The 115,343-nt window shown below is 54.5% G+C and carries 100 protein-coding genes (1 of these 100 running past the window's edge); 46 read left to right on the top strand and 54 right to left on the bottom strand.

What is annotated here, in order from left to right; translation table 11 throughout:
- Positions 1 to 156: the 3' portion of a DUF4256 domain-containing protein gene (locus tag ABNT34_RS09060; protein ID WP_348730823.1), read on the top strand. Its footprint begins 390 nt before the window's first position; the window shows 156 of its 546 coding nt (coding positions 391–546); its start codon lies beyond the left edge, outside the window; the stop codon is at positions 154 to 156.
- Here ABNT34_RS09060 and ABNT34_RS09055 read toward each other — a convergent pair.
- From ABNT34_RS09055 to ABNT34_RS09040, 4 genes are read right to left on the bottom strand one after another with little or no spacing between them, the layout of a single operon-like run.
- Entirely contained in the window at positions 153 to 371 is a 219-nt protein-coding gene (locus ABNT34_RS09055; RefSeq protein WP_348730821.1) for a hypothetical protein, read from the bottom strand. The two genes, ABNT34_RS09060 and ABNT34_RS09055, sit on opposite strands and share 4 nt — an antisense overlap.
- Complete coding sequence (locus ABNT34_RS09050; protein ID WP_348730819.1) at positions 371 to 931, bottom strand: RNA polymerase sigma factor; 561 nt, start codon at positions 929 to 931, stop codon at positions 371 to 373. The genes ABNT34_RS09055 and ABNT34_RS09050 overlap by 1 nt, the downstream gene beginning before the upstream one ends.
- 9 nt (positions 932 to 940) lie before the next feature.
- On the bottom strand, positions 941 to 1,333 hold the full coding sequence (locus tag ABNT34_RS09045) for a DUF6249 domain-containing protein (protein ID WP_348730817.1): 393 nt from the start codon (positions 1,331 to 1,333) through the stop codon (positions 941 to 943).
- A 9-nt stretch (positions 1,334 to 1,342) separates the two neighbouring features.
- On the bottom strand, positions 1,343 to 2,854 hold the full coding sequence (locus ABNT34_RS09040) for a serine hydrolase (RefSeq protein WP_348730815.1): 1,512 nt from the start codon (positions 2,852 to 2,854) through the stop codon (positions 1,343 to 1,345).
- Positions 2,855 to 3,042: 188 nt separating this feature from the next.
- Here ABNT34_RS09040 and ABNT34_RS09035 point away from each other — a divergent pair, with 188 nt between their 5' ends.
- Positions 3,043 to 3,870, top strand: a complete 828-nt coding sequence (locus ABNT34_RS09035) for a MipA/OmpV family protein (RefSeq protein ID WP_348730813.1) — start codon at positions 3,043 to 3,045, stop codon at positions 3,868 to 3,870.
- Positions 3,871 to 3,893: 23 nt separating this feature from the next.
- On the opposite strand, the gene ABNT34_RS09030 is transcribed toward ABNT34_RS09035, so the two are convergent.
- Positions 3,894 to 4,919, bottom strand: a complete 1,026-nt coding sequence (locus ABNT34_RS09030) for a LacI family DNA-binding transcriptional regulator (RefSeq protein WP_348730811.1) — start codon at positions 4,917 to 4,919, stop codon at positions 3,894 to 3,896.
- A 210-nt stretch (positions 4,920 to 5,129) separates the two neighbouring features.
- Here ABNT34_RS09030 and ABNT34_RS09025 point away from each other — a divergent pair, with 210 nt between their 5' ends.
- The 11 genes from ABNT34_RS09025 to ABNT34_RS08975 all read left to right on the top strand — a co-directional run bounded on the left by ABNT34_RS09025 (position 5,130) and on the right by ABNT34_RS08975 (position 26,788).
- Positions 5,130 to 5,753: a gluconokinase, GntK/IdnK-type gene (locus ABNT34_RS09025; RefSeq protein ID WP_348730809.1), complete on the top strand. Its 624-nt coding sequence runs from the start codon at positions 5,130 to 5,132 to the stop codon at positions 5,751 to 5,753.
- 28 nt (positions 5,754 to 5,781) lie between these two features.
- The gene (locus ABNT34_RS09020) at positions 5,782 to 7,227 is read left to right on the top strand and encodes an MFS transporter (RefSeq protein ID WP_348730807.1); all 1,446 of its coding nucleotides are present in this window, start codon (positions 5,782 to 5,784) and stop codon (positions 7,225 to 7,227) included.
- Positions 7,227 to 9,623 carry an NdvB protein gene (locus ABNT34_RS09015; RefSeq protein ID WP_348730805.1) on the top strand — a complete coding sequence of 799 codons (2,397 nt, stop codon included), beginning with the start codon at positions 7,227 to 7,229 and terminating at the stop codon, positions 9,621 to 9,623. Before ABNT34_RS09020 ends, ABNT34_RS09015 begins: the two co-directional genes overlap by 1 nt.
- A 27-nt stretch (positions 9,624 to 9,650) precedes the next feature.
- Positions 9,651 to 10,721, top strand: a complete 1,071-nt coding sequence (locus tag ABNT34_RS09010) for a Gfo/Idh/MocA family oxidoreductase (RefSeq protein WP_348730803.1) — start codon at positions 9,651 to 9,653, stop codon at positions 10,719 to 10,721.
- A gap of 305 nt (positions 10,722 to 11,026) precedes the next feature.
- Positions 11,027 to 12,583 carry a cytochrome ubiquinol oxidase subunit I gene (locus ABNT34_RS09005; RefSeq protein ID WP_348730801.1) on the top strand — a complete coding sequence of 519 codons (1,557 nt, stop codon included), beginning with the start codon at positions 11,027 to 11,029 and terminating at the stop codon, positions 12,581 to 12,583.
- A gap of 1 nt (position 12,584) precedes the next feature.
- On the top strand, positions 12,585 to 13,721 hold the full coding sequence (gene cydB, locus ABNT34_RS09000; RefSeq protein WP_348730799.1) for a cytochrome d ubiquinol oxidase subunit II: 1,137 nt from the start codon (positions 12,585 to 12,587) through the stop codon (positions 13,719 to 13,721).
- Between the two features lie 12 nt (positions 13,722 to 13,733).
- On the top strand, positions 13,734 to 13,847 hold the full coding sequence (gene cydX, locus ABNT34_RS08995; protein WP_348730797.1) for a cytochrome bd-I oxidase subunit CydX: 114 nt from the start codon (positions 13,734 to 13,736) through the stop codon (positions 13,845 to 13,847).
- On the top strand, positions 13,813 to 15,594 hold the full coding sequence (gene cydD / locus ABNT34_RS08990; RefSeq protein ID WP_348730795.1) for a thiol reductant ABC exporter subunit CydD: 1,782 nt from the start codon (positions 13,813 to 13,815) through the stop codon (positions 15,592 to 15,594). The genes cydX and cydD overlap by 35 nt, the downstream gene beginning before the upstream one ends.
- Positions 15,591 to 17,255, top strand: a complete 1,665-nt coding sequence (locus tag ABNT34_RS08985) for an ATP-binding cassette domain-containing protein (RefSeq protein ID WP_348730793.1) — start codon at positions 15,591 to 15,593, stop codon at positions 17,253 to 17,255. Before cydD ends, ABNT34_RS08985 begins: the two co-directional genes overlap by 4 nt.
- A gap of 107 nt (positions 17,256 to 17,362) precedes the next feature.
- Positions 17,363 to 24,709 (top strand): Ig-like domain-containing protein, encoded by a 7,347-nt coding sequence (locus ABNT34_RS08980; RefSeq protein ID WP_348730791.1) that lies wholly within the window; start codon positions 17,363 to 17,365, stop codon positions 24,707 to 24,709.
- Between the two features lie 270 nt (positions 24,710 to 24,979).
- Positions 24,980 to 26,788 carry a PDZ domain-containing protein gene (locus tag ABNT34_RS08975; RefSeq protein ID WP_348730789.1) on the top strand — a complete coding sequence of 603 codons (1,809 nt, stop codon included), beginning with the start codon at positions 24,980 to 24,982 and terminating at the stop codon, positions 26,786 to 26,788.
- Positions 26,789 to 26,860: 72 nt separating this feature from the next.
- Here ABNT34_RS08975 and ABNT34_RS08970 read toward each other — a convergent pair whose 3' ends face one another.
- From ABNT34_RS08970 to ABNT34_RS08955, 4 genes are all read right to left on the bottom strand, one after another.
- On the bottom strand, positions 26,861 to 27,820 hold the full coding sequence (locus tag ABNT34_RS08970; protein WP_348730787.1) for an aspartyl/asparaginyl beta-hydroxylase domain-containing protein: 960 nt from the start codon (positions 27,818 to 27,820) through the stop codon (positions 26,861 to 26,863).
- A gap of 120 nt (positions 27,821 to 27,940) precedes the next feature.
- Positions 27,941 to 29,401, bottom strand: a complete 1,461-nt coding sequence (locus tag ABNT34_RS08965; RefSeq protein WP_348730785.1) for a heavy metal sensor histidine kinase — start codon at positions 29,399 to 29,401, stop codon at positions 27,941 to 27,943.
- Positions 29,385 to 30,074 (bottom strand): heavy metal response regulator transcription factor, encoded by a 690-nt coding sequence (locus tag ABNT34_RS08960; protein WP_348730784.1) that lies wholly within the window; start codon positions 30,072 to 30,074, stop codon positions 29,385 to 29,387. Before ABNT34_RS08960 ends, ABNT34_RS08965 begins: the two co-directional genes overlap by 17 nt.
- A 225-nt stretch (positions 30,075 to 30,299) precedes the next feature.
- Positions 30,300 to 30,527 carry a hypothetical protein gene (locus ABNT34_RS08955; protein WP_348730782.1) on the bottom strand — a complete coding sequence of 76 codons (228 nt, stop codon included), beginning with the start codon at positions 30,525 to 30,527 and terminating at the stop codon, positions 30,300 to 30,302.
- Between the two features lie 289 nt (positions 30,528 to 30,816).
- Between ABNT34_RS08955 and ABNT34_RS08950 the strand changes: the two genes are divergently transcribed.
- The 3 genes from ABNT34_RS08950 to rarD all read left to right on the top strand — a co-directional run bounded on the left by ABNT34_RS08950 (position 30,817) and on the right by rarD (position 33,655).
- Positions 30,817 to 31,269: a thioesterase family protein gene (locus ABNT34_RS08950; RefSeq protein WP_348730780.1), complete on the top strand. Its 453-nt coding sequence runs from the start codon at positions 30,817 to 30,819 to the stop codon at positions 31,267 to 31,269.
- Between the two features lie 684 nt (positions 31,270 to 31,953).
- Complete coding sequence (locus tag ABNT34_RS08945; RefSeq protein WP_348730778.1) at positions 31,954 to 32,589, top strand: hypothetical protein; 636 nt, start codon at positions 31,954 to 31,956, stop codon at positions 32,587 to 32,589.
- 175 nt (positions 32,590 to 32,764) lie between these two features.
- Entirely contained in the window at positions 32,765 to 33,655 is an 891-nt protein-coding gene (rarD, locus tag ABNT34_RS08940) for an EamA family transporter RarD (protein ID WP_348730776.1), read from the top strand.
- Between the two features lie 15 nt (positions 33,656 to 33,670).
- On the opposite strand, the gene ABNT34_RS08935 is transcribed toward rarD, so the two are convergent.
- On the bottom strand, positions 33,671 to 34,948 hold the full coding sequence (locus tag ABNT34_RS08935) for an FAD-dependent oxidoreductase (protein WP_348730774.1): 1,278 nt from the start codon (positions 34,946 to 34,948) through the stop codon (positions 33,671 to 33,673).
- An 86-nt stretch (positions 34,949 to 35,034) separates the two neighbouring features.
- Here ABNT34_RS08935 and dapA point away from each other — a divergent pair, with 86 nt between their 5' ends.
- The 3 genes from dapA to ABNT34_RS08920 are packed head-to-tail and all read left to right on the top strand — an operon-like array spanning position 35,035 to position 38,568.
- A complete protein-coding gene (gene dapA / locus ABNT34_RS08930) occupies positions 35,035 to 35,991 on the top strand; it encodes a 4-hydroxy-tetrahydrodipicolinate synthase (protein WP_348730772.1) in 957 nt (318 codons plus the stop codon).
- 34 nt (positions 35,992 to 36,025) lie between these two features.
- On the top strand, positions 36,026 to 37,027 hold the full coding sequence (locus tag ABNT34_RS08925) for a 4-hydroxyproline epimerase (protein WP_348730770.1): 1,002 nt from the start codon (positions 36,026 to 36,028) through the stop codon (positions 37,025 to 37,027).
- On the top strand, positions 37,027 to 38,568 hold the full coding sequence (locus ABNT34_RS08920) for an aldehyde dehydrogenase (NADP(+)) (protein ID WP_348730768.1): 1,542 nt from the start codon (positions 37,027 to 37,029) through the stop codon (positions 38,566 to 38,568). The genes ABNT34_RS08925 and ABNT34_RS08920 overlap by 1 nt, the downstream gene beginning before the upstream one ends.
- Before the next feature lie 67 nt (positions 38,569 to 38,635).
- Here the strand turns inward: ABNT34_RS08920 and fusA are convergent, their stop codons facing one another.
- The 10 genes from fusA to ABNT34_RS08870 all read right to left on the bottom strand — a co-directional run bounded on the left by fusA (position 38,636) and on the right by ABNT34_RS08870 (position 50,430).
- Positions 38,636 to 40,735 carry an elongation factor G gene (gene fusA, locus ABNT34_RS08915; RefSeq protein ID WP_348730766.1) on the bottom strand — a complete coding sequence of 700 codons (2,100 nt, stop codon included), beginning with the start codon at positions 40,733 to 40,735 and terminating at the stop codon, positions 38,636 to 38,638.
- A gap of 232 nt (positions 40,736 to 40,967) precedes the next feature.
- Complete coding sequence (locus ABNT34_RS08910) at positions 40,968 to 41,627, bottom strand: GntR family transcriptional regulator (RefSeq protein ID WP_348730764.1); 660 nt, start codon at positions 41,625 to 41,627, stop codon at positions 40,968 to 40,970.
- A gap of 114 nt (positions 41,628 to 41,741) precedes the next feature.
- Entirely contained in the window at positions 41,742 to 43,847 is a 2,106-nt protein-coding gene (recG, locus tag ABNT34_RS08905) for an ATP-dependent DNA helicase RecG (RefSeq protein WP_348730762.1), read from the bottom strand.
- 66 nt (positions 43,848 to 43,913) lie between these two features.
- Entirely contained in the window at positions 43,914 to 44,672 is a 759-nt protein-coding gene (locus ABNT34_RS08900) for a transporter substrate-binding domain-containing protein (RefSeq protein WP_348730760.1), read from the bottom strand.
- 31 nt (positions 44,673 to 44,703) lie between these two features.
- Positions 44,704 to 45,468 carry a transporter substrate-binding domain-containing protein gene (locus tag ABNT34_RS08895; RefSeq protein ID WP_348730758.1) on the bottom strand — a complete coding sequence of 255 codons (765 nt, stop codon included), beginning with the start codon at positions 45,466 to 45,468 and terminating at the stop codon, positions 44,704 to 44,706.
- Between the two features lie 44 nt (positions 45,469 to 45,512).
- Positions 45,513 to 45,905: a RidA family protein gene (locus ABNT34_RS08890; RefSeq protein WP_348730756.1), complete on the bottom strand. Its 393-nt coding sequence runs from the start codon at positions 45,903 to 45,905 to the stop codon at positions 45,513 to 45,515.
- Between the two features lie 5 nt (positions 45,906 to 45,910).
- Complete coding sequence (spoT, locus tag ABNT34_RS08885; protein ID WP_348730754.1) at positions 45,911 to 48,043, bottom strand: bifunctional GTP diphosphokinase/guanosine-3',5'-bis pyrophosphate 3'-pyrophosphohydrolase; 2,133 nt, start codon at positions 48,041 to 48,043, stop codon at positions 45,911 to 45,913.
- Positions 48,044 to 48,152: 109 nt separating this feature from the next.
- Positions 48,153 to 48,428 (bottom strand): DNA-directed RNA polymerase subunit omega, encoded by a 276-nt coding sequence (gene rpoZ, locus ABNT34_RS08880; RefSeq protein WP_031569906.1) that lies wholly within the window; start codon positions 48,426 to 48,428, stop codon positions 48,153 to 48,155.
- Between the two features lie 48 nt (positions 48,429 to 48,476).
- On the bottom strand, positions 48,477 to 49,109 hold the full coding sequence (gene gmk / locus ABNT34_RS08875; RefSeq protein WP_348730751.1) for a guanylate kinase: 633 nt from the start codon (positions 49,107 to 49,109) through the stop codon (positions 48,477 to 48,479).
- A 106-nt stretch (positions 49,110 to 49,215) separates the two neighbouring features.
- Positions 49,216 to 50,430 (bottom strand): MFS transporter, encoded by a 1,215-nt coding sequence (locus ABNT34_RS08870; protein WP_348730749.1) that lies wholly within the window; start codon positions 50,428 to 50,430, stop codon positions 49,216 to 49,218.
- Between the two features lie 21 nt (positions 50,431 to 50,451).
- On the opposite strand from ABNT34_RS08870, the gene ABNT34_RS08865 reads away from it, so the two are divergent.
- On the top strand, positions 50,452 to 51,480 hold the full coding sequence (locus tag ABNT34_RS08865) for a LysR family transcriptional regulator (RefSeq protein ID WP_348730747.1): 1,029 nt from the start codon (positions 50,452 to 50,454) through the stop codon (positions 51,478 to 51,480).
- Positions 51,481 to 51,520: 40 nt separating this feature from the next.
- On the opposite strand, the gene ABNT34_RS08860 is transcribed toward ABNT34_RS08865, so the two are convergent.
- The 4 genes from ABNT34_RS08860 to ABNT34_RS08845 form a co-directional block, all read right to left on the bottom strand.
- Positions 51,521 to 52,003 carry a DUF4442 domain-containing protein gene (locus tag ABNT34_RS08860; protein ID WP_348730745.1) on the bottom strand — a complete coding sequence of 161 codons (483 nt, stop codon included), beginning with the start codon at positions 52,001 to 52,003 and terminating at the stop codon, positions 51,521 to 51,523.
- A gap of 48 nt (positions 52,004 to 52,051) precedes the next feature.
- A complete protein-coding gene (locus ABNT34_RS08855) occupies positions 52,052 to 52,675 on the bottom strand; it encodes a hypothetical protein (RefSeq protein WP_348730744.1) in 624 nt (207 codons plus the stop codon).
- A gap of 90 nt (positions 52,676 to 52,765) precedes the next feature.
- Positions 52,766 to 54,772 (bottom strand): alpha/beta fold hydrolase, encoded by a 2,007-nt coding sequence (locus ABNT34_RS08850; protein WP_348730742.1) that lies wholly within the window; start codon positions 54,770 to 54,772, stop codon positions 52,766 to 52,768.
- Positions 54,762 to 55,646, bottom strand: a complete 885-nt coding sequence (locus tag ABNT34_RS08845; protein WP_348730740.1) for a MaoC/PaaZ C-terminal domain-containing protein — start codon at positions 55,644 to 55,646, stop codon at positions 54,762 to 54,764. Before ABNT34_RS08845 ends, ABNT34_RS08850 begins: the two co-directional genes overlap by 11 nt.
- A 171-nt stretch (positions 55,647 to 55,817) precedes the next feature.
- Here ABNT34_RS08845 and ABNT34_RS08840 point away from each other — a divergent pair, with 171 nt between their 5' ends.
- A complete protein-coding gene (locus ABNT34_RS08840; RefSeq protein ID WP_348730736.1) occupies positions 55,818 to 56,651 on the top strand; it encodes a type II CAAX endopeptidase family protein in 834 nt (277 codons plus the stop codon).
- A 27-nt stretch (positions 56,652 to 56,678) separates the two neighbouring features.
- On the opposite strand, the gene ABNT34_RS08835 is transcribed toward ABNT34_RS08840, so the two are convergent.
- Positions 56,679 to 57,209 carry a nuclear transport factor 2 family protein gene (locus ABNT34_RS08835; protein WP_348730734.1) on the bottom strand — a complete coding sequence of 177 codons (531 nt, stop codon included), beginning with the start codon at positions 57,207 to 57,209 and terminating at the stop codon, positions 56,679 to 56,681.
- A gap of 101 nt (positions 57,210 to 57,310) precedes the next feature.
- Positions 57,311 to 57,916: a LysE family transporter gene (locus ABNT34_RS08830; RefSeq protein WP_348730732.1), complete on the bottom strand. Its 606-nt coding sequence runs from the start codon at positions 57,914 to 57,916 to the stop codon at positions 57,311 to 57,313.
- A gap of 135 nt (positions 57,917 to 58,051) precedes the next feature.
- On the opposite strand from ABNT34_RS08830, the gene ABNT34_RS08825 reads away from it, so the two are divergent.
- The gene (locus tag ABNT34_RS08825) at positions 58,052 to 58,954 is read left to right on the top strand and encodes a LysR family transcriptional regulator ArgP (RefSeq protein ID WP_348730731.1); all 903 of its coding nucleotides are present in this window, start codon (positions 58,052 to 58,054) and stop codon (positions 58,952 to 58,954) included.
- 107 nt (positions 58,955 to 59,061) lie between these two features.
- Complete coding sequence (locus ABNT34_RS08820; protein ID WP_348730729.1) at positions 59,062 to 61,707, top strand: CHASE domain-containing protein; 2,646 nt, start codon at positions 59,062 to 59,064, stop codon at positions 61,705 to 61,707.
- 1,112 nt (positions 61,708 to 62,819) lie between these two features.
- Here the strand turns inward: ABNT34_RS08820 and ABNT34_RS08815 are convergent.
- The 4 genes from ABNT34_RS08815 to ABNT34_RS08800 form a co-directional block, all read right to left on the bottom strand.
- Entirely contained in the window at positions 62,820 to 63,734 is a 915-nt protein-coding gene (locus tag ABNT34_RS08815) for an OmpA family protein (protein WP_348730727.1), read from the bottom strand.
- The gene (locus ABNT34_RS08810) at positions 63,734 to 64,135 is read right to left on the bottom strand and encodes a DUF4398 domain-containing protein (RefSeq protein WP_348730725.1); all 402 of its coding nucleotides are present in this window, start codon (positions 64,133 to 64,135) and stop codon (positions 63,734 to 63,736) included. The genes ABNT34_RS08815 and ABNT34_RS08810 overlap by 1 nt, the downstream gene beginning before the upstream one ends.
- 113 nt (positions 64,136 to 64,248) lie before the next feature.
- Complete coding sequence (locus tag ABNT34_RS08805) at positions 64,249 to 65,076, bottom strand: BON domain-containing protein (RefSeq protein ID WP_348730723.1); 828 nt, start codon at positions 65,074 to 65,076, stop codon at positions 64,249 to 64,251.
- A 101-nt stretch (positions 65,077 to 65,177) separates the two neighbouring features.
- Positions 65,178 to 65,549 carry a hypothetical protein gene (locus ABNT34_RS08800; RefSeq protein WP_348730721.1) on the bottom strand — a complete coding sequence of 124 codons (372 nt, stop codon included), beginning with the start codon at positions 65,547 to 65,549 and terminating at the stop codon, positions 65,178 to 65,180.
- A 228-nt stretch (positions 65,550 to 65,777) separates the two neighbouring features.
- On the opposite strand from ABNT34_RS08800, the gene ABNT34_RS08795 reads away from it, so the two are divergent.
- The 3 genes from ABNT34_RS08795 (at position 65,778) to ABNT34_RS08785 (ending at position 67,641) form a co-directional block, all read left to right on the top strand.
- Complete coding sequence (locus ABNT34_RS08795) at positions 65,778 to 66,167, top strand: PRC-barrel domain-containing protein (protein WP_348730719.1); 390 nt, start codon at positions 65,778 to 65,780, stop codon at positions 66,165 to 66,167.
- 42 nt (positions 66,168 to 66,209) lie between these two features.
- On the top strand, positions 66,210 to 66,353 hold the full coding sequence (locus ABNT34_RS08790) for a lmo0937 family membrane protein (protein ID WP_348730717.1): 144 nt from the start codon (positions 66,210 to 66,212) through the stop codon (positions 66,351 to 66,353).
- Between the two features lie 64 nt (positions 66,354 to 66,417).
- The gene (locus tag ABNT34_RS08785; RefSeq protein WP_348730716.1) at positions 66,418 to 67,641 is read left to right on the top strand and encodes an OmpA family protein; all 1,224 of its coding nucleotides are present in this window, start codon (positions 66,418 to 66,420) and stop codon (positions 67,639 to 67,641) included.
- A 54-nt stretch (positions 67,642 to 67,695) separates the two neighbouring features.
- Here the strand turns inward: ABNT34_RS08785 and ABNT34_RS08780 are convergent, their stop codons facing one another.
- The 4 genes from ABNT34_RS08780 to ABNT34_RS08765 form a co-directional block, all read right to left on the bottom strand.
- Complete coding sequence (locus ABNT34_RS08780) at positions 67,696 to 68,469, bottom strand: Crp/Fnr family transcriptional regulator (RefSeq protein WP_348730714.1); 774 nt, start codon at positions 68,467 to 68,469, stop codon at positions 67,696 to 67,698.
- 124 nt (positions 68,470 to 68,593) lie between these two features.
- Positions 68,594 to 69,286, bottom strand: coding sequence for a Crp/Fnr family transcriptional regulator (locus ABNT34_RS08775; RefSeq protein WP_348730712.1), 693 nt, complete (start codon positions 69,284 to 69,286; stop codon positions 68,594 to 68,596).
- 92 nt (positions 69,287 to 69,378) lie between these two features.
- The gene (locus tag ABNT34_RS08770; protein WP_348730711.1) at positions 69,379 to 69,690 is read right to left on the bottom strand and encodes a BON domain-containing protein; all 312 of its coding nucleotides are present in this window, start codon (positions 69,688 to 69,690) and stop codon (positions 69,379 to 69,381) included.
- 54 nt (positions 69,691 to 69,744) lie between these two features.
- A complete protein-coding gene (locus ABNT34_RS08765) occupies positions 69,745 to 69,900 on the bottom strand; it encodes a DUF3309 family protein (RefSeq protein WP_348731702.1) in 156 nt (51 codons plus the stop codon).
- Between the two features lie 279 nt (positions 69,901 to 70,179).
- Here ABNT34_RS08765 and ABNT34_RS08760 point away from each other — a divergent pair, with 279 nt between their 5' ends.
- Entirely contained in the window at positions 70,180 to 70,599 is a 420-nt protein-coding gene (locus tag ABNT34_RS08760) for a PRC-barrel domain-containing protein (protein ID WP_348730709.1), read from the top strand.
- Between the two features lie 345 nt (positions 70,600 to 70,944).
- Here ABNT34_RS08760 and ABNT34_RS08755 read toward each other — a convergent pair whose 3' ends face one another.
- The 6 genes from ABNT34_RS08755 to ABNT34_RS08730 form a co-directional block, all read right to left on the bottom strand.
- Positions 70,945 to 71,337 carry a hypothetical protein gene (locus ABNT34_RS08755; RefSeq protein ID WP_348730707.1) on the bottom strand — a complete coding sequence of 131 codons (393 nt, stop codon included), beginning with the start codon at positions 71,335 to 71,337 and terminating at the stop codon, positions 70,945 to 70,947.
- Positions 71,327 to 71,659 carry a hypothetical protein gene (locus ABNT34_RS08750; protein ID WP_348730705.1) on the bottom strand — a complete coding sequence of 111 codons (333 nt, stop codon included), beginning with the start codon at positions 71,657 to 71,659 and terminating at the stop codon, positions 71,327 to 71,329. The genes ABNT34_RS08755 and ABNT34_RS08750 overlap by 11 nt, the downstream gene beginning before the upstream one ends.
- A 229-nt stretch (positions 71,660 to 71,888) precedes the next feature.
- Complete coding sequence (locus ABNT34_RS08745) at positions 71,889 to 72,584, bottom strand: GGDEF domain-containing protein (protein WP_348730703.1); 696 nt, start codon at positions 72,582 to 72,584, stop codon at positions 71,889 to 71,891.
- A 369-nt stretch (positions 72,585 to 72,953) separates the two neighbouring features.
- Positions 72,954 to 73,610, bottom strand: coding sequence for a BON domain-containing protein (locus tag ABNT34_RS08740; protein WP_348730701.1), 657 nt, complete (start codon positions 73,608 to 73,610; stop codon positions 72,954 to 72,956).
- Between the two features lie 514 nt (positions 73,611 to 74,124).
- Positions 74,125 to 75,528 carry an MBL fold metallo-hydrolase gene (locus ABNT34_RS08735; protein ID WP_348730699.1) on the bottom strand — a complete coding sequence of 468 codons (1,404 nt, stop codon included), beginning with the start codon at positions 75,526 to 75,528 and terminating at the stop codon, positions 74,125 to 74,127.
- A gap of 2 nt (positions 75,529 to 75,530) precedes the next feature.
- Complete coding sequence (locus ABNT34_RS08730) at positions 75,531 to 76,136, bottom strand: NAD(P)H-dependent oxidoreductase (RefSeq protein ID WP_348730697.1); 606 nt, start codon at positions 76,134 to 76,136, stop codon at positions 75,531 to 75,533.
- A 457-nt stretch (positions 76,137 to 76,593) separates the two neighbouring features.
- On the opposite strand from ABNT34_RS08730, the gene ABNT34_RS08725 reads away from it, so the two are divergent.
- A complete protein-coding gene (locus tag ABNT34_RS08725; protein WP_348730695.1) occupies positions 76,594 to 77,118 on the top strand; it encodes a hypothetical protein in 525 nt (174 codons plus the stop codon).
- Positions 77,119 to 77,417: 299 nt separating this feature from the next.
- Here ABNT34_RS08725 and ABNT34_RS08720 read toward each other — a convergent pair whose 3' ends face one another.
- Positions 77,418 to 78,329, bottom strand: coding sequence for an AraC family transcriptional regulator (locus tag ABNT34_RS08720; protein WP_348730693.1), 912 nt, complete (start codon positions 78,327 to 78,329; stop codon positions 77,418 to 77,420).
- A gap of 215 nt (positions 78,330 to 78,544) precedes the next feature.
- Here ABNT34_RS08720 and ABNT34_RS08715 point away from each other — a divergent pair, with 215 nt between their 5' ends.
- The 5 genes from ABNT34_RS08715 to ABNT34_RS08695 are packed head-to-tail and all read left to right on the top strand — an operon-like array spanning position 78,545 to position 83,624.
- Complete coding sequence (locus ABNT34_RS08715) at positions 78,545 to 79,651, top strand: alpha/beta hydrolase (protein WP_348730691.1); 1,107 nt, start codon at positions 78,545 to 78,547, stop codon at positions 79,649 to 79,651.
- A 2-nt stretch (positions 79,652 to 79,653) separates the two neighbouring features.
- The gene (locus ABNT34_RS08710) at positions 79,654 to 80,757 is read left to right on the top strand and encodes an alpha/beta fold hydrolase (protein WP_348730689.1); all 1,104 of its coding nucleotides are present in this window, start codon (positions 79,654 to 79,656) and stop codon (positions 80,755 to 80,757) included.
- 32 nt (positions 80,758 to 80,789) lie between these two features.
- Complete coding sequence (locus tag ABNT34_RS08705) at positions 80,790 to 81,953, top strand: carboxymuconolactone decarboxylase family protein (RefSeq protein WP_348730687.1); 1,164 nt, start codon at positions 80,790 to 80,792, stop codon at positions 81,951 to 81,953.
- A 28-nt stretch (positions 81,954 to 81,981) separates the two neighbouring features.
- Positions 81,982 to 83,124 carry an aldo/keto reductase gene (locus tag ABNT34_RS08700; RefSeq protein ID WP_348730685.1) on the top strand — a complete coding sequence of 381 codons (1,143 nt, stop codon included), beginning with the start codon at positions 81,982 to 81,984 and terminating at the stop codon, positions 83,122 to 83,124.
- An 11-nt stretch (positions 83,125 to 83,135) separates the two neighbouring features.
- A complete protein-coding gene (locus ABNT34_RS08695) occupies positions 83,136 to 83,624 on the top strand; it encodes a nuclear transport factor 2 family protein (protein ID WP_348730683.1) in 489 nt (162 codons plus the stop codon).
- Positions 83,625 to 83,860: 236 nt separating this feature from the next.
- Here the strand turns inward: ABNT34_RS08695 and ABNT34_RS08690 are convergent, their stop codons facing one another.
- From ABNT34_RS08690 to ABNT34_RS08675, 4 genes are all read right to left on the bottom strand, one after another.
- Complete coding sequence (locus tag ABNT34_RS08690; protein WP_348730681.1) at positions 83,861 to 84,280, bottom strand: hypothetical protein; 420 nt, start codon at positions 84,278 to 84,280, stop codon at positions 83,861 to 83,863.
- A 74-nt stretch (positions 84,281 to 84,354) separates the two neighbouring features.
- Positions 84,355 to 84,897: a DUF2569 domain-containing protein gene (locus tag ABNT34_RS08685; RefSeq protein WP_348730679.1), complete on the bottom strand. Its 543-nt coding sequence runs from the start codon at positions 84,895 to 84,897 to the stop codon at positions 84,355 to 84,357.
- A 112-nt stretch (positions 84,898 to 85,009) separates the two neighbouring features.
- Entirely contained in the window at positions 85,010 to 85,852 is an 843-nt protein-coding gene (locus ABNT34_RS08680; RefSeq protein WP_348730677.1) for a hypothetical protein, read from the bottom strand.
- A 336-nt stretch (positions 85,853 to 86,188) separates the two neighbouring features.
- Positions 86,189 to 89,137 (bottom strand): TonB-dependent receptor, encoded by a 2,949-nt coding sequence (locus tag ABNT34_RS08675; protein ID WP_348730675.1) that lies wholly within the window; start codon positions 89,135 to 89,137, stop codon positions 86,189 to 86,191.
- A gap of 267 nt (positions 89,138 to 89,404) precedes the next feature.
- Here ABNT34_RS08675 and ABNT34_RS08670 point away from each other — a divergent pair, with 267 nt between their 5' ends.
- From ABNT34_RS08670 to ABNT34_RS08630, 9 genes are all read left to right on the top strand, one after another.
- The gene (locus tag ABNT34_RS08670) at positions 89,405 to 90,667 is read left to right on the top strand and encodes an alanine racemase (protein WP_348730673.1); all 1,263 of its coding nucleotides are present in this window, start codon (positions 89,405 to 89,407) and stop codon (positions 90,665 to 90,667) included.
- 40 nt (positions 90,668 to 90,707) lie between these two features.
- Positions 90,708 to 91,559 (top strand): MurR/RpiR family transcriptional regulator, encoded by an 852-nt coding sequence (locus ABNT34_RS08665; RefSeq protein ID WP_348730671.1) that lies wholly within the window; start codon positions 90,708 to 90,710, stop codon positions 91,557 to 91,559.
- Entirely contained in the window at positions 91,559 to 93,103 is a 1,545-nt protein-coding gene (locus ABNT34_RS08660) for a D-aminoacylase (protein ID WP_348730669.1), read from the top strand. Before ABNT34_RS08665 ends, ABNT34_RS08660 begins: the two co-directional genes overlap by 1 nt.
- The gene (locus ABNT34_RS08655) at positions 93,100 to 93,483 is read left to right on the top strand and encodes a RidA family protein (RefSeq protein ID WP_031569890.1); all 384 of its coding nucleotides are present in this window, start codon (positions 93,100 to 93,102) and stop codon (positions 93,481 to 93,483) included. The genes ABNT34_RS08660 and ABNT34_RS08655 overlap by 4 nt, the downstream gene beginning before the upstream one ends.
- 102 nt (positions 93,484 to 93,585) lie before the next feature.
- Entirely contained in the window at positions 93,586 to 95,124 is a 1,539-nt protein-coding gene (locus ABNT34_RS08650) for a sodium:solute symporter family protein (RefSeq protein WP_348730667.1), read from the top strand.
- The gene (locus ABNT34_RS08645) at positions 95,124 to 96,104 is read left to right on the top strand and encodes a PfkB family carbohydrate kinase (protein ID WP_348730665.1); all 981 of its coding nucleotides are present in this window, start codon (positions 95,124 to 95,126) and stop codon (positions 96,102 to 96,104) included. The genes ABNT34_RS08650 and ABNT34_RS08645 overlap by 1 nt, the downstream gene beginning before the upstream one ends.
- A 2-nt stretch (positions 96,105 to 96,106) precedes the next feature.
- Positions 96,107 to 98,500 (top strand): family 20 glycosylhydrolase, encoded by a 2,394-nt coding sequence (locus ABNT34_RS08640; protein WP_348730663.1) that lies wholly within the window; start codon positions 96,107 to 96,109, stop codon positions 98,498 to 98,500.
- Between the two features lie 165 nt (positions 98,501 to 98,665).
- Entirely contained in the window at positions 98,666 to 99,613 is a 948-nt protein-coding gene (locus ABNT34_RS08635; protein WP_348730662.1) for a tetratricopeptide repeat protein, read from the top strand.
- A gap of 33 nt (positions 99,614 to 99,646) precedes the next feature.
- Complete coding sequence (locus tag ABNT34_RS08630; RefSeq protein WP_348730660.1) at positions 99,647 to 100,570, top strand: tetratricopeptide repeat protein; 924 nt, start codon at positions 99,647 to 99,649, stop codon at positions 100,568 to 100,570.
- 64 nt (positions 100,571 to 100,634) lie between these two features.
- On the opposite strand, the gene ABNT34_RS08625 is transcribed toward ABNT34_RS08630, so the two are convergent.
- The 4 genes from ABNT34_RS08625 to ABNT34_RS08610 form a co-directional block, all read right to left on the bottom strand.
- Positions 100,635 to 102,941 carry a TonB-dependent hemoglobin/transferrin/lactoferrin family receptor gene (locus ABNT34_RS08625; protein WP_348730658.1) on the bottom strand — a complete coding sequence of 769 codons (2,307 nt, stop codon included), beginning with the start codon at positions 102,939 to 102,941 and terminating at the stop codon, positions 100,635 to 100,637.
- A gap of 123 nt (positions 102,942 to 103,064) precedes the next feature.
- Positions 103,065 to 104,492 carry a DUF2271 domain-containing protein gene (locus ABNT34_RS08620; RefSeq protein ID WP_348730656.1) on the bottom strand — a complete coding sequence of 476 codons (1,428 nt, stop codon included), beginning with the start codon at positions 104,490 to 104,492 and terminating at the stop codon, positions 103,065 to 103,067.
- A gap of 1 nt (position 104,493) precedes the next feature.
- Positions 104,494 to 105,483, bottom strand: coding sequence for a hypothetical protein (locus ABNT34_RS08615; protein ID WP_348730654.1), 990 nt, complete (start codon positions 105,481 to 105,483; stop codon positions 104,494 to 104,496).
- 26 nt (positions 105,484 to 105,509) lie between these two features.
- Complete coding sequence (locus ABNT34_RS08610; protein ID WP_348730652.1) at positions 105,510 to 106,307, bottom strand: DUF4198 domain-containing protein; 798 nt, start codon at positions 106,305 to 106,307, stop codon at positions 105,510 to 105,512.
- 192 nt (positions 106,308 to 106,499) lie between these two features.
- On the opposite strand from ABNT34_RS08610, the gene ABNT34_RS08605 reads away from it, so the two are divergent.
- The 4 genes from ABNT34_RS08605 (at position 106,500) to ABNT34_RS08590 (ending at position 110,367) form a co-directional block, all read left to right on the top strand.
- Complete coding sequence (locus ABNT34_RS08605) at positions 106,500 to 106,973, top strand: BlaI/MecI/CopY family transcriptional regulator (protein WP_348730650.1); 474 nt, start codon at positions 106,500 to 106,502, stop codon at positions 106,971 to 106,973.
- Positions 106,974 to 107,083: 110 nt separating this feature from the next.
- Entirely contained in the window at positions 107,084 to 108,595 is a 1,512-nt protein-coding gene (locus ABNT34_RS08600; protein ID WP_348730648.1) for a M56 family metallopeptidase, read from the top strand.
- A 301-nt stretch (positions 108,596 to 108,896) separates the two neighbouring features.
- On the top strand, positions 108,897 to 109,268 hold the full coding sequence (locus tag ABNT34_RS08595) for a hypothetical protein (RefSeq protein ID WP_348730646.1): 372 nt from the start codon (positions 108,897 to 108,899) through the stop codon (positions 109,266 to 109,268).
- Between the two features lie 52 nt (positions 109,269 to 109,320).
- A complete protein-coding gene (locus ABNT34_RS08590; protein ID WP_348730644.1) occupies positions 109,321 to 110,367 on the top strand; it encodes a S41 family peptidase in 1,047 nt (348 codons plus the stop codon).
- A gap of 131 nt (positions 110,368 to 110,498) precedes the next feature.
- Here the strand turns inward: ABNT34_RS08590 and ABNT34_RS08585 are convergent, their stop codons facing one another.
- The 5 genes from ABNT34_RS08585 to ABNT34_RS08565 all read right to left on the bottom strand — a co-directional run bounded on the left by ABNT34_RS08585 (position 110,499) and on the right by ABNT34_RS08565 (position 114,656).
- Complete coding sequence (locus ABNT34_RS08585; protein WP_348730642.1) at positions 110,499 to 111,167, bottom strand: DUF799 domain-containing protein; 669 nt, start codon at positions 111,165 to 111,167, stop codon at positions 110,499 to 110,501.
- Positions 111,164 to 111,520 carry a DUF4810 domain-containing protein gene (locus tag ABNT34_RS08580; RefSeq protein ID WP_348730641.1) on the bottom strand — a complete coding sequence of 119 codons (357 nt, stop codon included), beginning with the start codon at positions 111,518 to 111,520 and terminating at the stop codon, positions 111,164 to 111,166. The genes ABNT34_RS08585 and ABNT34_RS08580 overlap by 4 nt, the downstream gene beginning before the upstream one ends.
- Before the next feature lie 11 nt (positions 111,521 to 111,531).
- The gene (locus tag ABNT34_RS08575) at positions 111,532 to 112,203 is read right to left on the bottom strand and encodes a CsgG/HfaB family protein (RefSeq protein ID WP_348730639.1); all 672 of its coding nucleotides are present in this window, start codon (positions 112,201 to 112,203) and stop codon (positions 111,532 to 111,534) included.
- A gap of 181 nt (positions 112,204 to 112,384) precedes the next feature.
- A complete protein-coding gene (locus ABNT34_RS08570; protein WP_348730637.1) occupies positions 112,385 to 113,347 on the bottom strand; it encodes a porin in 963 nt (320 codons plus the stop codon).
- Positions 113,340 to 114,656, bottom strand: a complete 1,317-nt coding sequence (locus ABNT34_RS08565) for a dicarboxylate/amino acid:cation symporter (RefSeq protein WP_348730635.1) — start codon at positions 114,654 to 114,656, stop codon at positions 113,340 to 113,342. Before ABNT34_RS08565 ends, ABNT34_RS08570 begins: the two co-directional genes overlap by 8 nt.
- Positions 114,657 to 115,343: the final 687 nt, after the last annotated feature.

Below are 115,343 nucleotides of genomic sequence, written 5' to 3'. Positions count from 1 at the left end.
CAAAAAACCTCGAGCTGGATTGCTACACCAGCTGCTATTCGCAAGCTAGGCGGGGCGCTGTTTGGTGACAGGCGTTATGACCAGGTGTTTGTCTACCACAACGGCGCCGATTCTTATTACGCCGCGCGTGGGTTTCGTGGTTTAGTGCGGGTTTAATCCGCCAGGATCAGCACCAGCGCCACGGCGAAGCCGCCGATAGCCAGTTGCCCGGCGCTCAGCAGTGGCAGCGCGATGGCCGGCAGTGCCAGCCACAGAATGTTGCCGGCCAACAGCAACGTCATCGCCAACAGCGCTGCACTGCTCAGGACCAGCAGGCGGCGGTGTTGCCAGAGCCAGAGCCGTAGTCGGTGTTGCCATTTTAGTTTCAGCATCAGCGGTTTATCCTGTCGAGCGCTTCACGCGCCTGTTTCATATAGGTTTTGACACTGCCAAGCGGCAGCTGTAATTTTTCAGCAATTTCGCTTTGTGAATAACCATAAAATTCAGCACAAACAAACACTTGCTGCTGTACATCACTGAGATGTGCCAATAACGCTGCCGCATCACGCTGCGCAGCGCTTTGGTCGTTATGGCTCTGTGCTTCCGGTTCGCTGTGAAACCAGCGTTGTTTCAACCGGGCGAAAATGCCTTGGGCGCGTTTGGCCTGTAATAACTCATTGATGGCAATGCGTAACAGCCAGGTGGAAAACTCGGCCTGCTGCTGATACTGACCGATATGCAGGAAAGCTTTGACGTAAGTTTCCTGCATTAAATCATCGACTTCAAATTTGCTGTCGCTGGATTTATACAACAAAAACGCCCGCAGTTTGCGCTCATACCGGCCAAACAATTCGCTAAAAGCCGCGCTGTCGCCGGCCACCTGCACAATTGCGACCAGCTGGTCGACTGATGCCTGTTGCAGCGCTTGCCTGTTTGCTGGTATTTGCGACACAGTGCCCGCTTAACCGGGCCGCCGGCGGTCAAGCCAGGCCAGCAATAAAAACGCCAGGCCGAGCAGGCCTGGTAACATGGCAATGCCATTTAGCGCGTCATTTAAATCCAGATTGCCACGTTTCGGGAAATCGGCCAGATAGGAAAAAGCCAGAATAGCCAGCGCCAGCACCAGCAAAAAAATACCTTTGCGTAAGTCGCGGTTGGCAGAAAAAAACTGGCGGGCGACTTCGCGGATAGTCTCCGGTGACAGCGGCGCCTGCTGGTGCAGCGACCGTTCAACCATCTGCAAAAACAGCTGCTTTTTCTTGTACTTGTACAGCAATAACAACCCCAACAGCGCGATCAGCGCGCTGAAGGAGATGAAAGGTACGAGGATCTCTGCCCACTCTTGTCCGGTCATGAGTTGTGCTTATTTTCGTTGCCACAGTTCAGCGCCAAGGTACAACTGTGGCAGCAGTTGTTCAAGCACCGGCATGCTGTTGTCATCATTCATAAAAATCACATAACCATTGCCGCTTTGCGGAAACAGCATGGCGGCGGTGGACACGCCCGGATCTTTACCGGTATGCAATAACATTGACTCGCCGCCGGAGAAGCCTGTGAAGATTTCCCAGCCAAGGCCAACGCCATTATTGGCTTTCAGCGGCACCTGAATACTCTGCATTTGCTGGTAAAGAGCTGGCATCTCTTGTTGCTGCGCCAGCACAAACAGCAGGAACTTGCTGTAGTCTTCGACTGTGGTCAGCAGGTTGGCCGCGGCATTGGCGGTGGCATATTTTTCCAGTGGCAGCAGCTGGCCTTTGGCGTCGTGGTTACGGGCATAACGCTGCTCGTCGACTGCCGGCGTCCAGTAAAAATGCGTATCCGTCATACCGGCCGGTGTGAACACATACTGCTTAGCCAGCTGTTCCAGTGGCTGGCCAAATTTCGCTTCCAGTGCTTTGCGCAGATATTCAAAGCCTTCGCCGGAATACTGGTGCCTGGTGCCGGGTTGAAACTGAAACTGCAGTTTTTTAGTTGGCTTCAGGTAACGCCAGTTGGCAAAACCGGTCTGATGCGTCAGCACTAATCGCGGCGTTAATAACAGATGACGCGGGTCGGCTTTAATATCCGGGTCGACCCAATAACGCGCCAGCGGTTCATCGAGGTTCAGTTTACCGGCGGCGACCAGTCGCAACGTCAGCAGGCTGACAATCGGCTTGGTCAGTGACGCCACTTTAAACAGCGTATTGGCCGGGGCTGGAACGCCTGGTTGCAATTCACCATAGACCCGCACCGACTGCAATTTGCCCTGGTTGATTAAACCCAGACCCAATGCCGGTACCTGATGTTGTTTCAGTAAGCCTTCGATAAAGGATGCAGCTGGCTCTGCGATTTTGTTGTTAGTACTGGTCGCCACAGTTTCAGGCGCGCTGACAACCGGGTCCTGATGGTCGTAACTAAGCACATCGCTGAGCTGCCAGTCGTCGCCTTGTTTCAGCCAGACTGAAGTAAAGCGGGCCGTGCCGGTCAACCGGTCAGCTTTGCCGGGCTCGCGCAGATAAAACTCATGTTCGCCATGCTGGATAGCACCGTACAACACATTGTCGTTATAGAGCGGAAAAGTGCGCAAACTGCCGGCGGTCAGTTTACGGATAGGTTTATGCGCCGGGTCGCTGCAGAGGTTTTGCCGGACGCTTTGCATAAAGAGTTGTTTGTCCTGAAAACCGCCACGGTCATGGTAAAACTTCAGCTTTGCGCTGACATTGGCATCGAGATATGCCAAATCACATTGGTTAAAACCGCGCTCGAAAAACTCAGTATCTTTTTGGCTGAGTGCCTGATGCAGCGCCGCCGGCGTCAGGTTTGCCGCCGTCGCGGCGGGCAACAGCGCCGCAAACAGCAGTGTGGTGGCGAGAGTTTTGACAGAAAATTTCAGCATTTGTGGTTCCTCTGAAGTTAGGTGAAGTTAGGTGCTGAAACTTAGATGTACGCCGGATTGGCTTTGGATTTAACTCAGGTAGATATTTTTGTTGGCGAGTTACCGGAACTATGATCTGCCGACAGAGTGTTCAAGTACAACCCAGCAGTCTGCTGACAAAAACTCCACTATCCAAAGGAAAAATTGATATGAAAAACTTCACCGCTTTCCTCTGGGCTTTACTGGTGCTGCCCGTTTTTAGTCAAACTGCATTCGCCGGCGACAGCAAAACCGCTTTGGTGCCTTTACCTTCAGTTGACGATTTCTCCAGAGGCCAAAATGGCTGGAGTTTAGGCCTCGGTCTAGGGGTTGAATATGAAACTGCCTATGAAGGTTCCGACGAATTTGGTCTCGAGGTCGAACCGGCCGGAGGTCTGCAATGGCGAAATGGTAATGATGTGTATTTTTTTGCCGGTGAAGCGCTCGGCTGGCGTGGCGTCCGGGCAGACAGCTGGTTGTTCGAGGCTCTGGTTGGCTTTGATGAAGGCCGAAAAGAAAGCGATTCAGATGAAGGTCATTTGGCCGGACTTGGTGAGCAGGACGAAGGCGTTGAACTGGTGCTGCAGGCGCGTCGCGCCTTAGATGTCGATTGGCGCTATTGGCTGGTGGGACGAATCGTCAGTGGTAGTGACGGCAATCTCGGCTTGTTTGGGGTAGGCCGTCGCTTCGGTGACCAACAGGACGGTACTGGTGCTGAGCTGAATCTGGTGGTGGTTGTGCACGATAGTGAATATGCCAACAAAGGTTTTGGCATCAACCCAGCTCAGGCTATTGCTTCAGGCCTCAATGAAACCCAACTAAGCAGTGGTTTACGCTCCGTCGGCGTTAATTACAATTTCCGTTATGAACTGCAGTACAACTGGCAGCTTTATGGCGAAGCACTGTTTGAGTACTTTAGCAGTGAGGTGCGGGACAGCCCCATCGCCCGCAGTAACTATGAGGCCGAGGTCGGCGTCGGTGTAATTTATATATTCTAAAACCTGCTGCGCACAATCTGCGCTCAGGTCGAGCCGCGCACCATAATGCTGTACCCCACATCAATAGGCGGAAATGCCGTCTGGTTGCCGCTGGCTTTTTGCATCAGCAGTTCCACGGCCTGTTTACCCATCGCAAAACGCGGCGCGGCGACGCTGGTGATGCCGGGTTCGACCAGTGCTGAGGCTTCGAGGTCGTTAAAGCCGGCGATGGCAAGGTCGGCTGGCACCCGCAGATTCATCTTGCGTGCTTCAAATAAAGCGCCGAGCGCCAGGTCGTCGTTACAGCAGAATACGGCGTCACACTGGCCCTGCGATTCGGCCATTACCGCCTGCAGCAGCTGGCCACCGAGTTTAATCGACGACGACTGGCCGGTGGTGACCACAAACTGTTGGCACAAGGCCTGAGACTCGCGGGCTTGTGCCAGGTTCCAGTCTTCAATCGCACGCTTAAAGCCGGCCAGACGTTGTTGGGTGCGCGGGTCCATCCGGGCGCCGAGAAAGCCAATCCGGCGATATCCGCGCGCCAGCAAATGTTGGGTCATCGCCATGCCGGCATCCAGATGGGAAAAACCGATATTGATATCAATGGGTTGGTCTGTCAGTTCCATCAGCTGCACCACCGGAATACCGGCGTTTTGCAGCAGTTTGCGGGCGTAATCGGTTTGATCGGTGCCGGTCAGGATCACCCCTTCTGGTGCCTGGCTTAATAAAGTGGCGATCAGCTTTTCTTCTTCCAGCGGCGAATAATGGCAATCACCCAAAATGACCTGCAACTGGTGCGGTTTCACCGCGCTGTAAATGCCCTGCAGCACTTCGTTAAACACAATGTTCGACAAGGACGGAATGATCACCGCCAACACTCCGGAGCGGTTGGATGCCAGCGCACTGGCGGCGTGGTTGCGGATATAGCCCAGTTCGTGAATGGCCTGTTCAATTTTTTGTCGCAGCTTGTCTGACACTTTCTCTGGTGTGGTCAGCACCCGCGACACAGTGATAGCGCTGACACCGGCTAGTTCAGCCACATCTTTTAAATTGGGTTTACGATTCATCGGCACAAGTCCTGCGAGTTTTGCTGCGAATAGTGCTGCGGGCAGCTGCGACACCATTCAATAATCGGCTTACCATAGCGGAAAAGCAGTCTTGCGGTCAAAATGGTTGCGCTAACATTTTGTCTGAATTAAGCTGTGTCTGCATTGTTGTAAGCGATTTCATCATTCCCGGCGCTTAGCACCGGAGATCAGCAAAAGAAGGACAGGCAGATGCCGCGTGATACCGCAGCTGACGACCCATCAGCATCAAGCACCCCTGCACAGATCACCAGTTCAGCGGCCCCGGACGGTGCGGGACAACAGCCGCAGACGTTAGTTCTGATGGGGGTGGCCGGCAGCGGCAAATCCACACTGGCCCGGCATTGTGCGGACGCGCTGGGCTGGACTTATCTGGAAGGCGACGATTTTCATTCCGCCACCGCCAAACAAATGATGGCATCTGGCCAGCCGCTGACTGCGGAACTGCGCCAGCACTGGGTCGGTTTGTTATGTCAGGCGCTGCAGCAACAACAGGCCAACGGGCTGTCGACTGTGTTGAGTTACTCCGGTCTTATTCAGCAGCAACGGGCGCAGATCCGTGCCGCGGCCGCTGCACCATTATTTGTTTATTTGCATGGGCCGGCCGACGTGCTGGCGGCGCGGTTACGCGCCCGCACCGCGCATTTTATGCCGGAATCTATGCTGCATAGTCAGCTCGCGACGATGCAGGTGCCGGTATTAGAGCCGGATGTGTTGTGGCTGGACCTGCGGCTGCCGTTGCCGGAACAACTTAAGCGCATATTTCAGGCGTTGCAGCTCACCGCTGATAGCGCTAACACAAAATCGGCGATTTGACCGTGCCGGATGATACAGGCTTAGCACAATGACAAACACAACCATCAGCAGCACCAGCGCAGGTGAAGGACAACAGACCACAGGTGCGCTGCAGCAGCGGCTGGGTCTTGGCGAAAAAGTCGGGTATGGCGTCGGCGACATCGGCTTTAACTTCTATTGGGCCAATATCTCGGCCTTTTTACTGATTTTTTATACCGATGTGTTTGGCATCTCTGCCGCCGCGGCTGGCACTATGATGCTGATCACCAAAATTATTGATGCCTTTACCGACCCGATGATGGGCGCTATTGCCGACCGCACCCGCACGCGTTTTGGTAAATTCCGGCCTTATCTGCTGTGGCTGGCGTTACCGCTGGCGGGCGCCGGTGTGCTGACTTACACCACACCTGACCTCGACGCCGACGGCAAATTATATTGGGCTTATGGCACCTATAGCCTGCTGATGCTGATTTATACCGGCATTAATATTCCGTATTCGGCGTTGTCTGGCGTCATCACTGCCAACAGTCAGGACCGCACTACATTGGTCAGCTTCCGTTTTATCGGCGGTTTTACCGGCGGCATTTTAGTCACTTATCTGACACCTAAACTGGTGCCACTGCTGGGGCAGGGCGACGAAGTGCTGGGCTGGCAGCTGACGATGGGGCTGTTTGGTCTGGCGGCGGCGCTACTGTTTCTCTGCACTTTTGCCAGCACGCGCGAACGTATTCAGCCGGTTTGCACTGTGCCGGCACCGGTGTGGCAGGACATCCGCGATTTGGCCGGCAACAAACCCTGGCTGGTGCTGTTTTGCCTGGCGCTGGTCATCATGATCACCATCACGATGCGCGCCAGCAGCGCTGTGTATTACTTCAAATATTATCTGCAGCAGCCACAGCTGGTCGGCGAGTTTTTGTCGAGTTATATGCTGGCACTGGCGCTTGGCGCCGCATCGACCCCGCTGATGACGCGTTTTCTGCCGAAGAAAACTCTGATGATGTTGTTGATGAGCCTGGCTGGCCTGATGTCGCTGACGCTGTATTTTGTGCCGCCGGATAACATCACACTGGTGTTTGCGCTCAATCTGGCGATAGGTTTTGTGCTGGGGCCCAAATCACCATTGGCATTTTCGATGTATGCCGACAGCGCCGATTACAACGAATGGCGCACCGGCCGGCGCGCCACCGCCATGACATTTTCGGCGGCGACTTTTTCGCAAAAACTCGGTGGTGCGCTGGCCTCTGCCACCATCGGCTGGGTGCTGGCACTGCTGGGTTATGTCGCCAACGCGGAACAAAACGCCGGTTCGCAACAAGGTATTTTGTGGCTGATGTCGGTGATCCCCGGTGTCGTCGCGCTGCTGGCAGCAGCGGTGATGTGGTGTTATCCGTTGTCTGAAGCCCAGGTCCATGCCTTGCAACAAGAGCTGGCCGCGCGGCGTGTTGCTGCTGATCAAGAAGTTTCCAGTACCGATATTTCCGGGAGTAAAACCTGATGCCTTTGATGAATCCGGACGCTACAGGGCAGCGTTATCAATTATTCAGTGCCACCGACATGCCGCAGGCCGCCGCATTTTTATGGAATCAGGCCATGATGATCCAGCTGAACTGCCGCGGTTATGCCACTGCGCAGTTTATGCAGCCGGAACCGGCCAAATACGCCCATGCGCCAAATCTGGAAGCCAAAACTTTTATGCAGCCGGAGCAGCCGTATTACGCCCATCATCCGGGCCGCTTTGTTTATATCAAAGATCAGGACAGCGGCGAATTGTGGTCGGTGCCGTATGAACCGGTGCGTCGTGCCCCGGCAAAGTTTGTATTTTCCGCTGGCAGTGCCGACATCTGCTGGCAGCTCGAGCTCACTGATGATTTACGGCTGGAATGGCGGCTGAGTCTGGCGCCGGATGCGCCGCTGGAGCTGTGGCAGCTGCGGGTGCGAAATTTAGGCACTGCCACGCGCCGGCTCAGTCTGTACCCGTATTTTCCGGTTGGCTATATGTCCTGGATGAATCAGGGCGGCCGTTATGAAGCGGATTTACAAGCTGTGGTGTGCAGCAGCGTGACGCCGTACCAGAAATATCCGGATTATTTCAAACAAAAAAACTTTAAAGATCAGACCTTTTTGCTGGCAGAACGCGCGCCGCTGGCGTGGGAAGCCAATCAACAGCAGTTTGAAGGTGAAGGCGGCCTCGCTGCACCTGCTGGTATCAGCGCCGAAAGGCTGGCAAACGGCAACGCCGATTATGAAACACCGGCTTGTGCACTGCAGTACGATGTGGTGCTGGCTGCCGGCGCCAACGAGTTATTCCGCTTTGTCTTTGGCCCGGCCAAAGATCTGGCTGAAATTGCCGCCATTCGTGAACGCTTTTTTGGTCCGTCACAGAGCGATGGTTTTGCGGCGGCTCTTGCAGCAAGTCAGGCGCATATGGACGCTATCACACCCGCCATTCAAATCCACACGCCGGACGCGGGCCTGGATAATTTTGTTAATCAGTGGCTGCCGCGTCAGGTGTATTACCATGGCGAGGTGAACCGGCTCACGACAGATCCGCAGACGCGCAACTATCTGCAGGACAATATGGGCATGGCTTATCTGGCACCGCAGACGGCGCGGCAGGCACTGCTCACGGCGCTGTCGCAGCAGCATCAAAGCGGCGAAATGCCGGATGGGATTTTGTTGCATCCGGACGCGCAGCTGAAATATATCAATCAGGTGCCGCATACCGACCAATGTGTCTGGCTGCCGTTATTCGTGCGCGCTTATCTGGATGAAACCAACGATTGGTCTGTGTTGGACGAACAAGTCGGCTACAAAGAAGCCAGCGCCGGCACTACCACAGTGCGCGAGCATCTGCACCGTGCTATGGCCTGGCTCTGGCAGAAAAAAGACGACCGTGGTTTGAGTTATATCGAGCAGGGCGACTGGTGCGACCCGATGAATATGGTCGGCTACAAAGGCCGTGGGGTGTCGGGCTGGCTCAGTCTCGCCGCCGCTTATGCGCTGAATACCTGGGCGGAACTTATGGAATCCCATGGCGAAAAAGTGCTGGCAGACGACTACCGGGCCAAAGCTGCTGCTTTTAATCAGGCGGTGAATCAGTATCTGTGGGATGGCCAGTGGTATGGCCGCGGTATCACCGACGATGGTGTGGTGTTTGGTATCAGCAAAGACCATGAAGGCCGGATTTATCTTAATCCACAAAGCTGGGCGCTGTTAAGCGGCGCGGCCAGCGCAGCGCAGCAGCAAGCGTTGTTGCAGGCGGTGGATGCTCAGCTGCAAACGCCGTATGGCGTGCAAATGCTGGCACCGGCTTATACCGCGATGCGCGACGATGTTGGCCGGGTTACGCAAAAATTCCCCGGTTCGGCTGAAAATGGCTCTGTGTATAACCATGCGGCAGCCTTTTATCTGTATGCCTTGTATCAGATTGCTGATTCGGATCAGAGCATCGCCGACCGCGCTTTTCACACGCTGCGCCAGATGCTGCCGTCAGATGATGAGGCCGATCAGCGCCAGCGTGGTCAGTTGCCGGTGTTTCTGCCGAATTATTATCGCGGCGCTTATCACCAGTATCCACGCACCGCCGGCCGCTCCAGCCAGCTGTTTAATACCGGCACTGTGCATTGGGTGTACCGTTGCCTGATTGAACATTTGTTTGGCCTGAAAGGCGAAGGCGCGGGGCTTCGCATCGCACCGCAACTGCCATCGCACTGGCCGGAGGCGTCGGTACGCCGGCAGTTCCGTGGCGCGACTGTTGAACTTAATTTGACGCGGCAGGCCGGTATGCAAAGTGCTGCGCTTTATCTGGGTGATCAGTTGCTGGCAGATCATCTGCTGCCGGACATTGTGCCGGGCCACACCTACCGGCTGCGTATGTTGTTGCCATTGTGAGCGTTTAACAACCCAAAGGAGTCCGCAATGCTGGTAACGTCATCTGTTCCCGCCCGTGCGCCAGCGAAAGTACGGATTGGCCTGTTAGGTGCGGCGCGGATCAGCACGCGCGCCATACTGGAGCCGGCATTATTGCTGGCCGGGCGCGTTGAAGTGGTGGCGGTGGCGGCATCCTCGCAGGCTAAAGCCGACGCCTTTGCTTGCGCACATGGCATTGCCAGAAGTTATGGCAGTTATCAGGCGTTGCTCGACGACCCGGACATTGATCTGGTGTACAACGCCTTACCTGCGTCTTTGCACGCGACCTGGAGCATCGCCGCCGCGCGTGCCGGCAAACATGTGCTGTGCGAAAAACCTTTTGCGATGAACGCATGGCAGGCGAAAGCCATGCTGGAGGCCGCCCGCGCGCAGCAAGTGTTGTTGCTGGAAGGCTATCACTACCGTTTTCATCCGTTGTTTTTGCAAGTCGAGGCACTGGTGCACAGTGGAGTTCTCGGCGACATTCACACGGCGCGTAGCCATTTTTCAGTGCGGATCCCGGCATTTGCTGGTTCGCTACGTCATGAACTGGCGCTTGGCGGCGGCGCTTTGATGGATTTAGGCTGTTATCCGCTGCACTGGTTACGCACTTTGTTTGGCGATAACTTTCAAATTCAGCAAGCCGGCGCGATTTGTTCCAGACCACAGGTGGACAGCAGTTTCAGTGCAGAACTGTTATTTATGCCGGCAACAGCGCCGGTGCTGACCGCTTATCTGGGCTGTTCGATGGCGGAACATCTGGGCACGCAGCATCTGGCTTATCTGCAACTGGAAGGCTCGCTGGGGAGCCTGACCATTGATAATCTGGTCGCACCGCAGCAGGGCTATCAGTTCCAGCTGACAGCGGCCACGGCTGACAGCCCACTGCAGGCTGAGTCGCGGCAAATGCCGCCACAGACCGACGGGCACACGACGTACTTCTACCAGCTGCAACATCTGCTGGATTGCCTGCAGCATGGCACCACGCCGCTAACCGGTGGTGCGGACGCGCTGACGCAAATGCAGGGCATTGATGCTTTGTATCAGGCCGCCGGGCTGACGCCAAGGCCGGGCAACTAAGCAGTTTTTGGCACAGGGTGACAGCCGCCCATTTGCAAAAAAATCATTCCACTTCAATACTTCAGCAGAATTTATGACCTCAGGCACAGCGCTTTTTGCGACGGAGTTGCGAGGTCTTCTTCGCCAGTTTGATGCTAATCAAAGTTTAGTTCCAACGACGAGCAGACAATAAGCTGCCGCTTGAGGTATCTCTTTGGCGGTAGTTTTATTTGATGTCGATCAAACACCTGGTTGTCAGTTACGGCGCTTTCAGTGACGGCACTGTATATTAGTAATTAATTAAGTAAACACACAGGAGACGGTGGATGGATATCGTCGAACTCTCGCGCTTGCAGTTTGCCTTTACGGCAATGTACCACTTCCTATTTGTGCCACTGACGCTCGGTATGACATTTTTACTGGCGATCATGGAATCGGTTTATGTGATGACCGGCAAAGAAATTTACCGCGATATGACCAAATTCTGGGGCAAGTTGTTTGCGATCAACTTTGCGCTCGGGGTCACCACTGGTATCGCGATGGAATTCCAGTTCGGTACCAACTGGTCCTATTATTCGCATTATGTCGGCGACATTTTTGGCGCGCCGCTGGCGATTGAAGGCCTGATGGCGTTTTTCCTTGAATCGACGCTGGTCGGTTTGTTTTTCTTCGGCTGGGACCGCTTAACTAAAGTGCAGCATTTAGCCGTGACCTGGCTGGTGGCCTTGGGTTCCAACCTGTCGGCGCTGTGGATTTTGATTGCCAACGGCTGGATGCAAAACCCGGTCGGTGCTGAATTTAACTATGTGACGATGCGGATGGAAATGACCAGCTTCAGCGAAGTGATCTTTAACCCGGTGGCGCAGGTCAAGTTTGTCCATACGGTCTCAGCCGGTTATGTCACAGGCGCGATGTTTGTCTTAGCGATTTCCGCCTGGTATATGCTCAAAGGCCGCGATTTAGCCTTTGCCCGCCGCAGTTTTGCCATTGCTTCGGCCTTTGGTTTAGCGGCGTCGGTGTCGGTAATTGTGCTCGGTGATGAATCCGGTTATGAGCTCGGTGACGTGCAAAAAGTCAAACTGGCAGCGGTGGAAGCAGAATGGGACACCCATCCGGCGCCGGCGTCTTTTACTGTGATTGGCGTGCCAAACAGTGAAACACAAACTACCGATTACGCGGTGAAAATTCCTTATGCGCTCGGCCTCATCGCGACCCGTTCGCTGGATGAACCGGTCAGTGGCCTGAAGGACTTAAAGGAGCAACACCGCGCCCGTATCATCAACGGCATAGAAGCCTACCGTTTATTGCATCTGCTGCGCGCCGGCGACACTTCGGCTGAAACCAAAGCTGCGTTTGACAGCGTGAAAAAAGACCTGGGTTATGGCCTGTTAGTCACGGCTTATGCAGAAGACCCCAGCAAAGCCACGCCAGAACAAATCCAGGCGGCCGTGGATGGCAGTATCCCGAAAGTCGCGCCGATGTTCTGGAGTTTCCGCATCATGGTGGCGGCTGGTTTTGCCCTGTTGGTGATTTTTGCGCTGAGTTTTTACTACAGCGCGAAACGGCTGGAAAAGAAACCAACCTGGTTGTTACGCGCCGCGGTACTTGGTCTGCCATTACCTTGGATCGCTTGTGAAGCCGGCTGGTTTGTTGCTGAATATGGCCGTCAGCCCTGGGCGGTCGGTGAAGTGTTACCGACTCATATGGCGGCTTCGGGTTTAACCCCGGCGGAGATCTGGACCAGTCTGATCCTGATTTCAGTGCTCTATACCATTTTCCTGATTATCGAAGTCTGGCTGATGCAGCATTTTGCCCGCAAAGGCCCGTCCAGCCTGCATACCGGCAAATACGATTTCGAAACCGGCAAAGCGACTGAGGTGTAACATGGATTACGAATTTTTAAGATTTATCTGGTGGTTATTGGTCGGTGTGCTGTTGATTGGCTTTGCCATCACCGACGGTTTTGATATGGGCGTCGGCGCTTTATTAAAAGTGGTCGGCAAAGACGATATGGACCGGCGTGTGATGATTAACGCCGTCGCGCCGCACTGGGATGGTAATCAGGTCTGGCTCATTACTGCAGGTGGCGCTTTGTTTGCCGCCTGGCCGCCGGTGTATGCCACTGCTTTCAGCGGCTTTTATCTGGCGATGATGCTGACGCTGGCGGCTTTGTTTATGCGTCCGATTGGCTTTGATTACCGCTCCAAACTGGAAAATCCGGCCTGGCGCAGCAACTGGGACTGGGCGCTGACCTTTGGCTCGGCCGTACCACCAATCATTTTTGGTGTGGCCTTTGGTAATTTGCTGCAAGGCGTGCCGTTTCATTTTGACGAACTGCTGCGCATCAAATACACCGGTAGCTTCTTTGCGCTGTTAAACCCCTTTGCGCTGTTGGTCGGCGTGCTGAGCTTGCTGATGTTTGTTTGTCAGGGCGCAGCTTACCTGCAGATGAAAACCGAAGGTGACATCCAAAAACGCAGTCAAACGGTGGGTTTTATGGCCGGTTTAGGTGCTGCGGTTTTATTTGTGCTGGCTGGTGTCTGGCTCAATGCCGGCATTGATGGGTATGTCGTCACCAGCGTGTTGGATGGCAATGCCATTAACAATGCGGTCAGTAAAACGGTAGAAGTGCGCAGTGGCGCCTGGTTGCAGAATTATGCCAGTTATCCGCTGCTGTGGTTGGCGCCGGTATTGGGTGTGGCGGCATTTGCACTCAGTGGCCTGCTGAGTAAAGCCGGCAAAGGCGCGCTGGCATTCCTGCTGACTTCACTGGGCCAGGCCGGCGTGATCCTGACCTGTGGCATCGCGATGTTTCCTTTTGTGATGCCGTCCAGTTCGATGCCAAACCACAGTCTGACCATGTGGGACGCGACTTCCAGTGAGCTGACGTTAAAAATCATGTTCTTTGTTGCCTGTGTCTTTGTGCCTGTTGTGCTTGGTTACACCATCTGGAGTTATATCAAGATGTTTGGCCGGATTAATGCGCAGCACATCAGCAACAACACCCATTCACTGTATTAAAAGGACAAGATTATGTGGTATTTCGCCTGGATTTTAGGAGTCTTGCTGGCCTGTTCTTTTGGCATTATCAATGCGATGTGGCTGGAGCTGAATGGCTACGCCGAAGAGGAATCTGGTTCTGACTAAGTCGAGACCGGATAATGCCAGAACCATATTGCAGCAGTGGCTAAAGCCGCACCGGCCGAGGCTACTGCTGGCTGTATGTGCAGCGGCTTTGTCAGTGCCGCTGTTGCTTTGGCAAATGTGGTGTCTGGCACTCGTTGCTGATACCTTGCTGGACGCTTCTGTTAGGGACGCAGCGCTGTCAGACAGCATGCCTGCTGCGGTATTTCCATTTTCGTTATTGTGGCAATTTGCGCTGGCTTTTGTGCTGCGTCAGCTGTGTTTGCTGCTGCGTGATGGGCTGACCCAACATAGCAGTCGTTTGTTACGGACAAACCTGCGCCAGCAACTGTTAAACAAGCTGGCAGCACAAGGGCCGGCACGCCAGCGTTTTGGCAGTGACGGTGTGTTGTCGACTTTACTGACTGAGCAGGTTGATGCGCTGGACGGTTATATCAGCCGTTATTGGCCGCAGTTATTTTTGGTGGTCTGGACGCCGCTGCTGATTGCAGTGACGGTTTGCTGGCACAGCCTGCTGGCGGGTTTGCTACTACTGCTGACTGCGCCGCTGGTGCCCGTGTTTATGGTGTTAGTGGGCCGTGAGGCCAGTAAAGCCAGCAGTGAAAAACTGGCTGAACTGGGCCGGATGGGCGGGCGGCTGTGGCAGTTTTTGCAGGGGCTGACATTGCTGCGCCGGCTCAATGCTATTCCGCAGGCGATAGCGCAGCTGGAACATGCCGCAGAGCGTTATCGCAGCAGTTCGCTGCAGGTGCTCAGGCTGGCGTTTTTATCGACCGCGGTGCTGGAATTATTTGCATCGCTGGCCATCGCGCTGGTGGCGTTGTATTTAGGCCTCGGGCTTTTGGGTGAATTGCCCTGGGCCAAAGGTGAAGTGCCGGTGGCTTTTGCGCCGGCGCTGTTTATTTTGTTACTGGCGCCGGAGTTTTATCAGCCGCTGCGCCAGCTTGGCACTGATTATCACGCCAAAGCGCAAGCCGAAGCGGCGGCGCTGGCACTTAAACCTTTGTGGTTATTGCCTGAACCATCCGCCGGCACAGTGTCCGGCAGCCTTTCCAGCTCCTGCCCGCACACGCAGTCGCAGCCGCTGCTGCAACTGACACACATCCGGCTTGGCGCTGAGGATCGGCCGCGTCTTGTTGTGCCGGAATTACAAATCAACGCCGGCGAGCGGTTGTTGCTCTGCGGTGACAGCGGCAGCGGCAAGTCGTCATTTTTACAGCTGTTGGCCGGTTTTGCTGACTTTGACGGTGACTATCAATTCGCCGGTCAGACAGTTGAAACAGCAAACAGACCACAGCTGTGGCAACAACTGAGTTATCTGACACAAACGCCGGAATTATTCGCCGGCACAGTGGCGGAGAATTTACGCATGGCCAAGCCCGTGGCCAGTGACGCCACGCTGCGGGCTTGCTTGCAACAAGTCGGTTTACTGGCTGAGCTGGGTGAAGCTGATGCGCTTGACTATCGACTGGGTGAGGCCGGGCAGGGTTTATCCGGCGGGCAACAACAGCGGCTGTGTCTGGCGCGCTTGCTGTTGGCGGACCGGCCATTGTGGCTGCTGGATGAGCCCTTTGCCGAGTTAGATCAGGATACCGCCGCTGATTTGGCGTTGTTGCTGGCAAAGCTCAGCAGTGGCCGTACCTTGCTCATCGCCAGCCATCAGTGGCAGCAACTTGGCTTCCTCGCTGGCGCTTTGTTATTTAGTCAGGGTCAGCTATTGGGCCGCCGTGACATCGGGGATTTGGCATGAAGGCCCGTGCGCAACCTGGCATCCGTTTGCGCGATTTGTGGCTCAGCCACAAGACTGGCTGGAGCCTGAGTTTTAGCTTGGGCCTGCTGACGCTCTTGGCGACAGTCGCGTTACTGGCCTGGTCCGGCTGGTTTATCAGCGCGGCGGCCGCGGCCGGTGTCGGCGCCAGTTTTAACTATTTGCGGCCGGGTGCTTTGATCCGGCTGTTTGCCATTGTGCGCACTGCCGGTCGTTATGGTGAACGGCTGGTGTCGCATGCATTGGTGCTGCGGTTGCTGGCGGTGTTGCGGCTACGGGTATTTGTCGCGCTCTCGCAGCAAGCTGGCACAACAGTATTCGCCGGCGGTGACCGCTTACAGCGGCTGATTGCCGATATTGACCTGTTAGACCAGCTGCCGCTGCGGCTACTGAATCCATTGGGTTATGCCAGCTTGCTGAGCGCCGCCTTTTTGCTGTTGGTGTTTCTGCTGCTGCCCGCTGCTTTCTGGCCTGTGGCTGCGTTGTTGCTGTTACCGGTCCTGGCGATCATGGGGTTATGCCGGCCCGGTGCAGCTGGACCGGTGCAACAGGCTGCCACCGAAGTACAGCGCCAGGGGCAACGTCGCGGCCTGTTACTGGAAAACCTGCAATTGCTGACCACCTTATTAACCACAGGCCATTGGCAGCAAAGGCAACAGCAATTTCTCCGGTTGGACGAGCAGGTGCTGCAATTACAGCAAAGGCAACAATTTGGCCAGCTGGCCGCGCAGTTTGCGCTACAGCTGCTGATGCTGGCAGGCTTGGCCGCGCTGGCCTGGCCAATGCTGGATGCGTGGCAGACTGGACTCTCGTTTCCGCTCGCGGTGCCGTTGTGGCTGGGTTTAGTGCTGGCCTGGCTGGGGCTGACGGAACTGCTGTTGCCGCTGATCTTCATACCACAAAGTTATGGGCAGCTCAGAGCGGCGCAGCAGCGTTGTAATGCCATGGCTGGGACAGATAACAAGGTTGTTTCGCCGGACGAAACTGTGGCTGCAGCGCCGGATGTCGGGCACGGCGTCCGCCTGGAACTGCAACAACTGAAGTTTGGCTTTTTGCAGCCGTTGGGTGAGGTCACTGCAAGTTTTCAAAGCGGCGACATGGTGCTGCTGAAAGGCCCGTCTGGCAGCGGTAAAAGCTGTTTGCTGCAAACACTGGCGGCGGAAATTCCGGCGTTAGGCGGTGCTGTGTTGTTGCAAAATCACGAGTTGTCGCACTGGCCAGCAAAAGCGCTGTATCGCCATATCGGTTATTTGCCGCAGCGGCCTTATCTGTTTGGTTTGTCGGTGGCGGCGGACTTGCGTCTGGCTAAACCGAACGCGACGGATGAAGAGCTTGTGCAGGTATTGACGCTGGTCGGGTTGGATGACTGGCTTTCCCGGCAACCCCAAAGCTTGCTGACGGTACTGGGGAACTATGGCGTCGGTTTGTCCGGCGGTGAACTAAAACGTTTTGCCTTAGCGCGTTTACTGCTACAAAAACCTGCCGTGTTATTACTCGACGAACCCTTCGCCGGCCTGCCCCCCCAGCTTGCACAACAGCTGTTACAGCGACTGGCTGCTTTTCAGCAGCAGGGGATCCTCATCATTGCCAGCCATCAGCAACAGCAGGATCAGTTGTTTAACCGGGAATGGTCCTGCCGTTAAGCTTGTTGGTTGCAGAATGTTGTACCGATATTTAGTCGTTTGGGCGGGCGAATTTTAAAACAATAACTACACTGTATGTTCTTTGGATAGCGACAGGACCACACGTCATGGACTTCTGCAGAACGGTATTGTTTAGCTTAGGTTTATTTTGTACTGCAGCCTGGGCTGCCGCGCCACCAGATCAAAACTTTGATGCGATATCTCCTCAGGAATCCACTCGGCAGAATAATCCGACTATTACTTTTGATAGTGTCGAGTACTCGACTGATTCTTTGAACGATGCGATACGTGTGGATACTATTGACCAGGTTACCGGGTTTTTGCCTACTTTGGGCAGTGGCAATGGCATCTCCTCAGTTTGGTATGGCACTAATACCGGTACATTTTTCCAGTTTGCCTCCGTCAATAACACCGACAATTTTAAATTAGTCTCCTTGCGCGCTGAGGTATGGGGGGGATCGTCGGGCACTGCTGAAATCTATACCGTCACAGGCTATGACGACGGCAATCCTGTGGTTACAGCCACTGTTACTTTTACTGCAGATGGTACTTATGGTACCGGCAATGCAGCTATTGTCTATGACCGGCAGACCACTCCGGCAGAAGATTCCAGTTCAGGAAATACCGCAAATGCCGGCTTACTGACTTTTGGCAGTAGCTGGACCAATATCGACCAGGTCCGTTTTACAGTGGCCGATGCAAATATCCTCGGTATCTCGTTGGATCAAATCAATTTTGCCGAGGTTGACGTCACAGCGCCTGCTATCACCTCTGTTTCTTCATCCACCGCCAATGGCACTTATAAAGTTGGCGACGTTGTCAGTATCCAGGTGAATTTTGATGAAAATGTCACAGTCACAGGTACACCGCAGCTGACACTGGAAACCGGCGCTACAGACCAGACTGTTAATTACAGCAGCGGCAGCGGGACCTCTGCACTGACCTTTAGTTATACGGTTCAGGCGGGTGACCTGGCGACTGATCTCGACTATACCGCCACTAACGCACTGACATTAAATGGTGGCGACATCGAAGATGGATCGGCAAATAATGCAACGCTGACGCTGCCAAGCCCAGGTGCCGCTGGTTCGCTCGGTGCCAATAAAAATATTGTGATCGACGGCGTGGCTCCGACCGTCAGCTCAGTAAATTCCGGCGCATCCGATGGCACCTACAAAATCGGCGACAGCATCAGCATTCAGGTCAATTTTGCTGAAGCGGTCACTGTCACCGGCACCCCTCAACTGACACTGGAAACCGGTAGTACGGACCGGACTATTAATTACGCCAGTGGCAGCGGCAGTTCGACCTTAACTTTCAGTTATACGGTGCAAAATGGTGACAACAGCAATGATTTGGATTATGTCGCCACGAATTCACTGACCCTGAATGGCGGTACTGTTACGGACGGTGCCGGAAATAGCGCTACCCTGACACTGGCGTCTCCCGGTGCCGCCAATTCTCTGGGCAACAACAAAGCCCTGGTGATTGATGGGGTGCCACCCGCGGTGACCAGTACGGCGCCTGTCGGCGGCGCTGTCTCGACCGACACCAGTGTCGATTTCACCGTGAATTTCAATGAATCGGTAACGGGCATTTCTACCGATGACTTTGCATTAGGCACCACTGGCAGTGCTGCCGGCACTATCTCAGCGGTTTCGGCGTCGTCAGGCAGCAGCGTAACTGTCACGGTCAGCAGCATCAGCGGGAACGGTACCATCAAACTCAATCTGAATGGTTCGACCAATATCAGTGATGCGGCTAGCAATAGCGGGCCATCAGCCTATAGCAGCGGCAGCACACATACAGTGGCGATCCCGACCGCACCGGACGCACCGACCATCGGCGTGGCGACGCCTGGTAATGGCCAGGCCAGTGTCGCCTTTACCGCTCCAGGCAATGATGGCGGTTCGGCTATTACCAGTTATACCGTGACCAGCAGTCCCGGAGGGTTCACTGGTACCGGCGCCAGCTCCCCTATTGTAGTCAATGGGCTAACCAACGGCACCTCTTACACATTTACTGTAACCGCAACCAATGCGATTGGCACCAGCACTGCATCTGGCGCCAGCGCTGCGGTGACACCAAAGGCTGATCAGACGATCACTTTTGCTAATCCAGGCGCAAAGAACTTTGGCACCACGCCAACGCTGACCGCGACCTCGGATTCTGGCCTGACGGTGACTTTCACCTCCAGTACTACCGGTGTTTGTACTATTACATCTGGCGGCGCTTTGACTTTTGTTACCGCGGGTAGCTGTACAATTGATGCTGACCAGGCCGGCAATGCCAGCTTTAATGCAGCGCCAACTGTGCCTCAGACTTTTACTGTCAATGCGGTAGTGCCAGGTGCGCCAACGATCGGCACTGCGACAGCTGGCAATACACAAGCTTCGGTAACATTCACCGCGCCAGCCAGCAATGGAGGCGCCAATATCAGCGGTTACACGGTGACGTCGAGCCCGGGGGGGTTGACTGGTACTGGTGCCAACTCACCTATTACTGTGACGGGCCTGACCAACGGCGTCGCTTATACCTTCAGCGTTACTGCGACCAACTCGGCCGGCACCGGCTCCGCTTCAGCGGCCTCGAACAGTGTGACACCAGCGGCACCGCAAACTATTACTTTTGCCAATCCGGGGGCGCAAAACTTTGGCACCACGCCAACGCTGACTGCCACTTCGGATTCTGGCCTGACCGTGACTTTCACCTCCAGTACCACCGGCGTTTGTACTATCACCAGTGGCGGCGCTCTGACTTTTGTCACTACTGGGACTTGTACTATTAATGCCGATCAGGCCGGTGACGGCAGTTATCTGCCCGCCACGCAAGTCAGCCGCAGTTTCACTGTGAATGCGGTCATTCCTGGCGCGCCCACTGCTGTGACTGCGACCGCAGGCGATACTCAGGCCAGCGTCGCCTTTACGGCACCAGTCAATACCGGTGGCACTACTATTACAGGTTATACAGTGACAGTCAGTCCGGCTGATGTGGCACCGGTGAATGGTGCGGGTTCGCCAATAGTGGTGACTGGGCTCACCAACGGTCAGGCTTACACCTTCACTGTAACGGCGGATAATTCAGCCGGTACCGGTCCTGCTTCGGCGGCATCAAACAGCATCACGCCAAAAGCAGCGCAAACCATCACTTTTGCCAATCCGGGCGCGCAGAACTTTGGCACCACGCCAACGCTGACTGCCACGTCAGATTCGGGCCTGACGGTAGCTTTCACCTCCAGTACTACCGGGGTTTGTACTATCACCAGTGGCGGCGCTTTGACCTTTGTCACAGCCGGCACTTGTACTATTAATGCCGATCAGGCTGGCAACGGCAGTTATCTGGCGGCGACCCAGGTTAGCCGTAGTTTTGCAGTGAATGCTGTAGCCCCCGGTGCGCCGGTGATTGGTACTGCGACTGTGGCAGGTGCAACCAGCGTGAGTCTGACCTTTACTGCGCCGGCGTCAAATGGTGGTGCAGCTATTACTGGCTATACCATCAACAGCTCACCAGCCAGCACGCCTGTTAATGTCGCTGGCTCACCGGCAACTATAACCGGCCTGACTACAGGTCAAAGCTATACCTTTACCGTCACAGCCATGAACTCCGCGGGCACTGGCGGCGCTTCTGCGGCGTCTAATGCAGTGGTTCCGGCCAGTCTGAATGTAGCACCGGTGATCTCCGGCAGTCCGGCCACAACGGCCACTGCGGGGGTCGCTTATGCGTTTACACCAACAGCCAGTGATGCGGATACCGGCACTACCCTGACGTTTAGCGCCAGCAATGTGCCGGCCTGGGCTAATTTCAGCAGCAGTACCGGCACTTTAAGCGGAACGCCGGCCGAAACGGATGTTGGCACCAGCGGCAATATTGTCATTAGCGTCAGTGATGGGGAAGCCAGTGCCAGCTTGCCGGCTTTTAGCATCACAGTGCAAACAGGGAACAAAGCGCCGGTGATTGGCGGAACCCCTGCAACCAGCGTCAAAGCGGGTGCGCCATATAACTTCACGCCATCGGCCAGCGATGCAGATGCCAATGACAGCCTGACGTTTAGTATCAGCAATAAACCAGGCTGGGCCAGCTTCAATACTGCAAACGGCAGTCTGTCTGGTACACCGGCGCAAAGTGATGCCGGTATCAGCAGTGGCATTGTGATTAGTGTCAGCGACGGCAAAGTCAGCACCAGCCTGCCGGCCTTTAGTATTGAAGTGCTGGCGAATACCGTGCCGGTAGCGACTCCTGGCAGCAGCACACTGAACGAGGATGAACCGACCAGTATTGAGCTCGGCGGGACAGATGCCGATGGAGATGTGCTGACGGTGCAAATCCAGACGCAACCACAACACGGGACTGTCACGCAAAACGGTAACGCCTGGTTATATACGCCGCAGAAAGACTATCATGGTGCTGACAGCCTGAGCTTTATTGTTAAAGATGCCAGCCTGAGCTCGACGCCGGCAACTTACAATCTGACCATCACACCGGTCAATGACGCCCCGGTTGCCGTAGACGATGTGCTGAGTCTGGCGCGCAGCGGTAATGATCAATATACGCTGAGCGTGCTTGGTAATGACAAAGATGTCGACGGCGACACCTTGCAGCTGGGCGGCGCTTCGGCGGCTGTCGGTACTGTGACTGTCAGCGGTACCAGCCTGAGTTATACCGCACCAGTGCAATACACGGGTCCGGTGGAACTTAAATATAGTGTCAGTGATGGTAAAAAAGGCCTGGCAACCGCGACTGTCAGTCTGACTATCACTGGTGCAGCCAATGATCTGCTGCCGGTGATCACAGTGCCGGCAGATATTGAGGTCAATGCCACCGCGCTCTTTACCCGGGTTCCGCTCGGGACTGCGACCGCCGTTGACCGAAATGGCCGGCGTTTACGGGTGTCGCTGATTAATGGCTCGCTGTTCTTCGCGCCGGGTGTGCATCAGGTGTATTGGCAGGCGACCGATGCCGATGGCAATACTGCGACCAAAAAGCAGGAAGTCCGGGTCAATCCTCTGGTATCACTGAGTAAAAATCAGGTGGTCAGCGAGGGCAGTACTGTGCGTGTTGAAGTGCTGCTGAATGGGCCTGCCGTGCGCTATCCGGTGCAAGTGCCTTACACAGTGTCTGGCAGTGCCGGCAGCAACGACCATACGCTGAGCAGTGGTACTGTTGAAATCAGCAGTGGCCTCAGTACCAGCGTGGAATTCGACGTGCTGGACGATGCGGTCAGTGACAACGGAGAAACTGTGGTCATTACGCTTGGCAGTGTCAATGCTGGTTCACAGCGCAGCACCACAGTGCAGATCACAGAAAATAATGTGGCGCCGGTGCTGAGCCTGAACTCAAGCCAACAAGGTGAAAACCGACTGACGGTCAGCCGCAACGGTGGCCCTGTCACACTGGATGCAACAGCGACAGATGCCAACGCGGCCGATGTGTTGACGCTGACCTGGCAATCTTTGGTGTCATTGAGTGGCAGTGATGCCAACCGCCGCATTTTAGATCCGTCCTCGCTGACACCGGGTGTGTATCCGATCAGTGTTACAGCAACGGACAATGGCAGTCCGGCGAAGAGTGCCACAGCACAGCTTTACCTGCTGGTGCAGCCATCATTGCCGGAATTGAGCAGTATTGATACCGACGGCGATATTATTCCGGATATATTGGAAGGTTTCGCTGATGCAGATCGGGACGGCATCCCGGATTACAAGGATGCCATCAATGAATGTAACGTAGTGCCGGAAGCGGATACGGAGCAGCAGGCGTTCCTGGCGGAAGGTGAGCCGGGCGCCTGTCTGCGGCGTGGTCAGCAATCGATATTGGGCAGCAGTGGTGGTCTGCAACTGGCGCTCAATGAAATTGAACTCGACACTTCTGCCCGCAATAGCGGTGGGGTCTTCGATTTTATCGCTTATAACCTGCCTCAGGCCGGACAAGGTTATCAGGTGAGCTTCCCGCAAGCCCAGCCGATCCCGATCGGTGCAGTGTATCGCAAATACTCCAGCAGCAAAGGGTGGGTGGACTTTATCATCGATAGTAAAAATACAGTCCGCAGTGCGCCTGGCGAACGTGGCTTCTGTCCGCCGCCCGGTGATGCGTCTTATACGCCGGGTTTGACCGCTGGTCACTGGTGTGTGCAGGTGACTGTCGAAGACGGCGGGCCGAATGATGCCGATGGTTTAGTCAATGCGGCTATTGTCGACCCGGGTGGCGTCGCAGTGCCGGTCAGTTCGAATAAACTGCCGCAGGCCAAACCGGACACCGCCACCACGCGGATGAATCAGGCGGTGATGGTGAAAGTGCTGGCGAATGACACGGATGCGGACAATGACACGCTGACGGTCAGTCAGGCGGTGGCAAATTTCGGTGTGGTGAAAATAGAGGCTGATAGCAGTCTGACTTACACCCCGGCGCAAGACTATGTGGGCTCAGATGTTGTGATATACAGCATCAACGACGGGAAAGGCGGTACAGCGAGCAGCGAACTGACAGTGACGGTGCGGCTCAATAACGTGCCTGTGACCGGTGTTGATACTGCAGCGACCGACGACCGTACGGCCATTAGCATCAATGTGCTTGGCAACGATACCGACGCGGACAGCGACCCACTGAAAGTGGTCAGTGCCAGCGCGCTGACGGGGACAGTGACTATCGAAGCGGACAACCGGCTGCGCTATACGCCCAAAGCGGGTTTTAGCGGCACCGATACGGTCAGTTATCGCGTCAGTGACGGTGTTGGTGGTGAGGCTAATGGTCAGGTCAATGTGACTGTGACGGCTTATCAGACAGTCACCGTCAGCAATAAGTCCTCTGGTGGCGCAGCCTCAGCGCTATGGCTGACGCTGCTGATGCTGCTGGGGTTGGGGCGTCGGTACGGCGTGCTGTTGTTAGTGCCGCTGGCTGGTGCTGTGCAGGCCGGGGACTGGCAAATTCAACTGGGCGCAGGTCAGAGCAAAGTGTCGCAGTCGGATTCTGCGCTGCAACAGGCGCTGCCTGGGGGCACTGTGCGTAGTCTTGATGATTCAGATCAGGCGTTCAGTCTGAGTCTGCAGTATCAATGGTTTGAACGGCTGGACGCCGAAGTCGGATATCTGAACCTTGGTGAGGGCAAGGCTGACATCGCAGCGGATACTTTGACGCCGGCCCAGTATCATCAGGCCGTCCGACAGCTGACGCCAGTGCTGGGTGACGGGGTTTTTGCCGGCCTGCGGATTGGTTTATGGCAGCAATATGGCTGGCGTTTGCAGTTACCGCTTGGCATGTTCAGCTGGAAAAGTGACCTCAGCAGCACGATGAACGGCAGTACATTGGCCAGTGAAACGGACGGGACGGACCTGTATTACGGCCTGGCGCTGCAGTATCTGCATGACGCGCATTGGGCAGCGGGCATCAGCTGGCAGCAAATCGCATTGGAACCTGAAGACGTTCAGACGCTGCAATTCACGCTGAGTTACCGTTTCTGAAGCACAGGCATGTGAGTGCCGGATCAGATAAAAAGGCCGCTGTCGTCAGCGGCTTTTTACTGTATACACCAGAGACGTCTTTCAGGCCCCTTATCAACATAAGCCAAAACGTCCGGCACGGATGGCACAGAGCTGTTCTCTCGTTGCGACCAATAGCCGGCAGCATCGGCTAAATACTTTGCGGCAAAGCCCCGCGCTGTGATTAACTGGTTTTATCGTCATGAAAGAGCCTGCAACCACCGCCTGGTTGCTCAGCAGAAGGACATCATCTTGGTATTGAATCGTTGTACGCTGGTTTTGTTACTGGCAGGTTTAACAGGGACGGCAAGTGCCGACAGTTTTTATCAGCTGGATTTGGCCGGGCACGAGCGGCATCAGATAGCCGTCAGTGCGCGTTTTGTGGTGGCAGACCCGGCGCCTTTGCTGCTGCAGATGTCGTCGGCATCGCCGGGCCGCTACGCCCGCCACGACTTCGCCAAAAATATTTATGCACTCAAAGCACTGGATGGTCAGGGTAACCCGCTGGCTTTAGAACGTCTGTCGCCGACCAGCTGGCAGGTCAGCGGTCATCAGGGCGAAGTGCAGGTCAGTTATCTGCTGTTTGGCAATCATGCTGATGGCACTTATAACCAGATTGACAGCCGCCACGTGCATTTAAATATGCCGGCATCGTTGTTATTTGCGCCTGCGCTGCGGGCGGCACCGGCCTCGGTCAGCCTCAAAGCTGTGCCGGCCGGCTGGCGCGCGGCGACTCAGCTGTATCCACAGCCGGATAGTTCGCTCAAAGCACCTCAGCTGGATTACCTGATGGATAGCCCGCTGGAGCTGAGTGAGCATCAGTTTTACAGTTTTAGTCAGCCTTCTGCCGGTAAAACCTATCAGATTGAACTGGCATTGCATCACACTGGCAGTGCGGATGAAGCCAAAGTGCTGCTGGAAAAAACTCAGGCAGTGGTCAGGCAGCAACAGGCGATTTTTGGTGAACTGCCGGATTTTGCCAACCAGCGTTATACCTTTATCGCCGACTATTTACCTGGCGTGGATGGCGACGGCATGGAGCATCGCAATTCGACCGTCGTGACCAGCGACAGCTCGCTGGCACAACATGAATTCAGCCAGATTGAAACGATTTCCCATGAGTTTTTTCACGCCTGGAACGTCGAGCGCATCCGGCCAAAAAACCTCGAACCTTTTGATTACAGTCAGACCAATATGAGTGACGCGCTGTGGTTTGCCGAAGGGTTTACCAACTATTACGGCAAGTTAGCCCTCAAGCGCAGCAGTCACTTTGATTTGGATACTTATCTGGAAAAAGTGCAGAAGCCACTGAATCAGACCTTACAAACGCCGGCGCGGCGTTGGTCTGGCCCGGCCGCGGTCAGTCAGCAGGCGGTGTTTGTTGATGCCGGGGTGGCGGTGGATAAAACCAACTATGGCAATCACTTCCTATCGTATTACACCTACGGCGAAGTTGTGGCACTGGCGCTGGATTTAACACTGCGCACGCAGTACAACAGCGATTTGGATGCGCTGATGCAGCTGATGTGGCAACGTTTTGGTAAACCGGAACAACCTTACCAGCTTTCGGATATTCAGCAGGCGCTGGCAGAAATCAGCGGTGATGCCGACTTTGCAGCAGCGTTTTTCCGTGACAGCATTTATGGCCCGGCGTTACCGGATTTTGCCGCGTTGTTCGGGCAAATGGGCTTAACGCTGGAGCCGGCAGACGCGGAAAAAGCCTGGCTCGGGCCTTTAACGCTGGAAACTTTTGGTGATGCGGTGCGGGTGCAGTCCGTGTCGCGTGACGGCAGCCCTTGGGCCAGCGCCGGTATCACCGACGGTGATTTGTTGCTGAAGCTTGGCGCGGTGCGGCTGCGCTCCGCTGACGACATCGACACTGCGTTAAAAACGGCGCGGCCCGGCGATGTGCTGGCGCTGCAGTACCGCCGTTTTGACCGCGAACATACAGTGCAAATCACCGTCGCGGCAGACCCAACGCTGAAACTGAGCCTGGATAAAAAGGCCAGCCGCGCCAGCATTAAACGGCGTGATGCCTGGTTAGGGGCGAAAAAGCTTTAGGATTGGTTATTGAGATCGCAAAGGCCGGTAACATACCGGCCTTTTTATGGAGATTTATCTGCTAACTGGCGTTCACACTACGCTGGCCACCACCTGATAAATGCCGTGTAACATCAGATAAAACAGTGCCAGCAGGGTGGTATTCAGGCTGTATTTCACCACTTTGTATAAGCGTGGTTTGGTTTTTTTCATCGTTTTGCCCTGACCGAGCAGCGGTGAGACCTTGGCAAACAAAGCACTGGCTTTGCCGACTTTATCTTCAGCGGTATTGGGTACAACTGTGGTCCGTACCAGAAAACCGTAAAAGAAATTGAATAAGTGGCCCGGCCAGTACATTGGTCTTTCAATGTCGCACATCAGGATCAGCCGATGCTGGTCCGTGTCATTGCGGACAAAATGCGGAAAAGTCTCATCAAAAATAAAGGCTTCGCCGTCGCGCCAGTGCGCGGCTTTACCATCCACATTAATAAAACAGTCCGGTGAATTCGGCACCATCAGGCCAAAATGGTAACGCAGCGAACAGGCCAGCGGGTCTGAGTGTATGGTCAGCTGTGAATGCGGCGGCAAAATGGAAAACATCGCGCCTTTTATTTCGGGAATTTGCTGCAAAATCGCCAGCGTTTGCGGGCAGGTTTTTTTCGCACTTTCGTGCTGATAGCCATACCAGCACAGATAAAACTTGCTCCAGCCGTACTTAAAAAAGGTGCGGAAACCGACGTCATAATAACCTGGGCTGCCGGGTTCATTGGTCTGGCAAAACGCTTTGTTGTCAAACAGGGCTTTGGCTTCAGCCAAAATGGTCGGGTAATGCTGTTGAATTAAATGCAGATTTTTATACTGTGCCGGGTCAATATAAGCGCCTTGTGCTTTGCGCTTGGTGAACAGATACAACACGCAGTTAAAAGGCGCGAAAATCGGCCAGCTTTTGCGTAAATACTGGCTGAAACTCTGATAACGGGCGTCGCCGCGTAAGCGATAGACATAAAAAATCGTGGCAGAAAACCAGCAGAGAATAAATAACGTGAACAGCATAAAGACCCTTGTTGTTATTGTTATGCCTGTATCCGGCCGGAGGCGGAAGTCCGCCGCCAAATAGCTCAGCACAGGTGGATGACGTTCAAATGACAGCGCCGGACAAAGCTCCGGCGCTGGTTAACTTAGCTGGTTCTGCAGGCGCTTGTCCAGAGGCCAGTGCAGGATAAAGTCAGTGTAACCATGACCGGGACTTTGTGCTGCATCCGGCGCAGATACGGCGCTGATTTCACCGCCATGCAGCGTCACTATCGATTGCACCATAGCCAGGCCCAGACCAGCACCTTCACTGTGGCGTTGCCGCGACGGATCGGCACGGTAAAAGCGTTCAAACAGCCGCGGCAAATGCTCAGGTGCTATCACAGGCCCACAGTTACGGATACAGATCTCCAGGTGGCCGGGCAGCGTGTTGACCCGCACCCAGACCGTGCTGTCCGCATCGGCATGGCGAATGGCATTGGACAGCAGATTCGACAGCGCCCGTTGCAGCATCACTTTATCAGCCTGCAGCAAAACAGCCGGCCCCTGATATTGCAGGCGGATATTGCGCTCGTCGGCAATGAATTCAAAAAACTCGAACAGCTGCAGGCAAAGCGGTTCTAAGGCGACTGCTTCCGGCTGCAGCTTAATCAGGCCATGGTCAGTTTTGGCCAGCCACAGCATGTCGCCGACCATTTTCGCCAGCCGCTCCTGTTCTTCCAGGTTGGAATACAACAGCTCACGGTATTCCTCCAGACTACGGTCTTTACTGAGGCTGACTTGCGTCTGGGTGATGAGGTTACTGAGCGGTGTACGTAGTTCATGGGCGATGTCTGCCGAAAACTCCGACAGCCGGCTGAAACCCTGCTGCAGGTTTTCAATCATCTGGTTAAAACTTTGGACCAGCTCAGATAGTTCCGCCGGCACCTGACCGGGCTCCAGCCGCAGGTGTAATTTTTCCGTGCTGATCTGGCGGATATCATTGCTGAGCTGGCGCAGCGGTAACAAACCCTGGCGCACGCCGAGCCAGGCCGCCAGTAAAATCAGCGCTACGGCGCCGGCGATGGTCAGCCACAATGTCCAGCGCAGCAGATGCAGATAATGTAGGTGAAATTCCATCTCCATCGCCACGGCGATTTGCTGGCCTTTGGGACCCTGCAAAATTGCGCCGCGATAAGTGTGGTTGCCCTGGTCCCAGCTGATAAGGTCGGCTGGTGTGATCTGACTGACAGGGCGGGTCAGGCGAAATAACGGCGTTAAATCCGCACCATCGGCGCTGAGGGCTGGTTTTTCTGCAGCATCCAGCACCAGATAATAAGTCTGATGATGGCCGGTTAACACCTGATGCAGGCTGGCATGATGTTGCTGCGGTTGCAGCGCCGGGTCTTGCAACGTGTGCAACACTGAATGCGCCACCGCCTGCAGTTCACCGGCGTCCTGTTCGGCAAAATGCGCCTCGATGGAATTTTGCAGCATAGTCGCGAGCAAGCCGGCGCAGAGTAAAACGGCGCCAGCAACAAATAACATCACCCGGGTGGCCAGCGATAATGGCCGCTGTTGTTGCCGCGATGATGGCAGTGACAGCTCAGCTGGCGTCGGCATCCGGCACCTCCAGCTTGTAGCCCATGCCGCGCACCGTATGAATGAGTTTCACTGTGTAGTCGTCATCGACTTTACTGCGCAGGCGGCGCACCGCGACGTCAATCACATTAGTATCGGAATCAAAATTCATATCCCAGACCTGGCTGGCGATTAACGATCGCGGCAACACTTCACCTTCACGGCGGAGCAGCAGTTCCAGCAAGGCGAATTCTTTGGGGGTCAGATTGAGTTTTTTGCCATTTCGGCTGGCTTTACGTTTGCTGATCTCCAGCACCAAATCGGCCGCCTGTAACCGGTCAGCCTGTGGCGCCAGCTGGCCACGCCTGAGTAAAGTACGGGCCCGCGCCAGTAACTCGTTAAAAGCAAAAGGTTTCACCAGATAATCGTCGGCGCCTTGTTCCAGCCCGCGCACCCGGTCATCGACGGTATCCAGCGCGCTTAGCAGCAATACCGGCGTATGGCGGTTAGCCTCCCGCAGCGCTTTGACAATGCGCAGGCCATCGACGTCTGGCAACATCACGTCGAGAATGATCAGCTCAAAATCTTCAGTCATGGCCAAATGATGGCCGTCGAGGCCATTGCGGCATAAGGTCGGATTAAAACCGGCCTCGGTAAAACCCTGTTTCAGGTAATCCCCGGTTTTCACTTCATCTTCGACAATCAATAAACGCATCAGGTGTCTCAGTGTTAAATGTCTGCAGCCGGAGCTCAACCATCTGGTCGTTTAGATTGTGGCATTGCTGCAAACAAAGCGATGACATGCAGATGACAACATTGTCATGTTTGTGTTCATCGCAGATTACCACTGACCACTGACAGGAGCAAAATCAACAAGGGAAGGTGTGGCAAGCGCCAGGGAAAGGCAGCAGATGCCGGCAGGCATCTGCTGATACATGAGTTATTCTTCGTCGCGTTTTTGCTGGTCTGGTTCTTCGCCTGGCTGCGCGAGGCCATACATTCTGGAGCAGACACCATTGGCTAAACGACAGGCGTTATTATCGCCTTGTTCACACAAGATGCGCAGATCAACACAATCGTCATAGGTCGGAGCCGCCTGAGTAGATTGCAGGCTGGCGGCAGTTAAAGCGCTGATTGCGATCATACGTAACTGAGTCTGGAACTTCATAACTGATTCCTTATAGAGTGACGGGGAAAGGCAGACAGGCCTGTCTGCTAATACAGGATGCCGTGACCAGTGCAGGTTGTGGCTCGCTGTGTGTTCAGGTTATGCGGTTTTGATCAGATAACTTCGCGCTATGATGATAAAAAAGTGATTTATTTGTTATTTTTTTAACATTCCGGTGTGCCCGCACTGAACCGATGCCACACGGCAATGCTCTCAAAAAACTTATATTGACTGCTCGTACCAGTTTAGGGATGCTGGACACTGATAAAAATCTGAGGCGGACATTTCGATGCAAACAACCGACTTATTGCCTTTTATTGCTTCGGTCTTCCAGCAAATGCCGTTTAATCAGCTGTTAGGACTGCGGGTTACGGAGTTTTCTGCCGAACGTGCCGAAGTACGCTTTGACTGGAAAACTGAACTGGTCGGCAATCCGGTGCAACAAATCCTGCATGGCGGTGTGATCGCGTCAGTGCTGGATGTAGTTGGCGGTATTATGGCGGTATCCAGTGCGCTGGTACGGCTCGATACCACAGATCACAGCCAACTTGCTGCCAAACTCGGCAAAATGAGCACTATTGATATTCGCACCGACTATCTGCGGCCAGGCCGTGGCGCTGAATTCATCGCCACGGCACAAGTGATCCGCTCCGGCAATAAAGTCTGCGTTTGCCGGATGGAACTGCACAACAACGAAGGCCTGCACATAGCTCTCGGCACCGGCACTTATCTGGTGGGGTGAAAATGGGGTTTCAAGATGCCAAAAGTTTGGCATCTTGCCATTTTTACGCCCTGAGCTCTGTGAAGGGCCGGGGCGGGGTTTCAGCAGGCAACTAATGTTGCCTGTTGCCGGATAGGCGTCTTGAGCTGTGCGAAAGACTGTTCTTCGGCTCTGGCGAAGGCCGGGGGAGGGATTTCAGCAAGCCAACAATTTGGCTTGCTGCCGACATCACGCCAGCCGTTCCACCGGGCAGGAGAACCCCACGAAAACTGCCCAACGCCACAAAGGCACACCTTGCTTCAGCTTATTCCTCCGCTACAGAGCTCTGAGCAAACAGCAGAGCAATACCGCCGATTGCGAGCTTGATAAAAAATTGTTTATTTTGATAATTTTTTGATGTTAATGTTGCTGCGGTAGCCTTAGTGTTTTTGTTGATATTAAACTTTGCGGTTTGATGGCTGACAAGTAGCTGCACTGTTGTGCGGGTTTGAAGGCCGGTTGAGGTTTGACTCCTGACTTTGATACCGCACACCTCAGACGTGTAAAGGTTTTGTCTGGCCACTCAGAGTGGGATTCGTTGTTGTTTCGCCATCATGCAAACTGCTGAGTTATATCGAGGGGCTGATGAGGTCTGTGCATTTTGGTAAATTCTGGTTGCTGATACTGTTGCTGCTATCGAACGCTGGCTGCACTGTGCTCGGCAAGATGAAACAGGCAACGGTGGAGGCGGGGGCGGCCAGCTGGAAAGCACAGCCGCTGGCATTACGACAGCAATATCCGCAATGGATACAAAGCGTCTATTTTACCGCCGAATTGCAAACCTCTGATATCCGGCAGTGGCGTTTACATCTGCTCAGCCGGCGGGAGCTGGGGCCTGCTGCTGCAGCTGCAAGCGCGGAGCTGGTCTATATGGCTGGTGCGCAACTACAGACGAAAGCTTTTGCACTGACGCTGCAACAGATTGATGCCCCGGATGCCGGTCGCGACTATCATCGCTACACTTATCAGTTTGGTGCCGACGCCGCCACTTTTTACCAGAGTTATTTGCAGCAACGCTTTGCCGGCGAGGCGAAGCCGCTGCAATTGTATTATTTGCAGCCATTGTTCAACGACACTGCGGTGGATGTGGCCGCCGTGATCCGGGTCGAATATACGCTGTTACCTGAATACGGCGGAAAAACAGTCGGTGAACTGATGCGGCTGATGTTTAATTTACGGGAGCGCGACTGCGTTGAGTTTTGCCAGAGTCCCCGTTATCTGTACGACAAAAGTTCAGCTTGTGGTGATGTGCGGATTTCGGAAGCCGTGCTCTCCACGGACGAAGTTGCACCGCCACACTAGCACTGCTGGCCATTGCAGTGGCAAACACCGGCCAATTGTTTTCCTCAAAAAACAATCCGTTGCCGATTGTCCGATATCCGCATCAGCGGGCTTCAGCTAAAATGCCGGTTTTACCGGCACTGCGGTTTTATATCGGATAAAACGCCCGTGTTGCCGGTACCAGGCGAATCTACTCATGTCATTGACGCACGAACAGAAAATCGGCGGCGCATTTGCCGCCACTGCGTATACCTTGTGGGGCGTTGCCCCTTTATATTTCAAACAGATAGATGAAGTGCCAGCGGTAGAAATTCTGCTGCACCGCATTGTCTGGTCTTTTGCCCTGCTCGCATTGGTGCTGACGTTGTTGCAGCAATGGCCCAAAGTTGTTGCCGTGCTGCAGAAACCGAAGATGGTGCTGGCCATGCTGGGCACAGCGTTATTGCTGGCGGGGAACTGGGGACTGTTTATCTGGGCGGTGAATAATCACCACATGCTCGACGCCAGTCTCGGTTATTACATCAATCCGCTGCTGAATATTCTGCTCGGCATGTTGTTTCTCGGTGAGCGTCTGCGTCCGGCGCAATGGGCCGCAGTAGGATTGGCTTTTGCCGGTGTTTTACTGCAACTGATTCATTTTGGTTCTTTGCCCTGGATAGCGCTGGTGCTGGCCGGCAGTTTTGCGCTGTACGGTTTGTTTCGTAAAAAACTGGCGACCGATGCGATTGGCGGCCTGTTTATTGAGTCTTTATTGCTGATGCCGCTGGCGCTGCTGTACTGGAGTCAGTTTGCCGACAGTCCTTATGCCGATTTAACGCAAAACCCGCTGAGCCTGAACCTGTGGCTGGTCGCCGCTGGTGTCGTGACTACAGTGCCGCTGCTGTGTTTTATCGCGGCGGCCAAGCGCCTGCAGTTATCAACCATGGGCTTTTTTCAGTACATAGGCCCCAGTTTTATGTTTATTTTTGGCGTGTTTTTATACAACGAACCATTGGACCCGAGCAAATTACTGACCTTTGGTTTTATCTGGACAGCCTTGTGTTTGTATTCATTTGACGCCTGGCGCCATTTGCGCCGCCCGCGTTAACCGCTTGGTATCTGGTTAAAACCGGTCGATGCGATAAGGGCTGAGATCAAGCCCCGGCGTTTGCCCCAGCAGCAGCGCACTGGTGAGTTCGGCGGTCAGCGCCGCCCAGGTCAGCCCCAGGTGCTGATGACCAAAGTTCAGATAGATCCCGGGATGGCGCGGCGCCTGCCCTAACACCGGCAGCGAATCCGGTAATGACGGCCGGTTGCCGGCCCAGGGTTCCAGTGCCGGATTGGCCGAGGTCGGTTCTGCCAGCAACTGATTGGCGTGCTGCAATAACACGCTGGCCCGCCGATAGTCCGGTGCACTGTTGATGCCGGCAAATTCCACTGTCCCAGCCAACCGCAAGCCGTGTTGCATCGGTGTCATAATAAACTTGCGCTCCAGCGAACTGACCGGGCATTGCAACGGCCGGCTTTGGGTCATCAGATGGTAACCGCGTTCTGCCTCTAACGGCACCCGATAACCCAATTCCGCACACAACTGATGCGATGCGGCACCGGCACAAATCACCAGCTTACTGGTCTGCAGTGTGAGTTCGCCTGGGCCTGACTGCGGGATTTTCGGGTCCGTCGTCAGGTCAAGCTGATAGCCGCTGTTGCATGGCCGGATGCGCTGCACCTGTTGCTGCCGGAACAGGCCACCCAAAGCAATAAATTGCTGATGCAGTCGCAAACACAGCACATAAGGATCCACTGTGTGCGCCACATCCGGAAACTCAATAGCGCCTTGCACCGCAGTGCTAAGCGCCGGTTCGCGTGAGCGCAAGGCTGCTTGCTCCAGCCAGTTCACCATGATGCCGGCGTCTTGATATTGGCGAAATGTCTGTGCCAGATTGATTAGACCGGGTTGTTCTGACACCAGCAAAGCGCCGCGAAACGTTACTAAATCCGTCGCTTCTGCCTGCGGCAACAGCCGTTGCCAGGCTGGTAACGCCTGCGCGTTTAATGCACTCAGCGCCTGCTGCAGGGCTTGTTGCCGGGCAGGTCGCACGTTGGCGACAAAACGCAGCAACCAGGGTAAAGCTTTAAAAAAATAACCGGCACGCAGGCGCAGCGGGCCCGTTGGGTCCAACAGCATGGCCGGCAACTGGCGTAATACCGCGATGGATGCAAGTGGAAACACCTGTTCGGTCGCGAAGTGACCGGCATTGCCGCGGGAACAGCCACTGCCTGGGCCCTGCGCATCCAGCAGCACCACCGAAAGGCCAGCGCGCTGCAATTGCAATGCGGTCGTCAGGCCGACAATACCGGCGCCAATCACTGCAACTTTGGCCTGTGACGCTATATTCATTTGTCGAATTCTCTTGCTTTTGTAAGATTGTATACAATATCCTAAATATCGAATGGTTCGTCAAACTGTATTTCAGGAGTACTGTGATGTCTGCTGCTTGTTCTACCCCGGTAATGGCCAATCGCCCACAATGGGCGGGTGTGTTCCCGGCGATTTCTACTCAGTTCCATGCTGATGGAACTATTAACTTTGCCGCCAATCAGCGCATGCTGGAACAGCTGATTGCAGATGGCATCGACGGCATTATTGCGCTTGGCACTATCGGCGAAAATGCGTCGTTAAGCGCGGCGGAGAAGCTGGAATTTTTACGTCACACAGTGCAAACCGTCGCTGGCCGTATTCCGGTGATCGCTGGTTGTACTGAGCATAGCGCAACAGATGCAATCACCTATGTGCAGGCCGCCGAACAGATTGGCGTGTCTGGCATTATGCTGCTGCCAGCCGTGGTGTACCGTGGCACTGATCGCGAAGTGCTGGTGCATTATCAGACGGTCGCCCGTGCCACGAAATTGCCGATCATGATTTATAACAATCCGGTCAGTTATGGCGTAGATATTAATCTGCAGATGACGGCGATTCTGGCGGAAGAGCCGAATATCGTCGCAATTAAAGAATCCACTACTGACACTCGTCGCATCACCGAGCTGCAAAGCCGCTTCGGCGAGCGTTTTATTATTTTCTGCGGTGTTGACGATATTGCGCTCGAATCTGTACTGCTTGGCGCTACCGGCTGGATCTCGGGTCTTACTAACGTGTTCCCACGTGAATCCGGGACGTTATTTGCGCTGGCCCGCGCCGGTTACTTAAAAGAAGCCCGCGAGATTTATCGCTGGTTTATGCCGTTGCTGCGGCTCGATACGATCCCGACGCTGGTGCAATGCATCAAGTTTGCCGAGCAGTTGGTCGGGCGCGGTAGCGAGCAGGTGCGTCTGCCACGGCTGACGCTGATTGGTGACGAGCGCGCTTATGTGGAAAAAGTTGTGGCTGATGCACTCGCGAGCCGGCCGGATCTGAGCCACTATCAGCGTTTGCTGAATCAATAACAGCGCGGCCCACGCGGTTTTCAGGAGCAGCAGTATGCTAAAAGGTACCTTTTTTTGTATCGACGCCCACACCTGCGGTAATCCGGTACGGCTGGTGACCAGCGGTCATCCGCAGTTAAACGGTCAGACCATGAGCGAAAAACGGCTGGATTTTCTCGCCCGGTTTGACTGGATCCGGCAGGCGCTGATGTTTGAACCGCGTGGCCACGCCATGATGTCCGGCGCTTTTTTATACCCACCGTGCAGCAGCGATGCCGATGCCTCGGTGCTGTTTATCGAAACCAGCGGCTGTTTGCCGATGTGTGGACACGGCACTATAGGCACTGTCACGGCGGCACTGGAAGCGGGCCTCATCACCCCAAAAATACCAGGTCAGCTGCTATTGGATGTGCCGGCCGGTCAGGTCCGTATCAGCTATCAGCGCGATGGTGACAAAGTCACTTCAGTGAAAATCCGCAATGTGGCGTCTTTTTTGGCGATTAAAGGCGGTGAAATTGAAGTGCCAGGCCTAGGCCTGATCAAATTTGATGTGGCTTACGGTGGTAATTTTTATCTGATTGTTGAGCCGCAGGCCAATTTCCCCGGTCTTGAGCACTGGACGGCCGCCGATGTGCTGCGCTGGAGCCCCGTGGTGCGCAGCATCGCCAATCAGCATTATTCTTGTGTGCATCCGCTTGATGCCAGTATTGCCGGTATCAGTCATGTGCAGTGGACCGGCAAGCCAAAAACGCCGGGCTCTGATGCTGCCAACGCGGTGTTTTACGGCGATGGTGCTATCGACCGTTCACCCTGTGGCACCGGCACCAGTGCACGGATGGCGCAGCTGTATGCCCGCGGTGATTTAAAGGTCGGCGACCGTTTTGTCCATGAAAGTATCATCGGCAGCCAGTTCACCGGTGTGGTGGAAGCGGCGACCGAAGTGGCTGGCATTGCCGCAATGTTCCCATCCATCGCCGGCTGGGCCCATGTCTATGGCGCCAACCAAATCCGCGTCGATGATGCCGACCCTTATGCTTTTGGTTTTGAGGTGCGTTAATGTCAGACCATGCTTTATTTCAGCTGCAGGACAGCAATACGCCATTCGCCGGTCGCCACCTGATACACGGCGTCTGGCAAGGCGAAGCGACCGCTGCATTTCACAGTTATATGCCGGCAGAAAACCGCGCCTTGCCCTGGACTTTCCCCGAAGCGGGCCCGGCAGAATTGCAGGCGCTGATGCAGAGCGCACAAGCAGCTTTTGCTGAGTATCGTCAGTGCAGCCGTGCAGTGCGTGCGGCATTTTTACGTCAAATCGCTGTTGAGATAGAAGCGCTTGGCAGCGTCTTGGTTGAGACCGTGATGGCGGAAACTGCGTTGCCGCAGGCGCGGGTTGAAGGCGAACGTGGCCGCACCTGCAACCAGCTGCGGCTGTTTGCCGGCTTGTTAGACGAGCCGGCAGCCAGCACTTATCTGCCGGCGCAACCACAACGTGTCCCCTTACCGGCACCTGAGCTCCGGCTCGAGTCTGTGCCGCTTGGGCCTGTGCTGGTATTTGCCGCCAGTAATTTTCCGCTGGCGTTTTCGGTGGCCGGTGGCGATACCGCCAGTGCGCTGGCGGCCGGTTGTCCGGTGATTGTTAAAGCGCACAATGCCCATCCGGCGACTTCGGCATTGGTGGCGCAGGCGATAGACAAAGCCCGGTTGACCTGTGGTTTACCGGCCGGTGTGTTTCAACTGGTGTATGCCCAGCGCCATGATTTCTCGGCGCAGCTGTTACAGCATCCGGTGGTCAAAGCCGTGGCTTTTACCGGCTCGGAACAGCTTGGGCTGCATTTTCAAAAGTTGATTCAGCAGCGGTCGGTGCCAGTACCGTTTTATGGTGAACTGGGTTCGCAAAACCCGCTGCTGCTATTGCCAGAACAGCTGGCGCTGCATGGTACCGCTTTTGCTACAGCGCTGGCGCAGTCGGTGCTGCAGGGCAATGGTCAGTTCTGTACCCGGCCTGGTCTGGTGTTTATCCCGGATCAGCCAGAAACCGGCGCTATGCTGGATACGCTCGCCGGCAGTTTCACCGCAACGTCGCTGGTGACTTTACTGACGGCAAAAATCGCTGAAGGTTACCGGCACAGCTGTGCTGTGCTCAATGGCCTGCCGGGCGTGACACAGCTTGCCGAGGGGCGGTCAGCGCTGGTGGAAAAGGGCTGTCAGGTGTTGCCACGACTTTTTATCACCGACGCGGCGCGTTGGCATGAAGTGCCGCAGTTACAGCATGAAGTGTTTGGACCCGCGACAGTGCTTATCCGTTACCGGATGCTGGCAGAATTAGAGGCAATTTTGCCGACGCTCAAAGGCCAGCTGACCTGCACTGTTTATGGCACTGACAAGGACTTACAGGCGCTGCAGCCATTGTTACCGCTGCTTGCTGATTGTTGTGGCCGGCTGATCCGTAATCAGATGCCGACCGGGGTCGAAGTCTGCAGCGCGATGCAGCATGGCGGGCCTTTTCCGGCCAGCACTGACTTACGCTTTACAGCGGTCGGCACTGCGGCGTATCAGCGCTTTGTCCGGCCTTTATGCTGGCAGAATTTTGGTCAATAAAGCTATTTGAGCGTTCATAAAACAAAAAGCCCCGCAATTGCGGGGCTTCTTTTTAACTGCGTGCTAATTAGTTTTTAGCAGCGGCAGCTTTCTTTTCTTTCTCTTTGGCGATAACAGCGTCAGCCACGTTAGACGGGCATGGAGCGTAGTGATCGAATTCCATAGAGAACTGGCCACGGCCAGAAGTCATAGTACGCAGCGTAGAGATATAACCGAACATCTCTGACAGCGGCACTGTTGCCTTGATACGCACGCCAGTTGCGCCTGACTCTTGACCAGAGATCATGCCACGACGACGGTTTAAGTCACCGATCACGTCACCAACGTGGTCTTCTGGTGTGAAGACGTCGACTTTCATGATTGGTTCCAGCAGCTGTGGACCAGCTTTTGGAATTGACTGACGGAATGCGCCTTTGGCAGCGATTTCGAATGCGATAGCTGAGGAGTCAACTGCGTGGAAACCACCGTCGAACAGTTCAACTTCTACGTCCAGAACCGGGAAGCCAGCCATGGTGCCTGTAGACATCATAGAAGCGAAGCCTTTCTCGATCGCTGGGTAGAATTCTTTTGGAACGCTGCCACCAACTACTGTTGATTTGAAGGTGTAGCCAGAATTTGGCGCGCCCGGACGAATGCGGTAGTCGATCTTACCGTATTGACCTGAACCACCAGATTGTTTCTTGTGCGTGTAGCTGTCTTCAACTTCACGGGTGATAGTTTCACGGTAAGCAACCTGTGGCTGACCAACAATCAGTTCAACGCCGTAAGTCCGTTTCAGGATGTCGACTTTGATATCTAAGTGCAGTTCGCCCATGCCTTTCAGAATTGTTTCGCCAGAATCCTGGTCAGTCTCAACGCGGAACGTTGGATCTTCTGCAACCATCTTACCGATAGCAACAGACATCTTCTCCATGCCGCCTTTGTCTTTTGGCGTGACAGAGATAGAGATTACCGGCTCTGGGAATACCATTGGTTCTAAGGTACATGGTGATTTTGGATCACACAGGGTGTGACCAGTTTGTGTGTTGTTTTTCAGACCAACCAGCGCGATGATGTCACCGGCCTGAGCTGTTGTCAGATCAGTACGGTCGTTCGCGTTCATTTCTACCATCCGGCCGATACGTTCAGTCTTACCAGTGTAAGAGTTCAGAACTGTGTCGCCTTTGTTCAGCACGCCAGAGTAGATACGGATAAAGGTCAGGGCGCCGAAACGGTCGTCCATGATTTTGAATGCCAGCGCGCGGAATGGCTCGTCAGCAGAAACCAGCGCGTGTTCGCCAGTCTCAGCACCGTCTTCGTCAGTCAGTGGCTGTGGATTTACTTCTGTTGGGTTTGGCAGGTAATCAACAACGGCGTCCAGAACTAACTGCATACCTTTGTTTTTGAAAGCTGAACCACAGTAAGTTGGGAAGAACGCCAGTTCGCGGGTACCTTTACGGATACAGGCTTTGACTTGTTCCACAGTTGGCATTTCGCCTTCCATGTACGCCATCAGCAGGTCATCGTCTTGCTCAACGGCAGTTTCGATCAGCTGTTCGCGGTACATAGCAACATCTTCCAGCATGTCAGCCGGGATGTCAGTCACTGTGTAGTTTTCTGGCAGGCCAGATTCATCCCATACGTAAGCTTTTTCGCTCAGCAGGTCTACCACGCCTTTGAAGGTATCTTCACGGCCGATTGGTAAAGTCATGATCAGTGGCTGAGCGCCCAGAACTTTTTTAACTTGCTCTGTTACGCGGATGAAGTCTGCACCGATACGGTCCAGTTTGTTTACGAAGATCAGACGCGATACTTTCGCATCGTTGGCATAACGCCAGTTGGTTTCAGATTGAGGTTCTACACCACCTGAACCACAGAATACACCGATACCACCGTCCAGAACTTTCAGAGAACGGTAAACTTCAACTGTGAAGTCAACGTGGCCTGGGGTGTCGATCACGTTGAAACGGTGACCTTTCCAGAAACAGGTAACAGCGGCTGACTGGATAGTGATACCGCGCTCGGCTTCCTGCACCATGAAGTCTGTGGTTGATTCACCTTCGTGAACTTCGCCCAGCTTGTGGATTTTACCGGTCAGTTTCAGGATACGTTCGGTCGTGGTGGTTTTACCGGCATCAACGTGAGCGAAGATACCAATGTTTCTGTATAAGGATAAATCTGCTGACATAGTCATCTCGATTAAGCTAGGGGTTAGAAAATAGGGCGACAATATACAGGATTTTATTTCGATTTGCCCGAAAAAAAAGCAATGATCCGGGCAGTTTCATCTAACTGTCTTATTTTGCCGCCGCAAATGCCGGGTTACAGCAGTAAAGACTGCTGTAACAGCTTGATCCGCCGGTCGTCGACCGGCTGAGTTCATGCTGAAAAGACGTTGGATCGACCGGCAAATTGGCGGATCAGTTGCTCAGGCTGGCGACTATTTGTTTCACTTCACCGGCGGCGCCGAGGATATGTTGGGTAAGCAGGGCACAGGCGGCTTCAGTCTGACCGTCACGGCACAATTTCAGCAGTTCACTGTGCTCAGGATCGGCTTTTTGTACACCACCGGCCAGCATCAGATGCATGCGGATATAGCGATCGGAGGTGGTCAGCAGTTGCTGCACCAGTTCAAAACTTAAGGGCCGGTTAGCAGCGCGGTACAAGGTTAAATGGAACTGAGTATTCAGCACACTCCAGCTACCGGCGCTGTCTTGCTGTTGATAAGCATCGGCCATTTGGCTGCGCAGCACTTCAGCTGCAGCAAGATCAGCTTCGGTCAGCAACGGCACAGCGCGGCGCAGCAAATCGGTTTCCAGCATGGCTCTGAGTTCAAACAACTCAGTGACCTGATCGGCAGATAAGCGGGTGGCGGTAGCGCCTTTATGCGCTTCAAACTCGACCAGACCTTCGGCTTCCAGTTGCAGCAACGCTTCGCGGACCGGAATGCGACTGACATTTAACTCTTCGGCCAGGGCGGCCTGACGCAGCGGTTCACCACCTTTAATCGCGCCGGACAGAATTTTCTGCCGGATCACTTCAACCACTACCTGGGTGCGGGTTTTGTACTCAATACTCATCAGTTGTTCAAAGCCGTGCCTGTTTGATGAAAAGCACAGTATATCAATGCCAACCGGTTGTACATCGGTGTCTCAGCGCATTTTTCATGGTTATTCACGGATTTAGGGACTGATTCAGGCCTGCGCATAGATTTCCCGATAACCAAGCCAGCGGCGGATCAGCGCTTCGCTGCCACGGCGATCCTGCTGCCACAGCAACTGGGCTGTTTGTTGCGCGGCCGGGATCAAATCCTGATCGCGGCTTAAATCGGCGATGCGGTAACTGGCGAGGCCGGTCTGGCGGGTGCCGAGCAGTTCACCCGGACCACGAATTTCTAAATCGCGCTGGGCGATAACAAAACCGTCGTTGCTGTCGCGCAACACACTTAAGCGGGCCTGTGCTGTGGGAGACAGCGGCGCGTGATACAGCAGCACACAGTGCGAGGCGGCGCTGCCACGGCCGACCCGGCCGCGTAGCTGGTGCAGTTGTGCCAGACCAAGCCGCTCCGGGTTTTCGATAATCATCAGACTGGCGTTCGGCACATCGACGCCCACTTCAATCACAGTGGTCGCGACTAATAACTGCAGTTCGTTCGCGGCAAACGCCTGCATCACCACTTGTTTGTCGCTACTTTTCAGCCGGCCGTGTACCAGGCCAATTTTCAGTTCCGGCAAGGCTGCCGCAAGTTCGGCGGCGGTGATTTCGGCGGCCTGACATTGCAGCGCATCGGATTCGTCAATCAAAGTGCAGACCCAATAGGCCTGGCGGCCTTGTTCCTGCACCACTTGCCGCACCCGGCTGACCACTTCTGCACGGCGGGTGTCCGGAATGGCGACAGTCGTCACCGGTGTACGACCTGGCGGCAGCTCGTCGATGATGGAGGTGTCCAAATCGGCGTATGCGGTCATCGCCAGCGTGCGCGGGATCGGCGTCGCCGTCATCACCAGCTGATGCGGTGCAAAACCCTGTTGCTCACCTTTGGCTCTGAGTTCCAGCCGCTGATGCACACCAAAGCGGTGTTGTTCGTCGATGATAGCGAGCGCCAGTGCGGCAAACTGTACTTGCTGCTGAAACAGCGCATGAGTGCCAATCACCAGCCGCGCGCTGCCATCAGCAATGGCGGCGAGCTCGGCGTCACGCGCTTTGCCTTTGGTTTTGCCGCCGAGCCAGGCTATCTGCACGCCTAAAGGTTCCAGCCAGCGCCGGAAGGTGGTGGCATGTTGTTCGGCCAAAAGTTCAGTCGGCGCCATCAGTGCGACTTGCCAGCCGGCCTGGATCACCGGCAGCGCAGCCAGCGACGCGACCAGAGTTTTACCTGAGCCAACGTCGCCTTGCACCAGCCGCAGCATAGGTTCAGTGCGGGCCAGATCCTGCTGAATTTGCTGCAATACACGTTGCTGCGCCCCGGTCGGGCTAAACGGCAGGCTGGCCAGCAGTTGCGGCGTCAGCTGCTGATCGGGCGGAATGGGCCGGGCGGCCTGAGTACGCGACAGGCTGCGCACCTGCAGCATACTGAGCTGCTGCGCCACCAATTCTTCAAAAATCAGTCGCTGCTGCGCCGGATGCTGGCCCAGTTCCAGTAATTGTAAAGAAGCATCCGGCGGCGGGCGGTGCAGATAAAATAACGCATCGCTGAGGCTCCAGGCCTGCCAATGGCCGGCATGTTGCGCCTGCAGGGCGAATAATGGCGCCAGATATTCTTCTGGCGCAGCGCGGCGCAGCTCCGTCAGGGCTTGTTCGGTCAGCGTGCGCCAGCTGCCTTGTTTCAAGCCTTCGGTGGTGGGGTAGATGGGCGTCAGCGATTCGGCCAGTTCAGGGCCGGCGTCGTCTTTGATGATTTTGTATTCCGGGTGCAGCATCTCAACGCCGCGCATGCCGCGTTTGACTTCGCCAAAACAACGCAGAGTGACGCCGGGTTCCACAGCGTTCTTTTGCGCCGCGCTGAAATGGAAAAAACGTAAAGTGATACTGCCGCTACCGTCGCGCAGCACTACCACCCAGCTGCGTCTTTTGCCAAAAGTGATCTCACTGCTTTGTACCACGCCCTGCACACTGACCTGCTGCGCCGGCCAGGTGTCGGCGATAGGGCAGACGCGGGTGCGGTCTTCATAGCGTAGTGGCAGGTGGAATAAAATATCCTGCACCGAATGCAGGCCGAGTTTTTCCAGCAACGCAGCAGTTTTGGCGCCAACCCCTTTGAGGTGCACGATGGCGAGATTGGCAAGTGAGGTCCGGCTCAAATTCAGTCAGGTCCACAGACAGTCATGGCGGCATCATAACGGAAAACTGTGGCCGATTGCGCAGGCTCAGTAAAAATGCGTTTTATTGGCGGCGACCATTTGCTGCAGTGCCTGGTCGATTTTTGGCCACAGCGCCTGATGCGGGCTTAACCGTGACATCGCCAGGTGAGTGCGCTGCGAGCGGTCTGCCGGCAGTTGCCAGCTGTTCAGTTTCAGCGTGCTAAAGCGTGGATTTTTCTGCAATTCCAGCGCGGTGTAATGTTGCGGCCCCATGTAGATGTCGGCTTGTTGGTACAACAATAACGCCAGCGCACTTTCCAAATCTTTGCCCCAAATCACCGTCATCTGTAATTGTGGCAGCCGTTGTAATACGGCTGGTGGGTAAGTGCGGTCTTTGGTCAGCACCACGACACGGCCACTTAAATCCTGCTCACGTTGGATCAACGGGCTGTGTGGCGCCACAAAAATACTGCTCATCCGCACTTCATCAAAGGGCGCCATCAGATACACCGCCTGACGCGCTTCAGTCTCAACCAGGCCGGTCATCAGGTCGGTTTTGCCTTGCTCCAGTAATTTCAGACAGCGGTTTAATGGTGTCGGCGGGCTGAACGTCAGGGTAAAACCGCTGGCATCGGCCAGTTCACGCATCATGTCGACCATAGGCCCGGTGGGTGTCTGCCCGGCTAAATAGCTGTGACGTGGCGGCAGATGATCCAGGCACCATTGCAGCACAGGTTTGGCGGGAGTCTGAGATGCTTCAGCAGGGTTGACCAGCGCCAAACCGCAAAACACCAACAGCGCGCTGAAGCTGAACCATGCGGACATCTGCAACTCCTTCTGGCAGCACGCCAGTCGACTAGTTTCCGACCAGCACCGATAAGTCGGCCTGGCTTGCGTCCGGTGCGTATAAGCGGCTGACAGTTCCGTCTGCCATCATCTCGGCGATGGTTTTTTCAATGTCGGCGGCCAGTTGCGGGTGGCGGCTGTGCCTGGAAAAACCAATATAAATAAACTGTGGTTTGGCCGTTTTCAGCATCAGCGGCGCGCGTTTGAATTTCTGATGTAGACGCGGTGTGTTATGCAAATAATCCAGTGAGCTGTAACGCGGCACTATTAAACCATCGACCCGGCCTTTGGCCAGCACATCAAAACCGGCGGCGATACTGGCGACTTCCAGCTGCCGGCTGGCGCCGAGATTACGGATTAAGGTCATCAGATCCGGATGATAGGCGTAGTTGCGCACTGTCGCTAAGGTTAAATGTTCCAGCTGACTGAGCTGATTAATAGTGCGCGGGTCATCGCCACGCTGGTACAAAGATTCCGGAATACGTTCGCTGTATGGAAACATCTGCATTATCGCTTCGCGTTCCGGCGTTTTATTCAGATTCGACATCAAATCGGCTTCACCGCTGGCGATTTGGCGGAAACAGCGGGCGACTGGTGTGCGGGGACTAAATTCAATGCGAAAACCGGCGCGACGCGCCAGTTCCTGCATCAGGTCAACGGAAGCGCCAACCGGGCGGTCCGGCCGCTGAAACTCATGAAAACGCGGGAAATGGTCGAGGCACCAGTGCAGCACTGGCTGGTCGTCTGCGGCCTGCACCGCCGACGACAATAACAATGAAGTGAGCAGCAGTGACTGCGTCAGCCACCGCCGGCAACGGCTTAGTTGGTTGATGGCAACTCCATCACACCGTCGATTTCAATCTGCGCGGCGCGCGGTAAGGCGCTGACCTGTACAGCAGCCCGCGCCGGATAAGGCTGGCTGAAATACTGCGCCATGATTTCGTTGACGATGGCAAATTTGCTTAAATCAATCAGGAAAATGTTCACTTTGACCATATCCTGGATAGTACCGCCGGCCGCTTCACAAACAGCAGACAAGTTTTTAAACACCTGATGCGCCTGCTCGGCAAAATCTTCTGACACCATTTGCATACTGGCCGGCACCAATGGGATTTGGCCACTTAAATACACAGTAGTGCCAATTTTGACTGCCTGCGAATAAGTGCCGATCGCGGCCGGGGCATTGGCAGTACTGATAATCACTTTTGACATGGGGGTTACTTCCTTCTGTAAACTTTAATCACATCCGGCGTGACCCGGAGTTTGCGCATCACGTTGGCCAGATGAATGCGGTCGCGCACCGACAGCGTGATTTTAATCACGTAGTCGCCGGAATCCCGGTCGTCGGTCGACAGGTCCTGAATATTCGAGTCCTGCGATGCAATCACCGTCGTGAGTTTGGCCAGCATGCCTTGTTTGTTGACGATAAAAATACGGATATCAACCAGGAATTGTTTGTCGCTGGTTTGATCCCATTTCACCGGAAAGTATTTGCCCGGCTCTTTTTCCCAGCCGCGGATATTACGGCATTCAGCGCGGTGTACATTCAGACCTTTACCCGGTGACGCGCTGGCGGCGATAGGGTCGCCCGGAATAGGCCGGCAGCATTTGGCAAAAGTGGTGAGTAAACCTTCTGAGCCGACAATCACCGCTTTGACTTTAGATGGCAGCGGATTATCGCTGACGACTTGCGGTGCGACTGGGCTTGCTTCATCAAATTCACCGAGCAGCCTGCGCGCCACGGCGATAGGCAGCTGATTGCCCAGGCCAATGTCCGAATAGAGCTCGTCCAGGGTTTTTTTCGTGGTATGCGCCAGCACCCGTTCAATCCGTTCCGGCGCAATGGTCTCAATTTTAACTTCACCAAGCGCCGAGCCGAGCAGGCGTTTACCGAGTGCCACCGCTTCGCTTTGCTGTTGTTTTTTCAGGAAATTGCGGATGCTCATAATAGCGCGGCTGGTCACCACATAGTTCAGCCAGCTGGCATTGGGTTTGCCGCCCGGGCTGGTGATGATTTCGACCGTCTGGCCGGTTTCTAAGGCTTTGGTCAGCGGATAAGGTTTGCGGTCGACCCGCACACCAACGCACTTATTCCCGATGTCGGTATGTACGGCATAAGCAAAATCGACAGCGTTGGCGCCAATCGGCAGCTCAACGATTTTACCTTTCGGCGTAAACACATAGAGCTCGTCCGGGTACAGCTCGGTTTTGACATTTTCGACGAATTCATAGGTGTTGCCGGCGCTTTGCTGAATTTCCAGCAGGCTTTGCATCCAGCGCCGGGCGCGGATTTGCGCGGCGCTGTCGCCTTGTTCGCCGGATTTTTTATATTTCCAGTGTGCAGCGATGCCGTTGTCGGCCATTTCGTCCATATCGCGGGTGCGCATCTGAATTTCCACCGGAATACCGTGTGGGCCAATCAACGAGGTATGCAGCGACTGATAACCGTTTTGTTTTGGAATGGCGATGTAATCTTTAAAACGGATCTCGATAGGCTTGTACAGGTTGTGCACGACGCCGAGTACGCGGTAACAGGAATCGACACTGTCGACCACGACGCGAAAGCCATAAATGTCCATCACGTCGTTGAACATCAGCTCTTTGCTTTTCATCTTACGGTAGATGCTGTACAGGTGTTTTTCCCGGCCTTTGACTTCGGCGTTAATGCCGGCATCACGAATGCGCGCGGAAATTTCGTTCTGAATTTTGTCGATAATTTCGCTGCGGTTGCCACGCGCTTGTTTCACTGCGGTTTCGAGCGCGCGATAGCGCATCGGATATAAAGCGCGGAAACCCCAGTCTTCCAGCTCATTTTTGATATTGTGAATACCGAGCCGGTTGGCGATCGGGGCATACAGCTCTAAAGTTTCGCGGGCGATGCGGCGGCGTTTTTCCGGTTTTAACGCGCCGATGGTGCGCATATTGTGGGTGCGGTCAGCCAGTTTAATCAGAATGACCCGGATGTCCTGCGTCATCGCCAGAAACATTTTTTGCAGGTTGGTGACTTCGAACTCTTTGATATCTTTAAATTTTACTTTATCGAGTTTCGATACACCCTGCACCAGTTCGGCGACAGTGCTGCCGAAACGTTGTTTCAGGTCGTCAAAGCTGTATTCGGTGTCTTCAATCACGTCGTGGCACAACGCGGCCATCAGCGTTTCGTGATCCATCCGCATGTCGGCCAGAATACTGGTGACGGCGACCGGGTGGGTGATATAGGGCTCGCCGCTGCTGCGAAATTGCGGCGCATGCGCGTCGCGCGCAAGGATATAGGCCTGTTGCACCAGGGCAACCTGCTCGGGCGGCAAGTACGCGCTGATCTGTTGTTTCAGACCTTCAAATAAATACACAGTGTGAGACTCCGGGCCCGGATATCAGGGTTATATCCGCTTACAGAATCAAATATACGTGGAATTTCAAGGCTTGCCAACGGGAGACCCCGTTGGCAATGGAGCAGGATTAGTGATCTGAACCGATGATGGCGGCAACTGCGGCCATTTCAGATGCTTCCTGTTGCAGTTGGTCACGACGTTCCTGTTGGTCCAGGATGTCGGCAGTGATCAGGCCTTTTTCGATTTCGCGCAGGGCGACCACTGTGGATTTGTCGTTTTCGATGTCAACCATCGCTTCTTTGCCTTCCACTGAGAGCTGGCGGGCGCGGCGTGCGGCGACCAGGATCAGGTCAAAACGGTTACCAATTTGATTTACTGCATCTTCGACTGTTACGCGAGCCATTTTGCACTCCGGGATAAGACTGATTCGTTCAAAGCCGGCTAGTGTACGCTATTTTGCCGGTGTCGCCAACAGGCTGGCGAACAAGGCCGCTTGCTTTTGCTGCTGCTTGGCCAGCGTCAGGCGTTGGCCCAGCACCACAGCGGCAAACTGCTGCAAACACTGCTGGAAGTCGTCGTTGATTAAAACATAATCATATTCAGTGACATGGCTGATTTCGCTGTGCGCCTGCTGCATACGTTTGGCAATAGTCTCGGCACTGTCGGTGCCACGGCCATTTAAGCGTTTTTCCAGCTCGGCCACGCTGGGTGGCAGGATAAAAATCGATAACACACCCGGCACTTGTGGCCGGATTTGTTGAGCGCCCTGCCAGTCGATGTCGAGAAACACATCGCGGCCTTTGGCCAGTTCAGTTTCAATAGCACGGCGCGAGGTGCCGTAATAATTGCCGAAAACTTCGGCCCATTCCAGAAACACACCTTCGGCAATCAGCTGTTTAAACTGTTCCACACTGACAAAATGATACTGCACGCCGTCGGTTTCACCAGGGCGCGGTGCCCGCGTGGTATGCGACACACTGAGTTGCATGTCAGCATGTTGTGCCAGTAAAGCATTGATTAAACTCGATTTGCCGGCACCGCTTGGCGCAGACAGAATAAACAGGTTGCCGGGTAAATGTTGCATGCGGAAATTCTCTGAAAACGGGCTCTGCCAACAAAAACCGCAGTGTACGCAGAACTGCTGCGGGCTGCAATTGATGCAAGTGCCCGCCCGCGGCAGCGAAGGCCCGTCAGCGCTGCTGGCGGACCACAAACCGCAGCCAGACGCCGGCCAGGGTGGCGATGAGCGCCAGACTAATCACTGCCGGAAAACCGGCCAGACTGTATAACAAACCGGCGCCGGCAGATCCGCTAGCCATGCCGACAAACATCCAGCTGACCAGCAACGCATTCAGCCGGCTGCGGGCAGCCGGGTCCAGACTGTAGACAATAGACTGATGAGCGATCAGCGCCGTCTGCACGCCGAGGTCAAAACCAATCACGGTCAGCACCAATAATGGCAGCGCCAGACTGGCCGGCAGCCAGCTGACCGCATACATCAGCAAAAAGCTGATGGCGCTGAGCAAACCGGCCCATAAAGTCACTTTGCCTGCGCCTTGGCGGTCGGCGGCGGCACCCGCCAGCGGTGCCGCGAGCGCACCGGCAGCGCCGGCCAGGCCAAAAGCACCGGCAACGGCGCTACCGAGCTGAAACTGGTCGGCCAGCAGCAATGCCAGTGTCGACCAGAAGGCGGCAAAGCCAACAGAAAACAGCGCTTGGGCCCGTGCAGCCCGACGCAGCGCCGGATATTGCCGCCACAGGCTCCACATCGAGCTCATTAACCGGCCATAACTGAGGCTGCGATCACCGGGCAACGCCGGCAGCATGGCCCAGGCCAGCGCACCACTGGCCAAAATACTCAGTGCAGCCAGCTGATACAGCAGACGCCATCCGTCCCAGGCACTGATCAGGCCGCTGACGGTTCTGGACAATAAAATGCCGAGCAACAGCCCGGTCATCACAGTGCCGACCGTGCGGCCGCGCCGCGCCGGATCAGACAAGGCCGCCACCGCCGGCACTATGTCCTGCGCCACTGTGGCCAGCAGGCCAATCAACAAACTGAGTATCAACAAGCCCTGCAGTCCGCTGCTGAAGCTAAAAGCCAATAGTGCCAGCGCCAGCAGCAAACTTTTGCCCAAGATCAGGTTACGCCGGTTAAACCGGTCGCCGAGCGGCACCAGCAATAAAATGCCAAGGGCGTAGCCAAATTGGGTCAGGGTGGGCACCAGACTGATTTGCCGGACTGAACTGCCAAGCTCAGCGCTGATGAGCGGTAAAATCGGCTGGCTGTAATAAATCGCCGCCACGCTGCTGCCGGTGGCGCCGGCCAGCGCCAGCAGTTTGCCAAAGGATAAAGCTGGCAAGGCCGCCGTTGGCACGGGGTCGGTCGTAGCAATGCTCTGCATCAGAGCCTCCAAAAACAGGGTATGCCTGCGAATGGGCTGCATGCTAAAGGGTTGGGCATCACGGGGGTAGTTGCCTGGCTGGCACAACTGCTATACGTTATCAGTATGAGCAAAGCCGAAATTTTTAGCGTAGACAGAATAGAGCTGCTGCAAACCCTGGTGCGGATTGTCGAAACCGGTAGTTTTTCGGCGGCGGCGCGGCAGTTGGGCACCAGTCAGCCGACGGTCAGCCGGCGGCTGCGCAGTCTGGAGCAGTTGCTGGATTGCCGGCTGTTATTACGCACGACCCACCAGTTGAAGCTGACTGACGAAGGCGAGCGTTGTTATCAGCGGGCACGGCAGCTGCTGCAAGACTGGCAGGCGCTGACCGATGATCTCAACGTGCGCTCGGCGACGCCGTCCGGTTCATTGCGGGTGCGGGCGCCGCATGCGTTTGGCCGCGAACAGTTGCTGGCGCCTTTGCTGGCGTATCTGGCGCAGTGGCCGGAGTTACACATCGACTGGAGCCTCAATGATCAGGCGCCGGATTTTCTGGCCGAGCAGGTCGATTGTGCTATTCATGTCGGCCCGGTAACGGACCCATCGCTGGTGGCGGTGTTGCTGGCCGAAGTGCCAAGACTGGTGGTGGCGGCACCGGCGTTGCTGGCGGCGAGTCCGCCACTGCAGCAGGTCGGTGATTTGGCGCAACTGCCCTGGCTGGCGTTCAGTACCTATTATCGTCGGGAAGTGTGTTTAAATCGGTTGGATCAGGCTGAGACGGTGCGGTTTGCAATTAAACCCAGGCTCAGCTCTGACAATTTATATGTGATCCGCGACGCGGCCAAAGCTGGTCTTGGTGCAGCTTTGGTGTCGCGTTGGGTGGTCAGTCAGGAACTGGAAAACGGCGCGTTGCAGGCGGTGTTTCCGCAGTGGCAGGCGTCACCACTGCCGGTGTATCTGGTGTACCCTTATGCCCGTTATTATCCGGCGCGGCTTCGGCATTTTATGCAGTTTATCCGCGAGGTGATGCCGCAAATCGCCGGTTTGCAGCCACGCCACACGGCCGGCTGAGCCGGCATTTGGTTATTTTTTTCGCGTTACTTTTTCCGCTTTACTTTTTCCGCGTTGCTTTGACCGACAGGGTCAGTTCAAATTTGGCCATCGGTTCGTCGCCATGCAAGGATGGGCAGGTCACTGTGATACTTACGGTTTTATTGATCCGTTGCCCGGTCGCGATAGATTCGTCCATCATCGCATCGATGAGGGCACCATCGTTACTACGAAACCAGACTTCTGCTTCCGGCCGTTTTAAAAATTCGCCTTTGACATCTTTAAAGGCAAAATTGGCATTGATACCGCGTTCCCGCGCTTTGCTGAACACCAGAAAGGCACCGGCCAAGTCGGCGCCAATCGCCAGCGCGCCAAAATAAATACTACCGAGATGGTTTTTCGTACGCCAGGTATGCGGCATGCTGACCGCGAGATGCGTGTCCGACATTTCGCGGATCTTCGGGCTGCAAAAACCAATCAGCGGGATATACCGCAGACCGAACCAAAACAACATGCGCTGGGCTTGTTTGAGTGTGACGCGCATTGTGACTCCGCAAAAAACAGAAAAACCAAGCCACAGCATATCCGACTGTTACTGGTCAGACAAGTTATTGGGTTGGCTGGGGTGTCGCTCGCTATACTGCTTGTCAAAACGTTGCTGCGCTTGCTGACGCTGTTCCACACACTGGCGAATGCGTTCGGTGTGGCGTACGCCAAAACAATAAAACGGCGGCTGATAATAATTCAGCCACGCGAGTTGTTTGGCGCCCTGAAAAGGCGCTTTGACGCTGATCACCGAGATGGTCATTCCGGCGTCTGACGGGTTTTTGCCTCGGGTGCTTGCCTGAATCTTGGTCTGACTTTTCGCCTGATTGCTGGCCTGAACGGCTGGTCGCGGCGTTTTTCTATCAGCTTTAGCGCGCCGGCGCTGCGGTGTTGTAACGTCCAGCGGCTGCTGACAGTGATACTGCATCTGCAGTTCAAGTTGCGCTTGCTGCGCTTTGATTTTCAGTTCCTGTTTGAGTTTATAACCGCGGCGTTGTTGTTCGCGGTTCAATTCCAGTGCGGCTTCCAGCTGTGCACACTGGGCGACGCTGAACTGTTCAATCTGGGCCGGCGCGGGGAGGCTAAAACTGAGCAGCAGACCAAACAGCAGTGGGTGGCTAAAGGCAGTAAAAAGCGCAGAGATGAGTAAAGTAACAGGCGGATATCGCATGGGCAGGTCCCTCTGAAGCCAAGTGTTCCGTTAGTCGTCCTGACCGCCGGTGGTTTTTGTGTCTGGCTTTTGAGTTTAGTTAAATAAAAGTTAATTTCCAGCCGTTACTGGCCGGACTTCCAACGCCTGCAAAGCGTTGTCGAGACTATCCAGATCCTGGTTTAATGTCTCAGCCGCTGGCGGCGGGGCAACGTTGTTGGGTGGTGCAGGCAAGTGACTGACCACCAGACTGGCCATCAGATAAAACTGCAGGCGGCGGCTTTGCAGCGTGCCGGCCTGATGACCGCTGTCCGGGTCCAGCCACAGCCGCACGGTTTTGCTCTGCACAAGCGCCTGTTGCTGGAACTGCTGTAAGGCTGTTGCTGAAACACGGTCGTCGCGGCCCGCGGCCCACAGATACAGCGGGCGCTGCAGAAAATTAATGCGAGTCAGCGGTGATTCTGTACTGAGCTGTTGTTGCCAGTGCCGGTCTTGCCAGGGCACACCGGCGGCGTGAAATAATGCACTGAGACTTGGCTGACCAAAAGGTGTGGTGGCGAATGGCAGATAAGCTTGCAAGGTGGCGGCCAAATCCACCGGCGCCGCCAGCGCCAGGCCAAACCGAAAGCGCTGCGGCTGGGCCTGCAGCACCTGGATCGCGAGATAACCACCAAAAGAATGGCCAATCACCAGCTGCTGCGCCGGGTCGCCAATGCCGTTTGCCAATAATTGATCGAGACCACTGAAGATATCGCTGAGTAGCAGGTTGTCTGGGCCAAAATCACCTTGCGCGGCCTGCAAAAAGGCCTGGCCGTAACCGGCCGAGCTGCGGTAGTCCGGCTGCAGCACAATAGCGCCGTGCTTGACCAGCCATTGCACCCACACGTCATACGCCGGGTCGGTACGGCTAAAAGGCCCGCCATGAATCAGTGTCACCAGCGGGCTTTTCGCCAGGTCACGGCCCGGTGGCAGATACAGATAGCCGGGGATGGTTTTGCCATCCGGCGCCTGCCAGGCCACTTGCTGTGGTGACATGCCATCTGGCAGCGGTGCTGTGGCACTCAGTTGCAGCTGCAGACGCTGCTGGATTTGCCTGTTCTGGTCCAGCGTCAGCAGCCAATGCTGCGCATTGATCTGATCGCTGCAGGCATAACTGACTAATAATTTTTTCAGCGCCGCTGCGGTTTGTAGCTGCATCGAACAGGAGGGCTGTATCACCTGCAACTGGTCCAGCAGCGCCTGCCAGGCAGGGTCTGTACTTTGCCAAAAGAGCCGCTGATATAACCGCGCGCTCGCCAGCACTTTACCGTCGGCACTTTGCAGCTGCCGGCTGATGTCTGGCTGCAGGCCTTTGGCCGGTGTCTTTGCGATATCGTCAGGTATTTGCTTTGGGATTTGCCGGGAGCTTTGCTGCAGCAACAGCATTTTACCGGCAGCGTCTTGCCAGGCCGGGCGCGGCTCTGCGGACGACTGACTGCTGCTTGTTGCCGGCCAGATTTGTTGTGCTGCATGGTTGGGTTTTAGCCACCAATAGCTGGGACTGGTTTGCTGCCACTGCAATACGGCACCGGCGGCATTGAGTTCAATCACTTGCATCTGATGCCGCGGTGGGATTTGTTTCTGGCCAGGCAGGGCAAAACCGGGTTGCCACAGCGTGCGCAAGGTTTTGCGCCGGATGTCGAGCAACTGCAGCAGGTCAGGCGCGGCCAGCCACAGCTGTTGCTGATCTTCGCTTAACATCAGCTGTGTCGGCGGTACATCGCGCTGTTTATGCAGCACCTGCTCCTCACCATCACCCTGACTGCGACTCAGCCAGTATTGCTGGCCTTGCCGGCGCCAGTAATAGACCCAGCGTCCATCCGGGCTTAGCAGTGGCTGCAGCGGTAACGCCGGAAAAAAATGCTCGGCGCCGACATAACTGGCTAACGGGATAGTGGGTAGTGGCGGCGATTGTTCACTTTGCTGTTTTAGCTGCTGCCAGTTTGTGGCGCTGAAAGCAGTGATCACAGGGGCTGCGGGCAGCGGCGCTGCATTCGAAGGCACTGGGCTTAACACGATACAAAGCCAGCAGACGGTCAGTCTGAACTGGCGGCAATGGCGAATAGCATTAGTCCGCATCCGGCGTTGCCGTCCCGTTGGGCCAGGATTGTAGACTGGCGAGCAAACAAAGCCGACCTTGTTGCCACAAGGCATATTCAGCGCTGTTCCGCTCAGTGCTTTGTTGCGTCAGTTGTAGCGGTATACCGGGTAAAACCGGCGTTTTAAATTGCAGCTGCAGTTGCTGCACCGGCTGCGGCAAGGCCTGACACAACAGCGCAGCGCTTGCCATGCCATGTAAAATCGGTTGCGGCTGACCAAACAACAGTGCCGACCAGCGCCATAAATGAATAGGATTAAAATCGCCGGATAACCGCGCATAAGCTCTGGGGGCATCCGGTGCGGTGTTGATGTCGCACAGGGGTTGCCCGGGCTGGATTTGCGCTGTGGCTGCGCCCGCTTTTGCCGTTTGCCGCGGCGCTTTGTGCAGCAGATAGTCGCTGCTGCCGCTCAGCACCAGCTGTTGCTGTTGCCAGAGCTGTTGCTCCGCCCGCAGTAACACGCCTTTGGCATGTGCGACAGTGCTGAGTCGGGTCTGGATCTGCAGCGGGCCACCGGCGCAAAACTGTGCCGGCGTCAGGTTCTGCGCTGCTTGCAGGTTATTGTGCAGATGAATTAAACCCGCCACTTTCAGACCCGCACATTGCAACATACTGGCGAGCTGGGCCTTTTGCAGCAACGGATAATAAAAACAGACTGGCACTATGTCAGGTGTGAAGCCAAAAAACTGCTGATACGCGCCAAGTTCGGCCAGCGTTGGTGCCGGTAGCTGATGAGAAAACTCACGCGGCTCAGTGCCAAAAGGCCGCAGCGATTTGAGCAGCGTCAGGCCAGCTTTGAGTAATAACGGCCAAAGCGGGCCGGATAACGGCTGGCTGGCGTGGATATTGTGCATCCGAACTCCGGGATTCAGATTCATCTGGCGCTGAGCTTATCAGAGCCGGATGACAGCGCCCAGTCGCCGCGTTATGGTAAGGCCGCAAAACCATTTAATCCGCAACTCGCAGCGGTCATCAGCTGTTGATGCAGTTATATCCGGCGATCACAGCAGTAACATGGAGCAAGCATGTTCAGAACCTTATTTAAAAACCCGCAGGGCGAACTGCGTAATGGCTGGTGGATCGCCAGCTTTTTTCTGCTGCTGGCGGTGGGCTTGTTTCCGCTATTGCTGCTCAGTCAAAGCCAGAGGTTTAGCCTGGAACCCTGGATGCAGGCGCTGCTGGTGCTGGTGGTGTCGTTGCTGTGCCAACGTTGGTATGGCAAACCGCAGGAACAGCTGTTTGGTGCGCTGAACCGGCAGTGGTTGCAGCAACTGTGGCTGGGCCTGCTGCTCGGTGCCGGCCTGATGGCCGTTCCGGCTTTGTTACTCACCTTGCTTGGGCAAATCAGCTGGCAGTGGCAGGGGCTGACGCCGGCGCTGTTAGGAAGTGCGCTGTTGTTGTTTGTCGGGGTAGCGGTGACTGAAGAACTGACCTTCCGCGGTTTTATGTTTCAGCGTCTGATCGATGGCGTCGGCAGTGCTGCGGCGCAGTTGCTGATGGCGGCTTATTTTGTGCTGAACCATGCAGCCGCGCTGAAACAGGGCGACAGCTGGAACTATCTGGCATTGGTGAATATTTTTATCGCGTCGCTGCTGTTTGGTCTGGCGTATTTACGCACCAAAAGTCTGGCCATGCCGATTGGCCTGCATCTGATGGCCAATTTTACCCAAGGCACTGTGCTGGGGTTTGGCGTGTCAGGTTCGGCTGAGCAGGGGATGTTGAATCCGGTAATGGATAGCAGCAGCCCGGACTGGCTGACCGGCGGCAGTTTTGGCCTGGAAGCCAGTGCTCCTGGCTTAGTGGCTGTGATTGCGTTGTGTTGGTGGTTATGGCGTTGGCGCGGAACTGTTGCAAACTGAGTCCGCGCTTGGTGCCGTGATGAACCTTTATTTTTTCGGCGCCGGGATGCCGGTGAACTGGCTGGAGACCAGTTGCCAGCGGCCCTGTTGCAGGGCGCTGACAAACTGCACGCGCATACTGCGGCTGTGTGGCGTGCCATCAAAAGTGTAAGTGAGCTTTGCGGTCGTGATGACCAGCTGATCGGCATAAAGCTGACTGTTGAGTTCGCTCAGCGTCGCTGTCACCGGTGGCGCTTTGGCCTTCGCTGCTGCCGGATAAAAGCTAATGACTTTTTCTCTCGAGTCTACTTCGCCAACCGGCGAAATTTCCTGAAAATCGGCAGCCAGAATTTGCTGCAGCAAAGCCTGATCAAAACCTGAAGTGGCATCAACATATTGCTGCGCCAGCCGTGCCGCGGCTGCTGTCGCCTGTTCTGTGGGTACCTGAGTAGTGGGTGTGCTGGCAGCCAAAGCGCTGCCGCTGACGATACTCGCAAAGAAGATACCGGCGCATACCGTGCGCGCGGCAGCAAAAACGCCGCCGGTGCGACGCGAAAAAGTACGAATAAACAAAGACATCTGAAGCTCCTGCTAAAAGTTGGCGCTCAGATGTTGCGTGAAGCTGTGCTGCGTGACCAGCGAGTAAGGGTTACAGAATATGCCGGCTGTTACAGTTTCAATTACAGTTGTGACAGCGCCAGCTTGCCGGCAATGAGCGTTAACAACAGCGCCACAGTGCTGTCAAACAGCCGCCAGCGTTGCGGCGAACTCAGCAGTAGTTTCAGTTTAGGCGCCAGGCCCGTCAGCGCGCCGAACCAGCACAAAGACGCCAGGCAAGCGCCGATGGTAAACCACAGCGGCGATGGCTGGGCGTTGCCGATACTGCCAAGCAGCACCACAGTGTCCAGATACACATGTGGGTTTAATAAGGTGATAGCGAACGCGGTCAGCGCGGTTTTACCGGTTGATTGCAGCTGCACTTCACTATTGGTCAGCAGGCCAGAACTGCCTTGCCAGGCACGCTGCGCGGCACCATAAGCCAGATACAGCAGCATCAGCACGCCGGCTGCAGTGAGCAGAGGCACCAGTGGCGGGATCCACTGCTGCAAAGTCGCGATACTGCTGACGCCAGCGATGATGAGCAGCGCGTCGCAGCCAATACACACCGCCGCAATCACCAGCCGGTTGGCACCGGCCATGCTTTGGCTCAGCACCCAGATATTCTGCGCGCCGATGGCGACAATCAGGCTTAAACCGATACTAAATCCAGTCAAAAACGACAACATCAATAAGCTCCACGCTGGGGAAGACCACAACCCAAGCTTAAGTGCTGGCTTAAAATGAATCTAACGAATAATAATTGTGATGCATGATTAAAAATCATAACGTATCGGAATTGGCGAAAAACCGGGAGCAATCGCATGCTGGATTACCGTTTATTACAGGCGCTGGCGGCTGTCACAGCGCAAGGCGGTTTTGACAAAGCGGCCACTGCGCTGCATCTGACGCAGTCGGCGGTCAGCCGGCGCATCAAGCAGCTTGAAGCCATCTTGGGCCAACCGGTGTTGCAGCGCAGTACACCGCCCAAACCAACCGCCGCCGGTCAGCGTTTGCTCAATCACTTGCAGCAGGTACGGCAAATGGAAAGTGCGCTCGGCCTCACCGAACCCGACAGCCCGCTGCAGGTGCGGCTGGCCACCAACGCCGACTCGCTTGCCACCTGGTTACCGCAGGCTTTAGTGCTGCCGGCGCCGTCGCAGTTACAATTTGATTTGGTGGTGGAGGACCAATCTGTCAGTCTGAAACGGATGAAACAAGGCGACGTGATGGCCTGCATCTGTGACAGCCCGCAACCAGTCAATGGCGGCGCTGTGATGCCGCTTGGTGCGCTGCGTTACCGTGCTGTGGCGAGCCCGGCGTTTATCCGCCGTTATGGCTTACAATCTTTGACGGCCGAAGCATTAGCGCAAGCACCTTGCCTGGTGTTCAGCAGCGACGATGCGCTGCAGCACCGCTTTTTGCACCATATCGCCGGCATCAGTCCGACTCAGGTGCATCAGTGCCCATCGTCGGAAGGTTTTTTAAAAGCCGTACTGGCCGGCCTCGGTTTTGGCCTGCTGCCAGAGCTGCAAATGCAAACGCAATTTGCCAACGGCGAGCTGATTGACCTGGCACCGGGTTATTTTCTCGACACGCCGTTGTACTGGCATCACTGGCAAACCGAAAGCCCACAGCTGAAGCAACTGCGGTTGCAGGTGCTGGCTTGTGCGCGGCAATGTTTGGTCGGGATTGAGACGCTGAGCGGGTCGCCGCCGGTTTTTTGATTTATGGCAGCTTCTGCTGTCTCAGCCGCTAATCAGCGCTTGCACAAAAAGCCAATTTAGCTTTTAGTTGATTCTGGGAACAGTTGTGTGGCTGGAGCCAGATGCAGGTGAATTCTATTCGATCTTTCAGCGGCGCTGCCGGGAAAATCCTGTTGCTGGCGCTGGCGTATTTTGTCACCGGCCAACTGGCGATGCTGCTGGCGATCCCGCCCGGTTTTGTCAGCGCGATTTTTCCGCCAGTGGGGGTGGCGCTGGCGGCAGTGCTGCTGTGGGGCTACCCGCTGCTGCTTGGGGTTTTTCTCGGTTCGATGCTGCTGAATCTGACGATTGCCGTGCCCGGTCTGGCGCAGCTGAGCTGGCAGCATCTGCCGGTCGCAGCCGGCATCGCCCTGGGGACCAGTCTCCAGTGTCTGTGCGCCTGTGTGTTGATCCGGCGTTTGGTTGGTTTCCCGAATCCGCTGACGGAAGATCGCAGCATTATGCGTTTGTTGCTGATCGGCGGTCCGCTGACTTGTTTGCTCAGTGCCAGCGTCGGGACTGCAGTGTTGCTCGCCCATCACATTATTACGCCGGGCCAGGCGCTGTTTAGTTGGTGGAGCTGGTGGATTGGCGACAGTATTGGTGTGTTAATCGCGGCCCCGCTGATGTTTATTGCCTTCGCGACGCCACGCGAGATTTGGCGCCACCGCGTCGGCACTGTTGGCCTGCCGCTGGTACTGAGCTGTGTGGTGATGGTGGTGGTGTTTTTTCGCACCAGTGACGACGAACAAAGCCGCCTGCAGCAGCGTTTTCACGAGGAAGCCAAACTGTTGGTGCAAAGCATCAAAGCCGCTATGACGTTGCACACCACTGTGGTGGGGCCGACCGAGCGGTTGTTTGCTACATCGGAAGCTGTCGGAGCTGAGGATTTTGCGGTGTTTGTTGGGCCGCTGGTCCGGGAGTACCCGGGGATCCGTGCCATCAGCTGGAATGTCAGGATCAGTGCTGCTGAACGGCCGCAATTTGAAGCGACGATGCAGGCCAGCGGTCTGACCGGCTTTCTGATCAGCGAGCGTCAGGCCAACCAGCAGCTGATCCCGGCAGCGCCAAGGCCTGAATATTATCCGGTGATGTTTATCGAGCCGATGGCGGAAAACCGCAGAGTGCTGGGCTTTGACGCTGGCTCTGAATCCTCACGTCAGGCCGCGATGCAGCGTGCCCGCGACCAGGGCGCTGCCACTTTGACTGCGCCGCTGCAGCTGATCCAGGACGATGCGCAAAAAACCGCAATGTTATTGTTTTATCCGGTGTACAGCACGAAACAGCCGCCTGTAACTCTTGATACGCGGCGCCAGTTGCTGCGGGGTTATGTGGTGGCGGTGTTGCAGATAGCCGATGTCATTAAGGCGGCGCTTAATGCCTATCCGCCGGATAGTTTTCAGCTGCAGGTGCTGGATATCAGCACCGCGCCGGGGCAGCCACTGTTTAGTACTGCCGGGTCAATGAAAGCGGCGGTTATCCCGGCATCCGCCTTGTCGCTGGCGTGGCAGGACGACATTGATGTCGGCGGCCGGCAGTTCCGCATTGAGGTGCAGCCGAGCGAGCAGTTCCTGCGCCGTCAAAATACACTACAGCCCTGGGCCATTCTGGCCGGCGGCCTGGTGCTGTGCAGTTTGCTCGGCGGCTTCCTGTTGTCCGTCACCGGGCGGGCGGAACAGGTACGCCAGCAGGTGCGGCAGCGCACGCTGGAGCTCAGTGGCATTCTGGATAACGCCGCCGAGGCCATTCTGATTTTCGACTCGTCCGGCACCATCGACCGGGCCAATGCGGCGGCGCAGCAGTTATTTGGCTACAGTGCCGGGCAATTTTCGGCGTTGCAGGTTGGGGCTATTTTGCCCGGCTTACAACATCATCACAGCGCATTACAAGCCTGGCAGGGCCGGCCGCAGGAAACTACTGGTCTCAGTGCAACCCAAAGCCCGCTCGAACTGGAGGTGAGCTTAAGTAACTATGTGCTGCCCGATCGCACCTGGTACATTTGCCTGCTGCACGACATCAGTGAGCGCAAAAAAGTCGAACGGCTGAAGCAGGAATTTGTTGCCACTGTCAGTCACGAACTACGCACGCCATTGACCTCAATCAAAGGTGCGTTGCAACTGCTCAGCGCCGGCGTATTGGGGCCAGTGCCGACTGCTGCGGCTGAAATGCTGGACCTGGCGCGGCAAAATGCCGACCGGCTGGCGGCGCTGGTTAATGACATTCTGGATATCGAAAAACTGGCGCTGGCCGGCACCATATTGCCCTTGCAGGCGCTGGATTTACACCAGCAGCTGACACTGGCGCTGCAACAAAATCAGGGGTACGCCGACAATTTCTCGGTTCATCTGACTCTTGATGACAGCCAGTTACCGGAGTCTGTCGCGGTGTTGGCGCATCAGCAGCGTTTGCAACAGGTGCTGAGTAACCTCATCAGCAACGCGGTGAAGTTTTCCGCCGCCGGCAGCATGGTGCAAATCTCTGCGCAATGTGGCAACCAACAGGCGCTGATAAAAGTCAGTGATCAGGGCCCCGGCATTGCAGAGGATTTTCGCCCGCGTATCTTCGAAAAATTTGCCCAGGCCGACGGCTCGGATTCACGCCAGCGCGGCGGCACCGGCCTTGGCCTTAGCATCTGCAAAGAACTGATGAGCCGGATGCACGGCACTATCGGCTTTGACAGCGTTGAAGGCAAAGGCAGTACTTTTTACATCACGTTGCCATTGGCGGGCGTTTAAGCAGGGCTGGTGTTTGGGGATAAATTGCCAGGCGTTGTTGGGGGGGATATATCGGCTTTGAGCGTGAGGCAGACTAAAAAAACGATTAATTTGTTCAAAAATCAATGTCTGTACCACACTATTTGCTGACAGTCGTTTCTTCGCGCCTTGACGCCTTATCACAGCAGCCGCGACCCTTCCCCGTTACTTATAACAATCTCGTGACGATATTTTCCAGCCTATGCAGTCTGTATGACACACCCGTAGTGGCGCAGGGTGGCTATTTAAAACGAGGCGGTTTTGGCTGCAGTTTTTGTATGATGGCGTACCAGTGGCGCATCAGGCTGTGGTGGTTTGTTTTCAGATTTGTCTGACGTTGCAGTTGTCGGGCCAGCATCAGGTCATGGTCAAACTGCAGCCATTTGTCTGGATCTGGTACCAGACTGTTGTAACCTGCCCGCAGGGGCGCTTGATTGTTTGCATTTGAATCAGTTGGCATGGATGACCTGTCTTAAAGGTTAAAGCGGTACAGACTGGGAAAATTGCTGTGTTTGCTTGGTTGCCCGCTGCATTATCAGAGGTTAACTGTGGCGGTTCGGTGCGCTAGGGCACAAGACATCAAAATACGTCAGATGTGGGACAGCGAACTGAGTCAGACAGTGCAGATTGCTAAGCTCAATAAAACAGCTGTCGTTGACCTGAATCATTATTTGTGTAACCTCCGTTTTGTGAGTAAGTCCCATGCCAGAAAAACAGAAACTGCCATCGCCACGGTTATGTTATGGCAGTGCTTGAACGCCATAGCGACTAGGGTTTTAAAACCGTTGGTTACGCAATCAATTCCGCCTTGCACGAGATGAAATAAGTGTGGGTGTCGCCGTCTTTCCGCGGCATGGTATCGAACTGGGTGTGTAGATTGAAAAAGCTGATCAGGCCACGTACGCAGCGATAGCCGGTGGTGGTCAACTTTATCAGATCAGTCAGTCCGGACTGTCCTGAGCATCCAGCCGGACTTGATCGTCTAAACGGGTACTTAGTCCGACTCACAGCGTCCGAACTGAGTTACCCTGGCCATACTGCAAAAGGTATTCTGCTTGGCCTGCCGTCTGACTGCTGTTACAGAGTGAACCCCGTCAGCGCGAGGCCAGCGCTGCTTCGGTAATAATGACCTCCACCCGGCGGTTCTGTTGGCGGCCACTGGCAGATTCATTGCCTGCAACCGGCATGTCTTCCCCTTTACCCAAACTGCTGAGCCGGCCGGACTGAATACCGCGGCCAATCAGGAAATTACGTACACTGTCTGCCCGCTGCTGCGACAATCCCATGTTGTAACCAGAGCTGCCAACATTGTCAGTGTGACCTTCGATGATGGCACCACGTAGTGGGTATTTGCCAAGGAACAACGCTAAATCGGTCAGATGCTGGCTGGTAGCCGATTTCAGATTGGCTTTGCCGGTGTCAAACAGCACATCGCCGAGTGTCACCACCCAGCCGCGCTCGGATTGGCGGGCATTTAGCAGCTTAATCTGCGCTTGTAATTCCGCGGCCAATTGCTGTGCGTTATCGGATTCGGTCTGGGCTGTGCTGGTTGCCCGGCGGGCAGCATCCGTTTCCTGTCGGGCGGTAACAGCATCACTGCGGGCGGCGCGGGCATCTTGTTGGGCCAGATTAGCTTCCCGGGTACGCGAATCCAGTCTGGCTTCGTCCCGTGCTTTGGCCAACACTTTCAGTTGGTCCTGCGCAAACCGGCTTTGCGCCTGAGCCCAGGCAATGTTCACTTTACGGTCTGCGACAAATACCAGATGACTCGATAAATCCGCATTTTTCGCTGGTTGCTCTGCAGCACGAACTGCGGCTTCTGCTTCAGTGATGGCGACAGGAGCCAACACTGCCAGCTCATTATTGGCTTGCAGGGCACTGAGTTCGGCCCGGATATCACTGATACCAGTAGCGATTTTAGGAGCGGTGCTACAGGCCGTCAGCGTACTGATTACCAGCGCACAACTGAGCAATTTGCCCTGTGTGGCTTGAAAAGTCAGTGGTTTCATTATTGATTTCCCTGCGTAGTTCGCAGCATTTCCTGCTGCAGGATCCCGAGACTATTTTTCATCTCTTCGTTGACGCCATTTGCCTGTGCCAGCTCGGCCCGGGCCAGTGCCAGCTCGGCATCTAAGGTCGCTTGTTCGGCGTAACGTTCCGCATTGACCTGGTCACGCAGCAGCAAGGCGCTGCGCGATGCTTGTAGTTTCTGCCTGGCTTCACCCAGTTCAGTGGCCGCATATTGGCCAACACGGGCCTGTTCGGCTCTGGCAATAGTGCGTTCGGCCCTGAGCATGGTGTCGGTCGTGGCCAGCGGCGCTGAAGCGCAGGCGGCCAGAAACAACGAAAAACAGCCGGGCCATAACCAGCGCCTGAAGAGCGGCCTGTAGGGTAACCATGGATAAAACATCTGGAACTCCTTGCCCGCTGCCACAGCACCGGGATTTGTTTGTGGGAAGCCGGGCCGGCTGTGTCCGCTGCATTAAGCAGGCTGGATAACAGGCCTGACCGGTAAGAAAAGTTTCAGAACAGCAGTGCTTTGGAAGTGACACTTTTAACGCCACGAATATTTTGTGCCGTCTCAATGGCCAGCGACCGCTCGATACCGCTGGCGACTTTGCCGGTCAGGGTCACGACGCCGTTGTTCGTACTGACATCAATGTCACCGCCGTTGATGTTGCTGGAGTACATAAAACTGGATTTCACTTTGGCGGTGATCCAGCTGTCGGAAATGTTATGGCTTTCGTCTTCCGCCTTGGCCCGGGCTTTGTCATCGTCAGTCATTTGATTCGACTGAATTTTCAGATTGTTAGTCACAGATGTCACCCCACGTGTGTTCATTGCCAGGCGGTTGGCAATATCTTTGGCAGCCTGACTGTCGGCATTCCCGGTCAGCGTGACCCGGCCATTTTTGGTACTGACGTCGGTGCCCACTGAATCTACATCTTTATTCCATTGCAATTTGGAGCGTATAGCGGCCGAGATACTGGCATCATCAATTTTGTCGCCAAAGCCACCATGGCCAAAATGTGGCAGGTAATTGGCTTCAACCACAATCTGATTGTCGACGTCGGTAATGCCGGACACCCCACGGGCGATTTCGCTCGCCAGTTCTTTACTGATTTTCTCGTCGACTTTACCGGTCAACACGGCTTTGCCTTTTTGCACAGTGACTTTGAGATCATTGGCACGCAGATAGGGATTCAACGCATAGCTGGTGGCTATCTGGCTTTCCTGTCGGACGTCGTCCAATGAGGTGGTTACAGCGTCGGCAGCAAACACCGACGGCACCGGCGTGATGGTCATTAAAATGGCAGAAGCAAATATAAACTGGCGATAAGAAGAATTCATGGTCGTGCTCCACACAGGGAAAAGGTAACCGGTGCTGCGAGGCAGCGCCGGCAGTGGTAACAGAAAATGTCAGGCGTCCGGGCGATGACGCGGCTGCTCTGTCAGCAGTGGCATTTATCAATAAAGCTTTTGACTTGTTTACTGGCCACATCCTGGCTCAGTGAATATCGCTGTTGCACCAGGTCGACTAAATTGGTCTCAACTCCACCGGATTTCAGCAATTCGCTTTCACTGATTTTGCTCCAGTTGCTTTTGGCAGCCTGGATCTGGCTGTGCCATTTGCCGTTAAAAGCGTCTTTTTTTGCCGCTTCAGCAGGTTTTTGCGTTCCTGCCGCTATTTTGGCTTTGTCCGCCGCCACAGCTTTGGTCATCTGATTGGTTTTCGCCGCAGCATCTGCGACACCGGCTGTGCCGTTATTGGCCTGTGTATCCTGTTTTGCGGTCGCTTTGTTCTGTTCAGTGAACTTATTCATAAAAACCTCGGGTGATTCGGCGGGCTGCAAAGTTGCAGTGCCGGATGGACAGCCTGCGTGTTTTTATCTCTGTTGTCGGTGCGTTAGCGCGCATGCAATCAAATGTTGCAGCGTGTTAAGTGAAGGTTGGCAGGTTCTTCTGCTGAGTGCTGTAACGCACAGATCAGGTTGTACAAAACGCCCATGGTAGAAGCCGCTGAATTGAAATTCACTGCACAGGAGCAACACATGGAACAGCAAAAAATACTCAGCGATGATTTTCCGGTTTGTCAAAGTGGCTCTGACACTTTATTGCTCGGCTGTAAAAAACTGATGGGGCAGCGTTTAACAAACCATCATGGCGAAGTGTTAGGCACACTGCACAGTATCGTGATTGACCTGAAAACCGGCCGGATCAGTTATGCAGTATTAGCCTATCCACATTCATTTGTTGCTCCACCACGTTTGTTTGCTGTGCCCTGGCATGCTTTGGTGCTTGATGCAGACCGCTGTCGTTTTTCGATTGAGGCTGAACACCATGATTTAAAAAACCAGCCTGGTTTTGACCGGTCTTTATGGCCTGCCTGCGCTGATCCGGCCTGGCAACGCAAGGTTGATGGTTTTTACAGCAGTGACTGAGGTTTAACCGATAAGCGGCGCCCGCGCCGAAGGAGTGTAGTGATGTTAAGAACTGCTGCTTTAGTACTGCTGGTGCTTTGGTTGCTCGGGTTGTTATCGCCCATAGCTGTGGGCAGCCTGATCCATGCATTACTGGTGTTCGCCGTGATTCTGTTGTTGGTCGATCTGTTCCAGTCCCGGGCCTGACACTGAGATGAAAGTTTAAGAACTGCGCCCCCGTAAGGCGCTGAAGTTTATGTTGGAGAATTGTATGTCTATGAATACCCGGCTATTTACCCCGCCGTTAGATGCGGGGCAGCCAGTAATGACTGCCAATATCTTTCGCTTACGCCATGTCGTTCCTCAGTGCAACTGGCCGATGTGGCTTTGCAGTTCCTGCGTCTTTGTCCTGCCGGGAACTGTGCTGGCCGACAGTTACCGGATGTCAACGCCAGATTGGTACGTTGGCGCCAGTCTCGGCGAGTCACGCCTTAGCATCGATACGTCTGCGTTAGAGCAAAATATGCAGGCGCAGGGCTTGCCGCTGGCATCTTTGAGCCGGAATACCAATGACACCGGTTATAAGCTATATGCCGGCACTACACTGAATGACTATCTGGCGCTGGAAGGCGGTTATTTTCGTCTCGGTGAAGTTGATTTTAATGCACGTACCGCTGCTGCGCCGGACGGTACAACTTATCCGTTATCTGGTCACCTGCGTGATCAGGGCGCCAATCTGGATCTGGTGGCACGGATGTTCATGAGCAATGCGTTTGCATTGACTGCCCGGATTGGGCTGACCTATAACGACACCGATGCACGTCTGGATTACCAGCGGCCAATCAATCTGGATGCTTACAATCGCAGTAAACATTATCTGAAGCATAAATTTGGTGCAGGCATGGAATATCAACTGTCGCCGGGCTGGGCAATGCGGGTCGAACTCGAGCGTTACCGGCTGGATGATATCTGGGGCGACCAGGGTGATATGAAATTGCTGTCGTTAGGGATGGTCTATCAATATGGCCAACCTGGCCCATATACTGCGCCGACAGCGGCACAGGAACCTGAAGCGGCACCACAGCCTTTTGCTGATCCACCTGAAGCCGCTATGGTGCAAAGCAGTTCTGCCCCGGTGTTACTCGAACTGGCCGATGTCCATTTTGAGTTTAACCGGTCAGCGCTGACTCCTGCTGCCAAAACAATACTGGCACGTCATGTGGAGACCTTAAAAAATCAGCCACAAACCAAGGTGCAAATTGCAGGCTATACCTCTGCCAGTGGTACAGATACCTATAACCAGCAGCTGAGCGAACGCCGGGCCAAGGCTGTAAAACAATATCTGACCGGTGAAGGTGGGTTAGCTCCGGGCCGGCTGACCACTATTGGCTACGGTGAAGCATCGCCGGCGCAAATTGAGAATAAACCTGCTGAACTGCGCTCTGTGGCGGCGAAAGCCAATATGCGTGTGTTGTTTCAATTGATAGTGGAATAGGAAGATGGCACGACAGCACAGCAGTTGCTGTGTTGTTGTGCACACACCGGCAGATCACCTCGCTTTGCAGCAATGGTTTCGCGGCATCAATCGCTCCGATTCGTGCAGGACGACGCCATAACACTCGCAACTGTTTTTTTCCAGAAGGGCCCTGTCAATGACTTCGATATGACCGCGGCTGTAATTGATAATCCCTAAGCGCTGTAACTTGCCCGCCGCATCAGTCACACCTTCACGCCGTACGCCCAGCATATTGGCAATCAGCTCCTGGGTCATCAGTACATGGTCATTGGGTAAACGATCTATCGACAATAAGAGCCAGCGACAGAGTTGTTGTTCAATACTGTGATGACGATTGCAAACAGCCGTCTGTGCCATCTGAGTCAGCAGTACCTGGCTGTAACGCAGCAATAAATGCAATAACGCACCATGGCGGTTAAATTCGTCTTTCAGGCGTTGACCGAATAACCGGTAGGCAAACCCGGCGCTTTGCACGACAGCTCTGCTGGTGGTGCTTTCGCCGCCCATAAAAAGTGCTACTCCTACCATGCCATCATTGCCAACAACGGCGATTTCAGCAGAAGCGCCGTTTTCCATCACATAGAGCAAAGAAATAATTGAATCTGTCGGAAAATAGACATAACGCAGTTTCGAGCCGGCTTCACTGATCACCTGGCCCAGTTTCAATTCAATCAGCTCCAGATGCGGAAACAATCGTAGTTTAACCTCATCGGGCAATTCACAAAGCAAACGGTTCGCTATCGGCGGATGTATAGCGGCTAGCTTCAGATCTGGCGCAGCCTGCGTTGCTGATGGTTCTGTCGTCATAGCCGGTCCGTCCTTGCCTGGAGGCGTATCCAAATGAATACAACACCAGTATATGGTGATAATTCGTGCACTATGTGCGCTGGCGCACATAAGACTGGTTTAAATGCAGAACTTACGACGGTGATCAACCCTGTAACGGCTGGTAGCAACTGCAACTCCGTGCCAGCAGGGCTTGCCGGTCGAGAATATGCAGGCGGCCGCGGTTATACAAAATGATGCCGTAACTTTGTAAATCGCCGGCTGCAACAGTAATGCTGCTGCGTCGTACCCCCAGCATGTCTGCCAGAAACTGATGAGTCAGATAGAGTTCATCGGCTTGGACCCGGTCATGACTCATCAATAGCCAACGGGCCAGGCGCGCTTCAACCTGATGAAAATGGGCACAGATCGCATTTTGTGATAATTGCCGTAATAACCGGAACAGATAGGCCTGTAATAAAGGTTGCAGACTGGGCTGCTGAGCGCTTTCAATGACGGCAACAGGGATCCGCCATGCCATGCCACTACCTTGCACTATGGCTTCTGACGGAACCCGCCGGGTATGCAACAAGATGGTTGCTCCAAGCACCCCTTCAAAGCCAATCAGGCCCATTTCCAAGGGCGGATGTCCCGGTAATTTCGCGATGAGAGAAACAAAAGCGCTCAGCGGAAAATACAAGTGCTGATAATCGTCATCGAGTTGGCACAACCGCTCTGCAAACTCGAGCTGCACCAGTTCCGCCTGCTGCAACAACTGGCTTTGTTCTGCTTCCGGCAAGTGGCGCAGCAAACGATTTTGCACTAAAGGTCGTTGGCTATGAGTGAGCACAATAGGCATATAATTCCCTTAACGACATTACTAAAAAAACGCCATTTTCAATAGCTGCGGGGCAAGCTGCGCTCACAGCCGGACACTCAGGCGCAGCGCTTTTATTTAACCCGCATGCCATTTTCCACAGCGGTCACGCCACCAACAGCACGGGTCAACCGCATGGCGGTATTGATGTCTTGTTGCGAATTCACAAAACCACTGAGCTGCACCACGCCTTTAAAGGTTTCGACATTGATTTCGGCCACACTCAGTGACTTGTCGGCAAAAATGGCGGCTTTGACTTTGGTGGTGATAACACTGTCGTCAATATATTCTCCGGTGCCTTCTTTGTTGCTGGCAGAACTGCAACCAGCCACGCCGGCCAGACTTAAAGCCAACAGAAACATACTCAGAACTTTGAAGGTTTTCATGGTTAACACTCCTGGTTAAAACAGGGAAAACTCCCGGAATAACAATTGGTCACATCAGCCGGCACGCCCGGTCAGCAACAGCACTATTAGCACAAGCAAAACAATGCCGAGGGCTCCGCCCGGGCGATACCCCCAGCTCCGGCTATGTGGCCAGGCGGGCAAAGCGCCTAAAAACAACAGGATCAGGATGATAATGACGATAGTGGTGATGGACATGGTGATGCTCCTGCAAACCAGATGTTATTGCCGGTTGATAGCAGGATTTTGCGCTGACACCAGCCTATGTTCGGTGCGCTGACGCACCCATAAACAGATTGGCTGAGTGCTGGCGTCAGTCTCTGATAAGTGTCGCGCCGAACAGAGATACCCCGGCTGTGGGCGCATGATCAACGCTCTGCTCCGGAAGGGGCATTGCATGTCAGGTTCCGGTTCACTGGTTCCTGGTTTTGATCACAGACCGCTTTTGCGGTCAACACTGAGGTCTACAAAATGAATTATCACGAACGCGATATTTATGGCATTTACAATAATCCGCAGTTTGCGCCATCGCTGGTTGCCAATGGGCCAGGGCCGCATCTGATGGGCGCAGAAACGCTGATTGGCAATTCGGTTGTGAACCGTTCAGGACAAACTCTGGGTGATATCAAAGAAATCATGCTGGAAGTGGATACCGGACGGGTTGGTTATGCCGTGTTGTCGTTCAGTACTTATTTTGGTCTGAGTGAGAAGCTATTTGCCGTGCCGTGGAAAATGCTGACCCTGGACCCGTTGCAAAAATGTTTTGTCATGGACTTGTCGCCGGAGCGGCTGAAAAATGCGCCGGGTTTTGACAAAGGCCATTGGCCGAATATGAAAGATGTCGAATGGGAAAAATCACTGCATAGTTTTTATGGCAGTAATCTGAGCTGACACTATGCTGTGAAGCAGCAAAAATCCGGATGGGGCCTACATCCGGTTTTTTTGCTCAGCTGTTGTCAGCGGTCTGCCGTATGGGCACTGCAGGTGCAAAAGCTGCCCGCCAATGCCAAAGTGTCCACAGGCACATTGACAGCGGAGTTCGCCACAGCGTGTTCGGACCAGAAGTTGAATTTTTACCAGCTATGTTGCTTGCCGAAGTCTGTAACACCAGGCCAATACAAAAGCCGCCCAGCAGCAATAGCGGTGCTTCCAGTCGCAGCAAGAACGCCGACTGCAACTGCTGCCGGCGTAAGTTAGTGCGCTGTAGTGCAACCAGACGATGATCAATGTGTCGGGTTAAGTTTGCGTGCTCGGACATGCTGTTGTCTCCTGACTGATTTCGGCCTGAGCCCAACTGAGTTGTGTTGCCGGGAAGCGTAAATACTGACTGTAAAAGCGGATCCGCAGCAAACAAAGCCACAAGGCCACACACTGTACGCCAATTAACAGCAACAGGCCTTGCCAGGGATAGAGCCCCAGCACCTGTGCTCCTGACCAGAGCAACAGCAACAACAACACCCAGCTACTTAGCAGTAACAAGGCAGCGAATAGCGACAGCAGCCAGATGGCCACCAGACTTTCGGCGGCCCTTTGTGTCTCCAGTGCCAGCAATTGAAACTGTTGCTGCCATTGGCTGCGGAATAACTGCAGATACTCGCGCAGTTGCGCCGAAACATCCTCAACTGACACGGGATTTCAGCAACCAGCTGATGATAAATCCGGTGGCTATGGCAGCGCCGATCACAGTCACCGGGCGACGGTGCACCTGATCACGTAGCGCTTTGCTGAGCCGCACCCCGGTGGCGCTGAGTTGCTCGGAACGCACCTCAAAATTGTCCGCGCCATGGCTTGCTGCGCTTGCCAGCCGGTTAACGGTGTCATGAGCTTTGGCACTAAACTGATCAATGACCGGATGTGCTGCAGCTGTGGCCTGATCGATCACATTATTCAGCCCCTGAGGCTTGCCATCAGCAGTGGAATTGGCTTGAGGTGTTTCTGTCGTATTTTGCATAGGACGCTCCGGTCGTTGCCAGCTGCAGTATTGCGGTTGGCATAAGCCTGAACTTTAACGCCTTCCTTGCCTGCACTCAGTGCGGTGGCGCACAGGAAGTTATGTGAACAGTCAACTTTGAGCTGAAATGCATCCCGGCGGCTAATGTCAGTACAGGAAACATGTCCTGGATGGCCACTGAAAACATGCGGGGTATTGTTTAGCTTCATATAGGTTCAAAGGACTGATGTTATTTGCTGACCAGTTCGGCGACACCGGGCCGCGTTGGTTTTAGGGCGGCGATGCGAAAACGCTGGCCGCCTTGGTGTTTGGCCTGGTACATGGCACTATCTGCCTGTTGTACCAACTCGGCAAGGCTACTGCCATGCACCGGATAAATCGCGATGCCGATGCTAATGTCCAACTGCAAGGTGGAATCTGGCAGTTGCATCGGTTGGTTAACGGCGTTTAACAGTTTGCCGGCAATGCTGGTGACATCACGATTGTTATTGCAAAGCGGCAGCAGCAATACAAACTCGTCACCACCGTATCGGCAAACAGTATCGGTACTGCGTAATAACGCCCGTAAGCGTTGTGTAAGTTCGACTAAAACAATATCACCCACGTCATGGCCGTAGTGGTCATTTATACGTTTGAAATGGTCTATGTCCAAAAACATCAGGATCACACTACTGTGCTGGCGTTTGGCCTGTTTAAAGGCTTGCAGTGCCCGGTCCTGTAACAATAAACGTGTTGGCGTTTGGGTGAGGCAATCCACTTGGCTTTGTTCGAAGAGCAGTTCAAAAGCCTTTTTGTCGGCGGTATTTTTTTGTTGTGCCTTGTGGAGCTCTTGACGCAACCAACTATTTTCCGTTTGCAGTTGATTGCGCGTTAACCAGTTGCCGTGGCAATGCAATACAGGTTTGTGGTCGAAAAAATTACTCATAGTGCCCCCTTTTGACGAGATGGTGTTTGATCACACCAACACTGATGTTGCGACTTGAGTCTCTAACCTAGCGACCCACTGGCTGGAATTCCGTGCGTTATCGAACATCAACTAGCCCCAAGTTAGCTGCGTTACATGTCCGGCCCTTTGCAAAACCAAGGCGTCACCTGACCTTCACGCTGCTGCGATGGAGAGGCAAAATCAACCCGTTCGCAGCGGGATGGCTTAATTGTGCGCCTCAGGCCGCAACGAAAATTCGATGCTGGGAGGTTGATGGGGCAAGAAAAATGCCGGTGACAAAAACGGGGATCTATCAGGTATGTTAATCCATGACATTGTCACCAGCGGTAAACTCAATCTATCCAGACCTTATGCATGCACTTCAATATTGTTGCGAACCAGCCAGACTCCGGGTGAGTCCCAAACTGCATGCGAGACAACATCGCGTTCGGCCAAGCTATTTACAGTGCCGGTTAATGTGACCTCGTGTTCATGGATATTAATGCCAATCCCTTTGGCCTCTTTAGCGGCTCGCCGCTGCAAGACGGCTTCGATATCGGTTTTCAGAACAGAACCTGTTACTACCGGCTTTAACACGAGTTGGTTACTGACGCCTCTCACGCCTGTTAAGTAGCGGATAGATGCTTCGGCAATTCGCCGCTGATAATCGGCTGGTACTTTGCCGCTGAGGGTAACCCAGCCATTTTCTACCATTACTTTCACCGCGTTGGTGGGGATAAAGACATTCCAATCCAATACGTTTTTCACGGCGTGGGCAATTTCACTGTCAATCACCGTTGGCGAGCCGCGGAACATCACTTGCATTTCGACCGCAAGTGCTTTGACGCTGCTGACTCGCTGGGCAGCTTGTTCGGCATGCCATTTTTCGCCATAACTATCGACATGGCCGGTGAGAGTGACCACTCCATGACGGACTTCGACACCAATGTGGGTAGCGTCCACCATTGGAGCTAAGCGCAGCTCTTCCTGAACTTCGCGTTGAATTTGGGCATCAGTTTTTAACATAATTAGATCCTTTCGAAGTTGGATAGGCTCTGGGGTGGTTCCCCCCAGAAGTGAGCAATCAGTCAGATGAGGCCGTTGGCAGCAAACAGCGCCGCAGTATAGGTTTCTATCCAAGGTGCAATACTGTTTTACCTTCTTGGTTTGTGTAACTCTGTACGTTAATCCACATAGAGCCACGATGGTCGATCATGAAGGTTTGCAAAACTGCTGAGTTGAAGATGGTTGGTAGTTCCGGGCTAGCCCACACATATTGGTGTCATGCTGGGAAGCGATGACATAAGCAGTGAGCAGAGCCAATTCGTCGCCGTGGTGATGGATTGCCAAACAATCTGAGATTAGAAATGAGCGAGTCCAGAGCCGATTTTGCTTCGCATCGATGGCCAAGGGGGCTGGATGGTTTCTGATAAGGTGCGTGTGTTAAAAGGCGTTCAAGCGGTGATGCAATCAAACAATCACACCAAAACAAACGGGCTCACTTAGTGCGTTATTGCACGCATGTAACAAACAAAGTACTTTACCAATGCAACACCTCCTGCGGATATGGAATAGCCACAGCTTCTCCATGGTGTTGTAATTTGGCTTGTAACACTTCCAATGCTCGCATCTCACCGTGGACGAGGAAATAACGACAGCCAGGCTTCGCAGCTTGTGCCCAGCGTACTAAGTCGGTTTGTCCGGCATGGGCTGAGAATCCGCCAAGTGTGTGCAACTGTGCTTTTACGTGAATCTCATCGCCGTGAATTCGTACCGGGTTTTGCCCATCGATAAGTCGCCGCCCCAATGTCCCTTGTGCCTGAAAACCGACAAACACCACATGATGATGGTCGTTGGCCAAACAGTGGCGAAAATGATGCAAAATTCTCCCGCCGTTACACATACCGCTGCCAGCGATCACGACTGCGCCGTCGGCAATACGGTTGATTGCTATCGACTGTTCTGAGGTGCGGGTCAGCCTTAAAATTGGCAGCAGTCTCTCAAAATCAGCCGAGACAACTTTACTGACTTTTGCTAAATCCCGCTGGTTCAGGGTGGCAAAAAAATGCGAATAAATCGACACCACATCGATAGCCATTGGGCTATCGAGAAAAATCATGCGTTGTGGCAATAAACCTTGAAAATACAACATAGCCAAGAAATAAATCACTTCCTGGGAGCGACCAAGGGCAAAAGCCGGGATGTACACATTGCCGCCGCCTTTGGCTGCATCCGCCAGGATCTGACTAAACTCAGCGATGGTATCCGCAGCGGTTTTATGGTCCCGGTCGCCATAAGTGCCCTCCATGACAATGATATCAGCATCGATGGGTAGCACAGCCTGATTCATCAGTACACTTTGCGGATTACCCAGATCGCCGGAAAATACCAGCACAGAGCGTTGTTCCTGGCGTTGTAGCTCCATTCGGATAATAGCTGAGCCTAAAATGTGTCCGGCATCTTGTAAACTAAAGCTCAAGCCTTCGGTCAGGACAATAGTGCTGTCGTAGGTTAAGGCTTGCACATATAAACTGGTTCGTTCGACATCGGTTAAGTCCATGACAGGGAGAATAGCTTTAGCACTTGGTCTGTGTCGGTTATCGCGTTCTAAATCCGCCAAATATAAGCCAATCGAGTCTTTTAACAGCACTGGCAGTAGCTCTGCCGTTTGCTCGGTACAATAGATGACCCCATCAAATCCCTGCCTGACCAGTAACGGCAACAAACCGCTGTGATCAATATGAACATGACTTAAAATCACAACATCGATACTGCCCGGATTAAAACAAAATTTAAAATCTGCGAGGTTCCGCAACTGATCGCCACCCTGTGGCATGCCGCAATCGAGCAAAATACGGAGTCCGGCAAACTCTAAGAGATGGCACGACCCCGTGACTTGCTGACAAGCGCCGATAAATGTGAGCTTGGCATCAAGTAGGGGCATGGTCAGTACCAACTATTCCAAAGGGAAATCTCATGTTCGGGTTTACAGTACCGGGTTGCCTTGTGTGCGGCGGCTTTTTGTAGCACGTTATCCATCAGGTCGCTGACCAGAATTTGGTCGAGTATCTGCAAAATCTCACCATCGCTCCCCGGAATGTTGCGGGAGCGACAAAAGTTGACGGCAGGTTCGGTACAAACATCAGCTCCTATGTATTGCAGCAGATGGAGCAGGTCGTCTCTTGAATGCGCCGAATTGTGCATATATTCCGCAAATGCAATGACACCGACCGGCTTCTGATACCAAAAATTGCTACCGCGTGGCATCGATGTATGGTCAATGATGTTTTTCAGATAACAGCTGATGGTGTCATTATGGGACGGACTGGCAATCACCACCGCGTCAGCTTTGGTGATGAGGTGTTCCAGCATTTCGGATTGTGGACACTTCCGATAGTCTCTGTTATTGGTAAAAATAGGCAGCTGCAACGGCGCGCATGCAGTCACATTGATTTTGTCCTGATAACTGGTGGCGATTTGTGAAAATAAAAACCTGCTGCAACAGTCTTCATTGGGGCTGCCAGCAAGAAACAAGATGTTGAGTTTGTCCACAACTGCCCCTTGTCATGCTGGCGCTAACCGACATGTCAGCGCAGGATTCAAGGAGTTTATAGACAAGGAGTAGCAGCGTCGGTGCGCTATCCCACACAAGGCACCTCTAAGACACATTTCCATATTTAAAAACGCACAAAAGGAGTGGGCATTAAACGATCGATTTCATCTCTGACCACCTGGTAACACTCACAGCTGAGCGATTCTATTTTCTTCCGAACGATGACGTGAATATGGCAGCAAAGATATTGAATAACTTCCAATTTTTGTAATTTCCCTGTGGCTTCGGTAACACCTTCATGACGCTATTCCAAACAAGGGCGAAGCTGTCTGCAACCAAATCAAAATGAATAGTAGTTATATACCTGCAAAGCAGAATGACCCGGTTATGTGGGCTATCCCACAGACAGAGTCCGGTACGGTAGTAACACTAGAATCGACAACACGCGAGGTGGCTATGAGAAAATGGTTGCTACTAATGGCGCTGATAATAACGCCTGCACAAGCACAAACAGACGAAGTGAACACCGATGAATGGGGGATGCGGGGGCAATACCAGCGTATGTTTAATCCCAAAACGATACAAACTGTCCATGGCCAGATATTAGCCGTTGAACCTTTTAGTCTGAATAATCGGATGTGTAACGGCTTGCACATCAAATTACGGACCGCTGCAACGGAGTTAATCGTGCATCTGGGACCGAAATTTTATGTCGAGGATCAGCCGATAACGCTGGCTTATGGTATGCAAGTCAGTGCCACTGGTTCGATGATCCAATATCTTAATGCTCCAGCGATGATCGCCACTGAGATCAATACTGAACATGGTGTCTTGAAGTTACGATCTGCCGATGGAATTCCATACTGGTCGCGTCGAATGACCAGTGACGCTGCTGTGCCATATGATCCGCAACAAAAAGTATCGACAAAAGCCAATCAGAACAGCAAGGCTGCAGATGGGTTATGCACAGATCAACCTTAGTAGTTCTGGTAATTCAAGCCCTGGAAAATTTCGAGATGGTGTAAGCCAAACTGACTTCATAACTGTGATTAGTATCATTACGCTGCATATCGGTCTCGAAACATTCGGGAATCGGGAGTCATCAATTTCGAGTAATGTCTGTTTTCAGTGAAAAGCTGCGATTCGGCAGCGGATAGCTCATTTGCCCGCAATTGGCACAGAACTGCTCAGCGCTTTGAGTTGCGTCGCGGACTTTCGCTTTTCCACATGTCTAGGGGCGGATTCGCCGCTTATCTGCCAAATGCGGTGTTCCGGTGCACTCAGGAAACAAGCTTCGCCCTGAGCTCACTGATATGTTTCGCCGGCGAACTGCCATAGAAACGGCTGTACTCGCGACTAAATTGTGACGGGCTTTCATAACCAACCTGAAAGGCAGCTGAGGCCGCGTCCTGATATTCCACCAGCATCAGGCGACGCGCCTCCTGCAATCTGAGCTGCTTGACAAATTGCAGCGGGCTCATCGCAGTCATATTGCGAAAATGGTGGTGGAAGGTCGATACCCCCATGTGCGCAATATTGGCAACCTCTTCAATCCGGACCTGTTGATTAAAATGCGCTTTTAGCCAGGAAATCGCCTTAGCGACCTGATGTGTTTGGGTGCCCATCACCGCCAATTGCCGCAGGGTTTCGCCTTGTTCACCAACCAGCAACCGGTAGAAAATTTCCCGGCGAATCAGCGGCGCCAGCATCGCAATACTGGCTGGGTCATCGACCAAATCAATCAGGCGTTGAAAAGCGCTGATCAATGCCAGTGTCAAAGTTCCGGTCGCCATACCACGGCCGCTGAACTGTCCTTTCGGCGGCGATAATTGCCCATCGACCATTAGCTGGGTGATCTCCGGGTAATCAAAGGTCAGTTTCAGGCCGAGATAAGGTGTTTCCACACTGGCATCTGTCACCTGCGCGACCACAGGTAAATGGACCCCCGAGAACAGGTAATGCCTGGTGTCGTAGCTGTAACTGTCATCCCCCAGTTGCACCCGTTTTGCCCCTTGGGCAATTAAGCAAACACTCGGCTCGTACAAACCAGCCATCGGCAGGTGGGCCACTGTTTTTTTAAATACAGTCAGGCCCGGGACTTTCGTCGGAAAGTAGTCCTCTTGTGCTGTAAGCCTTGAAATACTTGAAGCCAAGAGTTTTATGTTGCTGTCCAACGTTGCATTGTTTTCCATCGGGTCCCACCTGCGCTGATTTTTGTTGGGCTTTGAGTATATCGACTGCTGTCAGAGCAATATAGCAGCAGACAAAGAACCAAGAGGAATAGGCAATGATCTCACAGGAATAGCCTATAAGCTTTGTGGGTTCAGGGCTAAGCTGTGCGGTAATCAGATCGTTGACTATGCTCTGCGATCAGCACCGGACACAGACACCAAAGGTGAGTCAGATCATGCATTTCATTCCCAAAACTGCAGCGCTGCTGCTCAGTGTGCAGCTGATATCTGCGCAGGTATTCGCCGCCGATTATCGCGACAACCCTTTCACCCTGACTTATGAAGGGGCGCTAAGCGCGAATGTGGCCGGGCAGGTCAATATTCATCCGGTGCGTTACCAGCTCAATAACATCGAGATCGCCGCCAATGTGTATACCCCGGCTGGCTATAACGCAACGAATAAGCACCCGCAGCCAAAATACCCGGCGATTGTCATTGCGCATCCAAATGGTGGCGTCAAAGAGCAGGTGGCCGGGCTTTATGCGCAGCGTCTTGCTGAACTTGGTTATATCGCTATTACTGCCGATGCCGCGTATCAGGGCGCCAGTGGCGGTTTACCGCGAAATGTCGATAAACCAGCCCATCGGATTGAAGACATTCATGGCATGGCTGATTTTATTGCGCAGTTTGCCGGGGTTGATCACTCGCGGATTGGCCTGTTGGGCATTTGTGGCGGTGGTGGTTATGCGCTAAAAGCCGCACAGACGGATAAACGTTTTGTCGCAGTGGCAACTTTAAGTCTGTTTAATTCAGGCCGGGTGCGGAGCAACGGCTATATGGATTCTGCGCTTGATACTATCCAACAACGATTACAGTCAGCGTCCGCTGCGCGCGCCGAAGAAGCAGCCACCGGGAAAGTTCGTTATGTGGGTGACGCCAAACTCAGCGATGCGCAAATCGCGGCACTGCCATTTGAGCTGTATCGTCAGGGCTTTGACTACTATTGGAAAACGCACGCACATCCGAACTCGAGCTTTCGTTACACCGAAAGCAGCTTGTTGTCGCTGATGAACTTTGATGCTGTGAGCAATATGGATTTGCTCCAACAGCCGTTATTGCTGATCGCCGGCAGCAAAGCTGATTCGCTGTATATGACACAAGAAGCCTTTCAGCTGGCCAGTAAGGCTGCATCGAAACAACTGTATCTGATTGAAGGCGCAACCCATATCGAGACGTATTGGCAGCCCAAATACGTCAGTCAGGCGGTCCGCGAATTAGCTAAATTTTTTGGCGGCACATTGCAAGGCCCTCTGCCGTCGACCGCGAGTCAAAAGGACGAGTAACTATGAAAAATATGTTTCGGATAAACGCGTTGTTCCCCCTGCTGGTCGTGGCAGGTCTGACTTCCTGTAGCAGCGAGCTGCCGAGCCATTCGGTTCTTAGCCAGTCAAACCCCGGGCCTTTGGTGATTGCGCAGCAGGGTAGCTTTGCGGTTGGCGGTACCGTGATCCAACAACCCGGCGAATTCGACCCGATCAAACTCAGCAGTGCCGGTCAAACCCTGCATAGTGACCACGCTTATGTGTTCTATCAAATTCCGGGCAAAGCACGGCAATATCCGCTGGTGATGTGGCATGGCATTGGGCAGTTCTCAAAAACATGGGAATCCACCCCGGATGGCCGGGAAGGCTTTCAAACCCTGTTTTTACGCCAGGGTTATGGTGTTTATCTGTTAGATCAGCCGCGCCGCGGCAATGCCGGTAAAGGCAGTTTGCCCGGGACTTATACGCCTGAACCGGATGAGCAAAAATGGTTTAACATTTTTCGGGTCGGCTTATGGCCGCAGTATTTCGACAAGGTGCAGTTCCCAAAGGAGCCAGCAGCGCTTGAGCAATACTTCCGGCAAATCACCCCGGATGTCGGTCCCATCGATATCCAGGTCAATGTCAGTGCAGTGGATGCGTTGTTCAATAAAATTGGCGACGGCATTTTAGTCACACATTCTCACAGCGGCGGCATGGGCTGGTTAGCTGCGATGCGTAATCCGCAGATCAAAGCCATTGTCTCTTATGAACCCGGCAGTAATTTTGTCTTCCCTGCCGGCGAAGTACCGGCGCCTAAACCCAGTAGCAGCGGTGCTTTAACGGCGGCTGAGGTGTCACTGGCCGAATTCAAAAAGCTGACTCAAATCCCTATCGTCATTTATTACGGTGACAACATTCCGCTGACGCCAAGCCCTTATCCGGGCCTTGATGGTTGGCGGGTACGGCTTGAAATGGCGCAGGAATGGGCCGCCGCAATCAACCGCCATGGTGGGGATGCGACTGTGGTCCATCTGCCTAAAGTCGGTATCTATGGCAATACCCATTTCCCTTTTTCCGATTTGAATAATCGCCAAATCGCGCAGTTGCTGGCTGACTGGTTGCGGGATAAACAACTGGCACGTTAACAGCGCAGGCAGGTTTTATGAGGGAAACATCGATGAGCTTTTCAGGACTTTTTACCAGACCAGCCACTATGCTGATAGCCGGGCTGTGTCTGCTGCTGGCATCAGCTGCACCTGCAGTGGCGGGCGACGCAACCACCACGCTTGCCGTGCGGCAAAAGGCGATGATCCCAATTGCCGCATTCACCGCGCAGGGCAAAATCCCAGAGCTTGAACAAGCCATGCATCAGGGCCTGACGCAGGGACTTACCATCAATGAAATCAAGGAAATACTGGTGCAGTCATACGCCTACGCCGGTTTTCCCCGTGCTTTAAACGGCATTAATGCCTTGATTCGCGTACTTGATGCCCGTCAGCAACAAGGGCTTCGTGACGAGATGGGAAAAGAAGCGACACCACTTCCGGCGGATTTTGATGCCAATGCTTATGGTCATCAGGTGCGAAATAGCCTGACCGGGCGGGACATGCGCAACAGCACCACAGGCTACGCCGCTTTGGTACCGGTCATTGATGAATTTCTGGTCCAGCATTTGTTTGCCGCGATTTTTTACCGCGACGTGTTAAGTCATGCCGACCGCGAGCTGGTCACCATCAGCATCCTGGCAGTGTTGCCGGGCACCGCAGCGCAGCTCAAATCACACCTGAGTATTTGTTTGCGCATGGGCTATAGCCCCGCGCAATTACGGGAATTCGTCGCTGTACTTGAACATCAGGTCAGTCACGAGAGCGCCAGCCAGGTGCTGGCGGTGCTGGAACCACAATCCGCAGCGGCGCAGAGCGTGACGCTAGCGAAAACGGCAGCACTGCCGACTGTGACCGTCAGCCGTGACGCCACTGTCAGTGTCGGTGAGCCCGATAAATTCACCGGCACGGCCAAAATCAGTGCGCGCTTCAGCTCGCCGGTGCAAGGCCAGTACAGCGGCGCTTTGGTCGAATTTGCCGCCGGTGCCCGCACAGCCTGGCACAGCCATCCGCAAGGACAAACCCTGATCGTCATTTCCGGCGAAGGCTGGGTCCAGCAGGAAGGCAAAAAAGCGCAGCCGATCAAAACCGGTGATGTCGTGAACATTCCACCCGACACCAAACACTGGCATGGCGCCAGCGACAGCAGCGCCATGACTCATCTGGCCATTTCCACTCCAGAGCAAAACCAAACGGTGACATGGATGGAGTTGGTGCAAACCAGTCCAGGCCGTTAAGCAGCCAACAAATACCAAGAGGCCACAGATGCAAAATCGCAGAGAGTTTTTATTGATTGGTGCGGGCGTGACAGCGGCATCGATGCTGAGCAGTCCAGGCCATGCCAATCCAGTGTCGCGGACTCCAGCAAAAACCAGTACTCCGCTGCCGGTGCGAATGCTTGGCCAATTGCAGGTGTCGGCTATTGGCCTTGGTGTGCAGAATATGAGCCGCAAATACGACACATCTGTGCCCAACCGCAAGGAGATGCATCAGGTGATCCGCACGGCTTATGAGCAGGGCGTCACCTTTTTTGATGCCGCGGAAGCTTACGGCCCGTTTGAAGTTGAACGGATCTTGGGTGAAGGCGTGAAAGGCTTTCGCGACCAGGTGGTTATTGCCACCAAATTCGGCTGGAATATCGACCAGCAAACCGGTGCCAGGCTGCCGGGACTGAATAGCCAGCCCGAGCATATCAAACTGGTCGTGGATGCGATGCTGCGCCGCCTGCAAACCGACCGTATCGACTTGCTCTATCAGCACCGCGTCGACCCTCATGTGCCGATTGAGGATGTCGCGGGTGCGGTGGCCGATTTGATGCAAGCTGGTAAAGTGCTGCACTGGGGCTTATCAGAAATGGGCCCCAACACCCTCAAGCGTGCCCATGCCACGCTGCCAGTCAGCGCCGTACAAAGCGAATATTCGATGTTATGGCGTGGACCAGAGCAAACGACGTTGCACCTTTGCGAAGCGCTTGGCATCGGCTTTGTGCCATGGAGCCCGCTTGGCGTGCAATTTCTGACCGGCTGGATTGATAGTCAGACGCGCTTTGCGGCCGGGGATTTCCGGGCAACAGAAAGCAGATTCAGCCCGGAAAACCTCGCACACAATATGCAACTGGTGGAGCTTGTTCAGCAGTGGGCACAGCGAAAAGCCGCGACGCCTTCACAAATTGCCCTTGCCTGGTTACTACACCAAAAAGCCTGGATAGCGCCCATCCCAGGCACCACCAGTCAAAGCCATCTGCTGCAGAATATCGGCGCCGCACATGTGCAATTTTCCAAGGCAGAACTGACTGAGCTGACCGCAGCATTGAACGGAATTGTTATCAAAGGACAACGTTTACCGGACTTTGTACAGGCGTTTTCTGATGTTGAGGCGCCACTTAAACCAACACCCACACAATCTTAACTGAGGACACAATGAAAAAAATGACTGGGACGATGTTCATCGCCGCGCTGTGTTTGTTGTATGTGAGCGCTGCGACTGCAAACACTACGGCCAATGGTTCTCCGGCAGACGCTCCGGAATTGCCCGCCTTGGCTGCAGAGCAAGCACTGCTGCAATTATCCAAACAGAAATGGCAATGGATGGCGGACAAAGATGTGGCTGCGCTCGATAAGCTGTTTGATGCCAAATCGGTATTTGTGCACATGGGCGGGTCATGGGGCAAACAGCAGGAACTGGATGTGATTCAGTCCGGTGGCATTCATTACAAAAAAGCTGATGTACATCAGGCAACGGTACAACTTATTGACAACACAGCGATTTTACTCAACCGCATAACCTTGCTTGCGGTGGTTGGCGGCCGTGAAGTCAGCAATAATTTTATAGTGACGGAAGTGTATGTTCGTAAAAACAATGATTGGCTGTTGGCTTCTTTGTCGTTTACGAAATTACTGGATAAGTGAAAACATAAACCGCTTAGCTGCTTTTATACAGCACGCTTTGCGGTGAGCTGTGTGAGATCCTTTGAGGCACTCCCAGTGGTGCGTCAGGCGCTGCAAAACTCATTTCCAAATGATCATCTTAAACATCCGGTTGCGGTGAAACGCAGTCATGTTTTTGTAGCAAGAGCCATCGTCGGCTTCTGGCACAAAACGACGTTTCTGCCGCAGCCAATCATCGAACAAAAAACATTTTGTGTTCAGTCCCACACCAGATTTTCAATACTGTTTGCACAGATAAGAACAGAGCCAGGCTGCATCGTAGTCCAGCCATACTGCCCGAATATAAATATGCCGTGGAAAAATCGAGCTTTCAGTTGGTTGTCTTCAATTCGGGTGAAGCTTATTGAAGTAGAAGTGAACATGTTCGCATAACTGCCTTTGAGAGTGACCTTGAATGGCACAGTTCCATTTGCTGCAGCCCTGATCGAAGCGGCAAAGGATATGGCTTCTGGTTTGGATAAAGGGTAAGGAACTTCAAATATAGAAGCTGAAGTGACAATCGACAGACCAGGGTGCAATTCACCTTTTATGTCGCTTAGAAGGCAGACATACACTTGCATGTCGCCAAAGTTGTGAAAGCTAATAGTTTTTTCTCGCTTAAATCGATAAAGCCGCATTTATGTTCACTTATTCCAGGTTCAGTTGTTTGTGACAGGAAGGTATTTGTCTGAAGCAATTTTTTTATCACCCACTAACAAACAAAAGTGTTTTTCGCCCGCTCAGACATATACAAATAAGGCACCCAGATGCCGAGAGCGAAGGCGCTGCTGCACAGGGATTTGATGACGTCGTTAGTCCAGACTTCCAGCTGTGGGAACATCAGGCTGGTGATCAGGGTGTCGCCGAGCAGGAAGGTGGCGGCTATCGCGGCGAGGATAAAAAAATACTTCGGTAATAAGCGGCTTTTACGCATAAACAGATAAATCAGATAAACCGACAGCGCCAGCATCAGCAGGTTGATCACCATCTCAGTGAAGATCAGCAAAATAAACCAGGCAGAGGCGGCGTGCAGGATATCGCTGAAATTGCCGTCGCTAAAGAACGGTTGGTAAAGGCCCCAGAGATTAAATATCAAGCGAAAAGGCCCGAGGCAAATACCAAAACCCAGCAAAAACAACCAGCCACCAAAGGCCCAGGGTTGGGCTGGCGGAGCGATTTGCGGCGCTATTTCGAGTGTGGGCCCGGTGTGTGGTGTCGTTGCCTCTGGCGGCGTCGCTGTCCCTGTCATATCCATCAGTCTTCCTTGTCCATTGATTAATCAAAGCGTTCAGTTTCAAGCTATCGGCTTTTCACTGGGATCACAACAACATAGCTACATGAAGACCGTTAAATCCTCATTTCGCCTTTTATAACAAATGCCGGTGCGGCGTCAGTAAGTCGATTTGCTGCTGGATATTGTCTGGTGTCAGCACTTGCCGGCAGAAGTGTTGCAGCTGCTGTTTTTGTGCCGGGTTGTGCGCGTTATAGCTATCGCCCAATAATGCGTTGAGTTGCAGTTTGGCCAGCAGAGCGCCTATGGCAGTCCGGCGGTCGGACTTTTCTTTCGGGCCTGGTTCTGACAGCTCCTGGCGGATCACTGCGGCGTGCAGGTCCGTGTTCTTCAGCTGCGCAGGAATACTGACCGACAACTGGGCGCTGGTGATGGCAGGCGTGAGCAAAGCGGTACAGAGCTGGAATTGGCTGGCGACTATTTCTGTCGCCAGTATTGATATTTGCTGGTCCGTTGTTAGCCCCAAGCCCAGCCAAAATCCCAACCGTGGCTGCAATTCCCAGCCATCTGGCCAGATTAAAAATGACTCCAGATGGGCAAGCTCATGGAATAGCATTGGCAACGCGACAGTCGTGACTTCTTGCATGGCGCTGCTGCTGTGGCAATCAAAAGGCGTAAAAAATTGCAGTGCCGGATTTGGCAGCCGCGTGATCTGGTTAACATCCATATTGGCTGGTGGCAGCAGCACCAGCTCAAGTTCATAGTGCCCCTGCAATGGCTTGCTGAGCAACTCAGGCAGTACCATTGTGGCGAGGCTCATGGCTGTGAAGTTGGATTGCAGCGTCGCCAGGCAAGTCAGGTTATCTGCCGCAGATAATGTCAGCGTCAGATTGCCACGCTTGAGTTTCGCCAGCGGCGTGCGTGGCAGGCGGCTTGGCTCCTGTTCCGTCCGGGCTTCGCCGGTCACGATAGTTCGCATCGATACATCCGGGCTGTCTCCCAGATAGATCAGGCCGTAGGACAAGGTTTTTTTGTCCGGCGCGGGGGCTGTGGCGCAGGATTGCAGTAACCACAACAAACAAAGGACCCACCATTTTTGTACTTGCATCTGCTGATATTTGGCGAAAATAAGGTGCGGGCTAAGCTAGCGGGCTTCGGTATAAATGGCAACAACCTATCAACATTAGTTTTAATAAAAGGAACTGTTGATGGGTGCATACAGTGAACCCCATCATCTGACCGCAAAAAAAGGGGGCCCGCAGGCCCCCAAACATCGCACTCAAAAACCGGGAGGAAATTGAGTTGCAGGACAGGGTCAGAAGCGGCTGCGCCAGCCGAGCGTCCAGCGCTTCTCGTAGACGTTTTGATAGATCACATGGTCGCGCCACTGGGCGTAGTTGTTTTCGAACTCGCCGGTCAGGTTGCTGACCTGCAGGTAGACGCTGCTGTGCTCAAACAGGTCGTAGCTGGCGGAGGCGTCGACATACACCGTTGATTGGGTCCAAATCGGCACTACACCTTTACCCAGCGGAATAGCCAGAGAATCCAGCCGGTCGCTGCGGTAGTTGGCGGCGACACGCAGCTGCAGGCCGTCTTTTTCATACCACAGCACGGCGTTACCGGAATTCTCTGAGTTGTCCTGGATCGGCAGTGTCGCGCCATAGACATCTTTGTTGGCGCTGTCCGAAGGCGCATAGGTGTAGTTCAGCGTGGTGCCTAAACCGCTCCAGATGCCCGGCAGGAAATCAAAGCTTTGTTGCCAGGTCACTTCGACACCTTTGACCGTGCCGCCTTTGCCGTTAATTTCAGTGTCGACCGGCACTTCACGTCGCACCACACCGTCGATGTCCGGCAGGCCTTTCATCACCTGGCCTTTTTCGATAAAAGAATCGATGTTCATCCGGAACAGACCGACGCTGAGCAGGCTCGCGCTGTCGTAATACCACTCCAGGCCAAGGTTGTAGTTGGTCGAGCGCCATGGCTCCAGCAAGGGGTTACCGTTCTGGCGGCCGCTGACCGCGACTAATAAATCCGGTGATACACCATATTCTTTGGCAAGTACGTCACCGGCGCGGGTGCGGCCGACTGACACACCACCGGCCAGTTTGGCAAAATCGAGGTTGGTCAGGGTTTTGCCGTAAGCGGCGCGTAAAATCAGCTCATCGCTGAGATCTAAGCGGAAGTTAGCCGATGGCAGCACAGTGTCATCGTCGCGGTCGATTTGTTCTTCGCCGGCTTTAATGGCGGCGGTACAGAGCGAACAAGGCCGCGCACTGCCAACCAGATTCTGCAGAATTTCCAGATCGGTTTTGATGTATTGTGCGCCGATATTGGCCTGATACGGCAGGCTGGCAATTTCACCGTCTAAATCCAGTTTCAGATAAGCGCTGTGGTCGGTTTGAGTCACGCCGTAACTTTTCGCCGGGTCGGACAGCTTTTTATTGCCCGGATACAGCTGGTTTTGTGACTCAAACGGGTTATCCAGCGCTTTGGGGTTAATCAGATAAAAGCTGTCCGAGCTTGCCGGGCCAAAGCCGTTGACCTGGTGCACCCAGCCGGCTGGTAATTCGTCGAAGTACCAGGCGCGGCCTAAGGTTAAATCGCCAAGCGCCACGTTGGCCACGCCATCGCCATTGGTGTCACCTAAAGAGGCGCCTGAGTCTTTCCACATCACGTCGGCTGCTAAATTACCGGTTTTAAACGGCGCCACCAGGATAAAAGTGTCGCGCTCAACATCACGTTTCGCCGTGCGAAGACCAAAAGATACCGACTGAATATCGCCCAGTTCAAAGGCATATTTGCCGTCGGCGCGCAGCACGTCGAGCGTGGCTTCTTCGTGGAAGTTATTTTCAGAGTAGGTCGAAACTAAATTGGTGCGTTTGATGTCCTGGGCAAAACCTTGTGGGTAACTCAGGCTGATATATTTGCCACCGCGGCTGAACTGCACCGGAATATCGGCCGGGCCATAACCGCGTGGGTTGACCGGCTCGATGCCGTTACCGACGTTACGCATCAGGCCATGTTGCGCACCGCTGGTGACATAAGCATGCGCGACGTTTTCGGTATGGTCGCGGCTGGCATCACCGCGTAAATAACGCACAGAACCGGAGAAATCGTCTTTGTTATCAAAGTCGAGCTGCAGGTTGATATTGGTTGATTCACGATCGTTGGTCAGGCTTTCGGAATAAGCACTGACGCGGCGCACCTGATACAGCGCTTCGCTGACGGTGTAAATCTTGCCGCCAAGCGGGCCGTCGGCGCGTGGGATAAATTTGTCGGAATATGCCCAGTTATTGCCACGTGCGCTGTCGACCATCAGGCCTTGTTTGCGGTCGGCGTCATCCATTTGGGTGTGGAAAACATCGGCGGTCAGCGTCAGGCTGTCACTCAGCACATATTGCACTGAAGCGTTAGCACCGATGCGGTCGCGCTCAGTGGTGCGGTCCATCACGCCGTAATAACGCTGGGTGAAAAAGGTGTCGTTTTTATCGCCGTCTTTGTTGAAATCGCGCAAGTCTTTTTCGTTTTCGCCGACCACTTCCATCGCATTGAGGATGGCGCCGTTTAAGTAGTTGGCGAGATTGTTCTGGTCATAAGACAGTGTCATCACGGCGGCGAATTTTTCGTCGTCGGATTTGTAACCGCCAAATAACGACACTTTGCCGTCGTTTTCTTTCGACAGGCTGCCGCGCGTCAATTCAGTGTTAAAGGCAAAAGTGCTGCCGGGTTTTAAATCCAACGGCCGCCAGGTTTTTAAATCCAGCGTGCCGGAAATACCGCCGGATAACACATTGGCCATCGGCGATTTCAGTACGTCGATGCCGGCGATAAGTGCCGACGGGATGTCAGTAAAATCGGGCTGCACTGTGGTCAGCGAGCCGGCGGATAAAAATTGTTCGCCGTTCAGCAGCGTAGTGACCTGCGGCATGCCGCGTACGTTCACCGTAGAGCCTTCACCGGCCGAGCGGCGAATTTGCACGCCGGGAATACGCTGCAGTGTGTCGGTGATGGTCACATCCGGCAACTTGCCTAAATCTTCGGCGGTGATGGTGTCGACCACCTGTTCACTGAATCTTTTGTTATTCAGGTTTTGTTTGTTACTGGCGGCGATGCCGCGAATTTCAAGACGCTCGACTTCAGGCTCTGTAACTTTGGCGGCGGCTTTTTCAACGTTTTGCGCCTGTGCCGCGGTGCTCAGCAGCATAGCCACAGACAATGCCAGCAGGCTGACGCGAAATTGTGGACGGTGATCTGGGTATAACATGTTGTTCCTCTGCATTGACTTGTTGTTTTCACCTTGTTGGCTGGCAGGTCGCGAAGGCTTGTGCTGAGCCCCGGAAGGCCCGCTGCGCTCGTCGCCCGCCGTTTTTGAGTGCGGTGAAAAACAGCTGGTGCTAAACCAGTATGTTATTAACTAACTTTTATAATTATGCTTGCTTGTTATGTTTTAACACGATATTTTAAGCCAACACAATGATTATTTTTGCAGCAAGCGCCGACGGCTTTGCTGCAGGGAAAAAGGAAAGCAACCTTGACCGACATTCGGCTTGCCGCAGATGAACAAGGGCAGGAATTGCCTTTAACCGGTAAAGGCCTCGGCGACTGGCAGCAATTAAGCGCCGGCTGGTCTTTGCTGGCGGGGGACATTTGTTTACCGGTCGCAACGCTGCATTGGCCGGTGGTAGAGCGGAATCTGGCCTGGATGGCGACTTTTGCCGGCCAGCAACAGGCGCTGCTCGCCCCGCATGGCAAAACGGCGATGACACCAGCGTTGTTTCAGGCGCAGCAGGCCGCCGGCGCCTGGGGGTGCACTGTGGCGACTGTGCCGCAGTTGCAGGTTGCTGTCGCCGCCGGCATGCGCCGGGTGCTGTTAGCCAATCCATTAGTAGGCCGCGCCGAACAGCGTCAGGTCGCACAGCTGCTGCAGCAAGGGCTGGAGTTTTATTGCCTGATTGATGACGCGGCGCAGCTGCCGGGCCTGCAGCAGGTGATGGCAGAGGCCGGCGTCACTTTGCAGTTGTTGCTGGAACTCGGTGTGCCGGGCGGGCGCTGCGGAGTGCGTGGCGCGGCGGCAGCGCTTGATTTAGCGCAGTGCATCACGGCGTACCCGGCGTTAAAACTCTGTGGTGTCGAATTTTACGAAGGCGTGGTTAAAGGTGGGGACGAGGCGCTTCGCCAGTTTATCCGCGATGGTTATGCCGTGGCGGCGCAGCTTCATCAGGCCGGTTTGCTGCAAGCTAATGCAGCGGGTTTGTTTTTGGTCAGCGGCGCCGGTTCGGCTTATTACGATTTAGTGGCGGACGAATTTCAGCACAGCGGCTTAAGCCAGCACGGCTTTGCGCTGGTGCTGCGGCCCGGCTGTTATGCGCTGCACGACAGCGGCATTTATCAGCAGGCGCAGCAGCAGGTGCTGGCGCGTAGCCCGCAGGCTTGCCTGATCCCCGGTGCGCTGGAAGACGCTTTGCTGGTCTGGGCTTATGTGCTGTCGCGACCTGAACCGGACCTTATCGTGGTCGGGCTTGGCAAACGTGATGCGGCTTTTGATGCCGGGCTGCCGCAGCCGGCGCTGTGGTTTCAAACGGGCATGGCTGCGCCTGCGCCATTTACCGCCGAACCCTTAAAAATCATGGATCAACATTTATTACTGCGGGTCGCGGCCACAACAACTTTAGCTGTTGGTGATATGCTGGCTTTTCGCACGTCCCACCCTTGTCTGACGCTGGATAAATGGCGCCAGCTGGCGGTGCTGGACGACGATTTTATGGTGCGCCGGGTGCTGGCGACCCAATTCTGAACAATATCAGCCTGGCCTTGGGCCTTAAGGACATCCAGTTGTGGATATAGTGACAAGAATTCATGAATGTCTGGCGCATCTGCGCCCGTCTGAGCAAAAAGTGGCGCGGTTTATCCTCAATGACCTGAACTACGCCGCCAATGCGCCGATTAACGAACTGGCCGATCAGGCCGGTGTCAGCCATGCCAGCATCACGCGGCTGGCGCGGGCGCTGCAATGTACCAATGTGCGCGAACTGAAATTACGGCTGGCGCAGTCGGCGGCGGTCGGTGAGCGTTTTATCACTGAACAACAAGTTGAGCAAAAAGACATTCCGGCCATTTACAGCGCCATTGTTGAAATTCTGCAGCTCAATACCGGCCTGATTCGCCAGGAAGCCATCGAAGCGGCGTCGCAGCTGATGATCAATGCGCCTAAGGTGCTGATTTTTGGTGTCGGTGGTGGCAGCTCAGTGCTGGCGCAGGAAGCGCATAACCGCTTGTTCCGGCTGTGTGTGCAAAGCAACGCCTATTCCGACCCATTGTTGATGCGGATGACGGCGGCCAGTGTCGACAAAGGCGACGTGGTGCTCTGTCTGTCGCTCAGCGGTTATAGCCCGGACGTCGAAGCGGCGGTGCAAATCGCCAAAGATTATGGCAGCCAGGTCGTGGCGATTTGTCCGGACAGCCGGCTGTCGGCGCTGGCCGATGTGCACCTGCCGATCCTGACACAAGAGTCTGATTTTATTTATAAACCCAGCGCGTCGCGTTACGTGATGCTGGCGGCCATCGACATTCTGGTCAGCCAGATTGCGGTGCTGAATCAGCGCAAATCACGCGAGAAACTGCGGCGGATTAAACACGAACTGGATGAACACCGCAAAGGGCCGGAGCGCCTGCCGCTGGGAGATTAATGTTGGGAAACCCGAGTTCCGCCGCTGCTTTGCAGTATGACCTGCTGATCCGCAATGCGTTGTTATTGGATGGCAGTGGCCGCCCCGGCTGGTACGCCGATTTGGCGGTGCTGGCCGGTAATATTGTCGCCATCGGTGATTTGGCCGGGGAAGCGGCGGTCTGTGCTGCGAACCAGGCCGCGACCGTCATCGATGCCACAGGGCTGGTGCTGGCACCGGGTTTTATTGATGTGCATACCCACGACGATTTGGAAGTGCTGCGTAACCCGCAGATGCTGGCGAAGCTCAGCCAGGGCGTGACGACGGTCATTACCGGCAACTGCGGCATCAGTGCCGCGCCGGTTACGCTTCGCACCGAAGTGCCGGACCCGATGAATCTGCTGGGGCAAAGCGCAGATTTTTGTTATCCGCGCTTTGCCGATTATGCCGCCGCGGTGGATGCGGTACAGCCTGCTGTCAATGTAGCGGCGCTGGTTGGCCACACCGCGCTCAGAGCCAGCAGCATGGACCGGCTTGACCGCGCCGCAACACCAGGCGAAATCGTCCAGATGCGCCAGGCGTTGGAACAGGCGCTGTCGCAAGGCGCTTTGGGCTTAAGTTCGGGCCTGGCTTATCACAATGCTGCCGCTGCGCCAGCGGAAGAATTACTCGCTCTGGCCGCGCCGCTTTGTGCCGCCGGCGCTATTTACACCACGCATTTACGCACTGAATTTGACGGCATTCTTGATGCTTTAACCGAAGCGGCAGATTTGGGCCTCAAGCTTAATGTGCCGGTGGTGGTGTCGCATTTAAAATGTGCCGGTGTGCTGAACTGGGGCCGCTCAGCGGAGATCCTCGACTTTTTTGCCGCCAGGCGCAAACAGCAGCAATTCAGCTGCGACTGTTATCCGTATTCGGCCAGTTCCAGCACGCTGGACCTGGCGCAGGTCACCGCCGACTTTGCCATTATGATCACCTGGTCAGAACCGGAGCCGCTAAGCGCCGGCCGGTTGTTGGCCGATATCGCCGCCGACTGGCAATGCAGTTTGCTGGAGGCCGCCACACGACTGATGCCGGCCGGTGCTGTGTATCACGGCATGCATGAGGCTGACGTGCAGCAGTTTTTGCAGGCGCCCTACAGCATGATTGGTTCGGATGGCCTGCCTTGTGACCCCTTGCCGCATCCGCGTTTGTGGGGCGCTTTTCCACGGGTGCTTGGTCATTATTGCCGTGACTTACAGCTGCTTGAACTGGCCGAAGCCATTCACAAAATGACCGGGTTGTCGGCGGAGAATTTTAATCTGACCGGCCGTGGGCTGCTGCGCGAAGGTTATCAGGCTGACCTGGTGTTATTTGACCCTTCGACAATCCGCGACAACGCGACTTTTACTAACCCTGTTGCTGCTGCGGCCGGCATTTCTGCGGTCTGGGTCAATGGTGTGCTCAGTTATCAGCAAGGCGCGGCGACTGGTCAGCGCGCCGGTCGTTTTTTAGCCCGCCTACCGGCGCAGAACTCCGTTATTAACCATCCCAACTCCAATCCAGATAAGGAAGCACACGCATGATCCGCAGATTTGGCGCCGAAGGCGGCACCGGCACTGGTGGCCAGTTTTTACCATTTTCCCGCGCGGTGGAAGCCGGCGGCTGGTTATATGTGTCCGGCCAGACGCCGATGAAAGATGGTGAAGTGGTCGAAGGTGGCATCGTCGAACAGTCGCGCCTCGCTATTCAGAACTGCCTCGACATCATGCAGGAAGCAGGTTATGGCCTCGAACATGTGGTGCACGTTACTGTGGTGCTGACCGACCCGCGTTATTTCGGTTCTTTTAATAAAGTATTCCGCGAAGTGTTTGGCACCCATCCACCGGCGCGGATCTGTGCCGTCGCCGATTTGGTGGTGGACTGCAAAGTGGAAGTTGACGTCACCTGCTACAAAGGCAGTTAAGCGCGCGACAAAACAACGCTGCGAAAGAGCCAGGCGGCCACAGAGCTGCCAGTCTGCGCAGCGGAACAGCAGCGCGACAGCGCAACGGGGAAAAAACATTTCATGCAACAATCCATACAACAAACAGAGCAGCAATGGCTGTTTCTGGTCGGTTTTGCGCTGTATTTGCTGGCGATGATCGCGCTCGGCTGGTGGGTGTCGCACCGGGCTAAAGGCGCTGGCGAACAAAGCGGTGAAGACTTCTTACTTGGTGGCCGCGCCTTGCCATTCTGGCTGATGCTGGGCACTACAGTCGCGACTATGGTCGGCACCGGTTCGTCGATGGGTGCGGTCGGTTATGCCTATCAACATGGCTGGGGTGGGGTGTTGTATGGCCTTGGCGGTGGCATTGGTATTTTGCTGCTGGCCTGGTGGTTTGCGCCGCTGCGCAAGCTCAATTTCCTCACCATGGCGGAGGAGCTGAGTTATTACACCGGCGCCGACAAACTGGTGCGCCATGTGGTCGGTGTATTGATTTTTATCGCCTGTATTGGCTGGCTTGGCGCACATATTCTTGGCGGCAGTATGTATCTGGCCTGGCTTACCGGCTTGAGTTTAACTGAGAGTAAGTTATTGATCGCCGCTGGTTTTGCCATTTATGTGGTGATTGGCGGTTACACCGCAGTGGTCTGGACGGACGCGGTGCAGGCGATCATTTTATTTGTCGGTTTTATCCTGATGGCGGGTTTTGCGCTGGCGGCGGTCGGTGGTGTTGATGCCATTCAAGCTCAGGCCAATGCATTGGCGGCGGCGCAAACTGTCGAAGCAACCTGGCTGCCTGGTTTGTCGCTGGCGGTCGCGGTGGCGGTTGGTGTGCTGGCGACGCCGAGTTTTCGCCAGCGCATTTATTCCGGCAAAGATGTCAGTGCTATCCGCAAATCTTTTGTCTGGTCCGGCGTGTTGTATTTGTTTTTCTCGCTGATCCCGGCCCTGTTGGGCCTCGCCGCCCTGCAGCTGGCGCCGTCGCTGCAAAATCCCTCTTATGCCTTTCCCTATCTGGCGCTGAATACGCTGCCGCTGGCGCTCGGTGTGTTAGTGCTGCTGGCCGGGATTTCCGCGACCTTGTCGAGCGCCAGCTCTGATGCCATTGCCGGCGTGTCGGTGTTGGTTGGCGACTTGTATAAAGTGGTGTTTGGCCGTTTGCCGGCGCCGGAAAAAGTGGTGCTGTTGTCGCGGCTCGGCCTGGTCGCTGTGGTGGCGCTGGCGCTTGGTTTTGCCTTATTGGCTGACAATATCATCGGCTATATCACGACTATGGTCGGCATGGTGTTGTCCGGTTTATTTGCCGTGGCGCTGCTCGGCCTGCGCTGGACCCGGCTGAATAAAGCCGGCGCGCTGGCGGCTTTGCTGACTGCGCCGCTGGTGTCGTTATTGGTATTGTGGTGGCCGGGTGCTTTGGCTTTCTGGGGCAATCCGGTGATCCCGGCGACGGTGTTGAGTTTGATTGCGGCGATAATCGGCAGCCTGCTGAGCGCGCCAGTGGCGATGAGCCGCAGCGACGCCCTGGCACTGCTGGCGGCGGGTCGGGTCACCGATCAGCCAGCGACTGACACAGAGAAAAGCGGCGGTTATTCATCTGCCACCGAGGCGGAGGCCAGCTGATGCGCATCGGTTTTTTTGGCGAAGTGATGCGCGAGCATCGGGCGGATGGCCGGGGTTATGGTTTTGGCGGCGATACGCTGAATACCGCTTTGTATCTGCATCGGTTGAGTACTCAGCACAGGCTCAATATCGAAGTGCAGTATTTCACGTTGCTGGGGCAGGATGCTGCCAGTAATCAGCTGGCCGCAACGCTGGCAGAGGAAGGGTTAGCATTGCGGGCTGGCCGGCATCCAGCGAAAACACTGGGCCAATACTGGATTGATATCGACGCCGCCGGCGAGCGCAGTTTTCGGTATCAGCGCGATGACAGCGCAGTGCGGCAGTATTTTGCTGCTGAACAGACATCATTAAAGCAGACGCCGTTGGAGCAGGCGCTGGTGAACGGCAGCCTGGATGCCTTGTATCTGAGCGGCATCAGCGTCGCGATTTTGCCGGAACCAGACCGGCAGCGGCTGTATCAGGCGGCGGCGGATTTTGTCGGCCGTGGTGGTTGGTTGATTTACGACAATAATTTCCGGCCTTTGCTGTGGCAAGCCGAAGCTGCCGCGCGCTGGCAGCAAAAGCTGTTGCCGCTCTGTCAGCTGGCGCTGCTGACCGACAGCGACGAGCGGCTGATTTGGCAACTTCCGGATGCAGGACCGGCAGCCACACCGGCGGCTTTAGTCGACGCCGCGCTTCACGCCGGCGCATACACCGTGCTGCTTAAATGCGGCGCTGCGCCTTGTTGGATTGGCACAGCAGCATTGCGGCTGCAGGTCGAAGCGCAACAAGTGCGTCAACTGGTCGACAGCAGCGGTGCTGGCGATGCCTTTGCCGCCGGGTTTCTTGGCCGTTTTTTGACTGCGCCTGATGCTTTAGTCGCGGCGGATTTGGTGGCGGCTGCGCAGGCCGGCCATCAGCTGGCGGCGGCCGTGGTGCAACAACATGGCGCTATTATCCCGCGGGAATTGATGCCGCAAATCAGCTTGCAAGGAGCCTAAGCATGCGACAGCTGCTGATGTTTATCTGTGTGGTTACACCGCTCTTTGCCGCAACGACAAAGGCCGAACCGGTGTTGATGCCACAACCGGCCAAAGTACAAGCTGGCAGCGGCATGTTGCAACTGCCACACAGCGTGGCTGTGGCGGTGGACGGGCCGGACAGTGCTGCGGTGCGGCAAGCACTGCAACTGCTGGCTCAATTCCAGCCGCAGTTAACTTTTAAAGCCTCTCCTGCTGCGGGCGCACAGCTGCAGATCCGCTATCGTCAGGCCATTCCGCTACCTGGCCCGGATGATGACGAAAGTTATCAGCTGCAGATTGACGCTGACCGAGTCCGCCTCGATGCGCACAGCAGCACCGGCGTGTTGTATGGCCTGATGACTCTGAGCCAGTTGATCAGTTGTGACGGCAATAGCTGCCAACTGTCGCAGCTGAAGATCAGTGATAAACCGCGGTTTCGCTGGCGCGGGTTATTGCTCGACAGTGCGCGGCGTTTTATCCCGCTCTCTGATATCCGCCGCACGCTGGACGGCATGGCGGCTGCCAAACTCAATGTGCTGCACTGGCATTTGACCGATGATCAGGGCTGGCGTATCGAATCTAAGGCTTATCCCAAATTGCACGAGCTGGCGAGTCAGGGCCAGTTTTATAGCCAGCAACAAGTGCGCGAGCTGGTGAGCTATGCCGCCGCGCGGGGCATTCGGGTGGTGCCGGAGCTGGATGTGCCGGGTCATGCCTCGGCGATTGGCATGGCTTATCCGGAATTGTTAGCCTGGCCGGATGCCATGCTGGATAAAACCGGTGTGCAGCCGCTACCACCGGAGCGACGTTTTGGCGTGTTTGCGCCGGTGCTGGATGTCAGCAAAGCTGAAAGCTGGCAACTTATCAGCACGCTGGTCGCCGAGTGGCGCCAGCTGTTTCCCGACCCTTATCTGCATATTGGCGGCGATGAAGTCAAAGCCGATCACTGGCTGGCAAGCAGCAAGATCCAGCGATTGATGCAACAGCAGCAACTGGCCGATGGTCATGCGCTGCAGGCCTGGTTTAACCAGAAACTCGCGGCGCTGCTCGCACAGCAGCAGCGCCGGATGATTGGCTGGGATGAAACCTTGCATCCGCAATTGCCGAAAACTACGGTGGTGCAAAGCTGGCAGGGCCAGGACGCGCTGGGGGCAGCGGTACGGGCTGGTCATCCGGCGCTGTTATCAGCCGGTTTTTACCTCGATATGCCACAGCCCGCTGCTTATCACGCGCGCAACGACCCGCTTGCGGTGACCATGCCAGTGACAGCGCCAATGGCCGCACTGGCACAAGCACTACAACAACTGCAATTTGCCTTCAGCTTACAGCGCTTAAACGGCAAAGCTGTGACCGGCACTGTCCGCTTGTATCAGACAAAAAATGGTCAGTGGCAGGGCAGCCTGGCCGCGACAGGCCGGGGTGTGGTACCGGCACAAGTGCGCAGCTGGTCTTTGGCCAACACGTCTTTGGCCAACACGCAGCAGCTGCGGTTGGATGCGGATAATTATCTTGGGCCTGTACAGCTGCGGTTTAGCCTGAAAGACGGCAATCCTACACAAGCGCTGGCGCTGATTGGCAATCACAGTTATCCGCTGACATTACAGCCCGAACCTTATACGGCACTTGCCAGCACACCAGTGTTAACGGACGCACAGCAGCAACTGCTATGGGGCGGCGAAGCGGCACTTTGGTCTGAGCTGGTCGCGCCGGAACTACTCGACTTTAAACTCTGGCCGCGGTTATTTGTGGTGGCAGAGCGGTTCTGGTCGCCGGCCGCGCCCGCAGCAGATGCAACGGCAATGCTGTCGCAACGATTAAGCGCAATGGATGACTATGCTGTGCAGATTGGCCTCAAGCACCGGGTTCAGGCCGGCGCCAGTTTGCAACAATGGGCGAAGCAGGAACTTGGGGCTTTGACAAGCGCGCAGAACCAGGCGCTGCAGGACTTCAGCCAGTATCTGCAGCCGCTGCATTATTACGGCCGTCACCATTTAAAAACTGCAGCCGGCCGTTATCACCTCGATGAGCCGCTGACGCAGCTTGCCGACAGCTTAATGCTGGAGCCGCCGGCGTTGTTGGCTTTGCAGCAGGGTTTTGCCAAGGCGCCGGCCTGTCAGCTACCAGCCAGCTGGCCGACGTGGCAACAGGCGTTTTCACAGCAACAACAACAGCTGAGTAGCGTTGCTGCCAAATCGGCTGAACTGCAGCGCTTGCTGGTGCAGCAACAGCAGTTCAGCCAGATCATCGGCGCGAAGTTGTCAGCAGCAGAGCAGGCCGAAGCTTTGTTGCAGCTGCTGAAGCCGCAGGCGGAACTGGTGTTTGCACCAGCCGCGGCGGCACTTGACTGGGCCGACCGCTGTGCGGCGGTTCCTTAGTCCGGTCTGCCGCGCCTCTTTTCATTTGGTGGTGTTTTTTTCAGACCGGGAGCAAGCAATTTCCCTGCAAAAGAAGCTGCAGCCATAGCTTTGACTTTCACAGTGATTGACCAAACTGCTGTCAGCAGGTAAAACACCAGCAACTTAATTGATTAATTGTGCCGTATGAAGCTGTGCTGGCTGGTGTTCTGTATTTTGTGGACTGTGATGATGCCGGCGGCTGATGCGACTGAGCACCTCAACGATCATGAGGCTTTTTGCCAAAGTGCGGCGCGGCAGGATTGTCTGGCATTGTTGCAACAACAGCTGGCCAGTGCAGAACCTTATTCGGTGCGCTGGTATCAGCTGAAATCCTATCAGCTCGACTACCTGTTTGATAAACACCTGGACCAGCCACTGGCGCAGCAAACGACCCAGTTATTGCAACTGGAAGATATGCCGCGGGTGTTTCGCACGCAGTTGTATTTTTATCAGGCCAAAATTCTGCACAGCAATGGTCAACTGTTGCAGGCGCAGCATTATGCTGAGTTAGCCAGCACTGATTTAACGCAGTTATTTCAGGCCTTTGCCGACCCTCTGCGGCTGGTGGAGCTGGCCAATCTGCAAACGGTGATGGGGCAACAAAATCAGGCCTGGCAGCTGTTGATGCAGGCAGAAGCACGTTTTGCCAAAAGCAAAGACCCGGTGTTTCTGTTTGAGCTTCATACCAACAAAGCGCTGGTGCAGCAGGCAAACGGGCAGATGGCAGACGCCGCTTACTCGCGCAAACTGGCGTTAGATGCCATTTTACCCAGCGGCGACAACGGCAAAATCAGCGTGGCCTACGGCAATCTGGGGCGGACTTATCAACTACTGGGCCAATATGGTTTGGCGCAGCAATATTATCAGCAAGCGTTAGCGCGGATGAGCCCTGGTGCTGACGATGTGCGCCGGCAAATGCGTTTATTGCGCCTCAGTCAGTTACATTGTCAGTTGCAGGATCTCCCCGGCGCCCGCCAATTGTTGGCAGAGGTCAATCCGCAGTTGGTCGAGTCGACTTACCAGCCACTGTATCAGCGCCTGCAACAACAGCTGGCGGATACAACAGCGCAACCCCAGTGCGGCACTGATTGACGCTGCCAGTCTGCTGAGGTACAAGCCCTACTGATGATGAAATTTAAGCAAATTCCGCTTGCGTTGCTGTGTACCGGCCTCCTGAACAGTGTTTGGGCCGCTGAGCATTTAAGTGATCATGAAGAGTTTTGTCTGCAACAACCGGCCACGCCCTGTACCGAATTGTTGCAGCAAGCGTTGGCACAGACACCGCTGCATACGTTGCAGTGGTTTAAGCTGCAGTCGTACCGGCTGGATTATTTGTACGTCAAACATCAGTTTCGCCAGCTCTATGATGAAAGCAATCAGCTGCTGAAAATCGCTGATGCGCCTGTGGCCTTTCGCACTCAGCTGTATTTTTATCAGGCTAAGACGCTGATCGCCCGTGGTGACGATGCGCAGGCCGCTTATTACACTGAGCTGGCGAGCCGGCAGCTTGAGGCGATTTATCAGGCTTTTGCCGACCCGATGCGGGTGCTGGAACTGGCCAATTTACAGGCCGTCGCCGGGCAATATGACAAAGCCTGGCAGTTGTTATTGCAAGCTGAGCAGCGTTTTGCCAAAAGCCGCGATCCGCAGTTTGTGTTTGAACTGAATAGCATTAAAGCGCTGGTTCGCCATGCTTTTCAGCAGCTGGACGATGCCGCTTATTATCGCAAGCAGGCGCTGGATGCGATCCTGCCCACTGGCCGCCATCACGACATTATTGTCGCGCACGGTAATCTGGCACGCACTTATCAGCTGCTCGGGCGGTTGGGGTTGGCCGTAGATTATTACGAAAAATCATTGTCTTATATGCGACCAGGTATAGACGATTTGCAGCAGTCTATTCACCGGTTGCGCCTCAGTGAGCTGTATCTGGCGCTGCAGGCACCGGCCAAAGCGCGGGGCTATTTTGAGCAGGTGGATGTCGCCATCCTCAGTGACCATCACAAAGCGCTATACCGGGAGTTAAGTGCTGCTATTGCGTCTCGTTGACGGCCAGCACTGTCACAAAAATGGCAGAGATCGCTGGATCTCTGCCTGTTAGTAAAGACTCAGCTTAGAAGCTCAGCGTCAGGCTGACCTTGCCATAACGGCCGCTTTCCAGATAACGCCGGATGCCATCACCACTGACACCACCGCGCACCGCGCCCACTGATTGCGTGACATATTGCAGCCGCTCCCAACGATAATATTGCTGATCCAGCAGATTAAATACCCCGGCGGTCAGCGCCAGCTGGTCCAAAAGTTGCCATTGCAGCGACAGGTCGCTGACAAAAGCGCTGTCACTTAAGTAAGGCGTAGCAGCCGTTTGCACGCCACTGCTGTTATAGACCCAGGCGTCTGAACTGCTTTTTGCCGCCTGATAACGGTTATTCAGTAATAACCGGATATCGTCATTGAGCTGATAACCGACGCCCAGCACGGCACTCCACGGCATTACGCTTAACAGCGGCTCGCCATTTTGTTCTTCACCGCTCTGGTACGTCGCCGCCCAGTTCAGCCGCCAGTGGGCGTCCGGTTGCCAGTGGCCTTCCAGTTCAATGCCTTTCACCACGGCGGAGTCGATATTGACCGGCATGCTGTACAGAGCGCCATTTTGTTTGCTGCAGACACCGCGCACACAGCTTTGGTAGACGGTGGTGGGGTTGATAGTGAACTGGCCGCTTTGGATCATGTCGCTGTATTTATCGCGAAATAACGACAGCTGATGCGTGCTGTTATCCAAAGTCAGTTGATACGACAGTTCCAGATTCAGGCTGTGCTCGGGTTTTAATGCCGGGTTGGCCTGCGCCGTCGGTAACGTCACAGTGTTGCCGCTGACCGCTTCCTGCAAACTGGTGGTGCTGGTCTGCAGATACATATCTTCAGTCGTTGGTGCCCGGAAACCCCGGCCGGCTTGCAGGCTCAGGCGTTGCCGATCATCCAGCTGATAATGCAGCTGCGCCTGATAACTGGCCGCGCCAAAATCGACGGCTTTGACTGAACCGGTTTTATCCTGATAAGTGGCCGACAACTGCGGGTTGTAATCGAGCTGATCATAGCGCGCGCCAAGACCCAGCGACCAGGCTGTGTCGGTCAGGCTCAGCAGGTTGCGGGCATAGACGGAGCGCGTACGGATATCGGTCACCGGCACAAAAGCCGGGTCCACTTCCAGCGTGGCCAGCGTTTTGGTCTGGCCGACGTAACGCCGGTCCACTGCGCTGGAGCTGACCGTTTTGTTTTGCGCCTGCAGACCATAAGTCCATTGTTGCTGCAGCTTTTCAGTGCTCAGCTCTTTGTCAAAAGCAGCGGTCCATTGGGTCAGTTTCTGCCGGAAATCGCGGTCTTCTTCACGAATACATGGGGCGATATTTTGCGGGCAAGGCGCCGATACGGTCATCCGCGTCAGACCGTGGTTGCGGCTGTTCTGCTGGTCCAGTTTCAGCTGCAGCGTATCGAATAAAGCCAGACCGGCCAGATAGTCATACTGCAGGCTGTGTTTATCGCGGTTGCTGTCATCAAGACCGGTGCGGCGTAAGTAGGTTTGGTCTTGCCGGGAGATGTTCTGCAAGCTGCTGTCAGTTTGGTAGCTGTCGAGGCTATAGCCGATTTTATGCTCCGGCAAAAAGTTGTATTGCAGCTTCAGCAATAAATTCCGGCTTTGTGCGCTGAGCGGGTCAGCACTGGTACTACCCGGGCCTGTGACGGTGCTGTGGCGGTCATAACTTTGGTTTTCTTCGCCATCGCGACTGCTGTACACCAGCAGGCTTTCCAGCCGGCCAGTGCGGGCGGCACCGGTGATGCTATGCAGCCATTCGCTGTTATTGCCGCTGTATTGGCTCTTGAATTTCAATGCGCCGTCGTCGCCGCTGGATTTGAGGAAATCGGCCGGATCTTTGGTCAAAAACAGCACGGCGCCGCCTAAAGCGCCGCTGCCGGCACTGATGGCGTCAGCGCCTTTGAGAATGTTGACCTGCTTTAACGCATCCGGGTCGATGCCACCAAGGCCGGAGCGGAAAAATTCATAAGGTGCGTGGCTGTCCGGGTCCATCGTTTCGCCAAGGGCCAGGCCATCCACGGTAATTTTCACGCGATCGCCTTCGACACCACGGATATTAAAACCGCTGGAGCCAAAGCGGCCGATGTCAGTCAGATTGACGCCGGGCACCATCCGTACCAAATCAGCTAAATTACTGATTTGCTGAGTGTCGATATCTTTGGCACTGACTTGCTGTTGTTTTAATTGCGGGCTGGATTTGATTTCGCTGGCTTTGATTTCGACAGCCTCCAGCGTTTTGGCACTGGCAGCATCAGCTGCGAAGACTTTGGCGGTCAGCAGCACAGGGCTTAACGCCAGCATCAGCAATGAATAACGAGGTGACATGTTGTATTCCTTATCAATCAGATGTTTATTGTTTTAAGTTGGTTTTTTTAGGCTGCATTCAGCCAGGCCCTGCCAAAAGGCAGTGCCGGTTTTTACAAAAAAGTGAATGGCTGGAGCTTGCGCTTAGCCGGACGGATGTACAGCCGCGGTGGGCGCAGGATCGCCGGCCGGGCGGACTTCAACGCGCACCTGACCCAGCTCGTGCTGGCCCTGCAGCAACAAGGGTTTTGACAGCGGCCAGTGCAGCGGCAATTTCAGTTGCTCGCGGCCACCGCCTTCCCGTGCCGCCTCCAGATGTAAGATGTAATCGCCGGCTGGCAGCGGCCTGCCGTCAGCCAGACGGGCGTCCCACAGGAACTGATGCACACCCGCTCTGCGGGTGGCGCCAGCCAATTGGTCGAAGTGTTGACCTTTCTGTTGATTGGCCTGACGCCACCAACTGCGCAGCTCCACATACCAGCGTGGCTGTTCACCGAGCAACAACAATTGCGCCTGCCATTGGCCATCTTGACTGAGCCAGGCGCTGACATAAGGCCGTTTGGCCTGACGTGGCTGCACCGGTAATTCCAGTTGCAACTGCAGTTGTTGGCTGTGCTGATAGGCCGTCGCCGCTTGCAGCTGATGAAACCAGCTGGCGGATGCCTGCAGCTGTGGTGTTGTTGCCGGGTCTTGTTGCCATTCACGCCACAGCGCTGCGTCGGTCTCCTGCTGCAGAGACTGAGTGCGCTGCGCCGGGCTGGCCGAAGTCAGCGCCTGGGCCAATAACCAGGCCCGGCTGAAGCTTTGACTGGTCACTGCCACAGCAGGCCCATATTGCACCGGCCAGGCTTCCTGCGGATGCCAGACGGCGTCTGAGCCCGGGTTTTTACTGCCAGCAGCGACTGGTAGATTCGCCTGCAGCAACACTTGCTGCTGTAAACGGATGGCGGTCAGCGGCTGTGTGCCGGTCACCTGGTCGCTGCCAAATGCCTGTGCCGCCAGCGTGGTGTCAGCAAACTGCGCGCGCCAGTGACCAAATTGCAATTGCAAGCTGGCGCCTGGCCACAAGGTTTTGGCTTGGCTCAGCAGATTATCCAATACCACGGCCTGAGCAAACCCTTGCAGGTCCGGCAGCAACCGCACTGCATCGCCCTGCAAACTGAGTAGCTGGCGTGCGTCGCGGCGCAGTTTCACCCGGTCCGGTAACTCGCCGCTGGCAGCGGCTTGTTGCCATGTCAGACCCCATAACTTGCGGGCCGCGCCAAAACGGCAATGATAACTGCGCTGTTGTTGCCACCAGGCTTCACATTGCTGCCAGGCCTGCTGCAATAAGGCTGCATCCGCCGGCCATGTTCCCGTGGCGGCAAATTGCTCTGCGGCTGACCAGTACCTGGCGTCTGTCAGCCAGGGCCACTGCTGCTGCAGATACTGTTGCAGCTGCAGTTGCTGGGCCTTGCTGATCTCGGTGCCTGTGACTTCCAGCCGGACAGGAAACGGGCCGGGGCCCGGCAGCGTGACTGTGGCAGCCTGCGCCAGACCCGTGCAGAACAGCAGGCAACATGCGGTTTTCATATCAAGGCGCCGTCCGTGTGGTCTTTTTTGCTTTGTCGCTGCTCGCCGGGGCATTCTCTGCTTCAGGTCGCGCTTCAGGCAAAGCTTCAGTACGGCTGACCAACCGGTTCTGATCGGTATCCCAGCGGCTGAACATACGTTGGCCGGACTGATGATATTCGGCCGCACTTAAGATGCCGTTTTCATCCTTATCCAGCGCTTTAAACCGCACCTGCGCCTGTTTCAGTTGCGCGCTGCGGGTGCTGGCGATTTGTAGGTCAACCCGGTCAGTAAATTCGTGTTTATATTCCTGCGGAGACAGCGAGCCATCCTGGTCGGCGTCAGTGCGGGCAAAGGCTTGCTGGCGAATCTGCTGATATTCAGCTGCGCTCACTTCACCATTTTTATCAGTGTCATACATGGCCAACATGCCACTGACGCTGTGGGTGGTTGGCATCACCAGCGCTGGCCGGCGGCGGGGTTGCTCCGCGTTATTCTGGCCACGCCGCTGCGGTGCCGGCTCTGCCTTTGAATCTGTCTGTGAAATCAGGCCATCTTTGTTGCTGTCGATAAAACGAAAGGCGCTTTGGCCAGAGACCTGATATTCAGCGCTGCTGATGCGGCCGTCCTGGTCCTTATCCACCGCGGCAAAACGCACTTCGGTTTGTTTCAGCTGGCCTTTGCGGTCTGCTGCCAGCCGCTGATCCAGCCGATCGGCGTATTCGGCCTGATAACCGGCAACGTCAATCTGGGCGTTGTGCTTGAGGTCCATCAGCGCGAGGCGGTGCTGGCGCTCAGTGAAAAACTCGCTGTGGCTGACCTGACCGTCACCGTTTTGGTCAAATTCGGCAATAAAATCAATCTTGGCCTGCAATGTCGGCTGATGGGCGCGCACTGTTTTGTCGCCTTTGGTTTGTGGCGCCGGGGCTGTCTGGGCCAGTGCCGGCTGCGCCAGCAGATACAAACTGCTGACCAGTAAAAAATGCCGGATAGTTTTGGGTTGCATCATCATCGGGTTCTCCTGAAATGTGGTTGTGCTTATTCCGCCGCTTCAAACACCACAGTGCTGGTGTGGCTGTAAGTCGGTGCTTTGGCGCCTTGTGGGGCTGGGGCGCGATGGCGGGCCAGTAACAGATAAGTGCCGGCCTGTGTCGGTGTCAGGCTGAATTCGCCCTTTGCATTGGTGGTGACTGGCACTGGCGCGGTTTTGTTTTGGCCTGCGTTATGGCTGCCGGTGGTGTGCAGTTCAAGTTTGCTGTCGGCCAACGGTTTGCCGTCCAGCAACAAAATCCCTTTAACCGGCTGACCGGCGTACAGGTCATTCGGATGGCTGACAAACTGCAGCTCCAGCCCGGTGCCGCTGGCTTTTAACGCGGCTTGGTCCGGTTTGCCTTTGCTGATGTAAGTCTCAGCGCGGGTCACACTCTGAAAATGTGCCTTCAGCGTGGCACCTTTAGGCAGCACAAACTTTGGGTCTCTGCTGTTTTCGGTTTTCCCGTTCAGCACATAGCTGTGAAACACCGCACCCAAGCGTTGGCCCGTGCTGTATTTATAAGTGCCGTCGGTTTTCAGTTCATCATCCAGCACAGTGCGGCTTTTCACTGCAACCAGCTCTTTTGGCGCCCGCGGTTGACCGTCCGGCCCGGTGACCTGAAATTCACTTTGATCAAATTTGGCTTCCGGCAGAAAAAACTGCTCAGCAAATGCCGCCTCTAAACTGACCCAGCCGCGCACAGGTTCAAAACTGGCAGGCGCCAGATAAGGCACATGGGCCTGAGCAGTGCTCAATGGCAAGGCACAGCACAGCGCCAACAATAAGGGTTTTACTGATATCACAGAGGGTTACCTTTTAGTTGAGAGTAGTTCGCATTTGCATTATTAGATCAAATGAGAATTATTCGCAATAAAAAGTATGCATGGGGCTGGATAATGAGCGCCAATGCCGGTTAAAGATGGCGAAAGCGACAAGCCAGCCATTGTGGCCAAGCCAACATCAGCAGCACTAATCAGGCTGCCGACAAGGCTCGAATGTCTTCAGTGCTTATTCCGGTAAATTATTTGTTGACGAGTAAAAATCGTTCTACTACATTTGTAGCATTGAAAACTACAAACGTAGTAATGGAACTTGCAATGAAGCTCAGCGAATTCGAACTGGATGTGATGCAACTACTCTGGCAACAGGAACCCTGCACAGCGGCACAGCTGCATGAGCTGTTGTCGCAGAACAAAAAGGTGGCTTACACCACAGTGAAAACAATAGTCGACCGGTTGGAGCAAAAAGGCGCGGTGGCGCGGGCCGGTCAGCAAGGGAAAGCGATTATTTATCGTTCGTGCGTGGACCAAAGTACTTTGTCTGATCAAGCCACCCCCGGTTTTATGCAAAGATTCTTTGGTGGGGATTCCCGCAGTTTAATCGCCCATTTTATTCAACAGGAAGCATTGAATGAAGATGATATTGCATATTTGCAAAACCTGTTAAAAGACAAAAAACAACCGAAGTAGGTCAATATTATGATGGATTATTTCATTACCTGCACCGCCATTAGTATCTGTGCCTGGTGCGCCAGTATCTTATTAAAAATGCGCCTGCCAGAATAAGCTTTTATTTGCTGATGTTTGCGCTGTTGAGCTGGTTTGTTCCCTGGCAGCTGCTCCCTGAAGTTGTCACAGCCAAAACGCAGGCTGATGCCTGGTTCGATCTGGCACCCATTGATCTGCAAAGCACCGTTTTGTCCACACCAACGGCAAAAACGGCCGGACAAGGCGAGCCGGCGTCGATACTGTGGTCTTGGCAATTGAGTTGGGCGCAGCTGTTTGGATCGCTTTTTGTCGTGGGAGCTGCCGTATTTTTGCGCCGGCTCTATCAATATTTTAATGCGATTAATTCTTTGAATGTAAAAGTAATTAATGAATATTGTCCGACGTCGAACATACAAGCATACCCGGTTAAAGTCACACATTTGCATACACCGGCCATCGCCACCGGGCTGTTTCGACCCACGATCTGGATTGATGCTCAGTTATTGCAACGCCCGGAATTAGGCTCTGTGTTATTGCACGAATCGACCCATATCCGGCAGGGCGATATTGTTTGGTTATGGCTGATTTGTCTGACTGAAAGCCTGTTCTGGTGGAATCCGCTTTGCCGGATATTAGCCAGAAAAGCCCGGCAAATATTAGAACTGCGTTGTGATGAAAGTTGCTTCAATCAATTAAAACAACAGTATCAAATGGATTTGGCCAGTTTGTTATTAAAGCCGCTGGCTGGTTCATCCACACAATCTTTGGCTGGCGCTCCGATCCTCAATATCGTCAACAACAAAGATTTTAATATGCTCAGAGTGAAAATGTTAAACAAGGAGAAAGTGATGAAGTTAAAACATCTGGCAATATTGATGGCTGCAGTTTCCATCAGCGCGGTAGCCGCTGCGCAAATTAGCGAAACGAAGGCGCCAGCACCGGCTGCCTCATCAGCGCGCGCTGCAAATCTCAGCAACGCGTTTCAAACCCAACAAGCGGCGTTAGTACAGGCCGCTGCGAAGGCGAAAAGCGACGAGCCGGCGGAATTACACCAAGTCGTCGCTAATATCCATGCCTGGCATCGCGGCCGCACCACGCTGAGCTGGGGTGAAGAGAAACGCATGATGCTAAATGCTTTTACTTTACTGGCGCATGTCCAGCATAAACTTGGCCAGCATCAGGAAGTGATCAGCACCTTTAAAAGCTGGTACCCGGCTGGCAGTGACGTGCCTTATTTCCTCAGAAATATCACGGCTAATACCTACCTGAAGCTGAATCAACCAGAGTTAGCCCTGCAGGAACTGGCCATTTTGCAGCGGGAGATTGGCGACGATATCCGTCCGGGTTCACTTTATATGCTGGCGCTTGCGCACGCGAAAAACGCCGATTATGCCGCTGCAAGTCAGGTGCTGACTCACCCGAATATCATCGAGGACAGCTATACGCAGGCACTGCAGTATTACATCTACAGCCAGCAAAATGATGTGGTGCGACGCGATTTGGTTAAAGCCAAATTACCAAAAGATATCGCCAGCAAACCAGCAACGTTACCAGACGCAGGGCTCCTGGGGTCACCACTGCTGAGATCGCTGCCGGCGGCGTAGCCACAACGCGCTTTTCGGACAGTCGTGTTCATTACTCTGACAAGTCTTTGATTTTCCGGAGTTTTGTTATTTAAGCATCTGAGATCTCGCAGGCACATCGCGCTTTAGCTTTCCGGAGGAAAGGCTGGTTACAGTGATGGCCGCGGTTGCAATTGAATCATCCTTGAGTAACCCCAACTTGTAAAAACAAAGCTGACCCCCAGATCCAAACTTCATCCATTGACCAGACCATATGCTGATGCCCGTTTCAACATGTCCACAAACTGCTGATACAACAATGCCGGCCGGCGCAAGAAGGCAATTGGCAGTGTTGCTGACTGCATTGTGGCTGGTGTGGGTGTTGGCTTTGACGCTGGGCGCGGCAGCGCTGCCTGACGTTCCCGCGCAACCTGCGTATCAACCGTCGTGGCAAAGTCTGCCGGATCAGACGGAGCCGATATTGCTGCAGGCACAAAGTGAACGCAGCAGCCCGCAGTTATTCCTGCATGCCAAACAACAGCCTGTGTATGTGCTGGTGGCTGAACCCGTGCTGCTGTTGTTGCGTCTGCTGGCTTTGTTTATGCCGGTGGTACTGCTGCTGGCCTGGTTTATCCGTGCCGGGCCCAGGCGCAGTTTTCGTCTCGCGCTGTGGCGGGAGGCCAACCTGTGCTGTAAAAGTCAGCTGTATCACTGAAACCTCTTATTGCATTTGAAAAGTTAAATTTTTCCAATCAATAGAGGTGTTTATGTCAAATTCAAAAAAAACGCCGGTGAAAAGCCGCTGGCGTTTTCTGGTGCTGTTTGTTGTTGTTCTGATCATTCTTCTGCAAGCCATTGGTCTGCCGGTGGCGGCAAAAACGCCTGTTCCGGCAGACCCCACTGCTGCGCAGCAAGGTCTCACGGCCGCTGAGCGCCACACCGCGCTGACGCAGCTGGCTGCTGTGCTAGCAGAACATTATGTGTTGCCAGAGATGGCAGCGCAGCTTTCCACTGCGTTGTTACAAGCCGAAACCGCTGGCCGGTTTCATCATCTGCAAAGCAAACAACAGCTGGTCGATGAAGTAGGCGGCTGGCTGCGCAGCGTTGGCAAAGACGGCCATCTGGGGCTGGAGCTGACGCAAAGCTATGGCGAAGTCACTCATATCCGCCATGAAAGCGAGGAAAAACGCCGCAATAACTTTGCTTTTGAAAAGCTTGAAATCCTGCCCGGCAATATCGGTTATCTGAAGCTGAACAAGTTTGTGCAGGCGGATGCGGCTTTTGATGTCGCGTCGCAAGCGCTGCAGTTTTTAAGCCGAACTGACGCGCTGATTATCGATTTGCGTGAAAGCGCCGGCGGCTCGCCGCAGCTGGTGCGTTACCTGCTGAGTCATTTTGTGCCGGCAGACACTTTGTTGTGGCAGCTGGAACGCCGAAGCATGGAGCAAACGGAGCAAGCGGAGGAAGTCAGGGCGCAAGTGGTCCTGCAAAAACAACTGCAGATGCCGTTGTATGTGCTGCAATCCGTCAACCAGGCCAGTGCTGCCGAGTTCTTCAGTTATGCCCTGCAACAGCAGGGACGTGCCACAGTGATAGGCGAAACCAGTGCCGGGCTTGCCCATTACACCGGCGCTATGGCGGTGACTGACTGGTTGTTTGTGCGTATCCCACTGGCGCGGCCGCTGTTCCCGAAAAACGCTGATAACTTTGAACAACGTGGTGTAGTGCCGGATGTCAAAGTGCCGGCGGCAGCTGCGTTGCAACAGGCGTTATTGCTGGAGCGGCAAAGGCGGGACAATATAGCTCAGCACTAAAAAACCAAGCCCTCGAATCAACGAGGGCTTTTTATTCGCGCCAGCCGTGGCGTTTTTTCTGCAGACCAACGCTGGTCTTGTTAAAAATTGCTCCTGGCAATTTTTAACAACTTCCGGAAAAACTGGCCAGGTTATTCCACCGGTTTTTCTTTGCCATGATGCGGTGAACGCGGACCGTATAACAGGCCGTTATGAGCTTGTGGTGATAACAGCCGGTTGGTGGCAATGGCGGCGATGTCAAAGCCAGTATCCAGCGCAGTTTCCATAATCTGCGTCACGGCTGCTTCGACTAACATGCCGACGAGACCGCCGCCGCTGTTATTGTTTTGTTCGCTGCTGGAAGCGCTGGCTTTGCCTTCCCACAACAGCGCGTTGGTTTTACTGTCGGTTAAGCGTGCTTTGACCACCACCACAGTGTCGCTCGACAACACCGCATAAGAAGTGCCGTATTCTTCGATGTCGATATACAGCACTGCATCAGCGCCAAAAATCTCATTGAGTTTTTTCGGTGCCACGGCGTGAATATCTTCTGCGACTGTCAAGCCATTGTTTTTAAAGGTTTCATTGACCAGCACCACCGGAAACACGTAATAACCGGCTTCAGCCAGTGGTACTGTCACGTTCGCCAACACGCCATACGGCGCTATTACTTCGGAGGTGTGATTGGTCGGTGGTAACACCAGAATCGACTTTGGATTGCTTTGTTTAAAAGCGCTGTAATCCATCGGCTTCTGGGTAGTGGCACAGCCGGCCAGTAACAGGGTCAGCACACAAGCCAGAGATAATTTCACAGTACTCATGACTGACCTGCCTTGGCGTTTTTCAATAAAAAGTCGATAAACTGGGTTGATTCTGGGTACAGCTGCTTTTCTTTTTGCAGATAACCGAGGCCGGTATCGCGCTGACCACTTTGCAGGTACAAAAAGCCCAGATGCGCATAGATGCCCGGCCCGACCTGCAGCCTGTTACGGTTGGTTTCGCGGATGGTTTTTTCCAGCGCTTCGATTTGCTCGGTCACTGCCGAATCTTCGTTTTTAAAGTGCTCGTAGACGTTGGTCTGGTAAGAGCCGTAGTTATACAACGGCTTGGTGCTCTGACAGCCGCTGAGTGCCGCGACAGACAAGGCGGCAACCAGCATTAATTTTACATCCATGTGTTTTGGTCTCACTGCGGTTGCCATTGGTTATTGCTGATGCCGTTGACCAGATTGTTGACCGCTTCACGTAACGCCAGATCTAACACTTTGCCGTTTAAGGTGGCGTCATAACCTGCAGTACCACCAAAACCAACCACTTCACGGTTCGACAGGCTGTATTCACCGGCGCCCATCGCCGAGAACACCACAGCTGAGGTTTCGACATCGACAATATTTAACGCCACTTTGGCATAAGCGATTTGTTCTTTGCCTTTACCTAAAATGCCAAACAGTTGTTTGTCGCCGGTTTGTTTGCGGCCAAATTCTGTGACGTCGCCTGTCACGACATATTTAGCGCCGATAACATTTTGTTTAGCGCCGGCAAATTGGGCTTCCTGCGACAGTTCGGCCATATTGGCGCGGTCCATCACCAGAAAACGGTTGGTTTGCTGTAAATGTGTGATCAGAATAGTTTTGGCTTGTGAGCCCAGCTGATCGACTTCAGCGTTGAAAATGCCATTTTGGAAATTTGAGCGGTTTTGGAATTTACCGACCACCAGTTTGCTTTTTTGACCTTGGTAAGGCTGGTAAGCGGCGTTGACTTTAGGGGCTTCGATAGTGCGGGAGGATTCAGTTGCTGAACAGCCGGCCAGAATAACCAGAGGCAGTGCCAGGGCAAAAGAACGAAAGGTACTTTTCATGTAAATTTCCTTTTTCGGTGAAAGTTGCAAAATGGTAACAGGACTTCTGCAGTTAAACATTGGAAATTTAAACTTTGGCTGAACAAGCGGTGTTTTTCTGTACGGCCAGGGGCGGTGGACGAAAGACTAAACGCGGGCGCTATTGTTGAGCGCGCCCGCTATGGTGTGAAAAACTACGAAATTAAAACAGCCAGCGCATGCCGACAGCGGCCGCGCTGTCGTGTTGGGTTTCAAGTTCGAGTCGTGTTGCCAGCAGATAAGCCGTCAGGTCTTTGCTGAGGCTATAGTCCGCCCCGACCGACCAGCTATGGCCCTCTTCGCTATGCCGGGTGCGGCTGTGGTCCTGCATATATTGCAGTTTGTAGGCAATGGCATCGCGTTTTAACTGCAGTTCTGCCAGCCAGGCCGTCCCCTGCAGCGGTTTAGTCTGATGTTCACTGTGCTGCCACATCAGGCCGCCCGACAAAGTGCCGAGGCTGGATTCACTCAACAGCGCATGCGCCAGCAAGCGGTCCGCACTGATGTTATTCAGTTCATTGGCGCGGGCATAAGCGAAATAATAGGGCACTTGTTTAAATGCGGCGTCACCGTAGCTGAGGCTCCAGTCGTGACCGCCGGCGGTTTCGTCGCTGGCACCGGTCTGATAAGTCGCGCTCCATTGCCATAACCCCAGTTTCGGGCTTTGGTAACTGACGATATTTTCCAGCCGGTCCTGACCGGGCGTCAGCTGCGCCATGTCAGCTAAGGTCTCGTTAAATAAGTCGATTTTGCCTTCAGACTTTTTAAATTTGCTGTCGTTTTTACCAAAAATCAGCTCGCCGTAGGTTTTGCTGGCAACACCAACATAAGTATTACGGCTGCCAAGGCGATGGCCTTTATTGCTGTCATCGAGGCCATTGACTTGCCATTCGTACACGGCAATCAGCTTTAAATCATCGGTCAGCGCCTGGTCGGCTTTAAGGCCAAGCCGGCTGAACGGCGCTTCGATTTGCCAGCCTTGGTCGGCGTAGCGCAGCAGGTCGGCGTCGGCATACAGTGCCTGCAGATCGATTTTGCCGTAAAAATCCCACTGAAAATCCTTGGCCTGCAGCGGCGCTGCCACTGCAACTAAGCCAGCTATAGTCGTGAATAAAGCTTTATGCATTTTGAGCCTCTGTACTGCTGACCATCACAGGGGCTGCAGAGGCCGCTGGGCCTTGCGCCAGTTCGCGGTTAAGCGTGTCGCTATTAAGTTCACCACACCATTTCGCCACTACTAACGTTGCCACGCCATTGCCAATCAGATTGGTCAAAGCGCGCGCTTCTGACATAAAACGGTCGATACCGAGAATTAACGCGATGCCGGCCACCGGCACTGAGCCCACTGACGCCAAGGTGGCTGCCAGCACGATAAAACCGCTACCGGTGACACCCGCCGCGCCTTTGGAGGTGACCAACAACACGGCCAGCAACGTCAGCTGCTGGGTTAAATCCATCGGTGTATCAGTGGCCTGTGCAATAAACACCGCCGCCATCGTCAGGTAAATCGCCGTGCCGTCTAAGTTAAAGGAGTAACCGGTTGGGATCACCAGGCCTACTGTTGATTTGGTGGCACCGAGTTTTTCCAGCTTGGTCATCATCCGCGGCAACACAGATTCACTCGATGAAGTGCCGAGCACAATCAGCAGTTCCTCGCGGATGTAGCGGATAAATTTGGTGATAGAAAAACCGTGATAACGCGCAATAGCGCCCAGCACGATAAAGATAAACAGCAGGCAAGTGGCGTAGAAAGTCGCCATCAGACCGGCGAGTGACCAGAGTGTGCCGATGCCGTATTTACCGATGGTAAAGGCCATGGCGCCAAAAGCACCGATAGGCGCCACTTTCATCAGCATGTGGACTATGGCAAACAGTAATTCCGAGCTTTTTTCGATATAAGTAAACAGGATATTCTGCCGGCCGCCGAGGCGCTGCAGCGCAAAACCAAACAGGATAGAGAAAAACAGTACCTGCAGCATGTCGCCACGGGCAAAAGCATCAAATACGCTGGTCGGGATGATATTGAGCAGGAAATCAGTGACCGTCTGCATCTGACCCGGTGCGGTATATTTACTGATCGATTTTTGGTCCAGGCTTGCCGGGTCAATATGCATGCCGTTGCCGGGCTGCACCACATTAATCACCACCAGACCAATCACCAGCGCGATTGTCGAGACAATCTCGAAATACAACAAGGCATAACCACCGGTTTTGCCAACGCGTTTCATATCTTCCATACCGGCGATGCCAATCACCACAGTACAAAAGATGATGGGCGCGATAATCATCTTAATCAGCTTAATAAATCCGGTACCAAGCGGCTGCATCGCCGTGCCGGTGTCCGGATAAAAGTGTCCGAGCGTGATACCAATGGTGATGGCGAGCAGCACCTGAAAGTAGAGGCTGGATAACAGCCGGCCTGTTGCTTGTTTCATGTTGTTCTCTTTTTAGTTAGCGGAGGAAATCTCCCTGTCGTTTTGACTTAGGCAAAGGCTGGGCCAGAACTTGGTTTTTGGAAATGTTGTTATTTATTAGATGGTTAATTCGTGGTTGATGCTGGTGGTGTTTGGTTTTGTGTGGATTTCCACACAGCGGAGTTTGGCGTTTGTCACTTTTTCCGCCAGTGGCGGGTGTTGTCATTTTTTCCTCTGCGGTGAGACCGCTTAGCAAAGAGTTCACCTGTCGGTGAGGTACTTGTTGCTGACGCTGGTTCTTTGCCCTGCGGGCGGCCGTTTCGCCCTTTGGGCGAGTTACTTTTTATCGCGATAAAAAGTAACCAAAAAGCGCTCGCCCGGTTCCGCTCGAAAGCCCGCTGAAAATCAACAGTTTGAGGCGCTGGGGCAACTCGCGCGGCGCTACCGTCGCCGCACTCAAACACTCCCCAGCTTAAAACCTCAAACTGTTGATTTTCATCGGCTCGCTCCAACGGGCAGTCTGCTGCACTAGCTGGTTTTGCTTTTAACTTTCGTTTGTTAAACACCGCAACAACTAAGAAAACCAATTTCCCCGTTGAAGCGAGCCGATGAAAAATGGTGATTTGAGGTTTTAAGAAAACGAGTGTTTGAGCGATTCGACGTTAGCGAATCGCGAGTTGCGTTTTCGCCTCAAATTGCCATTTTTCA

It is taken from the genome of Rheinheimera texasensis, assembly GCF_964031785.1.
Lineage (GTDB): Bacteria > Pseudomonadota > Gammaproteobacteria > Enterobacterales > Alteromonadaceae > Pararheinheimera > Pararheinheimera texasensis_A.
This window is presented reverse-complemented; position numbering and strand designations above follow the sequence as displayed.

Coding starts and splice junctions, on each gene's coding strand:
- ABNT34_RS09055 (WP_348730821.1), bottom strand. CDS start 371: ATGCTGAAACTAAAATGGCAACACCGACTACGGCTCTGGCTCTGGCAA.
- ABNT34_RS09045 (WP_348730817.1), bottom strand. CDS start 1,333: ATGACCGGACAAGAGTGGGCAGAGATCCTCGTACCTTTCATCTCCTTC.
- ABNT34_RS09040 (WP_348730815.1), bottom strand. CDS start 2,854: ATGCTGAAATTTTCTGTCAAAACTCTCGCCACCACACTGCTGTTTGCG.
- ABNT34_RS09035 (WP_348730813.1), top strand. CDS start 3,043: ATGAAAAACTTCACCGCTTTCCTCTGGGCTTTACTGGTGCTGCCCGTT.
- ABNT34_RS09030 (WP_348730811.1), bottom strand. CDS start 4,919: ATGAATCGTAAACCCAATTTAAAAGATGTGGCTGAACTAGCCGGTGTC.
- ABNT34_RS09025 (WP_348730809.1), top strand. CDS start 5,130: ATGCCGCGTGATACCGCAGCTGACGACCCATCAGCATCAAGCACCCCT.
- ABNT34_RS09020 (WP_348730807.1), top strand. CDS start 5,782: ATGACAAACACAACCATCAGCAGCACCAGCGCAGGTGAAGGACAACAG.
- ABNT34_RS09015 (WP_348730805.1), top strand. CDS start 7,227: ATGCCTTTGATGAATCCGGACGCTACAGGGCAGCGTTATCAATTATTC.
- ABNT34_RS09010 (WP_348730803.1), top strand. CDS start 9,651: ATGCTGGTAACGTCATCTGTTCCCGCCCGTGCGCCAGCGAAAGTACGG.
- ABNT34_RS09005 (WP_348730801.1), top strand. CDS start 11,027: ATGGATATCGTCGAACTCTCGCGCTTGCAGTTTGCCTTTACGGCAATG.
- cydB (WP_348730799.1), top strand. CDS start 12,585: ATGGATTACGAATTTTTAAGATTTATCTGGTGGTTATTGGTCGGTGTG.
- cydX (WP_348730797.1), top strand. CDS start 13,734: ATGTGGTATTTCGCCTGGATTTTAGGAGTCTTGCTGGCCTGTTCTTTT.
- cydD (WP_348730795.1), top strand. CDS start 13,813: ATGGCTACGCCGAAGAGGAATCTGGTTCTGACTAAGTCGAGACCGGAT.
- ABNT34_RS08985 (WP_348730793.1), top strand. CDS start 15,591: ATGAAGGCCCGTGCGCAACCTGGCATCCGTTTGCGCGATTTGTGGCTC.
- ABNT34_RS08980 (WP_348730791.1), top strand. CDS start 17,363: ATGGACTTCTGCAGAACGGTATTGTTTAGCTTAGGTTTATTTTGTACT.
- ABNT34_RS08970 (WP_348730787.1), bottom strand. CDS start 27,820: ATGCTGTTCACGTTATTTATTCTCTGCTGGTTTTCTGCCACGATTTTT.
- ABNT34_RS08965 (WP_348730785.1), bottom strand. CDS start 29,401: ATGCCGACGCCAGCTGAGCTGTCACTGCCATCATCGCGGCAACAACAG.
- ABNT34_RS08960 (WP_348730784.1), bottom strand. CDS start 30,074: ATGCGTTTATTGATTGTCGAAGATGAAGTGAAAACCGGGGATTACCTG.
- ABNT34_RS08955 (WP_348730782.1), bottom strand. CDS start 30,527: ATGAAGTTCCAGACTCAGTTACGTATGATCGCAATCAGCGCTTTAACT.
- ABNT34_RS08950 (WP_348730780.1), top strand. CDS start 30,817: ATGCAAACAACCGACTTATTGCCTTTTATTGCTTCGGTCTTCCAGCAA.
- ABNT34_RS08945 (WP_348730778.1), top strand. CDS start 31,954: ATGAAACAGGCAACGGTGGAGGCGGGGGCGGCCAGCTGGAAAGCACAG.
- rarD (WP_348730776.1), top strand. CDS start 32,765: ATGTCATTGACGCACGAACAGAAAATCGGCGGCGCATTTGCCGCCACT.
- ABNT34_RS08935 (WP_348730774.1), bottom strand. CDS start 34,948: ATGAATATAGCGTCACAGGCCAAAGTTGCAGTGATTGGCGCCGGTATT.
- dapA (WP_348730772.1), top strand. CDS start 35,035: ATGTCTGCTGCTTGTTCTACCCCGGTAATGGCCAATCGCCCACAATGG.
- ABNT34_RS08925 (WP_348730770.1), top strand. CDS start 36,026: ATGCTAAAAGGTACCTTTTTTTGTATCGACGCCCACACCTGCGGTAAT.
- ABNT34_RS08920 (WP_348730768.1), top strand. CDS start 37,027: ATGTCAGACCATGCTTTATTTCAGCTGCAGGACAGCAATACGCCATTC.
- fusA (WP_348730766.1), bottom strand. CDS start 40,735: ATGTCAGCAGATTTATCCTTATACAGAAACATTGGTATCTTCGCTCAC.
- ABNT34_RS08910 (WP_348730764.1), bottom strand. CDS start 41,627: ATGAGTATTGAGTACAAAACCCGCACCCAGGTAGTGGTTGAAGTGATC.
- ABNT34_RS08900 (WP_348730760.1), bottom strand. CDS start 44,672: ATGTCCGCATGGTTCAGCTTCAGCGCGCTGTTGGTGTTTTGCGGTTTG.
- ABNT34_RS08890 (WP_348730756.1), bottom strand. CDS start 45,905: ATGTCAAAAGTGATTATCAGTACTGCCAATGCCCCGGCCGCGATCGGC.
- rpoZ (WP_031569906.1), bottom strand. CDS start 48,428: ATGGCTCGCGTAACAGTCGAAGATGCAGTAAATCAAATTGGTAACCGT.
- gmk (WP_348730751.1), bottom strand. CDS start 49,109: ATGCAACATTTACCCGGCAACCTGTTTATTCTGTCTGCGCCAAGCGGT.
- ABNT34_RS08870 (WP_348730749.1), bottom strand. CDS start 50,430: ATGCAGAGCATTGCTACGACCGACCCCGTGCCAACGGCGGCCTTGCCA.
- ABNT34_RS08865 (WP_348730747.1), top strand. CDS start 50,452: ATGCCTGCGAATGGGCTGCATGCTAAAGGGTTGGGCATCACGGGGGTA.
- ABNT34_RS08860 (WP_348730745.1), bottom strand. CDS start 52,003: ATGCGCGTCACACTCAAACAAGCCCAGCGCATGTTGTTTTGGTTCGGT.
- ABNT34_RS08855 (WP_348730744.1), bottom strand. CDS start 52,675: ATGCGATATCCGCCTGTTACTTTACTCATCTCTGCGCTTTTTACTGCC.
- ABNT34_RS08850 (WP_348730742.1), bottom strand. CDS start 54,772: ATGCGGACTAATGCTATTCGCCATTGCCGCCAGTTCAGACTGACCGTC.
- ABNT34_RS08845 (WP_348730740.1), bottom strand. CDS start 55,646: ATGCACAATATCCACGCCAGCCAGCCGTTATCCGGCCCGCTTTGGCCG.
- ABNT34_RS08840 (WP_348730736.1), top strand. CDS start 55,818: ATGTTCAGAACCTTATTTAAAAACCCGCAGGGCGAACTGCGTAATGGC.
- ABNT34_RS08835 (WP_348730734.1), bottom strand. CDS start 57,209: ATGTCTTTGTTTATTCGTACTTTTTCGCGTCGCACCGGCGGCGTTTTT.
- ABNT34_RS08830 (WP_348730732.1), bottom strand. CDS start 57,916: ATGTTGTCGTTTTTGACTGGATTTAGTATCGGTTTAAGCCTGATTGTC.
- ABNT34_RS08825 (WP_348730731.1), top strand. CDS start 58,052: ATGCTGGATTACCGTTTATTACAGGCGCTGGCGGCTGTCACAGCGCAA.
- ABNT34_RS08815 (WP_348730727.1), bottom strand. CDS start 63,734: ATGAAACCACTGACTTTTCAAGCCACACAGGGCAAATTGCTCAGTTGT.
- ABNT34_RS08810 (WP_348730725.1), bottom strand. CDS start 64,135: ATGTTTTATCCATGGTTACCCTACAGGCCGCTCTTCAGGCGCTGGTTA.
- ABNT34_RS08805 (WP_348730723.1), bottom strand. CDS start 65,076: ATGAATTCTTCTTATCGCCAGTTTATATTTGCTTCTGCCATTTTAATG.
- ABNT34_RS08800 (WP_348730721.1), bottom strand. CDS start 65,549: ATGAATAAGTTCACTGAACAGAACAAAGCGACCGCAAAACAGGATACA.
- ABNT34_RS08795 (WP_348730719.1), top strand. CDS start 65,778: ATGGAACAGCAAAAAATACTCAGCGATGATTTTCCGGTTTGTCAAAGT.
- ABNT34_RS08790 (WP_348730717.1), top strand. CDS start 66,210: ATGTTAAGAACTGCTGCTTTAGTACTGCTGGTGCTTTGGTTGCTCGGG.
- ABNT34_RS08785 (WP_348730716.1), top strand. CDS start 66,418: ATGTCTATGAATACCCGGCTATTTACCCCGCCGTTAGATGCGGGGCAG.
- ABNT34_RS08780 (WP_348730714.1), bottom strand. CDS start 68,469: ATGACGACAGAACCATCAGCAACGCAGGCTGCGCCAGATCTGAAGCTA.
- ABNT34_RS08775 (WP_348730712.1), bottom strand. CDS start 69,286: ATGCCTATTGTGCTCACTCATAGCCAACGACCTTTAGTGCAAAATCGT.
- ABNT34_RS08770 (WP_348730711.1), bottom strand. CDS start 69,690: ATGAAAACCTTCAAAGTTCTGAGTATGTTTCTGTTGGCTTTAAGTCTG.
- ABNT34_RS08760 (WP_348730709.1), top strand. CDS start 70,180: ATGAATTATCACGAACGCGATATTTATGGCATTTACAATAATCCGCAG.
- ABNT34_RS08750 (WP_348730705.1), bottom strand. CDS start 71,659: ATGCAAAATACGACAGAAACACCTCAAGCCAATTCCACTGCTGATGGC.
- ABNT34_RS08745 (WP_348730703.1), bottom strand. CDS start 72,584: ATGAGTAATTTTTTCGACCACAAACCTGTATTGCATTGCCACGGCAAC.
- ABNT34_RS08740 (WP_348730701.1), bottom strand. CDS start 73,610: ATGTTAAAAACTGATGCCCAAATTCAACGCGAAGTTCAGGAAGAGCTG.
- ABNT34_RS08735 (WP_348730699.1), bottom strand. CDS start 75,528: ATGCCCCTACTTGATGCCAAGCTCACATTTATCGGCGCTTGTCAGCAA.
- ABNT34_RS08725 (WP_348730695.1), top strand. CDS start 76,594: ATGAGAAAATGGTTGCTACTAATGGCGCTGATAATAACGCCTGCACAA.
- ABNT34_RS08720 (WP_348730693.1), bottom strand. CDS start 78,329: ATGGAAAACAATGCAACGTTGGACAGCAACATAAAACTCTTGGCTTCA.
- ABNT34_RS08715 (WP_348730691.1), top strand. CDS start 78,545: ATGCATTTCATTCCCAAAACTGCAGCGCTGCTGCTCAGTGTGCAGCTG.
- ABNT34_RS08710 (WP_348730689.1), top strand. CDS start 79,654: ATGAAAAATATGTTTCGGATAAACGCGTTGTTCCCCCTGCTGGTCGTG.
- ABNT34_RS08705 (WP_348730687.1), top strand. CDS start 80,790: ATGAGCTTTTCAGGACTTTTTACCAGACCAGCCACTATGCTGATAGCC.
- ABNT34_RS08700 (WP_348730685.1), top strand. CDS start 81,982: ATGCAAAATCGCAGAGAGTTTTTATTGATTGGTGCGGGCGTGACAGCG.
- ABNT34_RS08695 (WP_348730683.1), top strand. CDS start 83,136: ATGAAAAAAATGACTGGGACGATGTTCATCGCCGCGCTGTGTTTGTTG.
- ABNT34_RS08690 (WP_348730681.1), bottom strand. CDS start 84,280: ATGCGGCTTTATCGATTTAAGCGAGAAAAAACTATTAGCTTTCACAAC.
- ABNT34_RS08685 (WP_348730679.1), bottom strand. CDS start 84,897: ATGGATATGACAGGGACAGCGACGCCGCCAGAGGCAACGACACCACAC.
- ABNT34_RS08680 (WP_348730677.1), bottom strand. CDS start 85,852: ATGCGAACTATCGTGACCGGCGAAGCCCGGACGGAACAGGAGCCAAGC.
- ABNT34_RS08675 (WP_348730675.1), bottom strand. CDS start 89,137: ATGTTATACCCAGATCACCGTCCACAATTTCGCGTCAGCCTGCTGGCA.
- ABNT34_RS08660 (WP_348730669.1), top strand. CDS start 91,559: ATGTTGGGAAACCCGAGTTCCGCCGCTGCTTTGCAGTATGACCTGCTG.
- ABNT34_RS08655 (WP_031569890.1), top strand. CDS start 93,100: ATGATCCGCAGATTTGGCGCCGAAGGCGGCACCGGCACTGGTGGCCAG.
- ABNT34_RS08650 (WP_348730667.1), top strand. CDS start 93,586: ATGCAACAATCCATACAACAAACAGAGCAGCAATGGCTGTTTCTGGTC.
- ABNT34_RS08645 (WP_348730665.1), top strand. CDS start 95,124: ATGCGCATCGGTTTTTTTGGCGAAGTGATGCGCGAGCATCGGGCGGAT.
- ABNT34_RS08640 (WP_348730663.1), top strand. CDS start 96,107: ATGCGACAGCTGCTGATGTTTATCTGTGTGGTTACACCGCTCTTTGCC.
- ABNT34_RS08635 (WP_348730662.1), top strand. CDS start 98,666: ATGAAGCTGTGCTGGCTGGTGTTCTGTATTTTGTGGACTGTGATGATG.
- ABNT34_RS08630 (WP_348730660.1), top strand. CDS start 99,647: ATGATGAAATTTAAGCAAATTCCGCTTGCGTTGCTGTGTACCGGCCTC.
- ABNT34_RS08625 (WP_348730658.1), bottom strand. CDS start 102,941: ATGTCACCTCGTTATTCATTGCTGATGCTGGCGTTAAGCCCTGTGCTG.
- ABNT34_RS08620 (WP_348730656.1), bottom strand. CDS start 104,492: ATGAAAACCGCATGTTGCCTGCTGTTCTGCACGGGTCTGGCGCAGGCT.
- ABNT34_RS08615 (WP_348730654.1), bottom strand. CDS start 105,483: ATGATGATGCAACCCAAAACTATCCGGCATTTTTTACTGGTCAGCAGT.
- ABNT34_RS08605 (WP_348730650.1), top strand. CDS start 106,500: ATGTCTTCAGTGCTTATTCCGGTAAATTATTTGTTGACGAGTAAAAAT.
- ABNT34_RS08600 (WP_348730648.1), top strand. CDS start 107,084: ATGTTTGCGCTGTTGAGCTGGTTTGTTCCCTGGCAGCTGCTCCCTGAA.
- ABNT34_RS08590 (WP_348730644.1), top strand. CDS start 109,321: ATGTCAAATTCAAAAAAAACGCCGGTGAAAAGCCGCTGGCGTTTTCTG.
- ABNT34_RS08585 (WP_348730642.1), bottom strand. CDS start 111,167: ATGAGTACTGTGAAATTATCTCTGGCTTGTGTGCTGACCCTGTTACTG.
- ABNT34_RS08580 (WP_348730641.1), bottom strand. CDS start 111,520: ATGGATGTAAAATTAATGCTGGTTGCCGCCTTGTCTGTCGCGGCACTC.
- ABNT34_RS08575 (WP_348730639.1), bottom strand. CDS start 112,203: ATGAAAAGTACCTTTCGTTCTTTTGCCCTGGCACTGCCTCTGGTTATT.
- ABNT34_RS08570 (WP_348730637.1), bottom strand. CDS start 113,347: ATGCATAAAGCTTTATTCACGACTATAGCTGGCTTAGTTGCAGTGGCA.
- ABNT34_RS08565 (WP_348730635.1), bottom strand. CDS start 114,656: ATGAAACAAGCAACAGGCCGGCTGTTATCCAGCCTCTACTTTCAGGTG.